Source organism: Streptomyces sp. NBC_01352 (genome assembly GCF_036237295.1).
In the GTDB taxonomy this organism is placed as follows: domain Bacteria; phylum Actinomycetota; class Actinomycetes; order Streptomycetales; family Streptomycetaceae; genus Streptomyces; species Streptomyces plumbiresistens.
The window spans coordinates 1,595,450-1,707,619 of the sequence record NZ_CP108354.1 but is presented as its reverse complement, the minus strand read 5'-3'; the positions used below and the strand labels follow the sequence as shown (position 1 = coordinate 1,707,619).

The 112,170-nt window shown below is 71.8% G+C and carries 109 protein-coding genes (1 of these 109 running past the window's edge); 57 read left to right on the top strand and 52 right to left on the bottom strand.

What is annotated here, in order from left to right; genetic code table 11:
- The first annotated feature begins 18 nt into the window (after nt 1-18).
- From OG252_RS08220 to OG252_RS08190, 7 genes are all read left to right on the top strand, one after another.
- On the top strand, nt 19-1,191 hold the full coding sequence (locus OG252_RS08220) for a thiolase family protein (protein ID WP_329334866.1): 1,173 nt from the start codon (nt 19-21) through the stop codon (nt 1,189-1,191).
- Nucleotides 1,192-1,197: 6 nt separating this feature from the next.
- Nucleotides 1,198-1,971 (top strand): enoyl-CoA hydratase-related protein, encoded by a 774-nt coding sequence (locus tag OG252_RS08215; protein WP_329334864.1) that lies wholly within the window; start codon nt 1,198-1,200, stop codon nt 1,969-1,971.
- A 37-nt stretch (nt 1,972-2,008) separates the two neighbouring features.
- Nucleotides 2,009-2,539 carry a DoxX family protein gene (locus OG252_RS08210; protein WP_329334862.1) on the top strand — a complete coding sequence of 177 codons (531 nt, stop codon included), beginning with the start codon at nt 2,009-2,011 and terminating at the stop codon, nt 2,537-2,539.
- 123 nt (nt 2,540-2,662) lie between these two features.
- Nucleotides 2,663-2,974, top strand: a complete 312-nt coding sequence (locus tag OG252_RS08205) for a hypothetical protein (protein ID WP_266450932.1) — start codon at nt 2,663-2,665, stop codon at nt 2,972-2,974.
- Nucleotides 2,975-2,991: 17 nt separating this feature from the next.
- Nucleotides 2,992-4,515 carry a class I adenylate-forming enzyme family protein gene (locus tag OG252_RS08200; RefSeq protein WP_329334859.1) on the top strand — a complete coding sequence of 508 codons (1,524 nt, stop codon included), beginning with the start codon at nt 2,992-2,994 and terminating at the stop codon, nt 4,513-4,515.
- Between the two features lie 82 nt (nt 4,516-4,597).
- Entirely contained in the window at nt 4,598-6,115 is a 1,518-nt protein-coding gene (locus OG252_RS08195) for a class I adenylate-forming enzyme family protein (protein ID WP_329334857.1), read from the top strand.
- A 22-nt stretch (nt 6,116-6,137) separates the two neighbouring features.
- A complete protein-coding gene (locus tag OG252_RS08190; protein ID WP_329334855.1) occupies nt 6,138-7,151 on the top strand; it encodes a phosphotransferase family protein in 1,014 nt (337 codons plus the stop codon).
- Between the two features lie 19 nt (nt 7,152-7,170).
- On the opposite strand, the gene OG252_RS08185 is transcribed toward OG252_RS08190, so the two are convergent.
- Nucleotides 7,171-7,941: an SDR family NAD(P)-dependent oxidoreductase gene (locus tag OG252_RS08185; protein ID WP_266450936.1), complete on the bottom strand. Its 771-nt coding sequence runs from the start codon at nt 7,939-7,941 to the stop codon at nt 7,171-7,173.
- 9 nt (nt 7,942-7,950) lie between these two features.
- A complete protein-coding gene (locus OG252_RS08180; RefSeq protein ID WP_329334852.1) occupies nt 7,951-9,099 on the bottom strand; it encodes an acyl-CoA dehydrogenase family protein in 1,149 nt (382 codons plus the stop codon).
- Nucleotides 9,100-9,238: 139 nt separating this feature from the next.
- On the opposite strand from OG252_RS08180, the gene OG252_RS08175 reads away from it, so the two are divergent.
- Genes OG252_RS08175 through OG252_RS08165 form a run of 3 tightly spaced genes read left to right on the top strand, consistent with a single transcriptional unit; the run spans nt 9,239 to nt 12,342 of the window.
- Complete coding sequence (locus OG252_RS08175) at nt 9,239-10,003, top strand: crotonase/enoyl-CoA hydratase family protein (protein WP_266450938.1); 765 nt, start codon at nt 9,239-9,241, stop codon at nt 10,001-10,003.
- A gap of 1 nt (nt 10,004) precedes the next feature.
- Nucleotides 10,005-11,168 carry a CaiB/BaiF CoA transferase family protein gene (locus OG252_RS08170; protein WP_329334849.1) on the top strand — a complete coding sequence of 388 codons (1,164 nt, stop codon included), beginning with the start codon at nt 10,005-10,007 and terminating at the stop codon, nt 11,166-11,168.
- Between the two features lie 28 nt (nt 11,169-11,196).
- Complete coding sequence (locus OG252_RS08165) at nt 11,197-12,342, top strand: thiolase family protein (protein ID WP_329334848.1); 1,146 nt, start codon at nt 11,197-11,199, stop codon at nt 12,340-12,342.
- Between the two features lie 83 nt (nt 12,343-12,425).
- On the opposite strand, the gene OG252_RS08160 is transcribed toward OG252_RS08165, so the two are convergent.
- From OG252_RS08160 to OG252_RS08120, 9 genes are all read right to left on the bottom strand, one after another.
- Nucleotides 12,426-13,286, bottom strand: coding sequence for a mycofactocin-coupled SDR family oxidoreductase (locus OG252_RS08160; RefSeq protein WP_329334846.1), 861 nt, complete (start codon nt 13,284-13,286; stop codon nt 12,426-12,428).
- A gap of 65 nt (nt 13,287-13,351) precedes the next feature.
- Entirely contained in the window at nt 13,352-13,882 is a 531-nt protein-coding gene (locus tag OG252_RS08155) for a flavin reductase family protein (RefSeq protein ID WP_329334844.1), read from the bottom strand.
- 39 nt (nt 13,883-13,921) lie between these two features.
- The gene (locus OG252_RS08150; RefSeq protein ID WP_266450943.1) at nt 13,922-15,103 is read right to left on the bottom strand and encodes an acyl-CoA dehydrogenase family protein; all 1,182 of its coding nucleotides are present in this window, start codon (nt 15,101-15,103) and stop codon (nt 13,922-13,924) included.
- 27 nt (nt 15,104-15,130) lie between these two features.
- On the bottom strand, nt 15,131-16,009 hold the full coding sequence (locus tag OG252_RS08145; RefSeq protein WP_266450944.1) for an alpha/beta fold hydrolase: 879 nt from the start codon (nt 16,007-16,009) through the stop codon (nt 15,131-15,133).
- Nucleotides 16,010-16,096: 87 nt separating this feature from the next.
- Nucleotides 16,097-17,095: a VOC family protein gene (locus OG252_RS08140; protein ID WP_266450945.1), complete on the bottom strand. Its 999-nt coding sequence runs from the start codon at nt 17,093-17,095 to the stop codon at nt 16,097-16,099.
- Between the two features lie 52 nt (nt 17,096-17,147).
- Nucleotides 17,148-18,188, bottom strand: coding sequence for a 4-hydroxy-2-oxovalerate aldolase (gene dmpG / locus OG252_RS08135; RefSeq protein WP_329334841.1), 1,041 nt, complete (start codon nt 18,186-18,188; stop codon nt 17,148-17,150).
- Entirely contained in the window at nt 18,185-19,126 is a 942-nt protein-coding gene (locus tag OG252_RS08130; protein ID WP_266450947.1) for an acetaldehyde dehydrogenase (acetylating), read from the bottom strand. The genes dmpG and OG252_RS08130 overlap by 4 nt, the downstream gene beginning before the upstream one ends.
- Nucleotides 19,126-19,923 (bottom strand): 2-keto-4-pentenoate hydratase, encoded by a 798-nt coding sequence (locus tag OG252_RS08125; protein ID WP_329334838.1) that lies wholly within the window; start codon nt 19,921-19,923, stop codon nt 19,126-19,128. The genes OG252_RS08130 and OG252_RS08125 overlap by 1 nt, the downstream gene beginning before the upstream one ends.
- Before the next feature lie 209 nt (nt 19,924-20,132).
- Nucleotides 20,133-20,894, bottom strand: a complete 762-nt coding sequence (locus OG252_RS08120) for an IclR family transcriptional regulator (protein ID WP_266450949.1) — start codon at nt 20,892-20,894, stop codon at nt 20,133-20,135.
- 324 nt (nt 20,895-21,218) lie between these two features.
- Here OG252_RS08120 and OG252_RS08115 point away from each other — a divergent pair, with 324 nt between their 5' ends.
- Nucleotides 21,219-22,835, top strand: coding sequence for an FAD-binding protein (locus tag OG252_RS08115; RefSeq protein WP_329334836.1), 1,617 nt, complete (start codon nt 21,219-21,221; stop codon nt 22,833-22,835).
- A gap of 31 nt (nt 22,836-22,866) precedes the next feature.
- A complete protein-coding gene (locus tag OG252_RS08110) occupies nt 22,867-23,619 on the top strand; it encodes a hypothetical protein (protein ID WP_329334834.1) in 753 nt (250 codons plus the stop codon).
- A gap of 56 nt (nt 23,620-23,675) precedes the next feature.
- Here OG252_RS08110 and OG252_RS08105 read toward each other — a convergent pair whose 3' ends face one another.
- A complete protein-coding gene (locus tag OG252_RS08105; RefSeq protein ID WP_329334831.1) occupies nt 23,676-25,364 on the bottom strand; it encodes a thiolase C-terminal domain-containing protein in 1,689 nt (562 codons plus the stop codon).
- Nucleotides 25,365-25,551: 187 nt separating this feature from the next.
- On the opposite strand from OG252_RS08105, the gene OG252_RS08100 reads away from it, so the two are divergent.
- The 9 genes from OG252_RS08100 (at nt 25,552) to OG252_RS08060 (ending at nt 34,896) form a co-directional block, all read left to right on the top strand.
- On the top strand, nt 25,552-26,697 hold the full coding sequence (locus tag OG252_RS08100; RefSeq protein ID WP_266450953.1) for an amidohydrolase family protein: 1,146 nt from the start codon (nt 25,552-25,554) through the stop codon (nt 26,695-26,697).
- A complete protein-coding gene (locus OG252_RS08095; protein ID WP_329334829.1) occupies nt 26,694-26,912 on the top strand; it encodes a hypothetical protein in 219 nt (72 codons plus the stop codon). The genes OG252_RS08100 and OG252_RS08095 overlap by 4 nt, the downstream gene beginning before the upstream one ends.
- A gap of 2 nt (nt 26,913-26,914) precedes the next feature.
- Nucleotides 26,915-27,727 (top strand): mycofactocin-coupled SDR family oxidoreductase, encoded by an 813-nt coding sequence (locus OG252_RS08090; protein ID WP_329334827.1) that lies wholly within the window; start codon nt 26,915-26,917, stop codon nt 27,725-27,727.
- Nucleotides 27,728-27,794: 67 nt separating this feature from the next.
- Complete coding sequence (locus OG252_RS08085; protein WP_329334826.1) at nt 27,795-28,634, top strand: NAD(P)-dependent oxidoreductase; 840 nt, start codon at nt 27,795-27,797, stop codon at nt 28,632-28,634.
- Complete coding sequence (locus OG252_RS08080) at nt 28,631-28,819, top strand: ferredoxin (protein ID WP_053753722.1); 189 nt, start codon at nt 28,631-28,633, stop codon at nt 28,817-28,819. The genes OG252_RS08085 and OG252_RS08080 overlap by 4 nt, the downstream gene beginning before the upstream one ends.
- A gap of 44 nt (nt 28,820-28,863) precedes the next feature.
- Nucleotides 28,864-30,096 (top strand): CaiB/BaiF CoA transferase family protein, encoded by a 1,233-nt coding sequence (locus OG252_RS08075; RefSeq protein WP_266450957.1) that lies wholly within the window; start codon nt 28,864-28,866, stop codon nt 30,094-30,096.
- Between the two features lie 43 nt (nt 30,097-30,139).
- Nucleotides 30,140-31,411, top strand: a complete 1,272-nt coding sequence (locus tag OG252_RS08070; RefSeq protein WP_266450958.1) for an ABC transporter substrate-binding protein — start codon at nt 30,140-30,142, stop codon at nt 31,409-31,411.
- A 30-nt stretch (nt 31,412-31,441) separates the two neighbouring features.
- Complete coding sequence (locus OG252_RS08065) at nt 31,442-34,189, top strand: branched-chain amino acid ABC transporter permease/ATP-binding protein (protein WP_329334821.1); 2,748 nt, start codon at nt 31,442-31,444, stop codon at nt 34,187-34,189.
- Nucleotides 34,186-34,896 carry an ABC transporter ATP-binding protein gene (locus tag OG252_RS08060; protein WP_329334819.1) on the top strand — a complete coding sequence of 237 codons (711 nt, stop codon included), beginning with the start codon at nt 34,186-34,188 and terminating at the stop codon, nt 34,894-34,896. The genes OG252_RS08065 and OG252_RS08060 overlap by 4 nt, the downstream gene beginning before the upstream one ends.
- 33 nt (nt 34,897-34,929) lie before the next feature.
- Here OG252_RS08060 and OG252_RS08055 read toward each other — a convergent pair whose 3' ends face one another.
- From OG252_RS08055 to OG252_RS08045, 3 genes are read right to left on the bottom strand one after another with little or no spacing between them, the layout of a single operon-like run.
- Entirely contained in the window at nt 34,930-35,730 is an 801-nt protein-coding gene (locus tag OG252_RS08055) for an SDR family NAD(P)-dependent oxidoreductase (protein WP_406497153.1), read from the bottom strand.
- Nucleotides 35,727-37,046: an acyl-CoA dehydrogenase family protein gene (locus OG252_RS08050; protein ID WP_266450962.1), complete on the bottom strand. Its 1,320-nt coding sequence runs from the start codon at nt 37,044-37,046 to the stop codon at nt 35,727-35,729. Before OG252_RS08050 ends, OG252_RS08055 begins: the two co-directional genes overlap by 4 nt.
- Before the next feature lie 17 nt (nt 37,047-37,063).
- On the bottom strand, nt 37,064-38,083 hold the full coding sequence (locus OG252_RS08045; RefSeq protein ID WP_329334814.1) for a phosphotransferase family protein: 1,020 nt from the start codon (nt 38,081-38,083) through the stop codon (nt 37,064-37,066).
- A gap of 104 nt (nt 38,084-38,187) precedes the next feature.
- On the opposite strand from OG252_RS08045, the gene OG252_RS08040 reads away from it, so the two are divergent.
- The 8 genes from OG252_RS08040 to OG252_RS08005 all read left to right on the top strand — a co-directional run bounded on the left by OG252_RS08040 (nt 38,188) and on the right by OG252_RS08005 (nt 46,668).
- Nucleotides 38,188-38,952 (top strand): crotonase/enoyl-CoA hydratase family protein, encoded by a 765-nt coding sequence (locus OG252_RS08040; protein WP_329334812.1) that lies wholly within the window; start codon nt 38,188-38,190, stop codon nt 38,950-38,952.
- 232 nt (nt 38,953-39,184) lie between these two features.
- Entirely contained in the window at nt 39,185-40,384 is a 1,200-nt protein-coding gene (locus OG252_RS08035) for a cytochrome P450 (RefSeq protein WP_266450965.1), read from the top strand.
- Between the two features lie 5 nt (nt 40,385-40,389).
- Nucleotides 40,390-40,872, top strand: a complete 483-nt coding sequence (locus OG252_RS08030; protein WP_329334810.1) for a VOC family protein — start codon at nt 40,390-40,392, stop codon at nt 40,870-40,872.
- A gap of 105 nt (nt 40,873-40,977) precedes the next feature.
- On the top strand, nt 40,978-42,105 hold the full coding sequence (locus tag OG252_RS08025) for an acyl-CoA dehydrogenase family protein (protein ID WP_329334807.1): 1,128 nt from the start codon (nt 40,978-40,980) through the stop codon (nt 42,103-42,105).
- A 10-nt stretch (nt 42,106-42,115) separates the two neighbouring features.
- Nucleotides 42,116-43,324: an acyl-CoA dehydrogenase family protein gene (locus tag OG252_RS08020; protein WP_329334805.1), complete on the top strand. Its 1,209-nt coding sequence runs from the start codon at nt 42,116-42,118 to the stop codon at nt 43,322-43,324.
- Nucleotides 43,321-44,301, top strand: coding sequence for an NADPH:quinone oxidoreductase family protein (locus OG252_RS08015; RefSeq protein ID WP_329334804.1), 981 nt, complete (start codon nt 43,321-43,323; stop codon nt 44,299-44,301). The genes OG252_RS08020 and OG252_RS08015 overlap by 4 nt, the downstream gene beginning before the upstream one ends.
- Complete coding sequence (locus tag OG252_RS08010; RefSeq protein WP_329334803.1) at nt 44,298-45,089, top strand: SDR family NAD(P)-dependent oxidoreductase; 792 nt, start codon at nt 44,298-44,300, stop codon at nt 45,087-45,089. Before OG252_RS08015 ends, OG252_RS08010 begins: the two co-directional genes overlap by 4 nt.
- Before the next feature lie 325 nt (nt 45,090-45,414).
- Nucleotides 45,415-46,668 (top strand): FAS1-like dehydratase domain-containing protein, encoded by a 1,254-nt coding sequence (locus tag OG252_RS08005; RefSeq protein WP_329334801.1) that lies wholly within the window; start codon nt 45,415-45,417, stop codon nt 46,666-46,668.
- Nucleotides 46,669-46,726: 58 nt separating this feature from the next.
- Here OG252_RS08005 and OG252_RS08000 read toward each other — a convergent pair whose 3' ends face one another.
- From OG252_RS08000 to OG252_RS07990, 3 genes are all read right to left on the bottom strand, one after another.
- Nucleotides 46,727-48,223, bottom strand: a complete 1,497-nt coding sequence (locus OG252_RS08000) for a FadR/GntR family transcriptional regulator (RefSeq protein ID WP_266450973.1) — start codon at nt 48,221-48,223, stop codon at nt 46,727-46,729.
- A gap of 140 nt (nt 48,224-48,363) precedes the next feature.
- Nucleotides 48,364-49,134 carry an SDR family NAD(P)-dependent oxidoreductase gene (locus OG252_RS07995; RefSeq protein ID WP_329334798.1) on the bottom strand — a complete coding sequence of 257 codons (771 nt, stop codon included), beginning with the start codon at nt 49,132-49,134 and terminating at the stop codon, nt 48,364-48,366.
- Between the two features lie 69 nt (nt 49,135-49,203).
- The gene (locus tag OG252_RS07990) at nt 49,204-50,328 is read right to left on the bottom strand and encodes an acyl-CoA dehydrogenase family protein (protein ID WP_329334796.1); all 1,125 of its coding nucleotides are present in this window, start codon (nt 50,326-50,328) and stop codon (nt 49,204-49,206) included.
- 156 nt (nt 50,329-50,484) lie between these two features.
- On the opposite strand from OG252_RS07990, the gene OG252_RS07985 reads away from it, so the two are divergent.
- Nucleotides 50,485-51,735 (top strand): acyl-CoA dehydrogenase family protein, encoded by a 1,251-nt coding sequence (locus tag OG252_RS07985; RefSeq protein ID WP_329334793.1) that lies wholly within the window; start codon nt 50,485-50,487, stop codon nt 51,733-51,735.
- Nucleotides 51,728-51,964 (top strand): hypothetical protein, encoded by a 237-nt coding sequence (locus OG252_RS07980; protein WP_266450977.1) that lies wholly within the window; start codon nt 51,728-51,730, stop codon nt 51,962-51,964. Before OG252_RS07985 ends, OG252_RS07980 begins: the two co-directional genes overlap by 8 nt.
- On the opposite strand, the gene mftR is transcribed toward OG252_RS07980, so the two are convergent.
- Nucleotides 51,921-52,610, bottom strand: a complete 690-nt coding sequence (gene mftR / locus OG252_RS07975) for a mycofactocin system transcriptional regulator (protein WP_266450978.1) — start codon at nt 52,608-52,610, stop codon at nt 51,921-51,923. The genes OG252_RS07980 and mftR overlap by 44 nt on opposite strands.
- A gap of 82 nt (nt 52,611-52,692) precedes the next feature.
- Here mftR and mftA point away from each other — a divergent pair, with 82 nt between their 5' ends.
- The 8 genes from mftA to OG252_RS07935 are packed head-to-tail and all read left to right on the top strand — an operon-like array spanning nt 52,693 to nt 59,846.
- Nucleotides 52,693-52,842, top strand: coding sequence for a mycofactocin precursor MftA (gene mftA / locus OG252_RS07970; protein WP_266450979.1), 150 nt, complete (start codon nt 52,693-52,695; stop codon nt 52,840-52,842).
- A 14-nt stretch (nt 52,843-52,856) separates the two neighbouring features.
- Complete coding sequence (gene mftB / locus OG252_RS07965; protein ID WP_329334789.1) at nt 52,857-53,171, top strand: mycofactocin biosynthesis chaperone MftB; 315 nt, start codon at nt 52,857-52,859, stop codon at nt 53,169-53,171.
- Nucleotides 53,171-54,433, top strand: coding sequence for a mycofactocin radical SAM maturase (gene mftC, locus OG252_RS07960; RefSeq protein WP_329334787.1), 1,263 nt, complete (start codon nt 53,171-53,173; stop codon nt 54,431-54,433). Before mftB ends, mftC begins: the two co-directional genes overlap by 1 nt.
- A gap of 20 nt (nt 54,434-54,453) precedes the next feature.
- On the top strand, nt 54,454-55,638 hold the full coding sequence (gene mftD, locus OG252_RS07955) for a pre-mycofactocin synthase MftD (protein WP_329334785.1): 1,185 nt from the start codon (nt 54,454-54,456) through the stop codon (nt 55,636-55,638).
- Complete coding sequence (mftE, locus tag OG252_RS07950) at nt 55,635-56,300, top strand: mycofactocin biosynthesis peptidyl-dipeptidase MftE (RefSeq protein WP_329334782.1); 666 nt, start codon at nt 55,635-55,637, stop codon at nt 56,298-56,300. Before mftD ends, mftE begins: the two co-directional genes overlap by 4 nt.
- Nucleotides 56,297-57,103 (top strand): mycofactocin-coupled SDR family oxidoreductase, encoded by an 807-nt coding sequence (locus tag OG252_RS07945; RefSeq protein WP_329334780.1) that lies wholly within the window; start codon nt 56,297-56,299, stop codon nt 57,101-57,103. Before mftE ends, OG252_RS07945 begins: the two co-directional genes overlap by 4 nt.
- Entirely contained in the window at nt 57,100-58,503 is a 1,404-nt protein-coding gene (gene mftF, locus OG252_RS07940; protein WP_329334778.1) for a mycofactocin biosynthesis glycosyltransferase MftF, read from the top strand. The genes OG252_RS07945 and mftF overlap by 4 nt, the downstream gene beginning before the upstream one ends.
- Nucleotides 58,500-59,846, top strand: coding sequence for a CoA transferase (locus OG252_RS07935; RefSeq protein ID WP_329334776.1), 1,347 nt, complete (start codon nt 58,500-58,502; stop codon nt 59,844-59,846). The genes mftF and OG252_RS07935 overlap by 4 nt, the downstream gene beginning before the upstream one ends.
- A 408-nt stretch (nt 59,847-60,254) precedes the next feature.
- Here OG252_RS07935 and OG252_RS07930 read toward each other — a convergent pair whose 3' ends face one another.
- Genes OG252_RS07930 through OG252_RS07915 form a run of 4 tightly spaced genes read right to left on the bottom strand, consistent with a single transcriptional unit; the run spans nt 60,255 to nt 64,894 of the window.
- On the bottom strand, nt 60,255-61,637 hold the full coding sequence (locus OG252_RS07930) for an amidohydrolase family protein (protein ID WP_329334774.1): 1,383 nt from the start codon (nt 61,635-61,637) through the stop codon (nt 60,255-60,257).
- Complete coding sequence (locus tag OG252_RS07925; protein ID WP_329334772.1) at nt 61,627-62,676, bottom strand: enoyl-CoA hydratase/isomerase family protein; 1,050 nt, start codon at nt 62,674-62,676, stop codon at nt 61,627-61,629. Before OG252_RS07925 ends, OG252_RS07930 begins: the two co-directional genes overlap by 11 nt.
- Before the next feature lie 18 nt (nt 62,677-62,694).
- Entirely contained in the window at nt 62,695-64,326 is a 1,632-nt protein-coding gene (locus OG252_RS07920) for a transposase (protein ID WP_329334770.1), read from the bottom strand.
- Entirely contained in the window at nt 64,319-64,894 is a 576-nt protein-coding gene (locus OG252_RS07915) for an IS607 family transposase (protein ID WP_329345102.1), read from the bottom strand. Before OG252_RS07915 ends, OG252_RS07920 begins: the two co-directional genes overlap by 8 nt.
- Before the next feature lie 270 nt (nt 64,895-65,164).
- Between OG252_RS07915 and OG252_RS07910 the strand changes: the two genes are divergently transcribed.
- Nucleotides 65,165-65,809, top strand: a complete 645-nt coding sequence (locus OG252_RS07910; protein WP_266450989.1) for a hypothetical protein — start codon at nt 65,165-65,167, stop codon at nt 65,807-65,809.
- A gap of 145 nt (nt 65,810-65,954) precedes the next feature.
- On the opposite strand, the gene OG252_RS07905 is transcribed toward OG252_RS07910, so the two are convergent.
- On the bottom strand, nt 65,955-66,626 hold the full coding sequence (locus OG252_RS07905; RefSeq protein ID WP_329334767.1) for a TetR/AcrR family transcriptional regulator: 672 nt from the start codon (nt 66,624-66,626) through the stop codon (nt 65,955-65,957).
- Nucleotides 66,627-66,765: 139 nt separating this feature from the next.
- Entirely contained in the window at nt 66,766-67,608 is an 843-nt protein-coding gene (locus tag OG252_RS07900; RefSeq protein ID WP_329334765.1) for a helix-turn-helix transcriptional regulator, read from the bottom strand.
- A 101-nt stretch (nt 67,609-67,709) separates the two neighbouring features.
- On the opposite strand from OG252_RS07900, the gene OG252_RS07895 reads away from it, so the two are divergent.
- Both OG252_RS07895 and OG252_RS07890 read left to right on the top strand, forming a co-directional pair.
- Entirely contained in the window at nt 67,710-68,417 is a 708-nt protein-coding gene (locus OG252_RS07895) for an SDR family NAD(P)-dependent oxidoreductase (protein ID WP_329334763.1), read from the top strand.
- A 12-nt stretch (nt 68,418-68,429) separates the two neighbouring features.
- The gene (locus OG252_RS07890; RefSeq protein WP_329334761.1) at nt 68,430-68,708 is read left to right on the top strand and encodes a hypothetical protein; all 279 of its coding nucleotides are present in this window, start codon (nt 68,430-68,432) and stop codon (nt 68,706-68,708) included.
- Here the strand turns inward: OG252_RS07890 and OG252_RS07885 are convergent.
- The 5 genes from OG252_RS07885 to OG252_RS07865 all read right to left on the bottom strand — a co-directional run bounded on the left by OG252_RS07885 (nt 68,689) and on the right by OG252_RS07865 (nt 73,198).
- The gene (locus tag OG252_RS07885) at nt 68,689-69,651 is read right to left on the bottom strand and encodes an electron transfer flavoprotein subunit alpha/FixB family protein (protein WP_266444631.1); all 963 of its coding nucleotides are present in this window, start codon (nt 69,649-69,651) and stop codon (nt 68,689-68,691) included. The genes OG252_RS07890 and OG252_RS07885 overlap by 20 nt on opposite strands.
- 16 nt (nt 69,652-69,667) lie before the next feature.
- Entirely contained in the window at nt 69,668-70,456 is a 789-nt protein-coding gene (locus tag OG252_RS07880) for an electron transfer flavoprotein subunit beta/FixA family protein (RefSeq protein WP_329334756.1), read from the bottom strand.
- Between the two features lie 20 nt (nt 70,457-70,476).
- Nucleotides 70,477-71,223, bottom strand: coding sequence for a GntR family transcriptional regulator (locus OG252_RS07875; RefSeq protein ID WP_266450995.1), 747 nt, complete (start codon nt 71,221-71,223; stop codon nt 70,477-70,479).
- 99 nt (nt 71,224-71,322) lie between these two features.
- A complete protein-coding gene (locus OG252_RS07870) occupies nt 71,323-72,516 on the bottom strand; it encodes a CaiB/BaiF CoA transferase family protein (RefSeq protein ID WP_329334753.1) in 1,194 nt (397 codons plus the stop codon).
- 223 nt (nt 72,517-72,739) lie between these two features.
- Nucleotides 72,740-73,198 (bottom strand): MarR family winged helix-turn-helix transcriptional regulator, encoded by a 459-nt coding sequence (locus OG252_RS07865; RefSeq protein WP_329334751.1) that lies wholly within the window; start codon nt 73,196-73,198, stop codon nt 72,740-72,742.
- A 177-nt stretch (nt 73,199-73,375) separates the two neighbouring features.
- Here OG252_RS07865 and OG252_RS07860 point away from each other — a divergent pair, with 177 nt between their 5' ends.
- On the top strand, nt 73,376-73,729 hold the full coding sequence (locus tag OG252_RS07860; RefSeq protein ID WP_329334750.1) for a hypothetical protein: 354 nt from the start codon (nt 73,376-73,378) through the stop codon (nt 73,727-73,729).
- A 56-nt stretch (nt 73,730-73,785) separates the two neighbouring features.
- Here the strand turns inward: OG252_RS07860 and OG252_RS07855 are convergent, their stop codons facing one another.
- Together OG252_RS07855 and OG252_RS07850 are read right to left on the bottom strand one after the other, a co-directional pair.
- Entirely contained in the window at nt 73,786-74,772 is a 987-nt protein-coding gene (locus OG252_RS07855; protein WP_329334748.1) for a helix-turn-helix domain-containing protein, read from the bottom strand.
- Nucleotides 74,773-75,242: 470 nt separating this feature from the next.
- The gene (locus OG252_RS07850; protein ID WP_329334746.1) at nt 75,243-76,220 is read right to left on the bottom strand and encodes an alpha/beta hydrolase; all 978 of its coding nucleotides are present in this window, start codon (nt 76,218-76,220) and stop codon (nt 75,243-75,245) included.
- Between the two features lie 248 nt (nt 76,221-76,468).
- Between OG252_RS07850 and OG252_RS07845 the strand changes: the two genes are divergently transcribed.
- A complete protein-coding gene (locus OG252_RS07845) occupies nt 76,469-77,437 on the top strand; it encodes a TerC family protein (protein ID WP_329334744.1) in 969 nt (322 codons plus the stop codon).
- Between the two features lie 96 nt (nt 77,438-77,533).
- Nucleotides 77,534-78,415: an LLM class F420-dependent oxidoreductase gene (locus tag OG252_RS07840; RefSeq protein WP_329334742.1), complete on the top strand. Its 882-nt coding sequence runs from the start codon at nt 77,534-77,536 to the stop codon at nt 78,413-78,415.
- Here OG252_RS07840 and OG252_RS07835 read toward each other — a convergent pair.
- Nucleotides 78,391-78,609, bottom strand: a complete 219-nt coding sequence (locus OG252_RS07835; protein ID WP_329334740.1) for a hypothetical protein — start codon at nt 78,607-78,609, stop codon at nt 78,391-78,393. The two genes, OG252_RS07840 and OG252_RS07835, sit on opposite strands and share 25 nt — an antisense overlap.
- A gap of 114 nt (nt 78,610-78,723) precedes the next feature.
- On the opposite strand from OG252_RS07835, the gene OG252_RS07830 reads away from it, so the two are divergent.
- Entirely contained in the window at nt 78,724-79,629 is a 906-nt protein-coding gene (locus OG252_RS07830) for a LysR family transcriptional regulator (RefSeq protein ID WP_329334738.1), read from the top strand.
- An 89-nt stretch (nt 79,630-79,718) separates the two neighbouring features.
- Here the strand turns inward: OG252_RS07830 and OG252_RS07825 are convergent, their stop codons facing one another.
- On the bottom strand, nt 79,719-80,282 hold the full coding sequence (locus OG252_RS07825) for an NAD(P)H-dependent oxidoreductase (RefSeq protein WP_266451005.1): 564 nt from the start codon (nt 80,280-80,282) through the stop codon (nt 79,719-79,721).
- Nucleotides 80,283-80,382: 100 nt separating this feature from the next.
- On the opposite strand from OG252_RS07825, the gene OG252_RS07820 reads away from it, so the two are divergent.
- The 4 genes from OG252_RS07820 to OG252_RS07805 all read left to right on the top strand — a co-directional run bounded on the left by OG252_RS07820 (nt 80,383) and on the right by OG252_RS07805 (nt 84,839).
- Nucleotides 80,383-81,060 carry a TetR/AcrR family transcriptional regulator gene (locus OG252_RS07820; RefSeq protein WP_266451006.1) on the top strand — a complete coding sequence of 226 codons (678 nt, stop codon included), beginning with the start codon at nt 80,383-80,385 and terminating at the stop codon, nt 81,058-81,060.
- Nucleotides 81,061-81,128: 68 nt separating this feature from the next.
- Nucleotides 81,129-82,175, top strand: a complete 1,047-nt coding sequence (locus OG252_RS07815; protein ID WP_329334736.1) for a LacI family DNA-binding transcriptional regulator — start codon at nt 81,129-81,131, stop codon at nt 82,173-82,175.
- Nucleotides 82,176-82,193: 18 nt separating this feature from the next.
- Nucleotides 82,194-83,372 (top strand): 4-hydroxybenzoate 3-monooxygenase, encoded by a 1,179-nt coding sequence (locus tag OG252_RS07810; protein WP_329334734.1) that lies wholly within the window; start codon nt 82,194-82,196, stop codon nt 83,370-83,372.
- A 30-nt stretch (nt 83,373-83,402) separates the two neighbouring features.
- Complete coding sequence (locus OG252_RS07805; RefSeq protein ID WP_329334731.1) at nt 83,403-84,839, top strand: benzaldehyde dehydrogenase; 1,437 nt, start codon at nt 83,403-83,405, stop codon at nt 84,837-84,839.
- 37 nt (nt 84,840-84,876) lie between these two features.
- On the opposite strand, the gene trxA is transcribed toward OG252_RS07805, so the two are convergent.
- Nucleotides 84,877-85,263 (bottom strand): thioredoxin, encoded by a 387-nt coding sequence (gene trxA / locus OG252_RS07800; RefSeq protein WP_266451010.1) that lies wholly within the window; start codon nt 85,261-85,263, stop codon nt 84,877-84,879.
- 119 nt (nt 85,264-85,382) lie between these two features.
- Between trxA and OG252_RS07795 the strand changes: the two genes are divergently transcribed.
- Nucleotides 85,383-86,816 carry a dihydrolipoyl dehydrogenase family protein gene (locus OG252_RS07795; RefSeq protein WP_329334729.1) on the top strand — a complete coding sequence of 478 codons (1,434 nt, stop codon included), beginning with the start codon at nt 85,383-85,385 and terminating at the stop codon, nt 86,814-86,816.
- Between the two features lie 219 nt (nt 86,817-87,035).
- On the opposite strand, the gene OG252_RS07790 is transcribed toward OG252_RS07795, so the two are convergent.
- Nucleotides 87,036-87,680, bottom strand: coding sequence for a peptide deformylase (locus OG252_RS07790; RefSeq protein ID WP_266451012.1), 645 nt, complete (start codon nt 87,678-87,680; stop codon nt 87,036-87,038).
- 150 nt (nt 87,681-87,830) lie between these two features.
- On the opposite strand from OG252_RS07790, the gene OG252_RS07785 reads away from it, so the two are divergent.
- The gene (locus tag OG252_RS07785; RefSeq protein WP_266451013.1) at nt 87,831-89,243 is read left to right on the top strand and encodes a PepSY-associated TM helix domain-containing protein; all 1,413 of its coding nucleotides are present in this window, start codon (nt 87,831-87,833) and stop codon (nt 89,241-89,243) included.
- 87 nt (nt 89,244-89,330) lie between these two features.
- Here OG252_RS07785 and OG252_RS07780 read toward each other — a convergent pair whose 3' ends face one another.
- Both OG252_RS07780 and OG252_RS07775 read right to left on the bottom strand, forming a co-directional pair.
- Nucleotides 89,331-89,678, bottom strand: coding sequence for a tetratricopeptide repeat protein (locus tag OG252_RS07780; RefSeq protein WP_329334726.1), 348 nt, complete (start codon nt 89,676-89,678; stop codon nt 89,331-89,333).
- Nucleotides 89,679-89,740: 62 nt separating this feature from the next.
- Complete coding sequence (locus OG252_RS07775; RefSeq protein WP_329334724.1) at nt 89,741-90,184, bottom strand: MarR family transcriptional regulator; 444 nt, start codon at nt 90,182-90,184, stop codon at nt 89,741-89,743.
- Between the two features lie 135 nt (nt 90,185-90,319).
- Here OG252_RS07775 and OG252_RS07770 point away from each other — a divergent pair, with 135 nt between their 5' ends.
- Nucleotides 90,320-91,285 (top strand): pirin family protein, encoded by a 966-nt coding sequence (locus OG252_RS07770; RefSeq protein WP_329334722.1) that lies wholly within the window; start codon nt 90,320-90,322, stop codon nt 91,283-91,285.
- A 16-nt stretch (nt 91,286-91,301) separates the two neighbouring features.
- Here OG252_RS07770 and OG252_RS07765 read toward each other — a convergent pair whose 3' ends face one another.
- The 4 genes from OG252_RS07765 to OG252_RS07750 form a co-directional block, all read right to left on the bottom strand.
- Nucleotides 91,302-92,366, bottom strand: a complete 1,065-nt coding sequence (locus tag OG252_RS07765) for a LacI family DNA-binding transcriptional regulator (protein WP_329334720.1) — start codon at nt 92,364-92,366, stop codon at nt 91,302-91,304.
- Between the two features lie 119 nt (nt 92,367-92,485).
- Nucleotides 92,486-94,867 (bottom strand): beta-galactosidase, encoded by a 2,382-nt coding sequence (locus OG252_RS07760; RefSeq protein ID WP_329334718.1) that lies wholly within the window; start codon nt 94,865-94,867, stop codon nt 92,486-92,488.
- Nucleotides 94,867-96,627 (bottom strand): glycoside hydrolase family 35 protein, encoded by a 1,761-nt coding sequence (locus OG252_RS07755; RefSeq protein ID WP_329334716.1) that lies wholly within the window; start codon nt 96,625-96,627, stop codon nt 94,867-94,869. Before OG252_RS07755 ends, OG252_RS07760 begins: the two co-directional genes overlap by 1 nt.
- Nucleotides 96,628-96,686: 59 nt before the next feature.
- Nucleotides 96,687-97,856 carry an MFS transporter gene (locus tag OG252_RS07750; RefSeq protein WP_329334714.1) on the bottom strand — a complete coding sequence of 390 codons (1,170 nt, stop codon included), beginning with the start codon at nt 97,854-97,856 and terminating at the stop codon, nt 96,687-96,689.
- A 194-nt stretch (nt 97,857-98,050) separates the two neighbouring features.
- Between OG252_RS07750 and OG252_RS07745 the strand changes: the two genes are divergently transcribed.
- The 3 genes from OG252_RS07745 (at nt 98,051) to OG252_RS07735 (ending at nt 100,268) form a co-directional block, all read left to right on the top strand.
- On the top strand, nt 98,051-98,785 hold the full coding sequence (locus OG252_RS07745; protein ID WP_443068392.1) for a helix-turn-helix transcriptional regulator: 735 nt from the start codon (nt 98,051-98,053) through the stop codon (nt 98,783-98,785).
- Nucleotides 98,782-99,759, top strand: coding sequence for a pyridoxal-phosphate dependent enzyme (locus tag OG252_RS07740; RefSeq protein WP_266451088.1), 978 nt, complete (start codon nt 98,782-98,784; stop codon nt 99,757-99,759). Before OG252_RS07745 ends, OG252_RS07740 begins: the two co-directional genes overlap by 4 nt.
- Before the next feature lie 149 nt (nt 99,760-99,908).
- Complete coding sequence (locus tag OG252_RS07735; protein WP_266451089.1) at nt 99,909-100,268, top strand: cupin domain-containing protein; 360 nt, start codon at nt 99,909-99,911, stop codon at nt 100,266-100,268.
- A gap of 21 nt (nt 100,269-100,289) precedes the next feature.
- On the opposite strand, the gene OG252_RS07730 is transcribed toward OG252_RS07735, so the two are convergent.
- The 5 genes from OG252_RS07730 to OG252_RS07710 form a co-directional block, all read right to left on the bottom strand.
- Complete coding sequence (locus OG252_RS07730; RefSeq protein ID WP_329334708.1) at nt 100,290-101,264, bottom strand: NAD(P)-dependent alcohol dehydrogenase; 975 nt, start codon at nt 101,262-101,264, stop codon at nt 100,290-100,292.
- 113 nt (nt 101,265-101,377) lie between these two features.
- Nucleotides 101,378-102,736, bottom strand: coding sequence for a vWA domain-containing protein (locus OG252_RS07725; protein WP_266451091.1), 1,359 nt, complete (start codon nt 102,734-102,736; stop codon nt 101,378-101,380).
- The gene (locus tag OG252_RS07720; RefSeq protein WP_329334705.1) at nt 102,733-103,590 is read right to left on the bottom strand and encodes an AAA family ATPase; all 858 of its coding nucleotides are present in this window, start codon (nt 103,588-103,590) and stop codon (nt 102,733-102,735) included. The genes OG252_RS07725 and OG252_RS07720 overlap by 4 nt, the downstream gene beginning before the upstream one ends.
- Before the next feature lie 135 nt (nt 103,591-103,725).
- Nucleotides 103,726-105,036 (bottom strand): ABC transporter permease, encoded by a 1,311-nt coding sequence (locus OG252_RS07715; RefSeq protein WP_329334702.1) that lies wholly within the window; start codon nt 105,034-105,036, stop codon nt 103,726-103,728.
- A gap of 3 nt (nt 105,037-105,039) precedes the next feature.
- Nucleotides 105,040-105,831, bottom strand: coding sequence for an ABC transporter ATP-binding protein (locus OG252_RS07710; RefSeq protein WP_411147740.1), 792 nt, complete (start codon nt 105,829-105,831; stop codon nt 105,040-105,042).
- A 159-nt stretch (nt 105,832-105,990) separates the two neighbouring features.
- Here OG252_RS07710 and OG252_RS07705 point away from each other — a divergent pair, with 159 nt between their 5' ends.
- The gene (locus OG252_RS07705) at nt 105,991-106,569 is read left to right on the top strand and encodes a hypothetical protein (protein ID WP_266451095.1); all 579 of its coding nucleotides are present in this window, start codon (nt 105,991-105,993) and stop codon (nt 106,567-106,569) included.
- Between the two features lie 101 nt (nt 106,570-106,670).
- Here OG252_RS07705 and OG252_RS07700 read toward each other — a convergent pair whose 3' ends face one another.
- From OG252_RS07700 to OG252_RS07680, 5 genes are all read right to left on the bottom strand, one after another.
- A complete protein-coding gene (locus OG252_RS07700; RefSeq protein ID WP_329334700.1) occupies nt 106,671-107,315 on the bottom strand; it encodes a LutC/YkgG family protein in 645 nt (214 codons plus the stop codon).
- On the bottom strand, nt 107,312-108,832 hold the full coding sequence (locus OG252_RS07695; RefSeq protein WP_329334698.1) for a LutB/LldF family L-lactate oxidation iron-sulfur protein: 1,521 nt from the start codon (nt 108,830-108,832) through the stop codon (nt 107,312-107,314). The genes OG252_RS07700 and OG252_RS07695 overlap by 4 nt, the downstream gene beginning before the upstream one ends.
- Nucleotides 108,829-109,584, bottom strand: coding sequence for a (Fe-S)-binding protein (locus OG252_RS07690; protein WP_266451098.1), 756 nt, complete (start codon nt 109,582-109,584; stop codon nt 108,829-108,831). The genes OG252_RS07695 and OG252_RS07690 overlap by 4 nt, the downstream gene beginning before the upstream one ends.
- Before the next feature lie 71 nt (nt 109,585-109,655).
- Nucleotides 109,656-111,104, bottom strand: coding sequence for a rhamnulokinase (locus tag OG252_RS07685; protein WP_329334696.1), 1,449 nt, complete (start codon nt 111,102-111,104; stop codon nt 109,656-109,658).
- A protein-coding gene (locus tag OG252_RS07680) for a bifunctional aldolase/short-chain dehydrogenase (protein ID WP_329334694.1) crosses the window boundary here: on the bottom strand, nt 111,101-112,170 show its 3' portion. Its footprint extends 970 nt past the window's final position; only the last 1,070 of its 2,040 coding nucleotides appear in the window; its start codon lies off the right edge, out of view; its stop codon occupies nt 111,101-111,103. The genes OG252_RS07685 and OG252_RS07680 overlap by 4 nt, the downstream gene beginning before the upstream one ends.

Here is a 112,170-nt window from a genome sequence, read left to right as displayed (position 1 = left end):
TAGAGTACAACCAATTCCATGACCGAAGCCGTTCTGTTGTCTGCCTGCCGTACCGCCATCGGCACCGCTCGCAAGGGCGCGCTGCGCGAGGTGAGCGCGTTCGACCTCGCCACCGTCGTCGTCCGCGAGGCCGCCCAGCGGTCGGGCCTGCCGCCGGAGACGATCGACGACGTCGTGCTCGGGGAGTCGCTGGCGGGCGGCGGGGACATCGCCCGCTACGCGGCGCTGGAAGCGGGGCTGACGCATGTCCCGGGCCTGGCGCTGAACCGGCACTGCGCGTCGGGCCTGGCGAGCGTGGCGAGTGCCGCGGCGAGCGTGCGGGCCGGGATGGACCGTGCGGTGATCGCCGGCGGCACCCAGTCGACGTCGACGGCCCCGGTCATGCGGCGGCGGATCCCCGGCACCGACGACTGGCAGGACCCCTGGAGTTCGCCGTCGCACGTGTCGACGCCGAACGCGCCTCACGACGACATGTCGATCCTCGTCGGCTGGAACACCGCCCGGCTGCTCGGCATCTCCCGCGAGGAGATGGACGCCTGGGCGCTGCGCTCGCACGAGCGCGCCGTCCGGGCCGTCGACGAGGGGCGGTTCGCGGGCGAGATCATCCCGGTCAAGGTCGTCGGCCGGGACGGATCGGCCTCGGTCTTCGACGTCGACGAGCACCCACGGCGCGACACCAGCATGGCCAAGCTGGCGGCTCTGAAGGCGCTCCACCCCGAGATCGAGGGCTTCTCCATCACCGCGGGCAACTCCAGCGGCGTGAACGACGGAGCGGCCGCGGTCCTCGTCGCCGATGCCGCACTCGCGGCCGAACACGGCCTGACTCCCCTCGCGACGATCCGCTCCTGGGCCAGTGTCGGAGTCGACCCGGTGGAGACCGGCCTCGCCCCGATCCGGGCGATCCGCAAGGCTCTCGACCGTGCCGGGCTCGATGTCGCCGACGTCGACGTGTTCGAGGTCAACGAGGCCTTCGCGGCGGTCGCCGTGGCCACCACCCACGAGCTGGGACTCGACCCCGAGCGGGTCAACCCGTTCGGCAGCGGTTGCAGCCTCGGCCATCCGATCGCGACGACCGGGGCGCGCATGGTCACCACCCTCGCCCATGAACTGCGCCGCCGAGGCGGCGGTACGGCGGTCGCGGCGATGTGCGCCGGCGGCGGCATGGGCGCGGCCCTGGTCCTGACGGCCTGACCGGCCGTGATCGAGGATCTCGGCGTCGATGGACTGCGGTGCCGCTGGGCGGACGGCGTGCTCCGGCTGACCCTGGACCGTCCGCAGGCCCGCAACGCCCTCACGATCGCGATGCGGCGCGGCCTGATCACCGCGATCCGGGCAGCCGACGCGGACCCCGCGACCCGGCTGGTCGTCCTCACCGGCACCGACCCGGCGTTCTCCTCGGGCGTCGACCTCAAGGAGTCGCTCGGGGGCGGCCACGGCTCGCCGCCCGGCGCCCGGACCGACCCGGCGGCGGCGCTGCGGGCGGCCCGCACACCGGTGCTCGGGGTGATCAACGGGCCCTGCTACACCGGGGCGTTGGAGCTGGCGCTGTCCTGCGCGTTCCTGGTCGCCTCGGAACGGGCACGGTTCGCCGACACGCATGCCGCGGTCGGCCTGTCGGCGGGCTGGGGGATGAGCGCCCTGCTGCCGCGGGCCGTGGGTGTACGGCTGGCCCGGCAGATGATGCTGACCGGCGAACCCGTCGACGCCGCCCAGGCGTTGCGCGTCGGGCTGGTCAACGAGGTCGTGCCGCACGACCGGTTGGCGGTACGGGTGCGGCAGATCGTGGACGGGATCCTGGCCGCCGAGCCGACCGCCGCCGACACCACCCTCGAACTGCTCGCCGCCGGCGAGGGCGCGACCCTGGCACACGCCCTCGCCCTGGAGGCCGAGGCGAAGCTGCGCCGGCGTACCGATGTGGCCCAGGTGGCCCGCCGGTTCGCGGCCCGCACCGGGCGGCGCGACGCACTCTGACGGGCCGGCGTGGGTCCGGCCCCCGGGAAGGAGACCGATGAACGGCGTAGACGTGGCGCGGTACGCGCTGCGCGCGGTGATCGGCGGCACGATGATCGCGCACGGAGTGCGGCACGGCCGCACCCTGGACGGCACGGCGGGCTGGTTCGGGTCCGTCGGGTTCAGCAGACCCCGGCTCCAGGCGGCGGCCAGTGCCGTCGTCGAGGTCGGCGCGGGCGCCGCCCTGGTAGCCGGAGCGGCGACCCCGCTGGCGGCCTCGGCGGTCGTCGGCACGATGGGCGTCGCCGCGCGCTCGGTACACCTGCCGAACGGGTTCTTCGTGGTGAACGAGGGCTACGAGTTCGTCCTCAACCTGGGCACGGCGTCCGTGGCGCTGGCCGCGCTCGGTCCGGGACGGTTCAGCGTGGACCGGGCGCTCGGGCTGGACGAACGGCTCGGCGGCCCGGGACGCGCGGCGCTCGCCGCCGGGCTGGGACTCGCCGCGGCGGCCACTCAGCTGGCGGTGTACTGGCGGCGTCCCCAGCCCCAGCCCCAGCCCCAGCCTCAACCCGAACCCGAGGTGAATTAGAGCGCCTTTATTCCCGATGAGAGGGAGGATAACTGTGACTGTGCTGCTCGATCACGATAAAACGTATACTCTTTTACGGTCTCGGGTTGGGACAGTCACTACTGGATCCGCGGAGGAGCTGCGATGAAGCCGCGCGTGGGGCAGACGCTCGTCAGCACGGTCGACGCGACGACGGTGGTCGTCGTCCGCTGGCCGGAGAAGGACCTGGAGGTCACCTGCGGCGGGGCGGCCATGGTCGATCCACGGGGAGCGGAGGCAGGAGCGACCGGCACCCCCGACCCCTCGCAGCTGGGCGGTTCACAGCTCGGCAAGCGCTACGCGGACGAGGAACTCGGCGTGGAAGTGCTCTGCACGAAGCCGGGGCAGGGCACGCTGGCGCTGAACGGCGTACCGCTGCCGCTGAAGGCCGCCAAACCGCTGCCGGCCTCCGACTGAGCGGGGGCGATCCGGCGATGAACGTGGCGATGCTGCTGGACATGGCCGCCGAGGGCTTCCGCGAGCGGGTCCTGGTCGGTCGGGCGGAGGACGGACTGACCGCCTCCCGGCTTCGTGAACTGTCAGTTGGGGGCGCGCGGTTGGTGCGTGCGGCCGGCGCCGACGCGATCCTCCATCTCGCGGTCAACGGTCCCGCCTTCCCGGTCGCGCTGTTCGCCGCGGCCCGGGCCGGGGTGCCGCTCGTCCCGGTCAACTACCGCCTGGGCAGCGAGCAGCTCGACGCCCTGCTGGCCAACCACCCCCGCGCGCTGGGCATCGCCGAACCGGAACAGGCCGACGCCCTGCGCCGCGCCGGAGTGCCGGCGGTAAGCCCGGCGGAGTGGCTGGCGGCCGCCGCCGACAGCGATGCCGATGGCGTCGACGCCACCGAGGCCGAACCGGCGGACCCCGACTCCCCGGCGGTGCTGATCTACACCAGCGGTACGACATCGGCGCCCAAGGGCGTGGTCCTGCGCCACCACCACCTGGTCTCCTACGTGCTCGGAACGGTCGAGTTCGCGGGGGCGGACGCCGAGGAGGCGGCGCTGATGAGCGTGCCGCCGTACCACATCGCCGCCGTGTCGAACGTGCTGACGAACCTGTACGCGGGCCGTCGTGTCGTCACCCTCGAACAGTTCACCCCGGACGGCTGGCTCGACCTCGTACGGCAGCAGCGCATCACCAACGCGATGGTCGTGCCGACGATGCTCGCCCGGATCATGGACACCGAAGCACTCGACCGGTCGGTGCCCTCGCTGCGGGCGCTCGCCTACGGCGGGGCCAAGATGCCGGTGCGGGTGATCGAGACGGCGCTGCGCGCCTGGCCGCACGTCGACTTCGTCAACGCCTACGGCCTGACGGAGACCTCGTCCACCGTCGCCGTGCTGGGCCCGGAGGAACACCGGGCCGCCGTCACGAGCGACGATCCCGTGGTGCGCTCCCGGCTCGGGTCGGTCGGCAGGCCGGTGCCGTCGGTCGAGCTGGAGGTCCGCGACGAGATGGGCGCGGTCGTCGGGGCGGGGGAGCCCGGGCAGATCTGGGTGCGGGGCGAGCAGGTCTCGGGCGAGTACGCGGGCCAGGGCCCGACCGTCGACGAGCGGGGCTTCTTCCACACCCGCGACCAGGGCCGTCTCGACGCCGACGGTTACCTCCATGTGGAGGGCCGGGTCGACGACACCATCATCCGCGGCGCGGAGAACATCGCCCCCGCGGAGATCGAGGACGTCCTGCTGCGGCACCCGGACGTGCTCGACGCCGTCGTCGTGGGTGTCCCGGACGAGGAGTGGGGCCAGCGGATCGAGGCCGTGGTCGTGCCCCGCGGCGGCGCGCGGGTCGACACCGAGGAACTGCGGGAGGCGATCCGCGCCACCCTGCGCGGGTCCCGGACGCCCGACCGCATCGCCTGCTGGCCCGAACTTCCCCGCACCCCGACCGGCAAGTTGGTGCGCCGCGACATCGTGGCGGGGCTGACGGCCGAGGGTCAGCCCGTCAGCGGCTCCTGACCCGGCCTTGCCGCCACGCCCGTCGTCCGGAGCCGCCCCGGACGGCTCGCCCCGCCCATGGACCCGACCGAAGGACAAGGCAGTGCCGATCCCTGATGACCGACCGCTTCCGGTCCGGCTGCGCCGGGTGCTCTCCGCAGTGCCGGAAGCGACCGCCTTGATCTTCGAGGACCGCGGCTATCCCTGGGCGTTCCTGCGGCGCGCGGTCGACGACCTCGACCGCCTGCTCGCCGAGGCCGGCGCACCCGACGCGCACCGGATCGGCATCGTCCTGCGGAACCGGCCGGGACACCTGGCCGCGCTGGTGGCGGTGCTCGCCACCGGCCGCCAGGTCGTGACACTGAGTCCGTTCCACGGGGACGTGGCCCTGGCGGAGGACATCAGGACCCTCGCCCCGCAGGTCGTGGTGGCCGGCGGCGAGGACTGGGCCCGCCCCGGAGTGGCCTCCGCGGCCGCCGAGGTGGCGGCCGTACCCCTGGAGACCGGTGAGGACGACCGGCCGCTCAGGGGCCGCGCCGCCGACTGGTCGCCCGCGCCGGGTGCGGCGGAGCGCGGCGATGTCGCCGTCCTCATGCAGACCAGCGGGACCACCGGTCGTCCCAAGCGTGTCGAGCTGACCTACCGCAAACTCACCGCCGCGTTCGAGGCGTCGGGCACACCGGTCGCCTCGTCCGAGGTGCGGCTGCGCACGCATCCCGCGATCCTGTGGACCTCGCTGGTCCACATCGGGGGGCTGTATTTCGCGATCGCCAATGTGGCTGCCGGGCTGCAGACCGCGCTGCTGGAGCGGTTCGACGTCCAGAAGTGGGCCGCGCTGGTCCGTCGGACCCGGCCGCGGCGCGTCCGGCTGGCGCCCACCCCGCTGCGGATGGTGCTGCAGTCGGACCTGTCGGCCGACGTGTTCGAGGGGGTGGAGACGGTGTCGTCCGGCACCGCTCCGCTGCCGCCCGAGGACGCCGAACGGTTCACCGCCCGGTTCGGGGTCCCGGTGCTGTCGGTGTACGGGGCCACGGAGTTCGCGGGAGCGATCGCGGGCTGGGACCTGGCGCTGCACCGGAAGTGGTGGACGGCGAAGCGGGGCAGCGTCGGGCGGGCCTTCCCGAGCATCGCGCTGCGCGTCGTCGACCGGGCGACGGGCGAGCCGGTGTCCGCCGGCGCCGTGGGGGTGCTGGAGGCGAAGGGCGCCCAACTGCCCGGTGACGGCTGGGTCCGTACGACCGATCTCGCGAGCCTCGACGACGACGGGTTCCTCTACATCCACGGACGCGCCGACGACGCCATCAACCGGGGCGGCTTCAAGATCGTCCCGAGTGTCATCGAGGACGCGCTGCGGGCGCATCCGGCGGTGCGTGACGCGGCCGCCGTGGGGATTCCCGACGAGCGGCTCGGCGAGGTGCCGGTCGCCGCCGTGACGATCCGGGACGGGGCCGTCGTGCCGGGCGCGAGTGAGCTGGGGCAGTGGCTGGCCGAGAGGCTGGCCCGCTATCACCTGCCCACCGAGATCAAGGTCGTCGGCGAGCTGCCGCGCACCCCGTCCATGAAGGTCAGCCGACCGGACGTGCAGGCACTGTTCGAGCCGGCCCCCCGCACCACGGCCTGACCACGACAGGAGCGAGCCGATCGTGAGCATCGCCGCGAGCAGCGCGGAACTGGTACCGGACCTGGCCACGCGCACGGCGACGGCCGTCCGCGACTGGATCCCCGAGGCGGCGGTGCGGGGGGTCGAGCCGCTCACCGGCGGCACGTCGAGCCTGACGTACGTGGCCGAACTGTCCGGTGTTCCGGCCGGATACGAGCGGGTGGTCCTCAAGGTGGCCCCGCCCGGACTCGCCCCGGTCCGCAACCGGGACGTGCTGCGGCATGCGCGGCTCATGCGGGCCCTGGCGGGCCGGCCCGGGGTACGCGTACCGGCGGTGCTGTTCTGCGACGCGGGCGCACCGCCGTTCGTGGCCATGGAGCTCGTGCCCGGGCAGTGCGTCGAGCCGGTGCTCGCGCCGCGCGGCACGGTGCCCGCCGACCGGGTACGGGCCCGGGCCTTCGACGCCGTACGGATGCTCGCGGCCCTGCACCGGGTCGAGCCGCGCGACACCTCGCTCGCGGCGGAGCCGTTGGTCCCGCTCGCCGCCGAAGTCGACCGCTGGACACGGGCGTTCACGACCGTCCCCGACGACCTGTGCACCGGACACGAGACGGTCGCCGACCGGTTGCACGCCACCCTGCCCGCCCCGGTGGCACCGGTGATCACCCACGGCGACTACCGGCTCGGCAACGCGCTGTGCGAGGCGGACCGGGTCACCGCGCTCATCGACTGGGAGATCTGGGCGCTGGGCGACCCCCGCATCGACGTGACCTGGCTGACCTTCTTCACCGACGAGGCCCGCCACCCGGCGTCGGTGTCGGACGAGCCGACGGGCATGCCGGGAAAGGCGGAGCTGGTCGAGGCCTATCAGGAGGCGCGAGGTGAACGGCTGCGGGACCTGGCGTGGTTCGAGGCGCTGACCAAGTACAAGGAGTCCGCCGCGACGGCGCTGCTCATCAAGAGGGCCCGGAAGACAGGGCGGTTCACCGAGATGCACCGGCGCATGCTGCCCGCACTGCCGGTGCTCCTCGACGAGGCGCTGGACCTGCTGGCCTGACCCGGCCGCAGGACGGGCGTCAGCGCGGGGCCATCCGGATCGCCCCGTCGAGCCGGACCGTCTGGCCGTTCAGGTACGGGTTCTCGAGCATCTCCAGGGCCAGCCGGGCGAAGTCGTCGGGGGCGCCGAGCCGCTTGGGATGGGGCACGGTGGCGGCGAGGCCCTCGCGGATGTCGTCGCGCAGCCGGGCGAGCATGGGGGTGTCCATGATGCCGGGGGCGATGGTGTTCACCCGGATCTGCCGGCTCGCCAGGTCCCGGGCGGCGACCAGCGTCATGCCGTGCACGCCCGCCTTCGACGCGCTGTAGGACGTCTGCCCGATCTGGCCGTCGAACGCGGCCACGGACGCCGTGAGGACGAGGGCACCACGGTCGCCGTCGTCGAGGACGTCGTTCTCGGCGATACGGGAGGCGGCCAGGCGCAGCACGTTGTAGGTGCCGATCAGGTTGATCCGGACGACCTCGGCGAAGGTGTCGAGGTCCCCGGGGGCGCCGTCCTTGTCCAGGATCCGGGTACGGTCGCCACCGCGTCCGGCGCAGTGCACGACGCAGCGCAGCGGACCCTGCTGCCGCGCGGCGTCGAGCGCGGCCTCGACCGCGGCCGCGTCGGTGACGTCCGCGCGGACGAACCGGGCGGCGTCGCCGAGGTCGGCCACCGCCTTGGCGCCCTGTTCCTCGGAGATGTCGGCGATGACCACACGGCCGCCGCGGTCGATGATCCGGCGCGCGGTGGCGAGGCCTAGCCCGGAGGCGCCGCCGGTGACCAGCGCGGAGGAACCGTCGATGCGCATACCTGCTCCTTACAGACCGAGGGACCTGCTGATGATGGTCTTCATGACCTCGCTGGTGCCGCCGTAGATGCGGGTCACGCGAGCGTCGGCGTACAGCCGGGCGATCGGGTACTCCAGGATGTAGCCGTAGCCGCCGTGCAGTTGGAGACACCGGTCGACCACGCGGCCCTGCACCTCGGTGCAGAACAGCTTGGTCTTCGCCGCGTCCACGGCACTCAGCTCGCCCGCGACCAGCCCGGTGACCGCCGCGTCGAGCATGGCCTGGGCGGCCTCCGACTCGGCGGCCATGGCGGCGAGTTCGAACTTCGTGTTCTGGAAGTGCGCGACCGGCTTGCCGAACACCGTGCGTTCGCGGACGTAGGCGACGGTGAGGTCGATCGCGGTCCGGGTCTGGGCGACCGCGCCCACCGCGATGGCCAGTCGCTCCTGCGCCAGATTGCGGCCGAGGGACGAGAACGCGGCACCCTCCTCGCCGAGCAGGTTGGCGGCGGGGACCCGGACATCGGCGAAGGACAGCTCGACGGTGTCCTGCGTGGCCAGCCCGATCTTCTCCAGCTTCCGCCCCACGGTGAACCCGGGCATGCCCTTCTCCACCACGAGCAGCGACAGGCCGGCCCGCCGGTTCTCCGGATCGGTGGAGGTGCGGGCCACGACGATCACCAGGTCGGCGTGATGACCGCCGGTGATGAAGGTCTTGGACCCGTTGAGCAGGTAGTGGTCGCCGTCGCGGACCGCGGTCGTGGCGATGCCGGCCAGGTCGGAGCCGGTGCCCGGCTCGCTCATCGCGATCGCCGTGTAGAGCTCGCCCGAGGCCAGTCCCGGGAACCAGCGGGCCTGCTGCGCTGCGTTCGCGAGGCCCGTGAAGTACGGGACGACCACGTCCAGATGGGTGCGCAGACCGCCCAGCGTCACGCACGCGCGGGCGCACTCCTCCTGGATCACGACGTTGTAGCGGTAGTCGTCCTGACCGCCGCCCCCGTACTCCTCCGGTATCGCGGTGCCGATGATGCCGAGCTTGCCCAGCGAGGTGAACAGCTCGCGGGGGACGAGCCCGGCCCGTCGCCACTCCTCGTACACCGGGACCACCTCGCGGGCGAGGAAGTCGCGGACCAGGAGCCGGAAGTCCTCGTGGTCCTGGGTGAACAGCGTGCGGCGCATCGGCCTCCCCCTCCAGCGTGGACGAATTGAGTATACGCATTTGCCTCTATGCGAGCTACTCTAAGCGATGTGCCGCCTCCTTCGGCGAGACTGGTGCACTGAATTGACCACAACTTCCGTACGGAGGAGGGGAGGGGACGTGTCGGACGAGGTGCTCGTCGAACGCCGTGGCGCCGTCCAGGTCGTGACGATCAACCGGCCCACCGCGAAGAACGCGCTGACCGCCGCCGTGGCCCGGGCCGTGGCCGACGCGGTCGACGAACTCGACGCGTCGGAGGACCTGCGGGTCGGCGTGCTCACGGGCAGCGGGGGGACGTTCTCCGCGGGGATGGACCTGAAGGCGTTCCTGCGGGGCGAGAGGCCGTCGATCGAGGGCCGGGGACTGTGCGGGATCACCATGACTCCGCCGCGCAAACCGCTCGTTGCCGCCGTCGAGGGCTGGGCGCTCGCCGGGGGCTTCGAGCTTCTGCTCGCCTGCGATCTGGTGGTCGCGGCCCGCACGGCCAGGCTGGGCGTGCCGGAGGTCAAGCGCGCCCTCGTCGCCCGCGCGGGAGCGGCCCTCCAGTTGCCGCGACGCGTTCCGTTCGCCATCGCGCTGGAACTGCTGCTGACCGGCGAGCCGATCGGCGCCGAACGGGCCGCCGAGATCGGCCTCGTCAACCGGCTCACCGAGGAGGGCGGCGCCCTCGACGGCGCGCTCGAACTCGCCGGGACGATCGCGGCGAACGGCCCGCTCGCGGTGGCGGCCACCAAGCGGATCGCCCGCTCCACGGCCGACTGGACCCTGGAGGAGGCCTGGGCGAAGCAGTCCGAGATCACCGACCCCGTGTTCGCCTCCGAGGACGCCCGCGAGGGCGCCACCGCCTTCAAGGAGAAACGGACGCCGGTCTGGAAGGGACGCTGACATGGCCGCGGGACCCCTGGCGGGTTGCCGGGTGATCGAGTTCGGCGGCATCGGCCCGGGCCCGTTCGCCGGGATGTTCCTCGCCGACCTCGGGGCCGAGGTGGTCCGTGTCGACCGGCCGGAAAGTATGGACGAGGTGGGCGTGGGCGGCCCTTTGGGCGGGCCCACGGACGTACTGAACCGCGGGAAACGGTCGGTGGTGCTGGACCTGAAGCACCCGGCCGGACTGGCTGCCGTACTCGAACTGGTCGGGCGGGCCGACGTGTTGATCGAGGGATTCCGTCCGGGGGTGACCGAGCGGCTGGGCATCGGTCCGCACGCGTGCCTGGCACGCAATCCCCGGCTGGTGTACGGCCGGATGACCGGCTGGGGACAGGACGGACCGCTGGCCGCCGCGGCCGGACACGACGTCAACTACATCGCTCTCACCGGGGCGTTGGGGGCGATCGGGTCCGCGGGCGGGCCGCCGCAGATTCCGCTCAACCTCCTCGGTGACTACGGGGGCGGCGGCTGCTACCTCGTGATCGGCGTGCTGGCGGCCCTGCATGCCGTCGGGCGGAGCGGCCGGGGGCAGGTCGTCGACGCGGCCATCGTCGACGGCACCGCCCACCTGCTGGCGAGCACCTTCGCGAAGCTGGCCCGCGGCGCGTGGACCGACGAGCGAGGGGTCAACCAACTGGACGGCGGATCGCCGTTCTACGCCGTCTACGAGACGCAGGACGGCCGGCACATGGCGGTCGGCGCGCTGGAGCCGAAGTTCTACCGGCGCCTGGTCGGCCTGCTGGAGCTCGACGCAGACCCGGACCGGCAGTACGACCGGTCCACCTGGCCCGAGTTGCGGCTCAGCCTGGAGAAGCGGTTCGCGCAGCGCACACGGGACGAGTGGGCGGTGCTGTTCGAAGGGACCGACGCCTGCGTCGCACCCGTACTGGACCTCGGCGAGGCGGCCGCCCACCCGCACCTGGCCGCACGCGGGAGCCTGGTCGCCCGGGACGGCGTCGTACAGCCGGCCGCGGCACCGCGGTTCTCGGTGACTGCGGCGCACCCCGGGACCACGGCACCGGTCCTCGGCGCCGACACCCGGGCGGTGCTCGACGACTGGGGAGTCGGCGGCGCCGACGAACTCGTGGCCGAGGGCGCCGCCGTACAGACGTCCGCCGACTAGACCCACCACCGACCGAGAGGATCCGTTCATGAGGGACGCCGTCATCGTCGACGCGGTGCGTACACCGATCGGCAAGCGCAACGGTTCACTGGCCGAGGTGCACGCCGCCGACCTGTCGGCCCAGGTGCTCAACGCACTCGTCCACCGCACCGGGGTGGACCCCGGGACCGTGGACGACGTGCTCTGGGGCTGTGTCACCCAGATCGGCGACCAGTCGAGCAACATCGGCAGGTTCGCGGTGCTCGCGGCCGGCTGGCCCGACCACGTCCCCGGCGTGACGATCAACCGGGCCTGCGGATCGAGCCAGCAGGCGGTGGACTCCGCCGCGCACGCCGTCATGGCCGGGCAGTACGACCTGGTGGTCGCCGGCGGTGTGGAGACGATGACCAGGGTCCCGCTCGGCTCGCACCGGACGACCGGCCAGCCGTACGGGCCCGCCGTCCTGGCCCGCTACGAGGGAGCCGAGCTCAACCAGGGCATCGGCGCCGAGCTGATCGCCGAGCAGTGGGGCCTCACCCGGCGGCAAGTGGACGAGTACGCCGCCGGCTCGCACGCCAAGGCCGCCGCGGCGATCGACGAGGGCCTCTTCGACGACCACATCGTGCCCATCGAGGCCGACAGCACCAAGTTCGCGGTGGACGAGGGGCTGCGGCGCGGCACGTCCGTCGAGACGCTGGCCGGCCTGAAGCCGTCGTTCAGCCCCGAGGGCGTGATCCACGCCGGGAACGCGTCCCAGATCTCCGACGGTGCGGCCGCACTCCTCATCACCACCCCGGAGCGGGCCCGCGAGCTGGGCCTCACCCCGATCGCGCGCTACCACAGCGGAGCGGTCAGCGGCGCGGACCCCGTCATGATGCTCACCGGCCCGATCCCGGCGACCGAGAAGGTGCTGGGCCGAGCCGGGCTGTCCGTCGACGACATCGGTGTCTTCGAGGTCAACGAGGCGTTCGCACCGGTCCCATTGGCCTGGCTGGCCGAGACCGGCGCCGACCCCGAGCGGCTCAACCCGCTGGGCGGGGCCATCGCGGTCGGGCACCCGCTCGGCGCTTCCGGGGCCATCCTGATGACCCGGATGCTCGCCCGGATGCGGCAGCGGAACCTGCGCTACGGGCTGCAGACGATGTGCGAGGGCGGCGGCACGGCGAACGCGACGATCATCGAGCTGCTCCACTGAGACCAGCTGAGACCAGCTGACACCCGCTCGCACGCGAAGAGGCGGTGGCGTACCCGTCGGGGTACGCCACCGCCTCTTCGCGCTCAGAACTGCGGCTGCTGCGGCCGCCGTTGGACGATCGCGCCCGCGTCGACGCGCATCTGCATGCCCGTCACGTAGCGGGACTCGTCGGACACCAGGAACAGCACCATGTCGGCGATGTCGCGCGGCTCCACGTACGGCAGTCCGAACGCGGTCATCACGTGGAACGCGGGCAGCGCGTCCTCCCGCGTCGGGTTCTCCAGATCCGGGCGGAACTCCCGGTACATCGGTTCGCTGTTGAGCATGTCGGTGTTGCAGTTCGTCGGGTGCACCGCGTTCACCCTGATCCTGCGCGGGGCGAGCGCCACCGCCAGGTCGTTGACGAACGCCGCCACCGACCGCTTGGCGAACGAGTAGCCGAGCTTCCCGAAGTCCGGCCTGCTCGTCATGTCGGAGGACTGCATCAGCGCCGCGGTCGAACCGGTCGCGATGACCGAGCCCCCGTCGGGCAGATGCGGCAGCGCCGCCTGGACCGCGTTCACCACACCGTTGAAGTTCACCGCGACGACGTCCATGAACGCCTGCGCCTCGGCCCGGCCGATCGGGGCGATCCCCGCCTGCGCGACCACGGAGTCCAGCCGGCCCAGTCGCTCCACCCCTTCGGCGACCGCGGCCTGCAACGCGGCGGGGTCACGGACGTCCGCCGGCAGCGCCACGATCCTGCGGCCCAGCTTCTCCACCAGACGTACGGTCTCGTCCAGGTCGGCGCGGCTCGCCAGCGGGTAGTCGACGCTGTCGATCCCCTCGCAGACGTCGATCGCGATGATGTCCGCGCCCTCTTCGGCCAGCCGCACCGCTTCGGCGCGGCCCTGCCCCCGAGCGGCTCCGGTGATGAAGACGACCTTGTCCTGTACCCGGCCCATGCGGGTCTCCTCTCTGAATGCTCCGGCTGTGCTGCTCCGGTGTCGGTCCGGCGTTGGTCCGGCCCCTACCAGCCGATGAGCTGGTCCAGCAGGAGCGAGGTGGTCGAGAAGTAGTCGCCGTAGCCGCCCCGGAAGAACAGCAGCGGTGTCTTCGCCGACTCGACGCGCAGATCGCGGACCCGTCCCACGACCAGGAAGTGGTCGCCGATCTCGACGACCTGCTCGATCCCGCAGTCCACCCAGGCGACGACCCCGTCCAGCACGGGATTTCCGGCGGCGGACGGCTTCCAGGCGACGCCGTCGAACCGGTCGGTGCCCCTGGCCGCCAGTTTTCGGCTCAGCAGCTCCTGGTCGGCGGCGAGCACGTTGGCGCAGAAGCGCCCGGCGCCGAGGATCTTCGGCAGGGTTCCCGAGGAACGGTCCGCCAGGAACGACACCAGGGGCGGATCGAGGGAGACCGAGGTGAAGGACCCGACGACCATCCCCTCCGGCCGCTGACCGGCACCCTCCGTGGTGATGGCGACCACGCTCGTGGGGAAGTGGCCCAGCACGTCACGGAAGCGCAGTCCGTCGATCTCCCCGTCCGGCTGGCTCATACGACGTCTCCCAACTCTTGTCGCGGTGCGGACCGGAGGTCAGATCCCGATCCGCATCGGCGGCGACAGCTCCAGACCCATCCGGGCCAGGGTGTTCGCGTGATACGTCGAGCCGGGAACGTGGATCATGTGGTTGAGTCCCCCGTGCGCGTCCCGCCAGAGCCGCTGCAGTGGGTTGCCGCGCCGGAACGCGTTCCCGCCGGACCGTGCGACGATCTCGTCGAGGGCCGAGACGGCCCGCCAGGCACAGCGGATCTGGTTGCGCCGGATCTCCGACCGGTCCTCGACGCTCACCGGCTTTCCGGCGTCGACGAGATCGTAGATCCGGCTGATGCCGTCGATCAGCTGCACCCGGGACGCGGCGATCTCCGCGGCCGCCTCTCCGGCGGCGGAGAGCACGTACGGATCGTCACGGATCTGGGTCCCGGTCACGGAGACCCGGTCGCGCTGCTGGTTCACATGAGTGGCCAGCGCGCCCTCGCACATTCCGATGACGGCCGACGTGATCCCGAGCGGGAACATCGAGGTGAAGGGCAGCTTGTACACGGTCTCGTCGGCCCCGTTGCGTTCCGCGGCCACCGCGTCCTGGACGTCCTCCTGGCTGATCGCCCGGTGCTCGGGGATGAAGGCGTTGGTGACGACGACGTCCTTGCTGCCGGTGCCCGAGAGGCCGACCACGTCCCAGGAGTCGTCGATGATCTCGTAGTCCGAGCGGGGCAGGACCACGTGCAGCACGGTGATCGGCTGCGCCGGCTTGCCCTTGCCGTCACCGAGCAGCGCCCCCAGGAAGTCCCACTGACAGTGGTCGGCTCCCGAGGAGAACGGCCAGCGTCCGCTGAGGACGTACCCGCCGTCCACCGGGTCGGCGATCCCGTTCGGCATGTACGGCGACGCGATCCAGGTGTCCGGGTCCTCGCCCCAGATCTCCTGCGTGAGCCGCGGATCCATCTGCGCGGCCTCCCACGGGTGCACCCCGACGACGCCGGACACCCAGCCCGCCGCGCCGTCGTGCCGCGCCACCGCCATCACCGCTTCCGCGAAGTCCCGGGGATGCGCGACGTCACCACCGAACTTCGCGGGCTGCAGCATCCGCATCACGCCCGACGAACGCAGCAGCGCGACGGTCTCGTCGCTCAGCTTGCCGAGCTTCTCGTTCTCGTCGGCGAGTGCCGCGAGCTTCGGCCCGATCTCCTCGATCCGGTTCACCACTTCATGCGCCATGTCGCATACCTCCTGCTACTTCGTGGATCACGAACGGGCGTCCGGGCCGGGCGCCTTGCGGGTGAGGAACTCGATCGCGACGCGCTCGAAGTCGTACTTCCGCTCGACCTGCACCCAGTGCCCGCAGTGGGCGAAGCTGTGGAGCTCGATCTCGGGCAGCCACCGGTTCGCGAAGTGCGCCTGGTCGTACGGGAGCATGCGGTCGTCGCGGCCCCAGAGCATGAGCGTCGGGGTGGTGAAGCTCGCCGCGCGCGTCCACAGCGGCGTGTACGTCTCGCGCCGGCGAGGGTCGAACATCGAGCCGAAGATCGCCTTCATACGCCCGATCACGCCCTCGGCGGTGGCGTTGCGCATCCGTTCGTCGACCAGCTCGTCGGTGATCAGGCGGGGGTCGTGCACCATCGTCCTGATCCAGGCGACCATGCGCTCGCGGGTCGGGTCTTCGAGGAACTCGAACAGGCGGGAGAAGCCCTCGCTCGGTTCGGCCGCGAAGATTCCGACGGACAGTCCGCCCGAGCCCATGATGGCCATCCGCCGTACGCGCTCGGGGAATTGGGCGGCGAGTTCGGCGGCGACCGCGCCTCCCATGGAGTTGCCGACGAACGCCGCGGACTCGATGCCCAGGTGGTCCATGAAGCGGGCGATCCACCGGGCCGCGACCACCGGGTAGACCTCGTCGAGTTCGGGGAGTCCGGTCCCGCCGAAGCCCGGCAGGTCCGGCATGACCGTCCGGAACTGCTCGGCGAACACGGGCAGGTTGTCCCCGAAGTTCGACCAGGCGCTCACACCGGGCCCCGACCCGTGGAGCATGATCAGCGGCTCGCCCTCGCCCGCCTCGTGGTAGGCGAACGTGAGACCCTCGACGTCCTTCGTCACCAACGTCGATTCGTAGGTTGCACTCGTCATCGTCGTGGCCCTTTCAGGCAGAGAAGAGGTCGGTCCGGTGACGGCCGCGGGGCAGGGCGCCCCGCGTGCCCCGCGGCCGTCACCGGGTCACGGAGTCAGGCCGGCCGACGGCGAGGTGGACAGGAACTGACCGCCGGGGCCCACGTCGAGGACGTCGCCGTACCAGGTCTGCCCGAACTCCAGCTCGGGCAGCTTCCACTCGAGCGCTTCCCAGTCCGGGTCGAAGATGTGGTAGCCGCCGGAGTAGAGCTCGATGCGGTGGCCGGAGCCCGGGTCGTGGATGTACAGGTACATCGCCTGGCCGATGCCGTGCTTGCCCGGTCCCGCGCCGTAGGCGATGTCGAGATCGCGGATCTGGTCCGCCGCCGTCAGGATGTCGTGGAAGTTCTCGACGTTGAACGCCACGTGGTGGAACTGGCCAGGCGCGTCGTCGGCGCACACCCCGATGGCGAGGTCGTGCACCTGCGGTGTCACCGACAGCCAGGACGCCATGAGGATGTCCGGGGCCTGCGGAATCCGGGCGAACTCGCGGCGCTTGAAGCCCAGGGACTTGCGCAGCCACCCCTCGGCCTGGTTGACCGTGCTCGCGCTGGTCTGCAGGTTGATGTGGTCCAGGCGGCGCACGCCGAGTCCGCGGCGGCGCGAGCTGTTGCTCGGGACCTTGGAGCGGAGCGACTCCTCGGCCTCGGGCTTGTCGATCTCGTAGTACAGCTCGAAGGGATGCTCACTGCCCGGCACCAGGAAGCGGACGGCCTCACCCCGGCCGGCCTCGTGACCGGCGGCCAGCTCCAGCGTCTGGATGCCCTGCTCGGTGAGCTCCTTGTGGAACAGCTCCACGTCCTGCTTGCGCTTGACGCGGAAGCCGTACGCGTTCACCGTGGCCTCGGCCTGCTGGGTGAGGATGAGGGAGTGGTGCACGAGCTCCTGGTAACCCCGCAGATAGGCCTTGCCGCCCACCTGCTCGACGACCTCCATGCCGAGCAGGTCCCGGAAGAACCAGAGCGAGCGCTCCAGGTCCGGCGTGCCGAGGTTGATGATGCCCGCGTAGGCGATCTGCGGACCCGGGTCGTATTCGGGCTGAGTCATCTGCGCTCTCCTTCGAGTCGATAGTCAGCAGGGGATTCGGGCAGGAGCGGGGTCATGCCTCGGCGCGCAGGGTCAGCGCGATGTCGGTGAGCATGTCCTCCTGGCCGCCGACGAGCCCGCGTCGGCCGGCCTCGACGAGGATGTCGCGGGTGTCGACCTTGTAGAGCTGCGCCGCGTGCTCGGCATGCCGCAGGAAGCTGCCGTAGACACCGGCGTAGCCGATCGTGAGGGTCTCCCGGTCGACCCGCACCGGGCGGTCCTGCAGCGGACGGGCGAGGTCGTCCGCCGCGTCCTCCAGCTGGAACAGGTCGCAACCGGTCTCCCAGCCCAGCAGGTTGGCCACCGCGACGAACGGTTCGATCGGCGCGTTCCCCGCCGCCGCGCCCTGGCCGGCGAGCGAGGCGTCGACCCGGAAGGCGCCCTCCTCGACCGCGGCGACCGAGTTGGCCACCGCGAGGGAGAGGTTCTCGTGGGCGTGGATGCCGATCTGCGTCGCGGGGTCCAGCACGTCCCGGTAGGCGCGGACCCGGTCCCGGACGTCCTGGGTGGTGAGCCGGCCGGCGGAGTCGGTGATGTACACGCAGTGCACCCCGTACGACTCCATGAGGCGGGCCTGGGCGGCGAGTTCGGCCGGCCCGGTCATGTGGCTCATCATCAGGAAGCCCGACACGTCCATGCCGAGCGCGCGGGCCTCGGCGATGTGCTGCGCGGCGACGTCGGCCTCGGTGCAGTGGGTGGCGATGCGCACCGAGCGCACGCCGAGCTCGTGGGCCCGGCGCAGTTCGGCGATGGTGCCCACCCCGGGCAGCAGGAGCGTGGTGATGACCGCCCGGGAGGCGTTGGCGACGGCGGCCTCGATCCACTCCCAGTCGGTGTTGCTGCCGGGCCCGTAGTTGAGACTCGCGCCGGCCAGGCCGTCGCCGTGGCTGACCTCGATGGCGGCGACGCCGGCGGCGTCCAGGGCCGCGACGATCCGGCCGACCTGTTCGGGCGCGATCCGGTGGCGGATGGCGTGCATTCCGTCCCGGAGGGTGACGTCCTGGACGTAGACCTTCGTGGTCGTGGTCGCGGGCGCGCTCGTGTCCGTGGTCATGCCGCCACCTCCGCCGGCCGTTCGGCGATCCGTTCCGCGACGCGTTTGGCGGCGGAGGTCATGATGTCGAGGTTCCCGGCGTAGGCGGGCAGGTAGTGTGCCGCCCCCTCGACCTCCAGGAACACCGACACCTTGGTGTCGACCGGACCGGTCCCCGGTGGCAGGAGGGTCGCCATGTCGTCCGCTTCGACGGGGGTGAACTGCACCTCCTGCACCAGCCGGTAGCCGGGCACGTAGGCCGCCACCTCGGCGACCATCCGCTCGATCGACGCGCGCACCTCGTCGTGGTCGGCCCGGCCGATCAGACAGAACACCGTGTCGCGCATGATCAGGGGTGGCTCGGCGGGATTGAGGATGATGATCGCTTTGCCCCGGCGGGCACCGCCCACCGCTTCGATGGCGTGTGCGGTCGTCTCGGTGAACTCGTCGATGTTGGCCCGGGTGCCGGGTCCCGCGGAGCGGGAGGCGACCGACGCGACGATCTCCGCGTACGGCACCTCGGTCACCCGCGAGACCGCCGCGACGACGGGGATGGTGGCCTGCCCGCCACAGGTGACCATGTTGATGTTCGGGGCGTCGAGGTGCTCGTCGAGGTTGACCGGCGGGATCACGTACGGTCCGAGCGCCGCCGGGGTCAGGTCGACCAGCCGCCGCCCGTGGGGCTCCAGCAGCCGCGCGTTCGCCTCGTGCGCGGCGGCGCTGGTGGCGTCCAGGACGATCCGCACGTCCTCGAACTCGGGCATCTTCAGCAGCCCCGCCACACCGTCCGACGTGGTCGCGACGCCCATCCGGGCGGCCCGGGCGAGGCCGTCGGAGGCGGGGTCGATGCCCACCATCGCGAGCACTTCCAGGGTCGGTGAGGTGCGCTTGATCTTGATCATCAGGTCGGTTCCGATGTTGCCGGAGCCGACGATCGCGACTCCCACGCGATCCGTCATCAGTCGTCCTCTCCAGAGAAGCGTGCGGTGACCGTGCCCAGTGGCTCGATCGCCACCTCGAAGACGTCGGACGGCCGCACCGCGACCATCGGGCCGAGGGCGCCCGAGAGCACCAGGTCCCCGGCCCGCAGCGGGGAACCGAACTCGACGGCCGTGGCCGCGAGCCAGGTCAGCGCGTTGAGCGGATCGCCGAGACAGTCGCGCCCGGTGCCCTTCGACACGACCTCGCCGTCCCGTCGCATGGTCATGCGGGCCTCGGCGGGATCGAAGGAGTCCAGGGGCAGTCCGCGGTCGCCGAGCACGAACACTCCGGAGGAGGCGTTGTCGGCGACCGTGTCGGTGATGCCGATCCGCCAGTCGGCGATCCTGCTGTCGACGATCTCCACGGCGGGGTAGGCCAGTTCGACCGCGGCGCGCACCTCGGCCGGGTCCTCGGCGGTGGTCAGGTCGCTGCCGAGGAGGAAGGCGATCTCGGCCTCGGCCTTCGGCTGCAACAGCCGGCGGTAGGGGACGACTTCGCCGTCCGCGTACCGCATGTCGGCGAAGAGTACACCGAAATCCGGCCGGTCGACCCCGACCTGCGACTGGACCGCTGCGGAGGTCAGCCCGATCTTACGGCCGATCAGACGGCCCCCGGCGGACAGGCGGCGTGCGGTCACGGCCTGCTGCACCTCGTACGCCAGCCCGATGTCGCCCGGGCCGATCAGGTCGACGACGGGCGGGCACGCCCGGCCCGAACCGCTCGCCCCCTCCAGGCGATCGGCCGCCGCGCGCACGGCGTCCGCCCGCGCGCTCACGAGGTCCTCCCGGGGATCCTGCCGCTGTACGGGACGGACGCGGCCGGGCGGCCGGGCTCCTGCGGTACGGCGTTCACCAGCCGTTTCGCGTCCGCGACCAGGGTGACTTGGTCCATTGCACTTCCCACGTCTTCGTCCATCACGGGGTCATCGTTCCGTCTGCGACCCGACGGCGGACGGGGCGCGTCCGCTGAGCGGGACAGCATCGATCACGCGGCCGGGACCGGGTGGGCGGTGGCCGTCAGACGCCGGGATATCTCCGCGGCGGTCCACATGACCCGGTACTTGAGCTCCTCGACCCGCACCCGTTCCCGGGGACCGCACACGGAGACCGCCGCCACGGCCGTGTCGAGTTCGAGGATCGGCGCCGCGACGCACGCCACGCCAGGGACCACCTCACCGACCTCGGTTGAGTATCCGCAGTTGCGGATCCTGACCATCGCCGCCTCCAGGGCCTCCTGGGTGGCGATGCTCGCGGGCGTCCGGCGGCACAGACCCTCCTTGAGGTACTGGTCGACCACCGGCCTCGGGGAGTACGCCAGGAGCACCTTGCCGACCCCCGTGCAGTGGGCGGGGAGCCGGCCGCCGACGCGGGACGGCAACGTGCTGCCGAACGCCCCGCCGACCTTCTCCAGGTAGACGACGTCGTGCTCGTCGAGCAGCGCGAGGTGCACCACATGCCCGGTGGACGCGCGCAGTTGCTGCATGAAGGGCCGGGCCACGTCGGTGAGCCGGGTGCGGTGCACGACCAGGCTGCCGATCTCGAACATGCGCAGACCGAGCGTGTACTCGTTGTCGTGCCGCTGGAGCCAGCGGGCGCTGACCAGTTGCTGGAGGATCCGGTGCACGGAGGAGCGGGGAAGGCCGCTGCGCGAACTGATCTGCCCCAGCGTCAGCATCCCTCCGGAGCGCTCGAAGACGCCGAGGATCAGGACGACCCGATCGACCATGCTCGCCGGACCATCGGACATGTGCGACCTCCTTGTGCACACCTCACGCCGGCCGATTGCGGCACCTCCTTGTGCCGCCAATCGGACGACTGACACCCATAGTGCCCCCCAGTACGAGAAATCAGTAGCCCTAATAGCCATTGACACTGCGATGGATGGCAGCCACCATCCGTGCAGTACGCGATGGTGACAGGCGGCTCCGCCCAGGGATGGGGCAAGGAGCGGCCCAGTCGCGGCGCTGTCACTCCGCGCCGTGCTTCACGACGAGCCAGTCGGATTCCGGATCACTAATTACCGTGAGCGAGGCCGACGGCCTCCGCGGGTCCGTTCCCTACGTGGAGGTCAATGGTGACTCTCAATGAGGACAACCACGACGAGACGTACGACGTCATCGTCGTCGGATCGGGCGGAGGCCTGGTCGGGGCCTATGTGGCGGCGTCGCGCGGCCTGCGCACGCTGGTCATCGAGAAGACCGACCTGGTGGGCGGCACGACCGCCTACTCCGGTGCGGGTCTGTGGTTTCCGGGCTCCGCGCCGGTGCGGCGGGCCGGTCTCGACGAGAGCGTCGAGGAGGCCAGGACGTATCTGCGCACCATCGTCGACGACAGCTCCCGGGAACCGCTCCAGGACGCCTACTTGCGGGCCGGCGTCCAGCTGATCGACGAACTCGAGAAGAACCCGTGGTTCCAGTCGTTCGTGCACGCCCCTGTGCCGGAGTACTACGCGTCGGTCCCCGGCGCGTCCCCCACGGGACACACCGTCTTCCCGCCGCCGCTCCCCGTCGCCGAGCTCGGAGAGAACACCCGGCTGGTCCGCACCTCCATCCCCGCCGAGCGGTGGGGCGTCGACGAGGGCCCGGTCCTCAGCGGCGGCCGCGCGCTGATCGGCAGGGCGCTCTCGGCGTTCCTGGAGACCGGTCACGGTTCGCTCCGCCTCGACACCGCGCTGCAGAGCCTGCTCGTCGAGGACGGCAGGGTCGTCGGCGTGGAGGCGGTGAGCGACGGCGAACGGGTCAGGTTCCGCGCCGAACGCGGCGTGATCCTCACCGCCGGCGGCTTCGAGCGCAACCGCGAACTGCGCGCGAAGCACCAGCCGTTCGACCAGGCCAGTCAGTGGTCGCACGGCGCCCCGGGCAACACGGGCGACGCGCTCCTGGCCGGGATCGCGATCGGTGCCGCCACCGACCTGCTCGACGAGGCCTGGTACGTCCCGGGCCTCGTGCAGCCGGACGGCCGTCCGACCTTCCAGTCCGGCATGCGGGCCGGGATATGGGTCAACGGCGCCGGCGAACGCTTCATGAACGAGGCGGCCCCCTACGACCAGGCCGGGCACGAGATCGTCCGCCTGCACACGACGACGGGTGTCTCCCACGTCCCCGTGCACTGGGTTCTGGACCAGCGCCAGCTCGACCGGGACAGCTTCGGCGGCCCGGCCGACCAGCCGGTGGCCCCCGAGTGGTTCGAGTCGGGCGCGCTGAAGAAGGCCGACACCCTTGAGGAACTGGCGAAGCTGATCGACGTACCGCTCGACGCGCTGCGCAAGACCATCGAGGAGTACAACGGCTACGCGCACACCGGGGTCGACGAGAAGTTCCATCGTGGCGAGACGCCCTGGGACCAGATGTTCCAGTACGTGCTGCCCTTCCCCTACATACCCGAGCTGAACCACCCGGCGCCGCCCACCCCGGACTGGCCGAACGCGCTGCTGCTTCCGCTCGACACCCCGCCGTACTACGTCGCGACCATCGTCCCGTCCGACATCGGCACCAAGGGCGGCCTGAAGACCGACGAGCACGCGCGGGTGCTGCGCCCGGACGGGCAGCCGATCGCCGGGCTCTACGCGGCCGGGAACACCGCGGCCGCGATGTCGGGGCGCGTCTACCCGGGCGCCGGGACCCCGATCGGTTCGAGCGTCGCCTTCGCGTATCTCGCGGTGCTCGACCTCGCCGACGCGGTCGTCTGACTCACCGGAACGAGATCAAAGGAGATCCGTCATGCATCAAGACAGGTACATGAAGTTGCAGCGCTTCTCGGCGTGGTGCGGCTTCATCCTGCTCGTGGGATTCATGGCCGCCTACACCACCGGTGGCCTCATCACGCCCATGGACCCGACACTGAGCTCCGACGAAGTCGTCGAGTGGCTGAAGGACAACCAGACGGGGATCCTCGCCTGCGTCGCGATCATGGTCCTGACCGTCCCGTTCGAGTACCCGTTCGTCGTCGTGACCAGCTTGCAGCTCAAGAGGATCGAGGGCGGCTGGGGCCTGCTGTCCATGACCCAGGTCCTCACCGGTGTGGTCGCGCCGATCGGGTTCTTCTTCCCGCTCGCGATCCTCTCCGCCGCGGCCTATCGACCGGAGCGTCACTCCGCCGACGTCCTGTCCGCGATGGTCGACATCTACTGGCTCATGCTGGTGGGCAACGCCTGCATCTTCGTCCTGCAGGTCTGGTGCATCGGATACGGAGCACTCATCGACCGCCGCGCCAAGCCGATCTTCCCCCGCTGGTTCGGCTGGCTGAACATCGTGCTGGGGGTGGCCCTCATCCCGGGCGCCTTCGTCTACCTCAACAAGACCGGGCCGTTCGCGTGGAACGGACTGCTCGCGTACCTGATCCCGACGATCGTGTACACGATCTGGAAGATCGCCACGCCCGCCATGCTGCTGCGTGCCATCAAGCACGAGGAGGCCGAGCTCGCGGAGGCGAAGGAGAAGCCGGAGGCGACGGCACAGCTGGCGGCTTCGTGACGGTGCGACCCGCCGCTCGCGCAAGGATGTGGAGACCCGCCGTTGCCAACGGCGGGTCACCGCGCGTTCCTCAGCAGCATCGCCCCGGACGGCACCCCGCCGCCAGAGGTGACGACGGCGACCCGGGCGCCCTCGACCTGACGCCCGTGGGCCTCGCCGCGCAGTTGCAGCATGGCCTCGCGCACGAACCCGTATCCGTGCAGCCGGCCCGCCGAGAGCTGCCCGCCGTGCGGGTTGAGCGGGAGCCTGCCGTCGAGCGCGATCGTCTTGCCTCCGGCGATGAAGTCGGTCGCCTCGCCCGGCCCGCAGAATCCGAGGCCCTCCATCCAGGACAGGGCGTTGAACGTGAACCCGTCGTAGAGCAGGGCGACATCGACGTCGGCGGGCGTCAGGCCGGTGCGGCTCCACACGTGGGCCGAGGGGCCGAACGACTGCGGGGTGTGGGTGAGGGTGTCCTGGTCCCAGCTGAGCCGTTCCAGGATCGCCGTGCCGACCGCCTCGACCAGGACGGGCGGCTTCGGGCGGTCCGCGGCGGTCTCCACGGCCGAGACGACGACGGCCACCGCGCCGTCGCACGGGACGTCACAGTCGTACAGCCCGAACGGCGTGGACACCATGCGGGCGTCGAAGTAGTCGTCCAGGGTCAGCGGTTCGCGGTAGAGGGCCTCCGGGTTGCGGGCCGCGCCCGCCCGCGTGGTGACGGCGATCGCGCCGAGGGCCTCCCGGCCCACCCCGTAACGGTGCATGTAGTGCGAGGCGTTGCAGGCGATCCACTGCGCGGCCGACACCGCCCCGAACGGGCTGCGCCACTCGAACATCCCGGTGGCGCGGCCGCCGGCCGGCTCCCACTGGCCGGACCGGACCAGCGCGGCGTGCGAGGACTCCCAGACCGTACGGAAGCACAGCACATGCCGGCACAGCCCCGAGGCGACCGCGAGCATCGCCGCGGTGATCGAGCCGATCTGCCCGGGCACCTCGCTGCCGCCGTTGACCCACGTGGGACGCAGCTGCAACGCTTCGGACAGCGCGGTGATCCCGCCCTCGCTGAGGCCCGTCGGGCTCACCGCCGGATACGTGGACAGCCCGTCGATCTCGTCGAGTTCGAGCCCCGCGTCCGCCACCGCGGCCAGACACGCGTCGACGGCCATCGAGACCGGGTCGGCCATGAGCCGCCGGCCCACCCGGGACTGGCCGACGCCGGTCAGCGCCACCCGGTCCTCGTACTTGTGGGGCGAGGCCATGGGCCGCAGGGCCGAGCGGACCTCGCGCTGCGCGGGCAGCGGACCGGGGCCCTCGGCGGCCTCGGTCTCCAAGTCCGGCTCGAACAGCGGGACATACAGGTCGTCGTGCCGCTCGAAGCGCACCCGGACCCGCATCCCGACGCGCACCGCGTCCGGCTCGCACCCGACGATGTTGGTCGTCAGCCGAGCCCGGTCGTCCTCGGCCAGGGCGACCACGGCCACGACGTACGGCGGCGGGAACGAGGGCAGCCAGCTCTGGTGGGTGACGCTGAATCCGACGACCACCGCCTTGCCGGAGACCGGCGCGAGCGACACCTCGCGGCCGCGACAGGACGGGCACACCGGCAACGGCGGATGGAAGCGGCGCCCGCAGTCGCCGCACCGGGAGATCCGCAGGCCGCCGTCGGCTCCGGCCCTCCAGAACGCGGCGCTGGCGAGCGTCGGTTGGGGCAGCGGGCGGACCGGTGCGGGGACGGCCATGTCGAGACCCTTCGAGTCGTTCACGATATGGGTGACCTTAATGGACGCAGCATATGGCCCAAGTCCCCACGGAACGCCGGTCTTTCTCGAAAGTCGGAGTCAGAACAGTATACGCAATGCAGCGGCGGATGTAGAGTCTGGATGCCAGCGCGCCTGGTGTGCGGCTGTGCACTGCGTGTGTTCGGGGCGATCACGACGAGGGAGCGCGACGATGCCGTTGCAGCCTTGGATGAAACTCCTGTCGACCGACGACCATCTGATCGAGCCCCCGCGGTTGTGGTCGGACCGATTGCCGGCGAAGTACCGGGAGGCGGGCCCGCGGAGCGTGGAGCGACCGCGGGGCGAGGGCCAGGCCCCGGCGGAGGTGTGGGTCTACGAGGACCGCGTCTACCCCTACATCGGACTGAACGCGGTCGCGGGCAAGAAGCCCGAGGAGTTCGGCATGGAGCCGACCCGCTACGACGAGATGATCCCCGGGTGCTACGACCCCAAGGCCCGGCTGCGGGACATGGACCTCGACGGGGTGTGGGGCGCGCTCTGCTTCCCGTCCTTCCCGGGGTTCTCAGGCCACGTCTTCCTGGACGGCAAGGACCGTGAGCTGGCACTGCTGTGCGTGCAGGCGTGGAACGACTTCGTCCTCGACGAGTGGTGCGCCACCGCGCCGGGGCGGCTCATCCCGCTGGTCATCATGCCGATGTGGGACGTGCAGCTCTGCGTCGCGGAGATCCACCGGACCGCCGCCAAGGGGGCGAAGGCGATCTCCTTCCCGGAGAACCCCGCCCCGCGCGGCCTGCCGTCCTTCCACACCGACTACTGGGACCCCATGTTCTCGGCGGCCGAGGAGACCGACATGCCCCTGTGCCTGCACTTCGGCACCTCGGGCAAGCCGCCGAAGACGGCCGAGGAGGCCCCGTTCGCGGTGACGATCACCCTGTTCGGCTGCAACGCCATGTTCGCCACGGCCGACCTGCTGTTCTCCCCGGTGCTCCACAAGCATCCCAAGCTGAAGATCGGCCTGTCCGAGGGCGGGATCGGCTGGATCCCCTACCTGCTGGAGCGCGCCGACGGCACCTGGGAGCGGCACCGCTTCTACCAGAACGTCAACCAGAGCGTGCGGCCCTCGGAGCTGTTCCACAAGCACTTCCACGGCTGCTTCATCGACGACCGGTTCGGTGTGGAGGTACGGCACCACGTCGGCGTCGACAAGATCACCTGGGAGTGCGACTACCCGCACTCCGACTCGTACTGGCCCAAGAGCCGCGCCTACGCGGCGGAGGTCCTCGCCGAGGTGCCGGACGACGAGGTGCACAAGATCGTGGAACTGAACACCCGCCGTCTCTACAACCTCCCCGCATGAGCAGGCGGCCGGAGTCCGAGCGCTCGGACTGGACGGACCTGGACCTGCTGACCCGCGAGGAGGCATCCGAGCGGCTCCGCACGGAGATCACCGAGACCGAGACGCGCCTCGCCGAACTCGGCGACGGCGACCGGGCGGAGCGCGCTCTCCTCGAGCCCCGGCTGCGGGCCCTGCGCGAGGCCGTCGACGAACTGGCCGGGCCGAACGGAGGCTGACCATGGGGCGGGTAGCGGACAAGGTCGCACTCATCACAGGAGCGGCCCGCGGCCAGGGCCGGTCGCACGCGGTGCGGCTGGCGGAAGAAGGAGCGGACGTCGTCGTCACCGACGTCTGCCATGACATCAGCGACGAACTGCGGTACGCGCTCGCGACGAAGGACCAACTGGAAGAGACCGCGGAGTTGGTCCGGGCGACCGGCCGCCGGTGCGTCGCCGTGCAGGCCGACGTCCGTTCGGTCGCCGAGGTCCGGGCCGCCGTAGACGCGGCCACCACCGCATTCGGCCGGCTCGACGTGGTGGTGGCGAACGCCGGCATCATGACCATCGGGAGCGCCTGGGAACTGTCCGAAGAGGCCTGGGACGTCGTCATGGACGTCAACCTCAAGGGCGTCTGGAACACGACACGGGCCGCGATTCCCGGGATGATCGAGGCCGGGTCGGGCGGATCGATCATCATCACCAGCTCGGCCGCCGGAATCCGGGGCCATGTGCCCTACGCCCACTACGTGGCCAGCAAGCACGGTGTGGTCGGCCTGATGAAGGCGCTCTCCAACGAACTCGCCCCGCACGCGATCCGCGTGAACACCGTGCACCCCACCGGGGTGAGCGACACGGGGATCACCGTCGGCGAGCCCATCGAAGAACTCGCGGCGCGCGAACCGCTCTTCGCCCTGGCCGCGATGAACCCCCTCGCCCCGTACGTCGAACCGCGGGACGTGTCGAACGCCGTGCTGTTCCTGGCGTCGGACGAGGCGCGGTACGTCACGGGCCTGCAGTTCACCGTCGACGCGGGCTCGACGAACAAGCCGTAGCGACGGCATCCCACCGGCATACCACGGCAGCTGACGGCATCTCGTGCGAAGGGGCGGAGGGGCGAAGATGAGCGCAGTCCACACGGTCGGGTTCCTCGGCGCCGGGCAGATCGGCGAGCCGATGGTCGAACGCCTGCTGGCGGCCGGTCACCGGGTCCGCCTCCACGCCCGCCGCGCCGAGGTCCGCGACCGGCTCTCGGCCGCCGGCGCGGAACTAGTCGACGACGTACGGGACATCGCCGCCTGCGACGCCGTCGTCAGCTGCCTGTACAGCGACGACCAGATGCTCGACGTGCTGCCCGAGGTGGTCGCGGCCATGGACGCCGGCACGGTGCTGCTGTCGCACACCACTGGGGCCCCAAAGACGCTGGACCGCCTGGACGCGTTCGCGCCCGGCGGCAGGGCCGCGATCGTCGACGCCGCGTTCAGCGGAACGGCGGACGCGGTCCGCGCCGGCCGCCTCACCGTCTTCCTCGGCGGTGAAGGCGAACACCTGGTGACGGCACGTCGGATCGTCGGCGCCTACGCCGACCCCGTGGTCACGACCGGCAAGCGCGGTTCCGCGCTGCGGGTGAAGCTGCTCAACAACCTGCTGTTCGCCGCGATCACCCAGGTGACCCTGCGCGGACTGGCAGCCGGCCGCGCGTTGGGCGTCGCGGAGGACACCCTGCTGGAGGCCCTCGCGGTCAGCAGCGGGGGAAGCACCGCAGGGCGGTACATCGCCGCACGAGGCGGAGCAGAGCCGTACACCGCCGCGGTCGCGCCCTTCCTCCGCAAGGACCTGGCGGCCTGCCGGGCCACCGCCGCCGAAGCGGGCCTGGATCTCTCGGAGTTGCTGGCCGCGGCGCAGGACGGGCCGATGGACCTCGGCGAGGTCACCGCCCTCGAGAACGGAGTGGTTCGATGAAGATCACCATTGACACGCAACTGTGCTCCGGGCACGCGCGGTGCGCGGCCACCGCCCCGGAGCTGTTCGAACTCGACGACAGCGGATACGCCGTCCCCCTCGACGGGGAGGTCCCGGCGGGCCGCGAGAAGGAAGCCCGTGAGGGGGCCTGGGCCTGCCCGGAGCGAGCCATCACCGTCGAGTGACGTACGGCCGTCTTTTCCAGCAAGCAGACAAGGAGGCCGGTGGCATGCACCGACCGATGGAGGGCGTGCGGGTCCTGGAAGTCGCGCAGTTCACCTTCGTGCCCGCGGCGGGTGCGGTGCTCGCGGACTGGGGAGCCCAGGTCATCAAGATCGAGCACGCCGAGCGGGGCGACGGCCAGCGCGGACTGACGCGGGTGCTCGGGCTGCCGGTGGCGAGCGAGGACTCGTCGTTCTTCCCGATCATGGAGGGGCCCAACCGCGGCAAGCGCAGTGTCGGGCTGTCCCTGGAGAAGCCGTCCACACGGAGGGTCTTCGAGGAACTGGTCCGGTCGAGCGACGTGTTCCTCACCAACTTCCTGCCCGAGGCGCGGGCCAAGCTGAAGATCGACCTCGACGATGTCAGGGCCGTCAACCCGGACATCATCTACGTACGGGGAAGCGGCTTCGGCGTCCGAGGCACGGAGAGCAACAAGGGCGGCTACGACAGCACCGCGTTCTGGTCCCGCGGCGGCAGCGCGGCCGGCGTGACCCCGCCCGGAGCCGATCGCATGACGCGGATGCCGGCCGGTGCCTACGGCGACTCGCTGGGCGGAATGACGATCGCGGGCGGAATCGCCGCGGCGCTCTACGCACGCCGGGTCACGGGCGAGCCGTCGGTGGTCGACGTGTCGCTGCTCGGTGTCGGCGCGTGGGCCACCCAGTACTCGGTGAACCAGGCGCTGATGTTGGGCGGGCCGGTGCCGCCGCGGCAGTACCCCAAGCACGGTTCGGCGACCAATCCGCTGGTCGGCGCCTACCGCACGTCCGACGGCCGGTGGCTGGAGTTCTCGATGCTCCAACCCGGCCGCTACTGGCCCGAGTTCTGCCGGCTCGCCGGCCGGGAGGACCTCGCGGCCGACGAACGCTTCGACACCGTCGACAAGATCATGGCGAACGCCGGTGAGGCCGCCCAGATCGTCGCCGAGATCATCGGCGGGCGGACCTTCGCCGAGTGGACCGAGGTGCTGTCCCGGGGCGAGGGCCAGTGGGCCGCCGTACAGAACGCGTGGGAGGTGGGGCAGGACGAGTCGCTGCGGGCCAACGGCCTGATCGCACCGATCGAGGACGCGGACGGGCAGCGGCGCGAACTGGTCGCCAACCCCGTCCAGTTCGACGAGACACCGGTGTCCCTGACCCGCGCGCCCCAGTTCGCCGAGCACACCGACGAGATCCTGCGCGAACTCGGCCTCTCCGACGAGGAACTCCTCCAGCTGAAGATCGAAGGCGCCGTCACCTGACGCGCGATCCCCCCACTTCGCTCCGACACCTCGGGACACAGACATGGACGAGTCGGTCAGGCGTGTCATCTCCTCACCTCGGGTGAAACTGTCCGTCGCGCTGGTCACCGGTGCGGGACTGCTGCTCGGCGGATGCGGAAACGACGGTGGCTCGGACGCCACCGAGAGCAAGGAGGTACCGGCCGCGCTGGCGAGTGCCTTCCCGGGCACGGCGGCCACCGGCGCACCGGTGAAGGTCGGCCTCATCACCAACGAGGGCGGCGCCGGCATCAGCCAGCCCGAGACCAGGGAGGCCGCCGAAGCGGCCCGGAAGTACGCCAACGACAACCTCGGCGGCATCGCGGGCAGACCGGTCGAGTTCGTCGTCTGCAAGACGAAGGAGGAACCGGCGACGGCACGGGACTGCGCGAACCGGATGGTCGAGCAGAAGGTCGCCGCGGTCGTCCTCACCAGCAGCGGTCTGGGCGGCTCCATGGTGCCGATCGTGACCCAGGCCGGCATTCCCTGGGCGACCGCCATCGCCACCAGCAGCGCCGAGGGCACCAGCACCGGCTCCTTCTCCTGGACGGGCGGCTTCCCGGCGACCCTCACCTCGATGGCCGAATACGCCAAGGAGAAGGGCTACAAGAAGGTCGCCGCCTTCGTCATCGACGTACCGTCGGCCATCGGCGGCGCCGAGGCCATCGGCAAGCCGGTCTTCGCCCGGGCCGGCGTCGACCTGCGGATCGTGAAGATCGCACCGGGCACCCCGGACGCCTCTCCCCAGGTGAGCGCCGCGCTGCGGAACAAGCCCGACGCCATCGGCATCGTCGGCGAGTCGACGGTGTGCACCTCCGTGCTCCAGGCGATGACCGCACTCGGCGGCAGCACCGAACGCATGGTCCTCCAGCCCTGCATGGCACCCGAGGTCGTCGACGCCGTGGGCGCGGGCATGGAGGGCGCCCAGGTGTTCAGCAGCTTCGACGCGGCCAGCGAAGACCCCGAGGCCCAGCTGTACCGGCAGGTGATGAAGCAGTACAGCCCCGACACACCCGTCGAGGGCTACGCGGCGGTCGGATACCAGGGCGTCCTCGGACTGGTGCGCGCACTGCACGACCTCAAGGGCGACGTCACGCCGGCAGCCGTCACCAAGACGCTGCAGTCGGCCAAGGACGTCGTACTGCCCGCGGGCCACGGCACCACGTTCACCTGTGACGCCACGGCCGTACCGGGCCTGAAGGCGGCCTGCTCGGCGAAGTCGGTCACGGGCACGCTCACCGGCGGCGAGCTCGAGGACGTGCACACCGTCGATCCCAGCTCGCTGTTCGCGAAGTAGCCGGAACACCGGGAAGGAACGGGTGCGCCGATGAGCCAGTACGTCGTGTTCCTGCTGCTGGGACTGGGAAACGGGGCCGTGTTCGCCGCACTCGCGCTGGCACTGGTCCTCACTTACCGCAGCTCGGGCGTGGTCAACTTCGCCACCGGGGCGATCGCCCTGTACAGCGCCTACACCTACGCGTTCCTGCGCCGGGGTGAGCTGCTGGTGCCCGTACCGGGCCTGCCGCACACGGTCGGCCTCGGCGAACCCCTCGGGCTGGTCCCGGCCGCGGTGCTCGTGCTGCTGCTCGCCGCCCTCCTCGGCGTCGTGCTGTACGGCTTGGTCTTCCGGCCGCTGAGGGCCGCGCCGCCGGTGGCGAAGGCCGTCGCCTCGATCGGCGTGATGCTGGTGATCCAGGCCGTGCTCGTGGCACGCGTGGGCACCGCGTCCGTGTCGGTCGAGGCCATCCTGCCGAACGACCCGCTGGAGTGGGGCGGGACGCGCATCCCCGGCGACCGGCTGTGGTTCGCCGCGGTCGTCGTCGTACTCACCCTGCTGCTGGCGCTGGTGTTCCGGCTGACCCGGTTCGGGCTGGCCGCCCGCGCCGCGGCGGAGTCGGAGAAGGGCGCCCTCGTCAGCGGGCTGTCACCGGAGCGCATCGCGACGACGAACTGGGCGCTCAGCTCGGCCATCGCCGGCCTGGCCGGCATCCTCATCGCGCCGATCGTGCCCCTGGTCCCCATCTCCTACACCCTGTTCATCGTGCCGGCCCTCGCCGCGGCCCTGGTCGGCAACTTCACCGCGCTGCTCCCCGCCGTGGGCGCCGGACTCGCCATCGGGATGCTCCAGTCGGAACTGCAGTTCCTGCAGGGCACCTGGTCGTGGCTGCCGCAGAGCGGCCTGGCCCAACTGGTGCCGCTGGCCGTGATCCTGGCCTACCTCGTGGTCCGCGGACGGCCGCTGCCCACCCGGGGCATGCTGATCCGCCAGACGCTGGGGCGCGCACCCCGGCCCGACCGCCTCCTGATCCCGGCCGTCGGCGGCACGCTCCTCGGTGTCGTCCTCCTCTTCGCCACCCGGGGCAGCATCCGCGCCGCCGTCATCACCTCGCTGACGCTGGGGGTGATCTCGTTGTCGCTGGTGGTGGTGACCGGCTTCGCCGGGCAGATCTCGCTGGCCCAGCTCACCCTGGCCGGGGTCGGCGCGTTCAGCCTGAGCAGACTGACCACGCAATGGGACGTCCCGTTCCCCGTGGCGCCGCTGCTGGCGGCCGTGGTGGCGATGGTGATCGGCGTGGTGATCGGGCTGCCCGCCCTGCGCATCCGCGGGCTGCCGGCGGCGGTGGTGACGGTCGCGCTCGCGGTGGCCCTGGAGGCCTTCTGGTTCCGCAACACCGAGTTCAACGGCGGCCTGGACGGCGCGACCGTCTCCGCGCCGCACCTGTTCGGGATCGACCTGGGCATCGGCGCCGGCGCGGACTACCCGCGCATCCCGTTCGGACTGCTGTGCCTCGCCGTGCTGTTGCTGGTCGGACTGGGCGTGGCGTGGCTGCGCCGCAGCCGGCTCGGTGCGGCGATGCTGGCGGTGCGGGCCAACGAGCGGTCGGCCGCCGCGGCCGGGATCGACGTGGCCCGTACGAAGATCATCGCCTTCGCGATCGGGGCGTTCGTCGCCGGGCTCGGCGGCGCCCTCATCGGGTACCAGCAGACCGTCGCCGACGCCGAGATGTTCACCGCGATCGGCGGCCTCGGCCTGTTCGCCACCGCGTACCTGGCGGGCATCACCGCCCTGTCCGGTGGCGTCGTGGCCGGGGTGATGGGAGCCGGCGGGCTGGTGGCCGTCGCGCTGGACCGGGCCCTGTCCTTGGGGGACTGGTACGGCGTGATCATGGGCATCGGCCTGGTGCTCACCGTGATCACCAACCCGGAGGGCCTGGTCGGTCCCGCGCACGAACTGACGGCGAAGCTGCGCCGCGGACGCCGGCCCCTGGCGGCCGACCAGGACGCCGAGGTGCCGGCCGATACCGCACCGCAGATCCGGCCGCCGGTTCCCGAACCGGGCGAGGTCGTCCTGTCGGTGCGCGAGGTCGGGGTGCGCTACGGCGGTGTGGTGGCCGTCGACGCGGTCTCCTTCGAGGTGCGCGCGGGCGAGATCGTCGGCGTCATCGGCCCGAACGGCGCCGGCAAGACCACTTTGCTCGACGCGATCAGCGGATACCACCGCAGCACCGGGACCGTCGAGTTCGACGGGCGGCCCATCTCGTCGCTGGCCCCGCACCGGCGCAGCAGGGCGGGCCTCGGCCGCACCTTCCAGGGCATCGAGCTCTACGAGGATCTCAGCGTGGAGGAGAACGTGCTGGTCGGCGAGACCGCCGCCCGGCACGGCGGCGACCACGTCGGCCCCCCGAGCAAGCAGTGGTTCGAGGCGCTGCACCTGAGCCGCTTCCGCGACCGGCCGGCCCGCGAACTGTCCCAGGGCAGACGGCAGTTGGTGTCGGTCGCCCGCGCCCTGGCCGGCCGCCCCCGGATGCTCCTGCTGGACGAGCCCGCGGCCGGGCTGGACAGCTCCGAGAGCCGTTGGCTGGGCGACCGCCTGCGGGCTGTCCGGGCCGCCGGCGTGACGGTCCTGCTCATCGACCACGACATGGGGCTGGTGCTCGACGTGTGCGACCGGATCGTCGTACTGGACCTCGGACAGGTGATCGCGGAGGGCACCCCCGCCGAGATCAAGGCCGATCCACGGGTCGCCGCCGCGTACCTCGGCACGGCCGAAGCTCCCAAGGAGGGTGTGCAGTGACCGTGTTGACCTGTGAAGGCGTGGACGCCGGCTACACCAAGGGACGACCGGTGGTGCGTGGCTTCGACCTGGAGCTGCTGCCGGGCGAGGTCGTCGCTTTGCTCGGGCCCAACGGGGCCGGAAAGACCACGCTGTTGCTCACGCTGGCGGGCCTCCTGCCGGGTCTCGGCGGAACGATCACCCTGGGCGGCGAACAGCTCCGCAGCGGACGGGCCCGGGCGGCCGCCCGGCGCGGACTGGTCCTCGTACCCGACGACCGGTCCCTGTTCACCCAGCTCACCGCGCGGGAGAACCTGACGATCGCCCGTCGGCGGGGCGGCAGCACCGTGGACCAAGTGCTCGAATACTTCCCGGGGTTGGGGCGACGGCTCAAGGTACCGGCCGGGATGCTTTCCGGTGGTGAGCAGCAGATGCTGGCACTGGGCAGGGCCCTGGTCCAGGACCCGCGGATCCTGCTCGTCGACGAGCTCAGCATGGGACTGGCGCCGGTGATCGTCGAGGAACTGCTGCCGGTGGTCCGGCGGATCGCCGACGGCACCGGCACGGCGGTCGTACTGGTCGAGCAGCATGTCCGACTGGCGCTGGAGGTGGCGGACCGAGCGGTGGTCCTGGTGCACGGGGAGACGGCACTGAGCGGATCCACCGCGCGGCTCGCGGCGGATCCGGGGCTGCTGGAGCGGGCCTATCTGGGCGAGCAGGTGGCCTGACCGAAGCGGGCGAGCAGGTGGCCCGACCGAGCGTCAGTACAGCCCGCCGTCCACCCGGATCAGCGCCCCCGTCGTGTAACTCGACGCGTCGCTCGCGAGGTAGAGCGCGGTGCTCACGATCTCCTCCGGTCTGCCGGGCCGGCCGAGCGCGCTGCGGGTGCTCTGCCGTTTCTCCTCCGGCCAGGCCTTGGAGATGTCGGTGAGGAAGGGGCCGGCCGAGATGGTGTTGACCCGCACCTTCGGGCCGTACTCCAGGGCGAAGACGGTGGTCAGCGCGTTGAGGGCGGCCTTGGCGCCCGCGTACGGCCCGAACCTGGGCTGTGGCATCAGTGCCCCCGAGGAGGAGACGTTGATGATCGAGCCGCCGTCGCCCTCGGCCATCCGTCGGCCGATCAGAGAGGCGAGCCGGAACGGCCCCTTGAAGTTGACGCCGATCACCTTGTCGAAGAGTTCCTCGCTGGTGTCGGCCGACGACGGGGCCACCGGTGACATCCCGGCGTTGTTGACCAGGACGTCGACCGTGCCGAACGCCTCGTACGCGGCGTCGGCGAGCCGCCCGAGGTCCTCCCAGTGCCCCACGTGGGCGGCGACCGGCAGGGCGCGTCGGCCCAGATCGCGGACTTCCTTGGCGGCCGCCTCGCACACGTCCTGCTTGCGGCTGGAGATGACGACGTCGGCGCCCGCGGTGGCGAAGGCCCGCACCATCTCCAGGCCGAGGCCCCGGCTCCCACCGGTGACCAGGGCGACCTTGCCGGTCAGGTCGAACAGGTCCGACGCGGCGAACCGGGTGGGTTCTCCCGTCACGCGTTCGCCTGTCACGCGTTCTCCCGTCATGCGTTCACCCGGCCCGAGAGGCTGTCGTCGTTGATGACGTGCGCGTACCGCTTGCGCACGGCGTCCAGCTTCGGCGGGATGTGCTCGCTGGGGAACAGCCCCTCGGCCGGGCGGTAGTTCTTCAGGAGCTGCTTGGCCACCGTGGTGCGATGCACCTCGGTGGGGCCGTCGGCGAGGGCGAGGTTGGGCACGGACATCCACCACTGCGCGAGCGGCAGTTCGCCGGTGGTGCCGAGCGAACCGTGCAGATGCAGCGCCCGCTGGATGACGTCGTGCAGCACCCTGGCCATGGCGACCTTGCACATCGCGATCTGGGTGCGGGCGGCGCCGTGCGGCTGGGTGTCGATGATCCACGCGGTGTGCAGCACCAGCAGCCGGAACTGCTGCAACTCGATCCAGGAGTCCGCGATGAACTGCTGCACGGCCTGCTTCTCGGCGAGAAGGGTGCCCTGAGTCCGGCGGGACAGCGCGCGTTCGCACATCATGTCGAAGGCCCGCGTGCACTTGCCGACCGTGCGCATGGCGTGGTGCACCCGGCCGCCGCCGAGGCGGGCCTGGGCGACCTTGAAGCCCTCGCCGGGGCCGCCGAGCATGGCGTCGAGGGGCACCCGCACCTGGTGGTAGCGGATGTAGGCGTGGATGCCCTCGTCGAGGGACTCGCGTTCGTCCATCGTGCCGACGTTGCGCTTGATCTCGATGCCGGGCGTCTCGGACGGCACGACGAACATCGACATCCGGGTGTGCGGCGGCGCGTCCGGATCGGTGACGGCCATGACGATGAGGAACGAGGCGAAGCGGGCGTTGGAGGAGAACCACTTCTCCCCGTCGATCACCCACTCGTCGCCGTCCCGCCAGGCCCGGCACTCGAACTCCTTGGGGTCGGCGCCGGCTTGGGGCTCCGTCATCGAGAAGGTGGAGACGATGTCGCCGTTCAGCAGCGGTTCCAGATAGCGGTCTTTTTGCTCCTGGGTGCCGAACATCGCCAGGATCTCGGCGTTCCCCGTGTCGGGGGCGGCGGTGCCGAACACGGTGGGCGCCCAGTAGGAGCGGCCGAGGATCTCGTTGAGGTGGGCGAGCTTGACCTGGCCGTAGCCCGGCCCGCCCCATTCCGGTCCGAGATGGCAGGCCCACAGGCCCTGCGCCCTGACCTGCTCCCGCAGCGGTCCGAGGATCGCGCGGGCCTTCTCGTTGCCCGTGTCGTACGGATCGCCGCCGTGCGGGAACAGCAGGTCCAGGGGTTCGACCTCCTCCCGTACGAAGGCCGCGGCCCAGTCCAGCTTGGCCTGGAACTCCGGTTCGATCGAGAAATCGAGCATCGCTCCTCCGAAGGGGATCAGCGGGTGAGACGGGTGAGCGCGGCGGCGAGCAGCAGCGGAATGCCGTGGCGCATCCGCTTCACCCGCTCGGTGACCTGGTCGCGGCGCACGGCGTTCTTGACCAGGAGTGCGGAGGCGGCGGCCTGCTTGTAGCGGACGAGGGCGTCGAACCAGTCCAGCTCCGCCACCGGTGCGCCGCTCGCCGACTCGTAGACGGCCAGCAGTTCGTCGGGTTCGAGCGTGGGGGCATCGGGTGCGACCGCCGTCGGATGCCCGGGGTCGGACATCAGCCGCAGCCACGCGAGATCCAGCCGCGGATCGCCGACCGACCAGATCTCCCAGTCGATCACCGCACGGATCCCGGTGCCGACGCACTGCATGTTGCCCAGCCGCCAGTCACCGTGCAGCACGGCGGGTGTCAGCGGCGCGGGGAGTGCCTCGGCGAGCCGCCGCAGACACTCCGCCGCGGCTGTGGTCGCGGCCGGTTCGAGCTCGCACGTGGCCAGCGCCGCACGCCATCGCTCGACCTCGGCCCGCGGCGACACGGCTTCCTCGTCGATGCCCAACTCGGCGGCGCCGACGGCGTGCAGGGCCGCCAGCATGCGGGCGGCCGCCGCGGCCCGGCCGCGCACCTCGGTGGCAGGCGGCCGTTGTACGAGCGCGGTGTGACGAGGCTCGTAACTCTCGCCGTCCGCGAAGGACATGACGAACAGCGGCGGTACGTCGGGCGGCGTGCCGGGGTCGGTCCCCAGCACCTCGGGTACCGCCACGTCGGTCACCTCGGCGAGCGCGGTGAGCGCACGGGCCTGGCGCAGCACGTCCCGGTTGCGGACCGGGGGGAGGCCGGGCGGGGCGACCTTCACCACGACGCGGACGGCCGCGTCGATGGTGGCGGCGTACGTGAGGCTGGAGTTGCCGCCGGGCAGCGGTGCCAGGTCACGCACGGGACGGCCGACCGCTCTCGTCGCTCGACGTACGACGTCGGAAGGATCGGCGATCCCGATCCGCGGGCGTATCGCTGGTCGTCCGTCGGGCATGCCGGCTCCGTCCATCTCGATCGCTTCCTGTAAAACGTATACTCTTTTATCTCGCGGGTCCACGGCAAGACTGCTGGAGAGGCCGCCCGCTCGGAGGAGGAAGCGTGTCGGACGAGGTAGTTGTCGAGCGCCACGGCGCCGTGCAGGTCATCACGATCAACCGCCCGGAGGCGAAGAACGCACTCAATGGCGCCGTGGCGGCCGGGGTGGCGGCGGCGGTCGACGAACTCGACGAGTCCGACGACCTGCGGGTCGGCGTGCTCACCGGCAAGGGCGGGACCTTCTCCGCCGGAATGGACCTGAAGGCGTGGCTGCGCGGGGACAGTCCGCTGATCCAGGGCCGCGGGGTGTGCGGCATCACGATCACGCCGCCGCGCAAGCCGCTGATCGGCGCCGTCGAGGGCTGGGCGCTGGCCGGCGGGTTCGAGCTGCTCCTCGCTTGTGACCTGGTCGTCGCGGCCCGTACCGCGCGCTTCGGAGTGCCCGAGGTGACGCGGTCGTTGGTGGCGGCCGGGGGCGCGGCCCTGCTGCTGCCGCGGCGTGTGCCCTTCGCCGTCGCGCTCGAACTGCTGCTCACGGGGGAGCCGTTCGGGGCGGAACGGGCGGTCGAGGCCGGCCTGGTGAACCGGCTGACCGACGAAGGCGGGGCGCTGAGGGGCGCGCTGGATCTCGCGCGGACCATCGCGGCGAACGGCCCCCTCGCCGTCGCGGCGACCAAGCGGATCGCCCGCTCGAGCGCCGACTGGACGCTGGACGAGGGCTGGGCGCGGCAGACCGAGATCACCGACCCGGTGTTCGCCTCGCAGGACGCCAAGGAGGGGGCCAGGGCGTTCGCGGAAAAGCGGGCACCGGTTTGGAAGGGCCGCTGACGGACGTCGAGGTCTGACGCGTCCTCGCCGGTGCCCGCCAAATTCGGCCTGTGCTCGGGGATTGCCGTTCTCAGCCATGCGATGGCATGGTGAAGGAAACCTCGAAAGAGGAGCCTCAATAGGACGCGAGGGCGGAGAGCCCGGCGTTGGGCGGGACTGGGGAACGCATGGTCGCCGGAGCCCCCGGGAGACGGCCCACCCGCCGCACCATCCTTCCCGGAGAGGAACCGCGATGAGCGCGACGCTCGAGCCCGAGGGCACCTACGAAGGCGTGCCCGCGTACTACTTCGACAACACAGCCGGCGGCCCGGTCCTGAGCCACCAGCGCCGATGGGACGAGATCGCCCGTACCCACTCCGGGTTCAGGAGCAGCATCGCGCACGGCTATTGGGTCGTCACCGACGGGGGAGCGGTGCAGGAGGCCCTGCAGGACTGGCGGACCTTCTCCAACACCTCGGTGACGGCGCTCGATCCGAACCCGAAGTTCCTGTGGATCCCGGAGATGCTGGACCCGCCGCTGCACACCGAGTGGCGGCGCCTGCTGGGCCGCGAGTTCTCGCCCAAGTCGATCGCCGCCCGTGAGCCGGAGATCCGGCGGGTCGCGGTCGAGATGATCGACGGGCTCAGGGACAGCGGCGGCGCCGATGTGCTCGACGAGTTCGCGCGCAGGTTTCCCACCCTGATCTTCATGCGCCTGATGGGCCTGCCGGAGGAGGATCTGAGCCTGTTCCTCGACTGGGTGCACAACATGCTGCACCTGTCCTACGAGCAGGACCCGGACCGCGGCAGGCAACTGGCGGCGATCAAAGCCGTGTCCGCCTACTTCGAGGAGCAGATCGCACTGAGGCGTCAGACCCCGCGCGACGATCTGCTGTCCCGCGCGATGAGCTGGGAGATCGACGGCGAGCCGATCAGCGACCGGGACATGCACGCGTTCTGCGTGCTGATGTTCCAGGCCGGCCTCGACACGGTCCCGATCTCGATCGGCTGGGCGCTGTACCACTTCGCCAGCCATCCGGAGCACCGCAAGGCGATCGTCACCGACCCCTCCCTCATCCCCACGGCCGTCGAGGAGACCCTCCGCGTCTACTCGTTCGTCGTCCCGGCCCGCAAGGCGACCAGGGACGTCGAGATCGGTGGCTGCCCGGTCAGGTCCGGCGAGATGGTGATGCTGCCGCTCGCGGTCAGCAACCGTGATCCGGAGCGCTACGAGGACCCGCTGAAGGTGGACCTCAACCGCAAGGTGAGCAACCACATCGCGTTCGGTTCCGGCCCGCACCGCTGCCTGGGCTCGCACCTGGCCCGGCTCGAACTGAACGTGGCGGTCGAGGAGTGGCACAAGCGCATCCCGGACTACCGGATCGCGGACGGCCAGGGCCTGGAGCAGACCGGGAACATGTACGGCATCAAGTCGCTCCGCCTCGAGTGGTGAGCGCGGTGACGACACAGCTCCTCAGCGCGGCGGACTTCTACCACACGGGCATCGTCGTACCGGATCTCGAGGCCGCCATGGCCCGCATGAGCGAGGTCGCCGGACACCGGTGGACCGAGGTTGTGGCCTACGAAATGCCGGTGCGCCTGGCGGAAGGCGAGCGCGTGCTGCTTCTGCGCTTCGCCTACTCGCTCGACGCCCCGCACCTCGAACTCGTGCAGGAGATCCCCGGCACACCCTGGTCGGCGGCCCCGCAGGGCGCGGCACACCACCTCGGCTACTTCTGCGACGACGTGCCGACCACGTCGAAACGGCTCGAAGCGGCGGGATTCGCCCTGGAAGCCTGCGCCACGGTCGACGGCACCCCGTCGGTCTTCGCCTACCACCTGGCCCCCTCCGGTATCCGCGTCGAGATCGTGGAACGCGCACGGATCCCGGACTTCGCCGCCTACCTGCGCGAGAGGACACCGCAGCCGCAGACCGTCTGAATCCGCCACCAGGATCCCTCCCGAATAGAGTGTCCTCTTTCTGCTCCGGCGGGTATCGTGTCCGGCAGAGCCCGGCCGAGTCGACCGCAATCGTGGAGGAGCCAGGTGACCCTCACGTTCACCGAGGAGCAGGAAGAGCTGCGCGCCTCGTTGCGACGCTTCCTGACGGACAAGTCGCCGAGCGAGGCCGTGCGTCACTGGATGGAGTCCGAGGAGGGCCACGATCCAGCGGTGTGGCGGCAGATGGCCGAGCAGCTCGGACTGCAGGGCCTGGCGCTGCCGGAGGAGTACGGCGGGGCGGGCGGCGGCGCGGTCGAACTGGGCATCGTCCTGGAGGAGATGGGGCGGGCACTGCTGCCCTCGCCGTTCTTCGCGACCGTGGCACTGGCCGGCCAGGCCCTCACGGTCTCGGACGACGACGCGGCGAAGGCACGGTGGCTGCCCGGTATCGCCGACGGCTCCCTGACAGCGACCGTCGCCGTCGCGGAGGAGAGCGGCTCCTGGCGCCTGGAGGACGTCGCGACGGCGGCGACGGTGACCGCGGACGGCGACTGGACCGTCTTGGGCACCAAGATGTTCGTCGTCGACGGTCACACGGCCGACCTGCTGCTCGTGGTCGCGCGCACCGACACGGGACCCGGGCTGTTCGCCGTCGACGCCACGTCGCCCGGGGTGACCCGGACCCGCCTCGACACCCTCGACCCGACGCGACGACTGGGCCGTGTCGACCTCGACGGCGCCCCGGCCGTGCGGGTCGGACCGGACGACGGACCGGGCGCCGCAACGGCGTTCCTGTGCACGGCACTCGACCTCGCGGTGGTCGCGCTGGCCGCCGAGCAGGTCGGCGGGGCGCAGGCGTGCCTGGACGCGGCGGTGGCCTACGCGAAGGTCCGGGTGCAGTTCGGCCGGCCGATCGGGTCGTTCCAGGCGGTCAAGCACAAGTGCGCGGACATGCTGCTCGCCGTCGAGGCCGCGCGGTCGGCCACCCGCCACGCCGCGTCGGTGGCGGCCGAGGACCGGGCCGAGCTGTCGGTGGCGGCGGCGCTGGCCGGGGCGTACTGCTCGGAGGCGTACACCCACGCGGCCAAGGAGAACATCCAGATCCACGGAGGCATCGGCTACACGTGGGAACACGACGCGCACCTGTACCTGAAGCGGGCCAAGTCGTCCGAGCAGCTGTTCGGGGCGCCCGCGGCGCACCGGGCCCGACTGGCCGACCTGGTCGGGATCTGAGGTGGGCCGAGTGACATCGACGACCGCGCACAGCCGACGCGACGACGCGCTGGAGACCGACGACGAGTTCCGGGCGCGCCTGCGAGCCTTCCTGACCGGGCACCACCCCGGCCGCCGGCCGAAGGACCCCGCCGAGCGGCTGGCCTGGCGCAAGGCCTGGCTGGCCACGCTGTTCGACGCCGGGTACGCCGGCCCGAGCTGGCCGCGGGAGTACGGCGGGATGGAGCTGAGCTTCGCCCGGCAGGTGATCTACCAGGAGGAGTACGCGAAGGCCAGGGTGCCGGGGCCGCTGGGCACCGGGCTCGGTATCGCCGCCCCCACCCTCATCACGTACGGCACGGCGGAGCAGAAGGAGCGCTTCCTGCGCCCCATGCTGCGCGGCGACACGGTGTGGGCCCAGGGCTACTCGGAACCCGAGGCCGGCTCCGACCTCCCGGCGCTGCGTACGACGGCCCGGCGGGAGGGCGACGAGTACGTCGTCAACGGACAGAAGGTGTGGAACAGCGCCGCCGACCTGGCCGACATCATCTTCACCCTCGTCCGCACCGGCACCCGCGAGTCACGGCAGCAGGGCATCACCTATCTGCTCGTCGACGCGCACGCACCCGGCGTCACCGTGCGGCCGCTGCGCGACCTGACCGGGGACGCGCACTTCTGCGAGATCTTCTTCAACGACGTACGGGTGCCGGTGTCCCACCGCATCGGCGAGGAGAACGGCGGCTGGCCGCTCGTGCGCACGAGCCTCGGCCACGAACGCGCGGCCGGGACGATGAACCAGGCCGCGATGTACCGGCGCGTGCTCGACGAGCTGATCGAACTGGCCCACGAGCGCGGGACGACCGCCGATCCGCTGGTGCGCGACCGGCTCGCGGACCTCGAGGTGCGGGTGCGGATCATGCGCTACACCGGCATGCGGACCATCTCCGACATCCTGGCCAAGGGCGAGCCCGGTCCGGCGTCCTCGACGTCGCGGCTGTTCACCGTGACCTTCGAGCAGGACCTGCACGAGTTCGCCGTCGACATGCTCGGCTCCCACGGAGTACTCGGCCGGCACGACCCGCACGCCGTGCAACGGGGCCGCTGGGTCTGGGGTTTCCTGCGCACCCGGGCATCGACGATCGGCGCGGGCACCGCGGAGATCCAGCGCAACACCATCGCCGAGCAACTCCTGGGCCTGCCCCGCGATCCGGCCGTGCCCGACGTGGTGAGGTCGCGATGAGGGCGGCGCGCTGCACGGAGTACGGGCCGCCGAGCGGCATCTCGGTCGTCGAACTCGACGACCTCGAGCCCGGCCCGGGAGAGGTCGTGGTCCGGGTGCACGCCGCGGCGGTCAACTACCCCGACGTGCTCATCGTGGCGGACCGCTACCAGGTCTCGGCGCCCCTGCCCTTCACGCCCGGCAGCGAGTTCGCGGGTGTCGTCACCGCCCTGGGGCCCGGGGTGGCCGGGCCCGCGGTGGGTTCACCCGTGGCCGGGGCGGTGCTCAGCGGCGCGTTCGCCGAGCAGGTCGTGGCGCCCCTCGCGGCACTGCGCCCGATTCCCGACGGCCTCGACATGGTGCACGCCGCCGCGTTCCACGTGACCTACAACACCGCCTACCACGCCCTGGTGACCGTCGGCGGCGCCACGGCGGGGGAGTGGGCGGCGGTACTCGGCGCCGCGGGCGGGGTCGGCTCGGCCACGGTCGACGTCGCCAAACGGCTGGGCCTGCGGGTCGTCGCGGCGGCGTCGAGCGAGGAGCGGCTCGCGACCGCGCGCAAGCTCGGCGCCGACGCCGGGATCGACTACGTCCGTGAGGACCTCAAGTCCCGGATCCGGGAACTGACCGGAGGCGAAGGCGCCCACCTCGTGGTCGACCCCGTCGGCGGCGACCACGCGGAGGCCGCCCTGCGGGCGTTGCGGCGGGACGGCCGGTTCGTCACGGTCGGCTATGCCGACGGGCGGATCCCCCGTATCCCGCTGAACCTCGTCCTGCTCAAGAACCTGGTCGTACGGGGATTCGAGGCGCGGACCATTCGCCGGACCGACCCGGACGCCGCGGCCGCGGCCGCACGCGCCCTCGCCGGCATGGTCCGTGACGGGATGCGCCCCCTCGTCTCCCGCGTGCATCCCCTCTCCGAGGTCGCGGCCGCACTGACCGACGTGGCCGAACGCCGCACCACCGGAAAGATCGTCCTCGACATGGAGGCCAGGTGAGTTCGACGACGAGCAGTGCAGCGGCGACGGTGGGCGGGCCGCTCGCCGGCCGGCGGGCCGTGGTGTCAGGGGCGGCCAGTGGCATCGGTGCGGCGGCCGTGGCCTCGTTCCTCGCCGCCGGGGCGGAGGTCGTCGGCCTGTTCCACACCACGCCGCCTCCGGACGGCCTCAAGGAAGCCTGCGACTGGGTGTCCTGCGACGTGCGCGTCCGCGGTTCGGTCGACACGGCCTTCGAGCAGGCCACGTCGATCCTGGGCGGTCTCGACGTCCTGCTGCACGCGGCGGGTTCCTGGCGGCCGGGTACGCCGGAGTCACTGTCCGACGACGAACTCGACCTGGTCCTCGACACCAATCTCCGGTCGACGGTCCTCACCAACCAGGCGGCGTTCGCGCGCATGCGGCACAGCGGCGGGCAGATCATCAACCTCGGATCGGCCGAGGGGGTCCGCGGGAATCCCCTGGCGCCGCACTACGCCGTGGCGAAGGCCGGTGTCCACGCGTGGACCAGGTCGGTGGCCGCGGCGTGGGGAAGGCACGGGGTCACGGTCAACGCTCTGGCGCCGGCGGTCAGTACGCCGGGCGCGGAACGGCTGTGGGAGCACCTGGGCCCGGAGCGTGCCGCCGCGTTCCAGGAGCGCTTGCGGACGACCATGCCACTGCGCGGTGAACTCGGTGATCCGGACACGGACCTGGGCCCCGTGATGGTGTTCCTGGCCGGTACCGGCGCGCAGTTCATGACCGGTCAGCTCATCGCCGTGGACGGCGGGCTGCAGATGCTCGGCGCCTGACGCCGCGGTGTCGCTCACCCGAACTCACATTCAGTTACCTCTTCTCGACGAGGCATGGTGCGTATGAATCGACCCGACGTGGATGAGCGGCCCGATGTCCCGGTCGGTCCCGAGTACCTGAGCCTCCCGCGGCGGCGGTCGACCTGGTGAAACGGCTTGACCCGTGTTTCCGAGAGCCAGAAGTGCCCGCCGGATTCCCGACGGGAGCCGTCGTCCCGTGGCTCGCGCCCGGACGTGAGTGACGAGGGGCGCCGACCCCGCCCGACATCGTGCGAGCCCCGCTCGCGGAACGCACCCAGGCCTGAGCAATCGAGGAGGATCTGCGATGACGAGCATCGAGGAGAAGCCGGCCGAGGGGTTCGGCGTGCTGAGCGACGAGGCGATCGAGCGGTCCCGCCGCCGCCTCGGCATCCCCAACCCGCAGCGCAACCCGCCGCACAACTACGAGGTGACCTGGGACGGCGTACGCCACTTCGCGTACGGCTACGGCGACGACAACCCGCTCTACTGCGACCCCGGCTACGCCTCGGGCACCCGCTGGGGCGAACTCGTCGCGCCGCCGGCCTTCCTCTACACGATGGGCGAGGACGCCGCCCCGAAACCCGACCCGGCGACCAAGGCGCTGCTCAAGGGCGACCCCTTCGCCGGACTCGGGTCGTACCAGGCGGTCATGGAGTTCGAGTGGTGGCGGCCGCTGCGGCTGGGCGACCGCTGCCGGATGCTGCAGACCCAGGTGGGCGTGCAGCCCAAGCGCAGCAGCTTCGGCGGACGCACCGCGCACGTCACCCACGACTACCTCTACACCAACGGCGACGGCGAGATGCACGCCCTCAGGCGGGGTACGTGGATCAACGCCGAGCGGCACACGTCGAGGAAGCGGGCGAAGGAAACGCTCCAGCAGCCGCCCTACACGCCCGGCCAACTCGCCGAGATCGACGCGGCGTACGCGGCCGAGACCAGGCGCGGCGCCGAGCCGCGGTACTGGGAGGACGTCGAGATCGGCGAGGCGCTGCCGGCCAAGGTGAAGGGACCGCTGACCACCACGGACGTGGTGGTCTGGCACCTCGGCTGGGGAATGCAGCTGACCCCGCCCGGAGCGTTCGGGATCGCCGCGCGCGTCCGCCGCAAGGCCCCTGGGCTCTACCCGCCCAACAAGCTGAACATCCCGGACACCGTCCAGCGCCTGCACTGGGAACCGGAGCGCGCCAGGGAGCTCGGCCTGCCGAACCCCTACGACTACGGCGGCATGCGCGAGACCTGGCTCTGCCATCTGCTCACCGACTGGATCGGCGACGACGGGTGGCTGTGGAAACTGCGCTGCGAGCACCGCAAGTTCAACTACCTGGGCGACACCACCTGGGTGCGCGGCGAGGTCGTGGACAAGAAGCAGGTCGACGGCCGGGCCGAGGTGCATCTGGCGGTGCGCTGCGAGAACCAGCGGGGCGAGGTGACCACGCCCGGCACGGCGGTCGTGCTCCTGCCGGCCCGCGACCAGGCCGTGGAACTGCCGGCGCCTCCCGCCCCGGACCTGCCCGGCATGGTGGCGCACGAACTGGCCCGGTTCAGCGTCACCGACTGAGCGGGCACGGCCACCGGTCGGTCAGTGCCACCGAACTGTTCCGCGGGCACGTGGTCGGTCAGTGCCACCAGGGAACGAGCGCGTCCAGATGGCGTCGCATCCGGTGCCGGGCGACCCCGGGGTCCGACGCGAGGATCGCGTCGAGGATGCGCTGGTGCACGTGCTGGACCTCTTCGGCCGCCGCGTCGCCCGGCAACCGGCGGTCCTGTCCGTCCGCGTGCCTGCGGAACAGCTCGGTGATGATGCCGAGGAACAGCGAAAGCACGGGATTGCCGGCCAGCTCGGCCAGCTCGGAGTGGAACAGGTCGGCCTTGCGCGGATCGTCGGCCGGGCCCTCGGTGGTCCACCGGACGGCCGCGGCCAGGCGCTCGGCCACTTCCTGGTCGCCCTCGGCGTGCCGGGCGGTCACCCGGGCGACGGTGCCGAGTTCGAGGGCGTCGCGCACGGTCCGCAGATCGTCGGCCGTGACGCCCTGGTACTCGAGGAAGAGCGCCATGGTGTCGATGCTGGCCTGCGGCTCCGGTTCGGTGACGATGAGCCCGCCGCCGGGGCCGCGGCGCATCCGGGCCACCGCGTGGTACTCCAGCAGCCGCACGGCCTCACGCAGCACCGCCCGGCTGATGCCGTAGCGGGCGAGCAGATCGGCCTCGGAGCCGAGCACCGAGCCGACCTGCCAGCCGCGCGCGGCGATGTCGTCGTGGATCCAGGAGGCGACGACCTCGGCCAGCTTGGCCCGCGGGCCCTCGGCCACCTCGGGCTCGATCACGTTGCCCGCGATCCGCGTGCGGCGTACCCGGTGCTTCTCGATCCAGGCGGCCACCCACTCCAGGTGTGCGGTGAGCGCGGTCTGGGCACGGGCACCGTCGCCGGCCACCACGGCGTCGACGATCGCCTGATGCGCCTCGTACGACTCCTCCGCGGAGGCCACCACCTCCGCCCTGGCGATCCGGCGGGAGGTGTGCGCGTACCGCGCGGTGAGGCGGGTGAGCACGTCGATGAAGAGGTGCAGCACCGGATTCCCCGAGAGTCTGCCGAGCACCGGGTGCAGCGGGTCGTGCGACTCGACGCCCAGGTCCTCCCGGTGCGCGCGCTCGTCGTCGAGGGTGGCGCGCAGCGTCTCGATGCCCTCCTCGGTGATCCGGTCGGCGGCCAGTCCCGCGGCGATCGGTTCGAGCAGGAGGCGGGCGTGGAGCAGGTCGGTGACGCTCGTGCCGACGTATTCGAGGTAGATCACGATGGACCGGGTCGCCGGGCCCGCGTCGGGAGCGCAGACGATCAGACCGCCGCCCGGTCCCCGGCGCATCCGGGCGACCTGGTGGTGCTCGACCAGCCGCACCGCCTCGCGCAGCACCGAACGGCTCACCGAGAAGCGCTCGCGCAGTTCCAGCTCGGACCCGAGCGACTCGTCCACGGGCCAGCCCCGGCGCATCACGTCCGCCTCGATACGGTGCGCGATCTGCGCGGCGAGCTTGCCGACCGGGGCGTCGCTCCCGCTCGCGGCGAGGTCCGACTCCCGCTCGCCGTCGGCGGGTTCGAGGTCGGCGGCAGTCGCCATGGGGCCAACTCCTCAGAAGACGTTGCGTATCCTCAGTATATGTGGCCGTCCTGACGCCGCCGCGCACGTCAGACACGTCGGCCGGGCTGAAATGTCGGGTTGGGGGTACTGTTTTCCGGCCCCTGTTCGCGAAGGACGGCTCATCGGGGCGCGAAGCGCTGCCCCGCGTCCAGGCGCAGACACTGTCCGTTGAGCATGGGGTTGTCGACCACCGCGAGCACCAGTTTGGCGTACTCCTCCGGGCGGCCCATGCGCTTGGGGAACGCGGCGTCCTTCACCAGCGCGGACCTGGCCTCGGCCGGGACCCGCTCCAGGGCGCCCGTGTCGAACAGGCTCGGCGCGATCGCCAGCACCCGGATGCCCAGCGAGCCCAGGTCACGGGCCATCGTGAGGCACATGCCGGCGATGGCGGCCTTGGCGGCGCCGTAGGCGACCTGGCCGATCTGACCCTCGAACGCGGCGATGGAGGCCGTGTTCACGATGACCCCGCGCTCACCGGTCTCCTCCGGGTCCTCGGGTTCGTTGCAGCTCATGTGCGCCGCGGCCAGCCGGCTGATGTTGAAGGTCGCGACCGCGTTGAGGTCGAGGACCTGGCGGAAGGTCGCGAGGTCGTGCGGACCCTGTTTGGTGAGGGTGCGCATGGCCTTGCCGCCGCCCGCGGTGGTGACGGCGACATGCAGCCCGCCGAGGCCCTCGACGGCCGAGCCGAGCGCCTCCTCGGTGCCGTCGAAGTCGGTGATGTCGACCGGATGGAAGCTGCCGCTGAACGCGGCGGCGACCTCGGCACCGGCGGAGCCGGGGCGATCCAGCACGGCCACGTCGGCGCCCCGGGCCGCGAGCATTTCGGCGGTGGCCCGGCCCATGCCGGACGCCCCGCCGAACACCACCGCCTTCTTGCCTTTGATCTCCACTGACGCTCCTTTCGTTCCTCTCGTTCCGCGAACGCCCCGCCGGGGGCCGATGGTCACCGTCGTCCCCGCTCAGACCGGTGCGGGCGACCGCCGTATCAGCTCGCACAGCCGCTCCCGATGGACCGCGGCGTCGCCGTACAGCACCCCGTCGGTCTGCGCCCGGCGCACATAGAGGTGCAGGTCGTGTTCCCAGGTGAAGCCGATCCCGCCGTGCAGTTGTAGCGACTCGCCCGCGACGTGCCCGGTCGCCGCGCTCGTGTACGACGCGGCGACGCACGCGGCCCGGGCGGCGTCCGCGCTGCCGGCGTCGGCGGCCATCGCCGCGTGGTGGGTGGCGGCCCGGATGCCGTGGACGAGCTGCGCCATGGTGGCGCACTTGTGCTGGACGGCCTGGAAGGTACCGAGCGGCCGGCCGAACTGGACGCGCGTCTTCATGTACTCGACGGTCATGGCGAGCAGCCGGTCCAGTACCCCGAGGGTCTGGGCCGACAGCAGGACCGACGCGTCGTCGAGCAGCCGCTGCACGTCGGTGGGGCCACCGTGCAGGCGGCGGTCCGCCGGGACCCGGACGCCGTCCAGGCGGACCTCGCAGAACGTCCGGGTCAGGTCCAGGACCCGCTGCCGCCGGACCGTGACGCCCGGCGCGTCACGGTCGACGAGGAACGATGCCGGTGCGCCCTCGTGCCGTGCGGTCACCAGCAGCCAGCGCGCCCCGTCCGCGTCCTGCACCGCCGTCTTGACGCCGTCGAGCACCACGCCGCCGGCATCGGTGCGCGCGGCGGTGTGCCCGCCGTCGAGCGTCCACGGCGAGCGGTGTTCGGCGAAGGCCCATGTGGCCCAGGCGGTTCCCTCGGCCAAAGAGGGCAGTACCTCGGCCCGCAGCCGCGCCGAACCGCCGCGAACCAGCGCCTGTCCGACGAGTGCGGTGGGCAGGAACGGCCCCCGTGCCGCGGCCCGGCCGATCTCCTCGGCGACCAGGGCGAGTTCGATCACCCCCTGGCCCGCGCCGCCGTACTCCTCCGGCAGGGCGAGCCCCGGCCACCCGACCTCGGCCGCCGACCGCCACAGCGCCGGGTCGACCTCCGCGTCCTGGTCCAGTTGTGCCCGCAGGACATCCGCCGGGGCACGGTCGCGGAGCAGGTCGCGCGAGGCCGCGCGCAGCATCGCCTGCTCCTCGCTGAGTTCGAAGTCCACCAGTCACCACCCAGGTCGGAACGCTGCCGTGCCGATTACGGTGTCGCGTGAAGAAAGTATCCTCTTTTATGGTCCTGGTCGAGCTGCTTCCCTGGGAAAAGGGCTTACGTCCAGTTCGATCACATGGTTAGAGTAGCCCCATCACGGATTGCGACCGTGGCTCTCCATGAAGGGCGGATGGCGATGCGGCTGGAGTCCACGCCGGAGCTGGAGGCGTTCCGGAAGCGGGTGCGGGCGTTCGTCGCCGAGCACGCGCCCGGCGTCAAGGAGCACGCGGGGGTGCGCGCACCCGAGCCCGCGCTGATGCCGGCGATCCGGGAGTGGACGGCGAAGCTGTACGAGGCGGGCTTCCTCGGCATCGACTGGCCCAAGGAGTACGGCGGCCGGCCCGACGCCCATCCCCTCGAACCCTTCGTCGTCGCCGAGGAGATCGCCCGGGCCCGCACCTGGCCGCCCGTCGGCGCCGCGGCGCTGGCCTCGGCCGCGCTGATCGACTTCGGCAGCGACGAGCAACGGGCGCGCTTCCTGCCCCGCATCCGCACCTGTGCGGATGTGTGGTGCCAGCTGTTCAGCGAGCCGGGCGCGGGCAGCGACCTGGCCGCGCTGCGGACACGGGCCCGCCGCGAGGGCGAGGGCGACGAGGCCGTGTACGTTGTCGACGGCCAGAAGGTCTGGACGACCAACGGCCAGTACGCCGACATGGGTTACCTCCTCGCGCGCACCGACCCGGACGCCCCGCGGCACCGCGGCATCACGGCGTTCGCGCTGGACATGCGCAGCCCGGGCGTCGACATACGGCCGCTGCGCGAGATCACCGGGACCACCGACTTCAACGAGGTCTTCCTCGACGGCGTCCGGATCCCGGCCGCCCACGTCATCGGCGAGGTGAACGCGGGCTGGCGGGTGGCGATGAGCAGCCTCGGCCACGAGCGATCCGGCGTGGCCGCGCGCGGTGTGGAGCTGTTCGCCGCGCTCGACGACCTGCTGCGGCTCGCCGAGGGGACTTCGGTCGGCGGCCGGCCCGCCCTCGACGACTCAGCCACCCGGCAGGACATCGGCGAACTGGCCACCCGGGTGTACGTCAACGCCGCGATGACCGCTCTCGCCCAGTCACGGACGCTGCACGGCACCGAGGAGCCCGCCGACGCCCCGTTCGGCAAGATCTTCTTCAGCGAGCTCAACCACGACCTCGTCGCTTTCGGTCTGCGGCTGCAGGGCACGGACGGACTGCTCACCGAGGGCGACCCGGACGTCGCGGCGGACGGCTGGTGGCAGGACGCGCACCTGTACGCACGCGCCTACACGATCGCCGGCGGCGCCAACGAGGTCCTGCGGACGCAGATCGCGGAGCGGGGGCTGGGGCTGCCGCGGGAGCTGCGCGGCCGAGCGGGGGAAGGACGTGGCTGACACCGCGATCCTGGAGCCGCTGCTGTGCCGGCTGGCGATCCTCGGTGCCGTCGCGGCCCTGAGCGTGACCCTGTTGCTGCTGGCCGACCGGCACGTCGAACCCGCCACCGTGCCGAGGCGGTTGGTCCGCCGGATGCGCTGGTGGAGCCTGCACGCGCCGGCCGTTCTCGCCGTCGGCGTCGCCCTCACGCTGGGGTCTCTCGCGGGCCTGGCGGTGACCCATGCCTGAGCGCCGGCGCTCCCGCCTCCGAGCCGGTTTCGTACTCCTGCAAACCGGGGGCGAGCGCACGCAGCGCCCGGTCCAGGAACTCACCCAGGTCGGTGCCGTCGTGGCGCAGCCACTGCTCGTAGGCGGCGACGGCGGCACCCAGACAGGCGTGGGCGATCACCTGGGGCGGCAGAGCGTCCGCCGCCCCGCCGAGCCGGCCGGCGGCGAACTCCGCGACGACGGCCCGCCATTCGGCGTACATCAGGGTGGAATGCGCCTGCAGCGCGGGCACGTCGAGGATCAGCCGCATCCGCAGACGGTGCCACGGAGCCTGGGCCGGGTCGACGCGATTGAAGTCCACGATCGCTTCTCGCAGCGCGTCCATCATCGGCGTCTCGCGCGGATACGCCCCGAGCAGCGCGCGCATCCGCTGCAACTCGCCCTCGAAGTCCCCCCAGACCGCGTCGTTCTTCGACCTGTAGTAGCGGAAGAAGGTACGCCGGCCGATCCCGGCGGCCGCCGCGATGTCTTCGACGGTGACCTGGTCGAAGCCGCGTTCCGCGAAGAGCCGCAGCGCGTGCTGTTCGAGCTGCGCGCGGGACGTCGACGGCCGGCGCCCGGTGCGGGCAACACCGTCGACGGCGGGGGGACTTGGTGGTTTTGGCACGCACTCTTCCTTTCGGCACGGGGTGCCATTATGTTCCCTGATAGCGAGAACGTTCATTTCTCCATAGGAGAGGCAGATTCTCATGAGCACTGCCGCACAGACCCCCGCACGCGACAACACCCCTGCGCCGCTCGTCGACGAGCAGCCGGAGGCCTCCGGCTACGACCTGTTCGTGGAGGAGGACCTGCTGGTCGAGGAGGTCTCCATCGACGGCATGTGCGGCGTGTACTGAACCGGCCGCGTTCCATGCCGTCTTCCGCGTCCGACGAGTCCTTCGACATGGACCGCGCCTGGACCCTGCACCCCCAGGTCGCGGTCCGGCCCGAGTCCTTCGGGGCCCTGCTCTACCACTTCGGCACCCGGCGCCTGTCGTTCCTCAAGGACCGCCGACTGCTCGCGGCCGTACGGCTGCTGGGCGAGCGGTCCAGCGCCACGGCCGCCTGTACGTCCGCCGGGATCGGCGACGACGAACTGACGCGCTATCACCACGCGCTGGCGACCCTGGCGACCTCCCACATGATCGTGCTGCGCACGCCCGACTCTCAAGGAGGAGAGGCGTGATGACCCCCGCCACCCCCGCCACCCTCACCCCCACCGCGGGCCCGCGCAGCCTGGTCGACCACTTCGAGTACGGTCTCGACGCCCCGATCTGCCTCACCTGGGAACTGACCTACGCCTGCAACCTGTCCTGCGTGCACTGCCTGTCCAGCTCCGGCCGCCGCGACCCGCGCGAGCTGAGCACCGACGAGTGCAAGGCCGTCATCGACGAGCTCGAACGCATGCAGGTCTTCTACGTCAACATCGGCGGCGGCGAACCGACCGTCCGCCCCGACTTCTGGGACCTGGTCGCCTACGCCACCGAGCACCGCGTCGGCGTGAAGTTCTCCACCAACGGCATCAAGATCACCCCGCACGCGGCCCGCCGCCTCGCCGCCTCCGACTACGTGGACGTACAGCTGTCCCTGGACGGCGCCACCGCCGAGGTCAACGACGCCGTTCGCGGCGAGGGTTCGTACGCGACCGCCCTGCGCGCCATGGACAACCTCCGGGACGCCGGCTTCGAAGGCTTCAAGATCTCGGTGGTCGCCACCCGCCACAACATCGGCCAGCTCGACGCCTTCAAGCAACTCGCGGACGACTACGGCGCCCAGCTCCGCCTCACCCGGCTGCGCCCGTCCGGACGCGGCGCCGACGTCTGGGACGAACTCCACCCGACCGCCGCGCAGCAACGGCAGCTGTACGACTGGCTGATGGAGCACGGCGAGGAGGTCCTCACCGGGGACTCGTTCTTCCACCTGTCCGCCTACGGCAGCGCGCTGCCCGGGCTCAACCTGTGCGGCGCGGGCCGGGTGGTGTGCCTGATCGACCCGGTGGGGGACGTCTACGCCTGCCCGTTCGCCATCCACGACACCTTCAAGGCCGGCAACGTCCGCGACGAAGGCGGATTCACCGGCGTCTGGCGCGAGTCGGACCTCTTCGCCGACCTGCGCAGTCCGCAGACCGGCGGCGCGTGCACCAAGTGCTCGGCGTTCGACTCCTGCCGGGGCGGCTGCATGGCGGCGAAGTTCTTCACCGGGCTGCCGCTGGACGGCCCGGACCCGGAGTGCGTGCAGGGCCACGGCGAGAACGCGCTCGCGCATCCGGACCGTACGGTCCCGGCGCCCGGCCAGGACCACTCGCACCGCACCACCCGCAAGCCGGTCACCCCCCGCGAGCCCGTCTTCGTGACGATCGGCGAACGCCCCGGCGCGTCCAGGACCCCACCGGTGTCCCCCTGCGCGGAACACCCCCTGGCCGGGTTCACGCCACCCGAACTCCCGTAACACTTCGTGAGAGGTGCCTCATGGGCAACCGCTGGTTCGAGACCGTCGCGCACGCCCAGCTGCGGGCGCGCAAGCGGCTCCCGAAGTCCGTCTACAAGGCCCTGCTCGCCGGTACGGAGGCAGGGGTCTCCTACCGGGACAACCTCGCCGCCTTCCGGGAGCTGGGCTTCGCCCCGCACGTGGCGGACCTGTCCGCCGACCGGCAGACGGCGACCACGGTCATGGGCCAGGAGATCGCCCTCCCGGTGATCATCTCGCCCACGGGCGTCCAGGCGGTCCACCCCGACGGCGAGGTGGCGGTCGCCCGGGCCGCCGCCGCGCGCGGCACCGCGATGGGGCTCAGCTCCTTCGCGAGCAAACCGGTCGAGGAGGTCGTGGCGGCCAATCCCAAGACGTTCTTCCAGATGTACTGGATGGGCTCGAAGGACTCGATGATCCGGACGATGGAACGGGCCCGCTCAGCCGGAGCAGCGGGCCTGATCGTCACCCTCGACTGGACCTTCTCCCACGGTCGCGACTGGGGCAGCCCCTGGATCCCCGAGCGGCTCGACCTCAAGGCGATGGCCAAGCTGGCCCCCCAGGGCCTCACCCGGCCGAGCTGGCTGCTCGACTACGCCCGCTCCGGCAGCCTCCCGGACCTCACCACCCCCAACCTGGCCGACGAGGACGGCGTGGCCCCCGCCTTCTTCGGCGCGTACGGGCAGTGGATGGGCACTCCGCCGCCCAGCTGGGACGACATCCGCTGGATGCGCGACGAATGGCAGGGCCCCTTCCTGCTCAAGGGCATCTCCCGCGTCGACGACGCCCGTCGCGCCGTGGACATCGGCGTCACCGCGATCTCCGTGTCCAACCACGGCGGCAACAACCTCGACACCATCCCCGCCCCCATCAGGCTCCTGCCCGGGATCGCCGGCGCGGTCGGCGACCAGATCGAGGTCCTCCTCGACGGCGGCATCCGCCGGGGCGGCGACGTCGTCAAGGCCCTCGCGCTCGGCGCCCGCGCGGTCCTGATCGGCCGCGCCTACCTGTGGGGCCTCGCGGCATCGGGTCAGGCGGGCGTGGAGAACGTCCTCGACATCATGGCCGGCGGCATCGACTCGACGCTGCGGGGCCTGGGCCGCTCCTCGATCCACGACCTCGGCCCGGACGACGTCCTGGTCCCTGACGGCTTCACCCGCACCGCAGGTGCCACGGAGCGCGGATGACAGCGGAACTGTCGCACCTTGCCTGGACCGCGATACCGGACCGGCCCCTCGTCCTCGTCCCGCTGGGCTCCTTCGAACAGCACGGCCCCCACCTGCCGCTGGACACCGACACCCGGATCGCCGACGCCGTCGCAAACGCGGTGGCCCGGCGGCTGGGGGAGAAGACGCTGGTGGCGCCCCCGGTCGTCTACGCGGCCAGCGGAGAGCACCAGGGCTTCCCCGGCACCATGTCCATCGGCAACGAGGCGCTGCGCTTCATGCTCGTGGAACTCGTGCGCTCGCTGGCCCTTTGGGCGGGGCGCGTCGTCTTCGTCAACGGCCATGGCGGCAACGTCCGTTGTCTGTCCGGCGTCGCCGCCCAACTGGCCCAAGAGGGACGGGACGTGGCCTGGATCCCCTGCTTCCCGGCGGGCGGCGACGCGCACGCCGGTCACACCGAGACCTCGCTCATGCTCCATCTCGCGCCGCGGCTGGTGCACTTGAGCCGCGCGGAGCGGGGAAACACCGCACCGCTCGCCGAGTTGATGCCCGCGATGCTCGCCGGAGGCGTGGGCGCGGTGGCGCCCTCCGGTGTACTGGGCGACCCGACGACCGCCACGGCCGACGAGGGGGCCCGGCTCTTCGACGAGCTGGTGGCCGGTGTCGAGAGGGCGCTGCGGTGACCGAGCGGAAACGTATCGCCCTCGTCACCGGCGCCGCCCGGGGAATCGGCGCGGCCACGGTACGGGCCCTGTGCGCCGAAGGGTACGGGGTGCTCGCGCTGGACAGCTGCGCGGGCGATGCCCCCGAGCGCGGCGCCGGCGTGGATTACCCGCTGGCGAACCGTCAGGACCTGGAGAAACTCGGCGCGGAGCACCCCGGGCAGGTACTCGTCGAGGTCGCCGACGTACGGGACCGGGCCGCCCTGGACGCCGCGGCGGCCAGAGCGGTCGAGCACTTCGGCCGGCTCGACGCCGTGGTGGCCGCGGCAGCCGTCATCACGGGCGGACACCCCCTGTGGGAGACCCCGGAAGCCCACCTGCGGACCCTGTGGGACGTCGACGTCATGGGCGTGTGGAACACCGCGGCGGCCTGCGTGCCGTACCTCCTCGACGGACCCGCCCCGAGCGGCTGCCGCTTCGTCGCCGTCGCCTCGGCCGCCGGAACCCGCGGCCTGTTCCACCTCAGCGGCTACGGCGCCGCCAAGCACGCCGTCGTAGGACTGGTACGCGGCCTCGCCGCCGACCTGGTCAACACCGGCGTGACCGCCGTGGCCGTGTCCCCGGGTTCGACCCGCACCGCCATGCTGGAGGCGACGGCCGCGCTCTACGGACTCGACGACGTCGAGTCCTTCACCGACTCGCAGCTCAGAGGCCGGCTGAACGAACCCGAAGAGGTCGCCGCACTCATCGCCTTCTGCTGCTCCCCGAACGGCAGCGTGGCCAACGGCGCCGTCATGAGCGCCGAGGGAGGCTTCCGCGGATGACCTTCCCGGCGGGGACCGTGGTCGAACTCGGCCCCCAAGTACGGCAGTACGACGACGGACGCGTCCTGGTAGGCGGAGCCCCGCCCCGCCTCGTACGCCTCGGCCCGCGTACCGAACCCCTCCTGAAGAACCGCAGGATCCTGCTCGACGGGTCACCCTCCGTCCGGCTCGCGGACCGCCTGGTCACCCTCGGCATGGCCCACCCGGTCACCGCCGAGCTCCCTGCCCTGGACACGGCCCTGCTGACCGTCGTCGTACCGGTCCGGGACCGCGCGCCGGAGCTGGACCGGCTGCTGGCCGGCATCGCGGGAGGAGGGGTGCGGGTGATCGTGGTCGACGACGGCTCCCACGACCAGCTGGCCGTACGGCGCGTCGCCGCCCGCCACTCGGCCCGGCTGGTGTCCCTCGACGTCAACCGCGGCCCGGCGGCGGCCCGCAACGCCGGTCTGCGCCAGGTCCGTACCCCGTACGTGGCCTTCGTCGACTCGGACGTGGTCCTCGCCCCTGACACCCTTCCCACACTGCTCAGGCACTTCCACGACCCCCGCCTGGCCGTCGTCGCCCCGCGCGTCCTGGGCCTGAGCGATGCCGGCTCCGGCTCCTGGATCTCGCGGTACGAGGCGGCCCGGTCCTCCCTGGACCTCGGCCCCGACCCCGCCCTCGTCCACCCCCGCTCCCGGGTGTCCTGGGTCCCCAGCGCCTGCCTGATCGCCCGCGTCGACGCACTGGGGCCCGGATTCGCCGAGCCGCTGCGGGTGGGCGAGGACGTCGACCTGGTCTGGCGCCTGGCCGCCGAGGGACGGCGGATCCGCTACGACCCCTCCGTAACGGTCCGCCACGACCACCGCACGCGGCTCACGACCTGGCTCGCCCGCAAGGCCTACTACGGCTCCGGCGCGCACACCCTCGCCCTGCGGCACGGCCGTGCCGTCGCCCCGGCCGCCCTGACACCGTGGGCCGCCGGGGTGGCCGCCGCGCTGCTCGCCCAGCGGCGCTGGTCCGTGCCGGTGGCGGCCGCGGTGCTCACCACGGTGGGCCGGCGCTACACCCGCGAAGCGACCGCCGGCACCGTCGACCCACGTCGCCTCGCCGCCTCCCTGACCGGACTGGGCCTGGCCGCGACGGCGGAACAGACGGCGGCCCTGCTGCTGCGGCACTGGTGGCCGCTGAGCGCCGCCGGCTGCCTGGTGTCCCGCCGGGTCCGCCGGGCGACCCTGCTCGCGGCGGTCGTCGACGGACTCCTCGAACACCGACGCTGCGCCCCGGACCTGGACCCCCTGCGCTTCACGCTCGCGCGGCGTCTGGACGACCTCGCCTACGGCGCCGGGGTGTGGGCGGGCGCGGTCCGGGGGAGGTCGGTGCGCTGTCTGCTTCCGGACATCCGCGGGCGCGGTCGATGACGGGCGATCCCGCCGAGACCGTACGGCGGTGGCTGGGTGCGCTCGGCGATCTCGCGCCACCCCCTGTCGTGGCGGGATGCCCGTACCTCGACTGGGCGGCCTCCGGCGGCATGGCCCTGACCGGTGAAACAGCCGGCCCGCCCGTACTGTCACCCGCACCGATGATGTCCCTTCTCGGCGCGGTCGGCGGCGCACTGTCGTGGCTGGGCGCCGACATCGACCCCGCCCTCCTGCTCGGCAGCAGGGCGGGCGCCATGGACCTGACCCGGCGGGGCCGCACGTCCGCGGGCGGTGCGAGTCGGCTGCTTCCCGCCGCGGACGGCTGGCTGGCGGTGACGCTCAGCCGCCCGGACGACATCGACCTCGTCCCCGCGATACTGGGCCGGGCCGACGTCTGCGACCCCTGGCAGGACCTCGCCACGGCCGTACGCGGCGCATCGGCGCGGGAGTTCACGGCACGCATCCGCATGGTCGGCGTCCCCGCGGCCGTACTACCGACCGGCACTCCCGTGACCGACGCGCCGTGGCAGGTCACCGCGATCGCCGCACCCCACACAACAGACCGGCCCCTCGTCGTCGACCTGTCCTCCCTGTGGGCCGGACCCCTGTGCGCCCACCTGCTGGGCCGGGCCGGTGCCCGAGTGGTCAAGGTGGAGAGCACCCGGCGGCCCGACGGGGCACGGGCCGGGAACCGGCGGTTCTACGACTGGCTGCACGCCGGCCAGGAGAGCGTCGCCGTCGACTTCACCACGGCCGCCGGGCGTGCGGAACTCGCCGAGCTGGTGGACGCCGCCGACGTCGTGATCGAGGCGTCCAGACCCCGCGCGCTCGCCCAGTTGGGCCTGGACCCGGAGCGGCTCGACCACCGTCCGGGCAAGGTGTGGGTCGGCATCACCGGGTACGGCCGCGCCCGACCCGACCGGGTCGCCTTCGGCGACGACGCCTCCGTCGCCGGCGGACTGGTCGCCCGGTCCGCGGGCGGGCCGGTGTTCTGCGCCGACGCGATCGCCGACCCGCTGACGGGACTGGTCGCCGCCCTGGGCGCCCTGGCCTCGCTGGCCGGCGGCGGCGGTCAGCTGATCGACCTCTCGATGCGCGACGTGGCCGCGGCGTTCGCCGGTGCCCGGCCGACCTGCCCTGGCCCGCACCCGGTACGGACGCAGCCGGCCGGGCCGGTGGTCCAGTGCCGACGGCTCGCCCGCTCGCAGGCGGTACTCCCGCCCTGCGCACCGACCCCTGAGGGCACGGCGGCCACCTCGGGCCGTGACACCGGGCGGGTACTCGCCGAACTGCGGGACCGCAGACGTGTGTTCAGGCTCCGTGCACGAAGCGACCCTCGATGAGCGTGGCGCGGATGTGTCCGGCGTCCGGTGCGCGTGGTGCGTCCGTCAGGGGCCGGTTCAGCAGTATGAGGTTCGTCGGTCAGCCGACCGTGGTGTTTCGTGGCGGCCGCCTGGGATCGTGCCGTGCAGCAGGGACCGGGCCGTGACACCGGAGGTGGTCGCCGAGCTGCAGGATCGGTGACGTGTGTTCAGGCTTCGTGGGCGATGCGGCCCTTGATGAGCGTGGCGCGGATGTGTCCGGCGTCCGGTGCGCGTGGTGCGTCCGTCAGGGGCCGGTTCAGCAGTATGAGGTTCGTCGGTCAGCCGACCGTGGTGTTTCGTGGCGGCCGCCTGGGATCGTGCCGTGCGGCAGGGGCCGGGCCGTGACACCGGAGGTGGTCGCCGAGCTGTGGGATCGGTGACGTGTGTTCAGGCTTCGTGGGCGATGTGGCCCTTGATGAGCGTGGCGCGGACGTGTCCGGCGTCCGGTGCGCGCAGTGCGTCCGTCAGGGACCGGTCGAGCAGCACGAGATCAGCCGGTTCACCCACCGCGATCTCCCGTGGCGGCCCACCGGGATCGTGCAGTGGAGAGAGCAGGCCGCGCAGCACCGTCCGGGCCGGGACCCGCTCCCCGGCACCCAGCACGCGCCCGGACGGCGTCAGCCGCTCGGACGCGGCCCGTAGGCAGGCCCAGGGGTCGGGATCCCCGTACGGGGCATCGCTGCTCGGCGCCACCCGGACGCCCGCCCGCAGCAGGCCGGCGTAGCGCCACAGGTCCGGGCGGTCCCCGGGCTCGCCGCGTGCCCAGTAGTCGTCGCCGCGCAGGGCCACCAGCGTCGGCTGGGTGACCACCCGGATTCCGCGTGCCGCCAGCTCCTTCGCCGCGGACAGATCGGCCACGGCGCAGTGCTCGACCCGGTCGCCGTCCATCCCCCCGGCCTGGTCGAACGCCGCCAGGGTCAGGGCAAGGGCCGTCCGGGTCACGCAGTGCACGGCGACCGGCCGGCCGCCCGCGTGGGCCTGCCTCATCCGACCGGCCAACTCGTCGAGGTCCGGCAGGGCGTGGTCGGCGACGACCAGCTTGACCGGGCCGACGCTCAGGCGCGGATGGGACCGTACGTCCGCGTCGGCGGCCATCACCATGACGTGCTGGGGGAGTTCGTCCCGTCGTACGGCATCGGCCACGACCTCGGCGGCGCCCGCGTCCGGCGTGGCGTCCGCGACGTGGGTGACACCGAAGGCGGCCAGCCGTGCGCCCACCGGCCGCAGGGACGGCGGACGCCCGCCGAGCGCCTCGCGCAACCAGGCGTCGGCACGCCACAGCCGCCCGGTCGGCCGGCCGGTACGGTCGCGCTCGACGCCCTCGTGCACGGCTGCCCGCGCCCCGAGCCGGTCCAGCCCGGCCGAGTTGACCACCCACAGCGCACCGGACCGGTGCTGCACCCGCACCGGTACCGTCCGGCGCCAGGCATCAAGGACGTCCCGGTCCAGGTCCCCGTGGGCCACGTCGTCGTAGCCCACCGCACGCACCCATCCGTCCTCGCCCGCCACCGCCTCCGAGAGCAGCGCCGCGAGGCCGTCGCGGGAGGCGGCGGACACGTCGAGGGACGCGTCACGTGCCGCCGTCGCCGCCAGATGCAGATGGTGATCCGCCAGACCGGGCAGCAGCGCGCCGCCGTCGCCTCGTACGACCAACTCTTCAGAACACGCACGCAGTTGGCGTCCGATCTCCGTCACCACACCGCCACGGACCCGGCAGTCCACCAGGCTGCCCCGAAGCTCCACGCCGCTCAGCAGCACGTCACCCGTCATGGCCCTCGACCTCGTCCACCAACCCCCACCGCAGGGCGGTCGCGGCATCGACCCTGGCCCCGCTCAGCATCATCCACGCCGCCCGCCACCGCCCGATCCGCCGCGGCACGCTCACCGTCCCGCCGGCGCCCGGCACCAGACCCATCGCCACCTCGGGCAGCAGGAAGAACGCATCGGGCGAGGCCACCACCCGGCCCGCGAAGGCGGCCATCTCGATGCCCGCGCCCACGGCCGCCCCGTGCACCCGGACCGTCACCCGCTCCCGCATCCGGTCGATCAGCCGCCACGGCGCCCGCTCCAGCCGCACCAGGTACGCCGCCACGAGATCCGTCGCCGTACCGAACTCGGCCAGGTCGCCTCCGCTGCAGAACACCGGGCCCGCACCGGCCAGTTCGACCTCGTCGATCGTGTCGTCGAGAGCGGCGATCTCCAGCGCCTCGAACAGCTCCTCCCGCATCCGGAAGCTGACCGCGTTGCGCCGCTCCGGACGGTCCAGCAGTACCGACAGCTTGCCGCCGTCCCGCCGCACGCGCACCAGGGGCAGATCCGTTTCTGCCGGTCGGGCCGTCCCCCGCCCGGCGAGCCAGGCCGCGAACTCGGTCCCGCCGAGCAGCATCGAGTACGCCGCGGCCTCGGCCGCCAGGCCCTGCAGCGTGCCGAGCGACGGCGTCTGACGCAGCAACTGCCCCAGGGCGATGCTCGCTCCGGGGTGACGCTCGACGATGTCGGCCAGCTCCTCGAACGCTTTCCGCGGATCCTCCACGGACACCAGCTGCCGGGCGTCGGCGGCGTCGGCGGCGTCGGCTTCGACGTCCGGTGCGGCCAACGTCAGGGTCAGGGCGTCCAACAGCGGAAGCAGCCGGTCCGGCGGCCGTCGGGTCGCCATGCCCACGGTCGGTGACAAGGAGTCGGCCACCCGGGCTGCGGCGGCCGCGACACTGCTCGGATCGGCGCGGTGCCAGTCGTCGAGAACCAGGTACCGCACGGGATTCCCCGGCCGCCCGTCCGGACGGAGCATCAGCCCCTCGTCGATGTCCACGGCACATCCCTACCGTTCCTAAAGACTGAGCGGAAGTGAGTCCTGTTGCCAGGACTCATGCTCAGCCGAACGCCCCGAACAGTGTTGGGCGTTCTGGTTGCCCGCGTTCACTCCGCGCCCGGCGCCGACGGATCGTGTCCGTGGTCCGGGAACGCGGGGGCGGGTTCCCTCACGCCCAACAACACCCATTCTGGCCTGGACGGTCCGATGCCCCTGCTCATCACTCCGGTGAGCAGGGGGCGGTGCCGTCCGTCGCCGGATCGGGTGTCCCTGGGCGCGCCTTCCGATCGCCACGGCAGCAGCATCATGGCGAGTGGTATTCCGAGTCGTGCTGGTGAGGGGCTTCTGCCAGTGCTGGGCGCCCCAGCGGCTGGTGTAGGCCGGGTCCACGGCGATGACCGCGATCCCCGTCCGGTCGGCCATCGAGGCCAGCCGGGCGCGGAGCTTCCCGGTCGGCATGCCGGAAACCAGTTGCCGGAAGCGTTTCCTGCGGCCGTGTTTCTCCCGGGTCTTCTCTGCGGCGAAGTCCAGGTCCTCGACCGCGATCGCCCGCACGCCACAGGCTGTAGCCCAGTGCAGCAGGCGGGTGAGGGCGTGGCGGACCTGGGCGTCACGATGGGGCGCGGTGCCGGTCAGGTCGTAGAAGAAGCGCCGCGGGGCACCCATCGGGTTGCCGTGGGCGTCCAGGCGCCAGGCCGCCAGGTGGTCGGCGTTCATATCGACACCGATCACACCGTGGGCGAGAGCGGCCTCGATCGGGAGAGTGGGGGAGGGCGGGATCTGCCAGGACGCGGTCAGGCACCAGCGCTCCCGGCCCGTATCGAGGTGGATGCGGTAGGCGATCGCCCGGTTGGCCGCGACACGATCCGCCCACTCCTCGCCCCGGTGCGCGAACGTGACCCGGCAGGCCAGGACGTACCGCCCGTGCGGGGCGTTGGCCAGATGCGTCAGCGGTGCGGGCAGTTTGATGCTCACCTCGCCGTCCGGGCTGACCCGGATCGTCTCGTTGCCGTACCGCTTCCCGGACTCCCCGTCCGCCTGGCAGAACCAGCGCTCCGCCTCCCAACGCCCGCGCCACGCGGACTCCGTGAGCTTTGCCGCCTCCAGCTGATGGCGAGTGCGGGCCAGACATTTGCCGCCCCGTACGACATGCACGACTCCGGCCTCACGGTCCGCCCGCGCGGTAGCCAGCCGATCCTGAAGCACCCGCAGCCGCCGCGACTTCGCGTGCCACTCCCGCCGCGACCGATAACCCCCCGGCGCCCCCTTGGTCCCCTTCTGCCCAATCGGCTGGGACAGCCGGCGCTCGATCGTGCGGATGCCCGCTTGCAGATTCTGGATATGCGCCAACTGGCAGCGCCGGGCCAGCGCCCACTGATCATGAGTGGCTTTGCTGATGCTGTCCGCCCACCGTGAGGACGAGACCGGCGTCAGCTCCCGCTTGCGCACCGCCCACGCCTTACCGGAGTGCTCCAGACCATCCTGACAGCGCGCCTTGAGGTCCTTCGAGGCCAGCGACCCCAGATGCGCACCCACCAGGCACAGCACCTTCTCATCGTCCGCCGTCAGATGCTTGAGGCGGGTCCGGACGGCCACACCACTGGGACCGGACGCGACGAACGACGCCTCGATCGGGCGCAGATCAGCCATGTTCGGCTGCCTGAAGCGCCTTACGGGCACGGTTCTTCGCCGACTTGCGCCCGTACAAGCGGGCGCACAAGGAGGTCAGCACCTCCGCCATGTCCCGGACCAGATCGTCTTCGACTTCTCGGTCATCCAGCACCGCGAGGCGGCGCCCGGATGCTTCCAAAGCTGCCTCGACCAGCTCTGTGTTCATCCGGCCAAGCCGGTCCCGGTGCTCCACAACGACCGTGGTCACCTCGGGATCAGCCAGCAGACGCCGGGCCTTAGAACGCGCCCCGTTCATCCCGGAACCAGTTTCGGCCTCAACCCGGACGACACGGTGACCGGCCCCCGCCGCCCACGCGGACAGCCGGGCGACCTGGCGTTCCAGGTCAGCCTTCTGATCGCGGGAAGAGACCCGGGCATACAGGCCCACCCCGCCGACAATCTCAGGCGCCGCGTTGGCCTCGACGTTCACCAGGATCACGCGCGGGCCGACCCGCTGCGCGGGTACCGGCAAGGTGCCCTCACGAAACCAGCGATACGCGGTCTGCGGATGCACACCCTGCGCTTTTGCCCACTCCGTCAGCTTCACACCCACACAACGATGCTCACCCAATCGAAGTTACGCTCACTCAAACAACCTCGGAGACCAACAGTTCACTACCCCGCAACCGCTCGACGGGCGCACCCTGACGGGCGAACGTGCCCGCACTGCCGAAACCGGGCGTGCGGCCGAGGAAAGACGCAGGTCAGAGCCGCCCCGCCGAGGCAATGGACGGGGCACCGGCTTCCGGAGCGGTTGCGGCGGGTCGGGGGGCTTTCCACGGTGGGCGCAGGAACAGCGTTGTGGAAAGGAACGTTCATGCGACCCCTGGTATCCCGCGGTCTCCTCCTGCCGCCCCTGCTGTGCTCGGCTCTGCTGCTCGTACCGGCCGGCACCGCCGCTGCCGCGAGCGACATCCACGGAGAGGCCGCGGACCGGACCGCCGTGGCATGGTCAGCGCCCGCGGCGGACGCGGTCGTGGAACGGCTCGACGCGCTGGAGAGGGCGGATCGCGCCGACGTGATCGCCCCGCTCGCCAAGGCGGTGGACTCCATCGCCGCGACGGACGACGCTCGCCTGGACCCGGCAGCGGCGGCCGCGTACGAGGACACCGTGCGGACCGCGCACACCGCCGTTCAGCAGCGGTTGGCCTCCGCTGCCCCGCAGGCCGCGGCCGCGGCCGCCGACCCGGTCTCGGACCTGCTGGCCTCGATCGATGCGGCCGTCGACGAACTGGTGAAGGCGCTCACCTCGCTCGACCTGAGCGCTGTCCTGGGTTCGATGACCGAGCTGCTGGCCCCCGTGAACGAACTGGTCACGGAGATCCTCAGCGAAGTGCCTGAGGTGACGGCGGTGCCTGCCGTGCCCGCCGTGCCGGCCATGCCCACCTTGCCCGCGGTGGAACTCCCCTCGCTGGAACTCCCAGCGGTGGTCCTCCCGGCGGCGGCACCGCAGGCCGACTGAGCGGTGGGCACGGCCAAGGTCACAGTGCGTGCAGCGACTTGACGGTCCTGTCCGGGCAGGCGAGGTGCGCCGCCCGGACAGGACTGTCAACTGCCCACCGAAACAGGCCGCGGTGGCCCAGTCGCTGGTTGCGCCCCTCGAAGCCCTAGCTGAGCGTGAACCCCTTGGCGCAGAAGTCCCAGACCTCATCGGCGGTCAGCGGGTGGGGGCCGTCCTGGCCGCTGGACTGCGCGTTGAACATGACGGTCCGCATGGTCAACGCGGCCGCGCGCCGGGCTTCGAAGCCGGAGCGCAGCAGACTGGCGTCCTCGAGCTCCGTCATCAAGTCGGTGGACAGGGCGAGGAGCGGGGCGTTCGCGACCCTCATCTCGGCCGGATGCGAGACGAGCAGGCGCAGGGCGAAGTCGGTGAACAGCGGGCGCTGGGCGCCCGACGGCGCGGGGCGCGAGTTCTCGAACAGTTCCTGGACGACGATCCGGAGCCGGTCCAGCGGGTTCGTCTGGTGGGCCGCGGCGGCGCGCAGCTCTTCGGCCGACTTGCTCATGGCGTCCTCGAACAGCGCCAGCAACAGCTCGTGCTTGCCGCCGAAGTGCTGGTAGAAACTGCGCAGGGACTGACGGGACCGGTCGACGACCTCCTGGACCGTGAAGTCGGTGGTGCCCTTCTCGGCCATGATCGCCTGTGCCGCGTCGAGGAACCGGTCGACCCTTTGTTCGGCCCGACGTTTCGCCGCCTGGGTGGAACGCTCGACGGCGCGCTGCTTCCAGGCCGGTTCCTCGATCGGCGCGCTCACGGGCTGGTCCGCCTTCTGTGCCATGGGGAGAACAGTATTGCGGTGACGCGGCAGGCCCGCACCCGCATTCTGGAACCTTCGACGGCATGCGGAAGACTCACGATTTCACTCGAAGAGAACCATATTCTCGACGCGGGGAGGCGAGGAGAAGCTCAGGCAGGCCCTACCGCTCGACCAGTCTCTGGGTGCCCAGCACGGACAGCAGCCCCAGCTTCTCGGCGGCCTCGGTGCCCGGCTCGGCCGAGTAGACGAGGATGTGCAGGTCGTTGCCCTCCACCCGGAGCAGGTCGCAGTCCAGCGTCAGCAGGCCCACCTGCGGATGCTCGATCGTCTTGCGCGAGGCCTCGAGGCGGCCGACGACGCCCGCGTCCCACAGCTCGGCGAACCGCTCACTCCCGGCGCGCAACTCCGCGATCAAGCGCCGCAGTTGGCGGTCCCCGGGATACCGGGTGGCGGTCGCGCGCAGTTCGCCCACCATGCCCACCTCGAAGGCGCGCCGCTCCTCCGGTGTGTGCCGGACCCGGGTGGGCGCGCCGAGGAAGTTGCGCCACACCCCGTTGCGTTCGAAGCCGCGCAAGGCCGACTGATCGCCCATCAGCGCCGCGTACATCGGGTTGGCCAGCAGCAGCGTCATGGCGGCGTCGGAGACACCGACGGGAGTGTCCACCAGTCTGTCCAGCAGCCGCTGGACGCCGGGCGTGATGTACCCGGGCACCATCTCGGGCCCCGGTGGCACCAGCCCGGCCAGCCGGAACAAGTACGCCCGCTCGTCCCCCGACAGGCGCAGCGCCCGGGCCAGGGCCTCGACGACCTGCCCGGACGGGTTGGATGCCCGGCCCTGTTCGAGGCGCGTGACGTAGTCGACCGAGATCCCGGCCAGCAGGGCCAGTTCCTCGCGCCGCAACCCCGCCGCGCGCCGCTGTCCGCCGGACGGCAGCCCGGCCGTGTCGGGGGAGACCCGGTCGCGCCAGCGCCGCAGCGCCTGCCCGAGTTCCGTCGCCGTCATGCCCCCAGTGAACACTGTCGGCCGGGTACATGCCTGGTACTGGGAGTCCCAGGAAGAAGGGTCTCCTGGCTGTCCGCGGCGTCGCGCCGGAACCTGGACGCATGACAACAACCCTGATCACCGGAGCGAACAAGGGGCTGGGCTTCGAGACCGCCCGCCGACTCATCGCCGCAGGTCACACCGTCTACATCGGCGCCCGCGACGCCGAACGCGGACGCCGCGCCGCCGAACAGCTCGGCGCCCGCCTCGTCCAGCTCGACGTCACCGACGACGCCTCCGTGCAGGCCGCGGCCAAGACCGTCGAGGCCGACGGCGGGCTCGACGTACTGGTCAACAACGCCGGCATCGAGGCGAGGCGCGAGGACAACAGCGTGCCCGGCGCCGCGGACGTCACCGCCGACGACATGCGGACGGCGTTCGAGACGAACGTCTTCGGCGTCATCCGCGTCACGCACGCCTTCCTGCCCCTGCTGCGGCGTTCGGCCACGCCGGTCGTGGTCAACGTCAGCAGCGGCCTCGGCTCGGTCACCAACGTCTGTGACCCGGCCACTCCCGCGTACCACTACCCGGGCGTCGCCTATCCGGCGTCGAAGGCCACCGTCAACATGATCACCGTGCAGTTCGCGAAGGCGTTCCCGGCCATGCGGATCAACGCCGTGGAGCCCGGTTTCACCGCGACCGATCTCAACGGGAGGACGGGCACGCAGACCGTCGAGGAGGGCGCCGAGATCATCGTGCGCATGGCGCAGACGGGCCCCGACGGCCCGACCGGCGGCTATTTCGACGCCGAGGGCCCCCTTCCCTGGTGAGGTCACAGGTGCATGAGCCGACGGCCTCCGGGTCCCGGCGAGCCCCCGGAACGGATCGGCGAGGAGGACAAGGGCTGTCGCCACCTGCTCGACGGCCTCGACCCCGAGCGCATCCTCCTCGCCCACGAAGCCGTGGGCCCGGGCCGGGCCGCCCTCGACGCGGCCCGGCTCATGGCCCGCAACGCCGCCTGGCGCCGAACATGGCCAAGTTCCTGTGCGCCGACGCGGGTTTCCAGGCGTGAGTGCCCCGTACAGCCCGGCCCCAACGCGGTCAGCCCTTGCGGGTGTTGATCTCCTCGGTGAGCTGGGGGACGACGTCGAAGAGGTCGCCGACGATGCCGTAGTCGACGAGGTCGAAGATCGGGGCCTCGGCGTCCTTGTTGATCGCCACGATCGTCTTGGAGGTCTGCATGCCGGCCCGGTGCTGGATCGCGCCGGAGATGCCGGAGGCGATGTACAGCTGCGGGGAGACGGACTTGCCGGTCTGGCCGACCTGGTTGGTGTGCGGGTACCAGCCCGCGTCCACCGCGGCGCGGGAGGCGCCGACGGCCGCGCCCAGGGAGTCGGCCAGGGCCTCGATGACCGCGAAGTTCTCGGCGCCGTTGACGCCGCGGCCGCCGGAGACCACGATCGCGGCCTCGGTCAGCTCCGGGCGGCCGCTGGACTCGCGCGGCGTGCGGGCGGTGACCTTGGTGCCGGTCGCGGCGGCGGAGAAGGTGACGGCCAGGGCCTCGACCGTACCGTCGCCCGGGGCGGCCTCCACGGCGGCACTGTTGGGCTTGACGGTGATGACCGGGGTGCCCTTGGCGATACGGGACTTGGTGGTGAAGGACGCGGCGAACACCGACTGGGTGGCCACCGGGCCCGACTCGCCGGCCTCCAGGTCGATCGCGTCGGTGATGATGCCGGAGCTGATGCGCAGCGCGAGGCGGGCGGCGATCTCCTTGCCCTCGGCGGAGGACGGCACCAGCACAGCGGCCGGGGAGACGGCCTCGTAGGCGGCCTGCAGGGCGTCCACCTTCGGCACGACCAGGTAGTCGGCGTACTCGGCGGCCTCATGCGTGAGAACGCGGGTCGCACCGTGCTCGCCGAGGACGGCGGCGGTGTCGGCGGCACCGGCACCCAGCGCGACGGCGACCGGCTCGCCGATGCGGCGGGCCAGGGTCAGCAGCTCCAGGGTGGGCTTGCGGACGGCGCCGTCCACGTGGTCGACGTAGACGAGAACTTCAGCCATGGATCCGTGACCTCTCTCAGATGAACTTCTGGCTTGCGAGGAACTCGGCGAGCTGCTTGCCGCCCTCGCCCTCGTCCTTGACGATCGTGCCGGCGGTACGCGCCGGGCGCTCGGCCGCGGCGTCGACGACCGTGTAGGCACCGTCGAGTCCGACCTCGTCGGCCTCGATGTCCAGGTCGGACAGGTCCCAGGCCGCAACCGGCTTCTTCTTGGCGGCCATGATGCCCTTGAAGGACGGGTAGCGCGCCTCACCCGACTGGTCGGTCACCGACACCACGGCCGGCAGGGAGGCCTCCAGCTGCTCGGTGGCCGAGTCCCCGTCCCGGCGGCCCTTCACCACCCCGTCCTCCACGGACACCTCGGACAGCAGGGTCACCTGCGGCACGCCCAGGCGCTCGGCCAGCAGCGACGGCACCACACCCATGGTGCCGTCGGTGGACGCCATACCGGAGATCACCAGGTCGTAACCGGCCTTCTCGATCGCCTTCGCCAGCACCAGCGAGGTACCGATCGCATCCGTGCCGTGCAGGTCCTCGTCCTCGACGTGGACCGCCTTGTCCGCGCCCATCGACAGCGCCTTGCGCAGCGCGTCCTTGGCGTCCTCGGGACCCACCGTCAGGACGGTGACCTCGACGTCGTCATCGGAGTTCTCGGAGATCTGCAGCGCCTGCTCGACCGCGTACTCGTCCAGCTCGGAGAGCAGACCGTCCACGTCGTCCCGGTCGACGGTCAGGTCATCGGCGAAGTGCCGGTCGCCAGTGGCGTCGGGCACGTACTTCACAGTGACAACGATCCTCAAGCTCACAACCCTCTCCTGTTTCCATGTCAGTGACCGCTGCGTCGAAGCCGCACGCGGTACGAGTAGTGCTCGGGCAGAAAGTGACTGATCGCCAGCTCCACGAGCTGTCCGGCGACCGACTGGTAGACGCGGTCGATGCGCAGCAGCGCCCGGCCCGGTTCGCAGCCCAGATGCGCGGCGAGTTCGGGTGTGGCGTCCGCGACGGTGATGCTCTGCTCGGCCTCGGCGATCGGCTCGGGAAGCCGTCCGTCGAGCAGTCCGATGACGGTGAAGGCGCTGGGGGTGCTGGGCTCCGCCAGTTCCGGAACCGGCTCGAGGAGCCGGCCGACGTCGGGCGGCAGGAAGACGGAGGTGTGACAGAACGCGGTGTCCTCGTGCAGCCGGAGGAAGGCCAGCTTGTACACCTGGTCGGTGTGCAGACCGAGACGGCCCGCCGCGTCGACGTCGACCCGCCGGTGCAGGGGCGTGACGACGTTCATGCGGGTGTCTATGGACAGCCCCATCAGGTCGTCCACCGAGCCGAACTGGCGCAGGTACTGCTCGTCGCGGGGCGCGGCGAAGGTGCCGCGGCCCGGCACCCGGTGGACCAGCCCCTCGGCGACCAGGTCCTGGAACGCCCGCCGCACGGTCTGCCTGCTGACCCCGTGCAGTTGCGCCAGCTCGGCCTCCGTGGGCAGCCGTACGCCCTCGGGGTAGTCGTGCCGCAGGATCGCCGCCCGCAGCTCACGGGCGAGCCGCAGGTAGGTGCTTTCGCGCTGTGCGGGTTCAGCCATGCGGCCCACCCCGTTCCGCCGGCCGCACCGCGACCGCCACGCTCCTCGTCGCTCGGGTCTGCGCCACGGCAGCCACTCGTGTCTCCTCCATGGCGGGCCTCAGACCACCGCGTCGGCGCGCAGCGCCTCGATGTCGTCGAGGTCGCGGCCGAGTTCGGCGAGGATCGCCCGGGTGTGTTCGCCCACCGCCGGAACGGGGTCCATCCGCGCGGACATGCCCGCGAGGTCGGCCGGCGGGAGCAGTGCCCGCACCGTGGCACCGCCCGGCACGCCCACCTCGCGCCAGCGGTCGCGGGCGGCCAGGACCGGGTGGTCGAGGAACGCGGCGACGTCGTTGACCCCGGCGCAGGCGATGCCGATGTCCTCCAGGTCCTTGAGGATCTGTGCGGCGTCGGACCGGGCGCAGCGTTCGGCCACCACGGTGTTGAGTTCCTCGCGGTGGGCGACCCGGTCGGAGCCGGTGGCGAAACGCGGGTCGTCGGCGAGTGCGGGCCGGCCGAGGAAACCGGCGCACAGGGCGACCCACTCGCGTTCGTTCTGGATGGAGAACAGCACGTCCTTGCCGTCGGCGGCCGTGAAGGCGCCGTAGGGCGCGATGGTGGCGTGCTGGGTGCCCAGACGCGCGGGCTGCGTGCCGCCGTATTGGGTGTAGTAGGCGGGCTGGCCCATCCACTCCGCCAGCGCTTCGAACAGGGAGATCTCCACCGGGTGTGCGGTGCCGGTGGTGGCGCGGGTGTAGAGGGCGGTGAGGATGCCGCTGTAGGCGTACATCCCGGCGGCGATGTCGGCGACGGAGATCCCGACGCGGGCGGTCTCCTCGGCGGTTCCGGTCAGGGAGACCAGGCCGGTCTGGCACTGCACCAGCAGGTCGTACGACTTGCGGTCGGCCCACGGGCCGGAGGTGCCGTAGCCGGAGATCGTGCACGGGATCAGCCGGGGGAAGCGCTCGGCGAGGGCGGCGGTGCCGAGGCCGAGGCGGTCGGCGGCGCCCGGGGCGAGGTTCTGCACGAACACGTCGGCGTCGTCGAGGAGTTGGTGCAGGATCTCCATGCCACGCGGGTCCTTGAGGTCCAGCGTGAGGGACTCCTTGGAGCGGTTGAGCCAGACGAAGTAGCTGGACTGGCCGTGCACGGTCGTGTCGTACCGGCGGGCGAAGTCGCCGTCGCCCGGCCGCTCCACCTTGATGACCCGGGCGCCGAGGTCGGCGAGCTGCCGGGTGGCGTAGGGAGCGGCCACGGCCTGTTCCAGGCTGACCACGGTGATCCCGGCCAGGGGCCGCTGCGGGACGCTCATACGGCCCATTTGTACGGCCAAATTCCAGACCCTGTCAACGGCGGCCACCCGCCTGTCACCTGTGCTCTTCGACACCCTGCCGACGTCTTGGCGAAACCCCCGACGTCATGTCGGCACTTTGTACGCACCAATGCGGCACTCGGCCGCACCGAAGACCGTTTCGGGACGGCCGGTCCGGAAGGCTCAGCACGATGACGGCCCGGGCGACGAGCTCGCCGGTGCTTCAGGCGGGCGTGCGGAGGGTCTCGACGGCTCGTACGAGTGGGGCGAGTTCGGGGTTGTGGGCGGCGGTGTCGAGGGCTTCGCGCAGGGCGGTCTCGTTGGTGGGGCGGGCCTCTCCGAGGAGTTGGAGGCCGGCCGGGGTGACGTCGGTGTAGATGCCGCGGCGGTCGGTGGGGCAGAGGTAGCGGGAGAGCAGGCCGCGGTCTTCGAGGCGGGTGACCAGGCGGGTGGTGGCGCTCTGGCTGAGGACGACGGCGTCGGCGACCTGTTTCATCTGGAGATGGCCGCCCTCGCCGTCGTGCTGGCGGCTGAGGACGTCGAGCAGGGAGTACTCGCGCACGCTCAGGTCGTGCCCCGCCTGCAGGGCCCGCTCGATGTGGGCCTCGATCCTGCCGTGCAGCAGGGACAGGGCGCACCAGCCCTGCGCGAGGGCGGTGAGTGCGGGGTCTGTGGCGGTCATGGGGCCTGCTCCTCCGTCCCGAGGTACTGACCGTCCAGGATAGGGCATCCGTGAAAGTTCCAGCGAACGCGTTTATCGCGCGTATGCAAGTAATGTCATGTAATCCGTAGCTCTCCCGCACGCGCCCCGATAGGGTCCAGACCTCAACTGCCGCACCCAGCATGGAGAGCGATACCCATGACCGGCCGCCGAGCCACGACCACCCTCTGGCGTCCCACCGGACCCGAGGAGCTGGCCCTGGTCCGCGAGCTGGACTGGCGTGCCTGGCCGCCGCGGCTGCCCGAGCAGCCGATCTTCTACCCGGTCCTCAACGAGGATTACGCGGTCCGGATCGCCCGGGACTGGAACGTCAAGCACGACGGAGCCGGCTACGTCACCCGCTTCGAGGTCGACACGGAGTTCCTGGGCCGCTACCCCGTCCAGCAGGCCGGCGGCCGGACGATCCTCGAACTGTGGGTGCCCGCCGAGGAGTTGGACGAGTTCAACGCCCACATCGTCGGCAGGATCCAGGTCGTCCACGAGTTCCACTGACGGTCGGGACAGCGCCGGCGTGACCGCTGAGGAACGGACCGCTATGGACGGGACCGCTACGACCGTGCCAAGTGCCGCATGGTCAGGGCCAGATGGAGTCTGAGCCGGCCCTGCGGGGTGCGCAGCGGCCAGCCGAGGAGGTGCTCGGCGTGGGTCAGCCGGTCCTGGAGCGTGGAGTGGTGCACGTTGATCTCGGCGGCCGCCGCGCGCAGGCTCGTCGTCGCGGCCACGGCGTGCAGGGTGGCCAGCAGCCAGGGTGTGGTCGCGGCCGCCGCCTTCAACGTCCGTACGTCGGGCGGGGGTTCGGCGCCCGGGGCGACGAGGTCGGCCAGCAGGGCGACGCCGCCGAGCTCGTCGGCGTGCACGACACGCGGTCCCGGGTCCTGTGCGGTGCCGTCCGCGGTGAACCGCAGGGCGGTACGGGCGGCGGCCCAGGAGTGCGGCAGGTCCAGCACCGGGACGGCGGGGCCGACGCCGAGCCGGCCGACGGGCAACTCGGCCTCCCCGGCGACGATCCGGGGCCGCCCGTCACGCGGGGCCAGCGCACGCGCCGACGCCGCGGGGTCCAGGCCCAGCCCGCGGGCCGCGTGCAGCCGGGCCGGTTCCGGGGCCGTGCGGTCCAGCACCGTCTCGACCAGCGCGGGATCGTCGACGGGCACCCGGCCCCGGGTGCGGTCGAGGACGATGCGGATGGCACCGGCGGCCCGCTCCAGGATCACCGCGTCGACCACACTGGGCGCCGCCTCCGCCCGCTCCAGCCACAGGGCGGCGGCCCCGTCCGGCGTCAGCGCCGCCGACGGCCACGCGGGGTCCGGTGGCAGGTTCGCCGTGTCCCGGCGGGTGCCGTCGGCCTCCACCCGGACGAAGACCCGCCGGTCGGCGTCGACCAGCCGCGCGGGCACCCCGGCCAGCACCGCGGCCCCACGCACCAGCGCCTCCAGACCGGCCCGGGACTCGGCCAGCCGGTCGAAGTAGGCGATGACCTGGACGGCGGCACCGGCGTCCGGGTCGAGCGCGGTCAGACGCCCGGCCAGCTCTTTCATGCGTCCATGGTGCGCCATGCGGCCACGTTCCGTGGAGCTGTGGGGAGGGACGACTTCCGGGTTACGGCCCAGCAGCCGGACCGACACCTCGATGCGCCTGCGCCCGGCAGGCCGCCGACACCCCGGAGGCCATGCCACCGCAGGCCGGACGGCGTCCCAGAAACCCCTACACCCCGAGCTTCTGGGACGCGCCAAGCTGCGTAGGCGTTTTCGGGCGGCCGCGAATCGGTCGGTCGGACGTCTTCGCGGTGGTGCGGCCGGCTGCCAGGACGGCCGGAGGCCGGCCATGGGAACAGTCGCGCGAAAGCCCTCGCAGTCACCGACCTGTCAGCCGTCAGCCGCCAGTCGGCCGTACGACGCGACGATCACCGCCCATCGCACCCCGTCCGCGCCCATCGCCCGGCGATCAGCCGCCACTCACGCCGCGGTCATCCCCCAACCGTCCCTCACTCATTCCCGGCCACCCCCGCTCATCCCCCCAGCAGCCTCCGCAGCCAAGCCAACTGCGCCGCCCGGGCCGCCTGCGACAGCGCCGCCTGCGGGGCGAAGCCGTCGAAGCCGTGGAAGCCGCCGGGCCACACGTGCAGCTCGGCCGCTCCGCCCGCCTGCCAGAGCCGGGAGGCGTAGGCGACGACCTCGTCCCGGAAGGTCTCCGCGGAACCCACGTCGAGGAAGGCCGGCGGCAGCCCGGACAGGTCCTCGGCGCGGGCCGGTGCCGCGTACGCGGGCACGTCCGGGCCGCCACGCGCCTCGCCCAGCAGGGCACCCCAGCCGGTCTCGTTCGCCGTCCGGTCCCACACGCCGAGGCCCGCCATCTGGTGGCTGGAGACGGTGTCGTTGCGGTCGTCCAGCATCGGGCACATCAGCAACTGGCCGATCGGCCGCGGGCCCTTGCGGTCCCGGGTGAGCAGGGCCAGCGCCGCGGACAGACCGCCGCCCGCGCTCGCGCCCGCTATGACGATGCGCTCGGGGTCACCGCCGATCTCCGCCGCGTGCTCGGCCGTCCAGACGAGACCGGCGTAGACGTCCTCGATCGGCGCCGGATGCGGATGCTCGGGCGCCAGCCGGTACTCGACCGAGACCACGACCGCGCCCAGCTCCTTGGCCCAGGCCAGCGGGCCGTCCACGCCCACCCGGTTGTTGCCGAGGACCATGCCGCCGCCGTGCACGTGGTACACGACGGGCTGCGGCACGCCCGCCGGCTCCGGAGTGGTGGGCCGGCAGATCAGCAGCGAGATCTCGGGAGCACCCTCGGGCCCCGGCACCGTACGGTCCTCGACCTTGAAATGGCCGTCCATGGTCAGGTCCAGCTCGGCGAGCAGCTGGATGCCCGGGCCCTGGCGTATGGCGTCGATCTCGTCCGGGGTGAATCCGGGCGACAGGACGTCCTTGATCAGGTCCAGGGCGGCGGCGAGTTCCGGGTCGAACGGGGGCGGGACGTGGCTCATGTGATCTCCTCACGCGGGGCGCGGCGGCTCGTTGCGCCATGATTCGCGCACCGGCCGACGCGCGGGGCACCGCCGTGCGGCGGAACCTGCCCGCCGTTCGGCGGGTGGGCTCCCGCGCTTTCCGGCCATGTCCCAGTGTGACCTGCCGTTCTTTGCCAGGACATGGCCTGATCTTCATCTGCGGGCGGTGGAAGGAATCGAAAGGCCTGGCAACGCTGTCGATGCCCCCCCACGCACCAGGAGCATCAGTGAACGTCTCCCTCACCGTCTGGCTGCTGACCGTCGCAGGCCTGTGCGCGCTGGTCGCCGCGGACTTCTTCATCGGCCGAAAACCCCATGACGTGTCGATCAGAGAGGCGGGGACCTGGACCGTCGTCTGGGTCATCCTCGCCTGTCTGTTCGGCGTCGGACTGTTCGTCTTCGGCGGTTCGGGGCCCACCGGTGAGTTCTTCGCCGGATACGTCACCGAGAAGTCGCTGAGCGTGGACAACCTCTTCGTCTTCGTCCTGATCATGGGCAAGTTCGCGGTGCCGTCCCAGTACCAGCAACGCGTGCTGATGGTCGGCGTGATCATGGCCCTGGTGCTGCGCGCGGGCTTCATCGCGGCCGGTGCCGCGATCATCTCCGCGTTCTCGTGGGTGTTCTACCTCTTCGGCGCCTTCCTGATCTGGACCGCGTGGAAGCTGATCCAGGACGCCCGCAAAGAGGGACATGACGAGGAGTACGAGGAGAACAAGCTGCTCAAGGCGGTGGAGAAGCGCTTCGGCGTGGCCGACCGCTACCACGGCACCAAGCTGTGGATCGAGGAGAACGGCAAGCGGGTGATGACCCCGATGCTGGTCGTGATGCTCGCGATCGGCTCCACCGACGTCCTGTTCGCCCTGGACTCGATCCCGGCCATCTACGGGCTGACGCAGGACCCGTACATCGTCTTCACGGCCAACGCGTTCGCGCTGATGGGCCTGAGGCAGCTGTACTTCCTGATCGGCGGCCTGCTCAGGAAGCTGGTCCACCTCAGCTACGGCCTGTCGATCATCCTGGGCTTCATCGGCGTCAAGCTGGTCCTGCACGCGCTGCACGAGTCCGGCGTGCACGTCCCGGAGATCGGTATCCCCTTCTCGCTGGGCTTCATCGTGCTCGTCCTGGTGGTCACCACGCTGACGAGCCTGCGGGCCGCGAAGAAGCAGGAGGCGGCCGAGGCGGAGCGCGTGGCCTGAGGGCGCCGCGGTCACGCTTGACTTCGAGAGCGCTTCAAGGCCTAGCGTCACCAGGGACGGTGAAGGACCGGGTGATCCCGGGGAGCGGAGGCGGACATGCGGGTGGGCGTGCACATCAACCGGTTCGACCACGGCGGGGGCGGCCCCGCACTCGGTGCCGAACTCGCCGCCACCGGCGCGGCGGCCGAGGAGGCCGGCGTGAGCTGGCTGTCGGTGATGGACCACTACTTCCAGATGGAGTTCAACGGCGGTGCCGAGGCCCCGATGCTGGAGGCGTACACGACGCTGGGCTACCTCGCCGCCCACACCTCCACGGTTCGCCTCGGAGCCCTGGTCACCGGAGTGACCTACCGCCACCCCGGCCTGCTCGCCAAGATCGTCACCTCACTGGACGTCCTGTCCGAGGGGCGGGCCACCCTCGGCATCGGGGCGGCCTGGTACGACCGTGAGCACGAGGGGCTGGGCGTGCCGTTCCCGCCGCTCGCGGAGCGCTTCGAGCGGCTGGAGGAGACCCTGCGGATCTGCCGGCAGATGTGGGATCCGCAGGCGAACGGCCCCTTCGAGGGGGAGCACTACCGGCTGGCCGAGACCCTGTGCGTCCCGGCGCCGGTGAGCAGCCCGCGCCCCGAGATCATGATCGGCGGCGGTGGCGAGCGCAAGACGCTCCGCCTGGTCGCCCGCTACGGCGACGCCTGCAACCTGTTCGCCACCTCGCCGGAAGAGGTCCGGCACAAGCTGGACGTCCTGCGCGGCCACTGCGAGGCCGAGAGCCGCGACTTCGACGAGATCCGCAAGACCGTCGCCTACACGGGCGAACCGGCCACCGACGGCGACCTCGCCGCCTTCACCCGGGACATCGCGGGCTACACCAAGCTCGGCATCGACACGGTGATCCTGGCGCCGCGCATCGGGGAGCCCGCCGAGTGGATCGAGCGCTTCGTGGCCCCGGCCGTTCAGCGGCTGGCCGAACTGGACTGAGCCGAGGCCGGGCGGCTGCGGGAGACGATCCGCGTGCCCCGGCCGTCGACGACCCGGACCTGAAGCGAACCGCAGCCGCACCGGGTCCACACGGTGGTGCCCGCCGCCGTGCGGTGCCGGGACACCACCTGGAAGGGCTCGGCGCCGTCGGGCCAACCGCAGTGCGGGCAGACGGCGCCGGTCGTGCTGCTCATGGGAACTCCTTCGTACCAAGGGCTGGTGGGCCGTCGCGACACAGCCAGGGTGCGTCGGAGTCTTCGTGCACGTCCAGGTTGACTTTCCGGATCCCACCTTGAAGCGTGGGCTTCATGATTGATCTGCGCCGGCTCCATGTCCTGCGGGCGGTGGCGCACTACGGCACGGTCACCGCCGCTGCCGGTGCGCTGCACTTCACGCCCTCCGCCGCCTCCCAGCAGATCCGCCAGCTCGCCCGCGAGCTGGGCGTCGACCTCCTCGAACCGCAGGGGCGCGGGGTACGGCTCACCCCGGCCGCCGAGAGCCTGCTCGCGCACGCCGACGCCATCCAGGCCCGCTGGGAACAGGCCGAACTCGATCTCCGCGCCGACCGCGGCGAACCCGCCGGGCCGCTGCGGGTGAGCGGTTTCCCGGTGGCCATCTCGGTGCTGCTGGCCCCGATGGCGGTCCGGCTGCGCGAGCGGCATCCGCGGCTGGTCGTCCGCATCCAGGAGGCGCCGGTTCCGGAGAGCTTCGACCTGCTCTTCGAGGGGGAGACCGACCTGGCGGTCGTGGAGGCGACCCCGCACAACCCGCCGTTCGGCGACGCGCGCTTCGACCAGCAGCCGTTGCTGGACGACCCCTTCGACCTGGTCGTCCCCGAGGACCATCCGCTCGCCGGGCGCGCCCGCGTCGAGCTCGCCGAGGCGGCGCACGAGGACTGGATCGCCCCGGTGCCGGAGAGCCCCTGTCGTCCGCATGTGCTGTCGGCGTGCGGTGAGGCCGGGTTCACGCCGGACGTGGTCCATCACGCCCTGGACTGGAACGTCACCGCCCACCTGGTCGCCAACCGGCTCGGCGTCGCGCTGATCCCACGGCTGGCCCACCTCACCCCGCACCTGCCGATCGCGCGGGTGCCCTGCACGGGCAACCCGCACCGCAAGCTGCTCACCTGCACCCGCCGGGGCGGCCGGAGCCGCCCCGCGGTGGTGGCCGCGCTGGCGGAGCTGCGGGAGCTGGCGCCGACGGCGGTGGCGTGACGTACAACCACACGCAGCGGAGGGCCGGAGCCCTGTACGGGCTCCGGCCCTCTTCCGCGTAACAGCCCCCGTGCGAGGTCCAGGACGCGTCAGGCGGCGGCCACTTCGCCCGCGTGGCCGTGCAGACGGGCGACCACCTCGGTGAGCTGCGCGGCGACCTCGGCGTCGTCGGACGGGTGGGTCTCGGCGAAGCGGGTCAGGGAGCCGGGGATGGAGAGCTTGAGGTCCTCGATCACCTTGCCGCCGGCGATGCCCACGGCCTTGCGGGCCTCGTCCTGCGCCCAGACGCCGCCGTACTGGCCGAAGGCGGTGCCGACCACCGCGACGGGCTTGCCGCCGAAGGCGCCGGCGCCGTACGGGCGCGACAGCCAGTCGATCGCGTTCTTCAGGACGGCCGGGATGGTGCCGTTGTACTCGGGCGAGAAGAGCAGGAAGGCGTCGGCGGCGGCAGCGGCCTCGCGCAGCTTGGCGGCGGCGGCCGGGACGCTGCCCTCGACGTCGACGTCCTCGTTGTAGAAGGGGATGTCCGCCAGGCCCTCGAACAGCACCACGTCGGCGCCCTCGGGAGCGTGCTTGGCGGCCGCCTCGGCGAGCTGGCGGTTGGTCGAACCGGCGCGGAGGCTGCCGACGAGCGCGAGAATACGAACAGACATACGAAACTCCAGGGTGCTGAAACACTGCCGTTACGATCCGGACCGGGGTCCGTTTAACTTTCTAGCATCCTAACCGGACCGCGGTCCAGTTTTCTTCCCGATGCTTTACGCTGTTTTCATGTCCGCCGTTCTGCCGCCCTTCCCGCAGTCCCAGGAGCCCGACCCGCAGCCCGAGTTGCTCCAGGTCGGCCCTCTTGAGGAGGAGCCCTGCCTGCGTGCCGACGCCGCGCGCAACCGGGCCCGGCTGCTGGAAGCGGCCGCCCGGCTGGTGGCGGAGCACGGCGCGGCCGGCGTGACGATGGAGGCGGTGGCCGCCGCGGCGAACGTCGGCAAGGGCACGGTCTTCAGACGCTTCGGCGACCGCACCGGCCTGCTGACCGCGCTGCTCGACCACTCCGAGAAGAAGTTCCAGGCCGCCTTCCTCAGCGGCCCCCCGCCGCTGGGACCCGGGGCACCCCCCGCCGAGCGGCTGCGGGCGTTCGGCCGTGCCCAGCTGTGCCGCCAGGCCGGCGAACTCGGCCTGCAACTGGCGGCCGAACCGAGCCCGGAGCGCCGGTTCTCCGTCCCGGCCCGCCGCGTCCAGCACAGCCATGTCGCCATGCTGCTGCGGCAGGCGGTTCCGGACACCGACACCGAGCTCGTCGCCCACACCCTCATGGGCTATCTCAGCCCCGTCCTGGTCCATCACCTCACCGTGCAGTGCGGGATGCCGATGGAGCGCCTGGAGGCCGGCTGGTGCGACCTGGTCGACCGAGTGACGACCCCCGCAGTCCTGTAGCCGCGCTGACCATCGCTTTGGTCGCGAAGTTCCCCCACCCGAAAGCACTGCGCACAGGTTCTGCAAAGATGCGGTACGTCATGGTGCAGATACCGAAAACGCCCGCGCCCGCGTCGCCCGTACCGCGCTCTGTGCCCACGAGCGCCGATGTGGCCCGCCTGGCCGGCGTGTCGCGCGCGACCGTCTCCTACGTCCTCAACAACACCAGTGCCGTCCGGATCAGCGAGCCCACCCGCCGCCGCGTCCACGAGGCGGCCAAGGAGCTCGGGTACGTGCCGCACGCGGCAGCCCGCAGCCTGCGCGCCGGGCACAGCCGGATGGTCCTGATGCCCGCGCCCACCTTCCCGGTCGGCCCGCTCTACAGCCAGTTCATCAGCGAACTCCAGTGGGCCCTGGGCCGCCTCGAGTACACGGTCGTGCAGTTCGGCACCGTCGGCCTGCACGGCGCCGAGGCCGCCCGGGCCTGGGCCGAGCTGCGCCCGGTCGCCGTCCTGGTGCCCGGCTCCGACCTCGGCCCCAAGGACGTCGCGGTGCTCAAGCGCTCCGGCGCCCGGGCCGTGGTCACCCTCGGCTCCGAGGCCGTCGAGGGCGCCCATGCCCTGCTCATGGACCACGAGGCCGTCGGCCTCTGCGCCGGCACCCACCTGTACGCCCGCGGCCGGCGCCGCATCGGCGTCGTCGTCCCCGAGGAACCGGGCCTGGACGCCTTCTCCGTGCCCCGCCTGGAAGGCGTACGACGGGCCCTGCACGGCACCGAGGCCACCGTCACCGACCTGCCCCTCGCCTACGAGGAGGCCGCCGCCGCACGGCTCGCGGCCCGCTGGCGCGAGCTCGGCCTGGACGCCGTGTTCGCCTACAACGACGAGTACGCGATGCTGCTGATGCGCGCCCTGCAGGACGAGGGCGTCGGCATCCCGCAGGAGACGGCGGTGATCGGCGCCGACGATCTGATGCTCGGACGGCTGCTGCGGCCCAGACTGAGTACCGTGCACATCGAGCTGCCGTCCGGCCGCGATCTGGCCGACCTGGTCGACCGCGCGGTGCGCAACCCCGGCGCCGCGCCCGAGACGCACACGGTGCTGGGAGCCTCGGTGGTGCACCGCGACTCCACCTGACCCCCAGGGAGGCGGCCCATGCGCACGACGGTCGGCATCATCGGCGGCGGCCCCGCCGGACTGCTCCTGGCCCGTCTGCTGCACCGGGCGGGCATCGACTGCGCGGTCCTGGAGAGCAGGACGCGGGAGTACGTCGAACAGCGCCAGCGCGCCGGAATGCTGGAGCAGGGCACGGTCGACGCGCTGCGCGAGGCGGGCGCCGCCGGCCGTCTCGACGCCGAGGGGCTGGTGCACCACGGCATCGAGCTGCGGTTCGCGGGCGAGCGCCACCGCATCGACTTCCCGGCCCTCACCGGCGGCCGTACCGTCACGATCTACGCCCAGACCGAGATCGTGAAGGACCTCATCGCGCTCCAACTGGCCGACGGGCCGCCCCTGTTGTTCAAGGCGGAGGCACTGGCGGTCGAGAAGCCGGAGAGCGAGCGGCCCGTCGTACGCTTCCGGCACGAAGGCCGCGAACGGACGCTCACCTGCGACTGGGTGGTCGGCTGCGACGGCTCCCACGGCATCGCCCGCGACAGCTTCCCCACGGAGACGAGCCGGACGTACGCGCATGACTACCCGTACTCCTGGCTGGGGATCCTCGCCGACGTCCCGCCGTCCTGCGACGAGCTGATCTACGCCCGCGGTGAGCGCGGCTTCGCCCTGCACAGCATGCGTTCCGCGTCGGTCTCCCGCCTCTATCTCCAGGTCCCGAACGGAACCGATCCGGGCGACTGGCCCGACGAGCGCATCTGGGACGAACTCGCCGCCCGCTTCGCGATCGACGCCGACTGGACCCTGGACCGCGGCCCGATCACCGCCAAGTCCGTGACCCCGATGCGCAGTCACGTCCACGAGCCGATGCGGCACGGACGGCTGCTGCTCGCGGGGGACGCCGCCCACATCGTCCCGCCGACCGGGGCCAAGGGTCTCAACCTCGCGGTGTCCGACGTCCGCGTCCTGGCCCGTGCCCTCACGGAGCTGCACCGCACGGGATCCGCGCGACTCCTCGACAGCTATTCGGACTCGTGCCTGGCCCGTGTGTGGCAGGCCACCCGATTCTCGTACGACATGACTAGGATGTTGCACGCTCAACCAAACGGGGATGCGTTCGACCACCGGATGCAGCTCGCGCGGCTGCGCCGGATCAGCGCATCCCGCCACGCGGCGGCCGAACTGGCCGCGAACTACTCGGGACTTCCGCTCGCTCTGTGAGTCCCGCCGGTGACCGAACGGAGAGCCGTCATGCCGTTGCTCGACCCCAAGACCTGGCAGTCCCGCACCCTGTCGGGACCTGAACACGCCGTCACCGAACCCGCCACCGGCGACACACTCGGCACCGTCACCCTCGCCACCGCCGAGGACGTCGGGACCGCCGCCGAGGCCGCCCGCACCGCCCAGGCGGAGTGGGCCCGCGTGCCGCACTTCGTCCGCGCGGGCGTCCTGCGCAAGGCCGGCGACCTGTTCGCCGCGCACGCCGACGAACTGCGCGAATGGCTGGTCCGCGAGTCCGGGTCCATCCCCGGCAAGGCCGACTTCGAACTGCACGTCGCCGCCCAGGAGTGCTACGAGGCCGCCGCCCTCGCCTCCCGCCCGGCCGGCCAGGTGCTGCCCAGCGAGGCGGCCCGACTGTCCTACACGCGGCGCGTCCCGGTCGGCGTCGTGGGCGTGATCTCGCCCTTCAACGCCCCGCTGATCCTCTCCATCCGCTCGGTCGCCCCGGCGCTCGCGCTGGGCAACGCGGTCGTCCTGAAGCCGGACCCGCGTACCGCGGTCTGCGGCGGGCTGTCACTCGCCGCGGTCTTCGCCGAGGCGGGCCTGCCGGAGGACCTGTTCCACGTCCTGCCGGGCGGCCCGGACGCAGGCCAGGCCCTGGTCGCCGACCCGCGGGTACCGGTCATCTCCTTCACCGGGTCCACCGCGGCCGGCCGGGCCGTCGGCGAGGCCGCCGGACGCCACCTCAAGCGCGCGCACCTGGAACTCGGCGGCAACTCCGCCCTGATCGTCCTGGAGGACGCCGACCTCGACGCGGTGATCTCCACCGCCGCCTGGGGCTCCTTCTTCCACCAGGGCCAGATCTGCATGACCACCGGCCGCCACCTGGTGCACGAGTCGCTGTACGGCGAGTACGTCGAGCGGCTGGCCGCGAAGGCCGACTCGCTCGCCGTCGGCGACCCGCACCGCGGTCAGGTCCATCTCGGCCCGATCATCGACGTCGGTCAGCTCACCAAGATCCACCAACTGGTCGAGGCGAGCACCGCCCAGGGCGCCAAGCTGGCCGCGGGCGGCACGCACGAGGAGCTCTTCTACCGGCCGACGGTCCTCGCCGACGTCGACGACCGCACGCCCGCCTACGCGGAGGAGGTCTTCGGCCCGGTCGCGCCGGTACGGTCCTTCGGCACGCCCGAGGAGGCGGCAGCCCTGGCCGCGACCGGCCCGTACGGCCTCTCGCTCGGCATCGTCACGCGGGACGCCGCCCGCGGACTGGACCTCGCCGAGCGGATCCCGACCGGCATCGTCCACATCAACGACCAGACCGTGAACGACGAGGCCGTCGCCCCGTTCGGTGGCGTCGCCGCATCCGGCACCGGCGCCCGCTTCGGTGGCGAGGCCAACCTGGAGGCCTTCACCGACGTGCGCTGGACGACGGTGCGCGCGGACGTGGCGCCGTACCCCTTCTAAGGGCGTTCAGTACGTCCAAGTGCCTTCGTACGGCGGGTTACTGGCCGTTCTGCTCGGCCTGTGCCTGCTGATCCGCGACGGCCTTGCGGACCTCGTCCATGTCCAGCTTGCGGGCCTGCCCGATGACGTCCGTCAGGGCGGCCTCGGGCAGGGCGCCCGGCTGGGCGAACACGGCGACCTGGTCACGCACGATCATCAGCGTCGGGATCGACTGGATGCCGAAGGCCGAGGCCAGCTCCGGCTGCGCCTCGGTGTCGACCTTGCCGAACACCAGGTCCGGGTTCTCCTCGGCCGCCTTCTCGTAGACCGGCGCGAACTGACGGCACGGACCGCACCAGGCCGCCCAGAAGTCGATCAGGACGAACTCGTTGTCCGTGACCGTCTGGTCGAAGTTCTCCTTGGTGAGCTCCACGGTGCTGCTCATGGCGTGATCCCTCTTCCTGGTGTGGGGGCGAAGCCGCTGGCACAACACGGCGGCCCTGGTACATATTCCGCGCGCTTACCCATGTGGCCTCCGCGCACACCACCCACCAGACTGACCCCATGACGGAATCGGAATCCATCGCCTACGACGTTGTTGTGCTCGGTGCCGGACCCGTGGGGGAGAACATCGCCGACCGCACCCGTGCGGCCGGCCTCTCCACCGCGGTCGTGGAGAGTGAGCTGGTCGGCGGCGAATGCTCGTACTGGGCCTGCATGCCCAGCAAGGCCCTGCTGCGCCCGGTCATCGCCCGCGCCGACGCCCGCCGCACACCCGGCCTGAGCCAGTCGGTGCAGGGCCCCCTCGACACGGCGGCGGTCCTCGCGCACCGCGACTACTACACCTCCCACTGGCAGGACGACGGCCAGGTCGGATGGCTCGACAGCATCGGCGCCGACCTCTACCGAGGACACGGCCGCCTCACCGGACCGCGCACGGTCACGGTCACCGGCCCCGAAGGCGAGCGGCACGTGCTGACCGCCCGGCACGCCGTGGCCGTCTCCACCGGCACCCGCGCCGTCCTGCCCGACCTGCCCGGTCTCGCGGAGGTCAGGCCCTGGACGAGCCGCGAGGCCACCAGCGCCAAGGCGGCGCCCGGCAGGCTGGTCGTCGTCGGCGGGGGAGTGGTCGCCACCGAGATGGCCACCGTCTGGCAGGCCCTCGGCTCACAGGTCACCGTCCTCGTCCGCGGCAAGGGCCTGCTCAACCGTATGGAGCCGTTCGCCGGTGAACTGGTCGCCGAAGCCCTCGTCGAGGCCGGCGCCGACGTGCGCACCGGCACCTCCGTCGAGTCGGTCACTCGCGAGAACGGCACGGTCGTGGTCGTCACCAACACCGGTGACCGCATCGAGGCCGACGAGATCCTCTTCGCCACCGGACGCGCCCCGCGCACCGACGACATCGGCCTGGACACCATCGGCCTCGAGCCCGGCTCGTGGCTGGAGGTCGACGACAGCCTGCGCGTCACCGGCAGCAAGTGGCTGTACGCCGTCGGCGACGTGAACCACCGTGCCCTCCTCACCCACCAGGGCAAGTACCAGGCCCGCATCGCGGGCGCCGCCATCGCTGCCCGCGCCTCCGGCACCCCGATCCTGGAGTCCGACCCCTGGGGCGCCCACGCGGCGACCGCCGACCACGCGGCCGTCCCGCAGGTCGTCTTCACCGACCCCGAGGCGGCTGCCGTAGGGCTCTCACTGGCGGAGGCCGAACAGGCCGGCCACCGTGTCCGCGCGGTCGACTACGACCTCGCCTCCGTCTCCGGAGCGGGCCTGTACGCCGACGGCTACAAGGGACGCGCCCGCATGGTCGTCGACCTCGAACGCGAGATCCTGCTCGGCGTCACGTTCGTAGGTCCCGGCGTCGGCGAACTGATCCACTCGGCGACGATCGCGGTCGCGGGACAGGTGCCGATCAGCAGGCTGTGGCACGCGGTCCCGTCCTACCCGACGATCAGCGAGGTGTGGCTGCGGCTGCTGGAGGCGTACCGGGACAACTAGGGCCTGTCCGGCGGATCATGCCGCAGACGCGGGGCTTGGCACGCCGACCTGCGGCGTTGTCGTCGGTTGCCGACTCCCCCACGCTCGAACAACCTCGCGCGGGGGGACCCCCACCGCGTCGACGCCCTCCTCCGCCTTGCAGCTCGACGCACCAAGCCCCGCTCACCTGCGTCGATGAGGCGCCGCCGATTTCCTGCGACCTGATCCGCCGGACAGGCCCTAGGGCAGCCGGAACCCGAGGGACGCGGCCGCCTCCTGCGGTGACGGCTGCGTCCACCGCTCCGCCATCGCCTGGCTGGAGGACAGCGAGCGCAGTTCCGCACGGTCCAGGTACAGCGTGCCGTCGAGGTGGTCCGTCTCGTGCTGGACGATCCGTGCGGGCCAGCCGGTGAACACCTCGTCCACCGGGCGGCCCGCCTCGTCCTGGCCGGTCAGCCGCACCTCGGCGGGCCGGGCCACCACCGCCTGCCAGCCCGGCACGCTCAGGCAGCCCTCGAAGAACGCGGCACGGGCGGTGCCGACGGGCTCGTACGAGGGATTGACCAGGACCCGGAACGGCAACGGCACCCGGCCGCGCAGCAGCCGTACCTCCTCCGGCACCGGCGCGGGATCCTCGATGACGGCGAGCCGAAGCGGCACGCCCACCTGAGGCGCGGCGAGGCCCACGCCCGGCGCCGCGTGCATCGTGACCCGCAGGGCCTCGACGAAACGGGCCAGCAGCGCGGGCTCCAGCTGTCCCTCGAAGCGCTCGGTGCCGCGCCGCAGCACCGGATCACCGGCGGCGACGATGGGCAACGGGCCGTCCGTGGCGAGGAGTTCCTCGACCAGTTCCGCCAGGGGCGCGCGATCACGGGGAGAAGCCATCGCGCCAGGATGCCACGAGGCCTGCGAGCACCTCTCACCGTCCGGCGTGACGCACGCCACACGCACTCCCGGGAACTCGGCGCCCCTTCTCCCCGACTTCTGGACCGCCACAGCCGAGAAACATCCCCTGCCCACGGGAGAAGCCCGCCGATGTCCACCGCTCCCTCGACTACCACGGACGAGGCCCCGCAACCCGCCGCCCCGGCGCCGTCGTCCCCCAGCAGATGGTCCTCCCTGCGTCCGCTGATCCTTCGTCTGCACTTCTACGCCGGCGTGTTCGTCGCACCGTTCCTGTTCGTCGCCGCCGTCACCGGCTTCCTGTACGCCGGCGCGTTCCAGGCCGAGAAGATCGTCTACGCCGACGAGATGACCGTCTCGGCCGTCGGTGACGCCAAGCTGCCGATCTCCGAGCAGGTGGCCGCCGCCCGCGAGGCCCACCCCGAGGGCACGGTCTCGGCCGTACGCCCCTCGCCCGAGGACGACGCGACCACCAGGGTGCTGCTGTCCGGCGTCCAGGGCGTCGACCCGGACCACAGCCTCGCGGTGTTCGTCGACCCGTACACCGCGAAGGTGCGGGGCGCGCTGGAGCAGTACGGCTCGACCGGCGCGCTGCCGCTGCGCACCTGGATCGACGAGTTCCACCGCGACCTGCACCTCGGCGAGAACGGCCGCCTCTACAGCGAGTTCGCCGCGAGCTGGCTGGGGGTGATCGCGGCCGGCGGCCTCGTCCTGTGGCTCTCCCGCCGCCGCGCCCTGCGCAAGGTACGCGGCACCAGCGGGCGCCGCCGCACGCTCGGCCTGCACGGCACCGTCGGGGTGTGGGCCGCGGCCGGCTTCATCTTCCTGTCGGCGACCGGCCTGACCTGGTCGACCTACGCCGGCGCGAGCATCGACGAACTGCGCACCTCGCTCGGCCATTCCACCCCGTCGGTCACGGCGACCGCGGGCGGCGAGCACTCGGGCCACGGCGCGTCCGCCTCGGCCGGGGACGCGGATCACGGCGTCGGCCTCGACAAGATCCTGGCCGCCGCCCGCGCGGAGGGGCTCGGGGACCCCGTCGAGATCGTGCCGCCCGCGGACGCCTCCTCGGCGTATGTGGTGAAGCAGGTGCAGCGCAGTTGGCCCACGAAACAGGACTCGGTCGCGATCGACCCGACCACCGGCGAGGTCACCGACGTCCTGCGCTTCGCCGACTACCCGGTGCTGGCCAAGCTGACCCGCTGGGGCATCGACCTGCACACCGGCGTGCTCTTCGGTCTGGTCAACCAGATCGCGCTGATGCTCCTCGCGCTCTCGCTGATCCTGCTGATCGTGCTGGGGTACCGCATGTGGTGGCAGCGCGGCCGAGGCTCCTCCTTCGGGCGGCCGATCCCGCGCGGCGCCTGGCAGCGGGTGCCCCCGCAGATCCTGCTCCCGTGCGTGGCCGCGATCGCCGTGCTCGGCTACTTCGTCCCCCTGCTCGGCATTCCGCTGGCCGCGTTCATCGCCGTGGACGTGGTGCTCGGCGAGATCGCCCATCGGCGGAAGCCGTCCACACCGGCGAGCGGCGCCGACGCGACGTAGCGGACCCACGCAGCCGAGGGCGGCGTGACACATGGCTCGGGCCCGGCTCCCCACAGGGAACCGGGCCCGAGCCACAGTCCGTTCGGATCAGAGCTGCTCGAAGTCGCCCGCGAGCGCCGAGGCGAGGCGCAGGTGTGGCTCCGCCTCCTCGTGCCGGCCCTGCCGCTGCAACGTGCGGCCCAGCATCAGCCGCGCGTAGTGCTCCACCGGGTCCCGCTCGACGATCACACGCAACTCGCTCTCAGCGCGCTGCAGTTGGGCCGAGTGGTAGTAAGCGCGAGCCAGCAGCATCCGCGGTCCGGTCTGCTCCGGCACCTCCTCGACCAGCCCACCCAGCACCCGCGCCGCGGCGGCGTAGTCCTTCGCGTCGAAGAACAGCCCCGCCCGCTCCCAGCGCTCGGCCGGCGTTCCGTGGTCGTAGTACGTCGTTTCCACTGCTGACCTCCTTCGCCGCCTTCAACCGCGCGAGATGGTCAAACATTCCACTACTTCTGCGGCTACTCGGCGAGCGCGGCCAGTTCCGCGTTCGCCCGCTCGGTGACCAGTGCGAGCACCCGCCCCGCGGTCGCCAGATCCTGCGCGGAGATGCCGTCGTAGATCCGGGCGGAGATCTTCCCGGTCTCGGTGCTCACCTCGGTCTGCAGTTCCCGTCCGGCGTCGGTGATCAGCACCTTTGGACCCTCGGTGGTGATGAGTTGCTTGGCGGCCAGCTCCTCGACGACGCCGTGCACGTCCGCCGCCTCGATCTTGAGCGCGTCGACGATCTGCGCCACGAGTGCATCGCGCTCGACGGCGGCGTCGGCGACCGCGACGGGCCTGAGGGTCACCGACTGCTGGAACGTCATGGCGTGGCGGACCAGGACGCTCTCCAGGACCGCGCGTCCGGCGTAGTGGGCCAGCGCGATCACGCGGCCGTCGACGGTGGGTGCGGTGGTGGTCATGACTGCTCCTCTTCTCCCCTTGGTTCAAGCCCTCGGCTCGAGAAATACAGTACATGGATATTATATCCATGGCTACTAATGAACGGGGGCTCGTTGGCCTGACGCGGGAGCCCGCGCAGAGCTAGGTTGAGCGGCATGAGCAATCTTGATCGCGAGGCGGTTCCCGCCCTGTGCGGCGGCCGCGGCTTCGTGGTGGCCGAGCCCGTCCGGGAACTCCTCAGCCCTCGTCACGTCAAGCTCGGCGAATCCACCGAGGTCCGCCGCCTGCTGCCCAACCTGGGCCGCCGCATGGTCGGCGCCTGGTGCTTCGTCGATCACTACGGCCCCGACGACATCGCCGACGAACCCGGCATGCAGGTGCCGCCGCACCCCCACATGGGCCTGCAGACCGTCAGCTGGCTGCACCAGGGCGAGGTACTGCACCGCGACTCCACCGGCAGCCTCCAGACGATCCGCCCGCGCGAACTGGGCCTCATGACCTCCGGCCGGGCGATCAGCCACTCCGAGGAGAGCCCCAAGTCCCACGCCCCGTTCCTGCACGGCGCCCAGCTGTGGGTCGCCCTCCCGGACGGCCACCGCCACACCGATCCGCACTTCGAACACCACGCCGAGCTGCCCCACGTCACGGCACCGGGCCTGACGGCCACGCTCATCCTCGGCACCCTCGACGGCGCGACCTCGCCCGGCACGACGTACACCCCGATCGTCGGCGCCGACCTCGCCCTCGCCCGTGGCACGGACGTACGCCTGCCGCTGGAACCCGACTTCGAGTACGCCGTACTGTCCATGTCCGGCGAGGCGCATGTGGACGGCGTGCCGATGCTGCCCGGCTCGATGCTCTACCTCGGCTGCGGCCGCACCGAACTCCCGCTGCGCGCCGAGTCCGACGCGGACCTGATGCTCCTGGGCGGTGAGCCGTTCGACGAGGAGCTGATCATGTTCTGGAACTGGATCGGGCGCACCCAGGAGGAGATCGAACAGGCCCGCGCCGACTGGATGACCGGATCGCGCTTCGGTGAGGTGAAGGGGTACGACGGGGATCCGCTGCCCGCTCCCGAGCTGCCGGCGACGCCCATGAAGCCGCGGGGCAGGGTGCGCTGACCCGGCAGTCGGTACCTCAGCGCGGCGCCGGTCCGCTGCTGCGGCGGACGACGAGGTCGACCGGGACGAGCGACTCGGGCTGCGTGGGTTCGGCGGGGCCGTCGATGCGGTTGAGCAGGAGGCGCAGGGAGCGGGTGCCGATCTCCGCGAAGTCGGTGCGGACGGTGGTCAGGGGCGGCAGCAGATGCGCGGCCTCCGGGATGTCGTCGTAGCCGACGACGCTGACGTCGCCGGGTACCGAGCGGCCGGCCTCGTGCAGGGCGTGCAGGACGCCGAGCGCCATCTGGTCGTTGGAGGCGAACACGGCCGTGACGTCGGGGCGCGCGGCGAGCCGGCGGCCCAGTTCGTACCCGGAGTCGGCGCTCCAGTCGCCGACGAGCGGCTCGGGGATCTCGGCACCGGCCGCGGCGAGGGTCGACCGCCAGCTGCCCAGGCGGTGGTCGGCGGAGGTCCAGCCGGTCGGGCCGGCGATGTGCCACACGGTCGCGTGGCCGAGCCCGAGGAGGTGCTCGATGGCCTTGCGGGCCCCGGTCCGCGAGTCGCCGGTGACCAGCTCGGTGCTGTCGTCGAGGCCGTTCTCCAGCACTACCAGCGGTGTGTCGAGATGGGTGTCGGCCAGGGCGCGGCCCACCCACAGCTGCGGGGCGATGGCGATCACGCCGTCCGCGCCCTCGGCCGACAGCCGGTTCACGGCCTCGACGACCGTGTCGTGGTCGGCCGTGTCGAGGGCGATGGAGCTGATCAGGTAACCGGCCTCCTGGGCGGCGGTGTTGATCGCGGTGAGGATGGCGGCGGGCCCGTAGCGGGCGGCGTCGAAGGAGATGACCCCGAGCATCCGGGTCCGGCCGCTGGCGAGGGACCTGGCGCTGCGGCTGGGCCGGTAGCCGAGCGTCCGCATGGCCACCAGGACCCCCTCGCGGGTCTCCGGGCGGACGGAGGGGTGGTCGTTCAGCACGCGGGAGACGGTCTGCTTGGAGACACCGGCCAGCCGGGCCACGTCGTCCATCACGGGACGCGAGCCCGCGAAGTTCCGTCTGCTGCGCCCCTTCGGAACGGCCCCGTCGGCGGCGCTTCGGGTCATGGTGGCGGTTTCCTCGACGTCGTTGCGGCGGTGTGGTCCCGCCCGGCAGGACCACAGCATAGGCGGGGGAGTCCCGGGGGCCCGGCGGCGCCGGACCCTCGGGCGGTACGGCCGGGCGGTCAGCCGGCCCGGACGGTCCGGGTGCGGGCGGTGACCCACTCGGCGCGCACCACGGCCGCCGTCTCCCCGGCGCCGCCCGCCTCCTCCGGTACGTACACCGGGGCGTCCGTGTGCAGGGGCAGCAGCCTCAGCCGCAGACCGTCCGCGCGCAGGGCGTCGGCGGGCAGCCGGTCGAGGCCGATGTCCCAGACCCGCCCCGAGAAGAACTGGTCGGCGACGAGTACGTCCCCCACGTACGCCCGCCCCACGTCACCGGTCCAGTGCAGGCGCAGCAGGGTCCCCGGCGGCAGCTCGTCCGGCACCTCGACCCGGTACTCGGCGGCGACGGTGTCGAAGTACTTGTCCGCGGGCGCGCTCGCCCGGCCCTGCACACCGGTCGTGGTCTCGGGCGCCGGACCGGCGGGCCGGACCAGGGTGACCCGAGGGACGTCCCCCGCGCTCCCGCGCGACGGGACCCGGTAACGGGTGAACACCCCGTCCGCCTCCGGGCTCACCGGCACCCCGTCCACCACCGGCGCCCGCGCCGGCGCGGGCAGCACCGCGAACGACACGGGCGCCTGCGAGCCGTGCAGCCGTACCTCCTCGTGGTCGAAGACGACCCCGTCCCCGCACAGCACCAGCCGCTCGGCACCCCACGCCTCGCCCCGGTAGGCGGTACGAGCCGTCGCCGCGTCCAGGACCAGCAGGCCGATCCGCCGGCCGTCCGCCGTCTCCACCTCGACCAGGGCGTCGGTGCCGGGCCGCAGCCCGGTGACCAGCAACCGGCCGCCGACGGGCGTGACCTCCCCGGTCGGGGAGCCGACCGACGCCACCGTCGACGCGTCCAGGGCGAGTTCGGGAGCGATGCCCTCGGTCGCGGCCAGCACCAGGACCGTACGGCCGTCCGCCTGGACCGTGCACACCGGCTGGGCGGTGGCCCACTCCAGCCGCAGCCCCGCCACGTCGAGCCGCAGCGGCCAGCAGAAGTAGGCGCCGCGAGGGACGGTGACGGGGACACTGGGCAGGGTCAACTCGTCCGAGCCGTCCGGGAACGCGACCGTGAACGACGTGTCCGGGTGGTCCGGCAGCGGCTCGTGCGGCTGGTGGTTGTTGACGAACAGGAACCCCGAGGTGCCGTCGCTGCGCACGGCCCAGCGCAGGGTCTCCCGGTCGTTCTGAGCCGCAGGCTGCCGCTCGGGCAGCACGGACTCCATCGGCGCGACGGCAGGCCCGAAGTCCGCCAGCATCAGGTGCTGCAGCCGCAGTTCGTGATAAGTCCGCCGGTACTGGCCGTACTCGCCGAGCGGGGCCTGGAAGTCGTACGTCAGCACGGGCAGGTCGTTGGGGTAGCCGGTGGCGTGGGACTCCTGGAGCGTGGTGAGTTCACCGGCGGGGTTGGTGCCGCCGTGGAACATGTAGAAGCCCTGCCAGACCGAACCGCAGCCGATCTTGGTGAGGCCGAGCGCGCCGATGTCGTCGGGGTCCACGCGCGGCCTGCGGTGGTACGACACCGCCATGCCGCCGCCCAACTCGCAGGTGGCCCAGGGAAACCGGTCGGCGAAGGCGTCCGGCTCGCCGCCGCGCACGGTGGTGGGCCTCAGGTCGGCGCCGATGCCCTCGTCGTCGCGCTGGTGGGTGAAGAAGAAGTGCTTGCGGCAGGTGTCGGGCCAGCCGCCGTCCGCCTCGGTCCAGAAGGTCTCGGTGTAGCCGCCGTACAGCGGAAGCAGCTCGTCGGGCGGGAGCTGGACCCCGCCCCAGGCGGTCGACGTCCACAGCGGGGCGCTCATTCCGGCCTCTTGGGCCATGCGCTTCAGGGTGAGGAGATGGCCGGGCTGGTCGTAGAGCTCGTTCTCGACCTGGATCGCCACGATCGGGCCGCCGTGCGCGCGGTCGAGGCCGCGCAGCTGCTCGGCGATCGCCGCGAACCAGGTGCGTACGGGCTCCAGGTAGGCGGGGTCGTCGGTGCGCGGGGTGCAGTCGCGGGCCAGCAGCCAGTCGGGCAGGCCGCCGCCCCGGACCTCCGCGTGCGACCAGGGGCCGATGCGCGGGATGAAGTCCAGGCCGTGGCGGGCGCACAGCTCCGCGAAGCGGCGCAGGTCGCGGTCGCCGTCGAAGCGGACGCGGCCCTCGATCTCCTCGTGGTGGATCCAGATGAGGTAACTGGCGACGGCCGTGACGCCGCCCGCCTTCATCTTCAGCAGCTCCTCCTCCCACTCGCCGGCCGGGTAGCGGGAGTAGTGGAACTCGCCGGAGACCGGGAACCAGGGGCGCCCGCCGCGGGTGAGCCAACGACTGTTGACCTCGATCGGGTCGGGCACGCCCGGGGCGTCGGAGAAGGGCAGATGTCCGGCCGCCGGTGGCCCGGCGGGGGAGGGGACGCGCAGGCGGTGCGGGTGGGCCATCAGTCGTTCTCCGGTCCGAGGTCGGGAGTGTCGGTGAGCTGGGCGCGGGTGCCGGTGGTGGCGTGCAGCTCCAGCAGGACCAGTTCGTTGGCGCCCGGACGCAGGACCGGGCCGGGGACGTACAGCGTGCGCTGCGGACCGCGGTTCCAGTAGCGGCCCAGGTGGAAGCCGTTGACCCAGGCCTGGCCCTTGGTCCAGCCGGGCAGGGCGAGGAAGGTGTCCGCGGGGGTGTCCACCTCGAACGTCCCCCGGTGGAAGGCGGGTACCGCGTCCGTGGCCGCGTCGGACGGCACGAACGGCACCGCGCCCAGGTCGGCCGACGGGACGGCTCGGCACTCCCAGCCGTGCAGGGCCTCGCCCTGGAAGGACACCGGGCCGAGCAGCCCCTTGGGCGCGCCGATCCGCGGCCCGTAGTTGACCCCGCCCTGGTTCTCCACCAGCACCTCGAGGACGGCACCGGGCGCCGGCACCCGTACGGGCAGCGTCTCGTCGTGGCGTTCGCGCTCCAGTACGCCGACGGAGGCCCCGTCCACGAAGACCTGGGCGCGGTCGCCGACACCGCCCGAGAAGCGCAGCAGACCGTCGCCCGAACCGGGAACGGTGGTGCGGTACAGGACGTAACCGGTGTCCACCCCGAGGTCGTTCGCCGTCACCGGGTCCTCGCTGCGCACTGCGCCGTCCAGTGTGCGCAGATACGGCAGCAGCGGGGCCCGGCGGTCCAACTCGACGGTCGTCTCCGGGAGTTTGGGGCCCGGCGCCGGGGCCGGCTCGTCGGGGACCGGCGCGTGCCGGGCGATCACTTCGCGGAAGGCGTGGTACTTGGGGCCCGGGTCGCCGCTCTCGGTGAGCGGGGCGTCGTAGTCGTACGACGTGACGGTGGGCTCGTAGGCGTGCTTGTGGTTGGCGCCGTTGGTGAAGCCGAAGTTGGTGCCGCCGTGGAACATGTAGATGTTGACGGAGGCGCCGGCGGACAGCAGCCGGTCCAGGTCGGCCGCCGCGTCGGCCGCCGACCGGGTGTGGTGCGGCCCGCCCCAGTAGTCGAACCAGCCGATCCAGAACTCGGCGCACATCAGCGGGCCTTCGGGCTGATGGGTGCGCAACGCGCCCAGATTCTCCTCGACCCGGCTGCCGAAGGTCGCCGTGGCGAGCAGGCCGGGCAGGCTCCCCGCGGCCAGGTGATCGGCGCCCGCCTGGTCGCAGGTGAACAGCAGCTCGTCGACGCCCCGGGAACGCAGGGCCTGTTCGACGTGCTTGAGGTACGCGGTGTCGTCGCCGTACGCCCCGTACTCGTTCTCCACCTGTACGGCGATCACCGGCCCGCCGTTCGCGGCGAAGTGCGGCAGCAGCGGCGGCAGGAGCTGGTCGAGATAGCGGTCGAAGGCGTCGGTGAAGCGCGGGTCGCTGGTGCGCAGCCGGATGCCGGGGTCCGAGACCAGCCACGCGGGCAGCCCGCCGTCGTCCCACTCGGCGCAGATGTACGGCCCGGGGCGCAGCAGCACCTGCAGGCCCTCCGCCTGCGCCAGCCGCAGGAAGCGGGGCAGGTCGAACAGGCCGTCGAGGACGAGGGTGCCGGGCACGGGCTCGTGCAGGTTCCACGGCAGGTACGTCTCGACCGTGTTCAGGCCCATGAGGCGTGCCTTGCGCAGCCGGTCGGTCCACTGGTCGGGATGGACGCGGAAGTAGTGCAGGGCCCCGGAGATGATCCGGAACGGCTCGCCGTGCAGGAGGAAACCGTCGGACGAGGTCGTCAGAGCGGGCATGCGGGTGCTTCCCTTCGGTTCGCTTCGATTCGGGTACGACAGCCGGTGCCGGTCCCGGTTCACCGGGTGCGTGTGCTGCGGATGAGCCAGAGCGTGGCGGCCAGGCACAGCGCCGAGACACCGCCGAGCAGCAGCGGCACCGATCGGACGCCGGCCTCCTCGATCGCCTTGCCGAGCGCCGGCCCCGCCGCGACCCCGCCGACCATGGACGCGGCGATGACCAGGGCCCCGGCCCGCCGGGCGCTCGGGGCCGCCCGGTGCAGCCAGGGCAGGCCGGTGGGGAAGATCGGGGCGATGAACAGACCGACACCGGCGTACGCGTACGGTGCGAGCGCCGGGATCGACGCCAGCAGCAGACAGAGCGTCATGCCCGTGCAGGAGACCGTGATGATGGCCTGGGCGGAGAAGCGCAGGGCGATCGGCGCGACCAGGAACCGGCCGACGGTCATCATCAGCCAGTACACGGAGGTCGCGGTCGCGGCGACCCCGGCGCCGTATCCGACGGTCTCCAGATGGGTCGGCTCCCAGCCGCCGACGCCCGCCTCGATGCCCACGTGCAGCACGTACAGCGCGACGAACACGGCGAGCACCGAGCCCAGACTGCGGCCCAGGACCCGCCGGTCACCGGTCTCGGGTCCGTCCGTCGGCCCGGGCGCACGGTCGCGTATGCCCTTCAGGCACAGCAGCAACGGCAGGTTGGCGAGCGCGAAAGCGAGGAAGACCGCCGGGTAGTGCTCGGCGCCGATCATGCCGATCAGTGCCGGGCCGAGGATCGCGCCGATGCCGAAGTGCGCGTTCAGGATGTTCAGCATCGCGGTCGAACGGCGGCCGAAACCGACCGCGAACAGCTGGTTGAGGCCGTAGTCGATGCCGCCGAAGCCGAGCCCCGCCAGTAGTGCCATGACCAGTGCGGCCGGCCAGTTCGGAGCGAGCGCGAAGCCCGCCGCGCCGACCGCCATGAGCAGGTACGAGGCGCCGAGGATCTGCCGGTTGCCGAGGCGGCCGTAGAGCCGGTCGAAGAGCAGCACACCGGCCACCCCGCCGACGAAGTGGGCGCTCAGTCCCAGCCCCGCGGCCGAGGGGGACAGCCCGAACTCCTCGCGGAACGCCGGGATGGCCGGCCCGTACAGCGCCTGGAGCGCGCCGATGAGGACGAAGCCCACGCAGGAGGCCACCACGGCGGCGGGACTGAAGACCGGGGTGTCCGGCCGTACTTCGATGGACGGCATCGGTCTGCTGCTGTCGACAACTCGTTCTTCCCCCGGCACAGCACGCCTCTCGTTGGCTTCGACCGTTGTGATGTTACCGGTAACATCCCGCCCGTCAAGATCCCGGACAGGGATCGGTGCGAGGGGTGAATTGGACTGTCAGTCCAGGCATTGGACGTGTAGTCTAGAAGACCTGGTCGCGGCAGGAAGGGCGGGTGTCGGTGGGCGAGACGAGTGTGGAGGCGGAGCGGGACGCGGTCATCGCCGCCCTGGTCCCGGTGATCGACGGGATCGCGGCGACGTTCGGCCCGGTGTGCGAGGTGGTGCTCCATGACTACCGGCGCCCGGAGCAGTCGGTGGTCGCCATCGCCGGCTCCGTGACGGGGCGCGCGGTGGGCGGCGCGATGAGCGAGATCGGCATGCGGATCGTCGCCCGGGGCGAGGAGGCGGCCGACGAGCTGAACTACGTCACCCGGACCCGGACCGGCCAGACCCTCAAGTCGTCCACGATGGTGCTGCGGGACTCCACGGGCGCGGTGTTCGGCGCGCTGTGCGTGAACCTGGACGTCACCACGCTCACCGAGGCCCACACCGTGATCGGAGCGCTGACCGGCATCGGCCGCCCGCCCGCCGAACTGCCGGTCACCACCTTCGGCAACGACATCGACTCCGTCGTCGACGTCATCCTCGACGACCACCACCTGAGACAGGACCGGGCGTGGGCGGGCCTCGACCGCGCGGCCCGCCTGGAGCTCTTCCGCGGCCTCGACGAGCGCGGGGTGTTCGCGGTGCGCCGCTCGGTCGAACAGGTCGCCGGCCGGCTCGGCATCTCCCGCGCCTCCGCGTACAGCTACCTCTCCCAGGCCCGGGCCGCGACGGAGGCGCCCCCCGACCCCACGGACCCCACCGACTCCACCGACTCCACCGACTCTTCCGGAGGACACGCGTGACGACCACCACCCCGCCGGTCACCCTCGACGACATCCGTGACGCGGCCGCCCGCCTCAAGGGCGTCGCGCACCACACCCCCGTACTGCGCTCCCGCACCCTCGACGCGCTCGTCGGTGCCGAGGTCTTCCTCAAGTGCGAGAACTTCCAGCGCGTCGGGGCCTTCAAGTTCCGCGGCGCCTACAACGCGGCCTCGCGGCTGACCCCGGACCAGCTCGCCCGGGGCATCGCCACCTACTCCTCCGGCAACCACGCCCAGGCCGTCGCCCTCGCCGCCCGCGAGCTCGGCACCACCGCGGTGATCGTGATGCCGCACGACGCCCCGGCCTCGAAGCGGGACGCCACCGCGGGATACGGCGCCGAGATCGTGACGTACGACCGCTACACCGGCGACCGCGTCGCCATCGCCGAGGCCCTGGCGGCCGAACGGGGCCTCGCGGTCATCCCGCCGTACGAACACCCCCACGTCATCGCCGGACAGGGCACGGCGGCACTCGAACTCCTTGAAGAGGTGGGCGAGTTGGACGCGCTGATGACTCCGGTCGGCGGTGGCGGACTGATCGCCGGGAGTGCCACGGCGGCCAAGGGCCAGTACGCGAACCTCAGGATGATCGGCGTCGAGCCGGAGGCCGGGGACGACACCAAGCGGTCGCTGGAGGCGGGCCGGCGCATCGAGATCCCCGTGCCGCACACCATCGCCGACGGCCAGGCGCTGCACACACCCGGCGAACTCACCTTCTCCGTCAACCGGCTGCTCGTCGACGCGATCGAGCTGGTCTCGGACGACGAGATCCGGGAGGCGATGCGATTCGCCTTCGAGCGCCTGAAGATCGTCGTCGAACCGAGCGGCGCCACACCGCTGGCCGCCCTGCTCGCGGGCCGGATGGGCAGCCTGCCCCGCCGGGTCGGGGTGATCATCTCCGGGGGGAACGTCGACGCCGAGCGCTTCGCCCGCCTGTGCGGGGGCACGGACTGACGCGGAAGGGCCGTCACCCGAATGGCGGTTCCCGGTCGGCGGGCGGACCATGGAGTGGTGGGGCGCGGCCCCGTCGGTGCCGCTCGCGGTGGGCGGGAGGCGGAGACCGGCCCCGGCCGTATAGAGCCCGGCCGGAAGGGAGAGCCGTCATGATCGAGGTGAAGACGCTCGACAAGCCGGACGAGCGCCGCGATTTCCCCCGGGGCCATCTCGAAGCCGTCCACCTCAGTGGACTCGACTTCGCCGTGGCCACCTTCGAACCGGGCTGGCGCTGGTCGGAGTCCGTGGCCCCCATCGCGGGCACGGACAGCTGTCAGATCCACCACAACGGCTATGTCGTCCAGGGGCGTATGCGCATCCGCATGGACGACGGCGGTGAGGCCGAAGTGGGTCCCCACGACACCTTCGTGTGCCCGCCCGGACACGACGCCTGGGTCGTGGGTGACGAACAGGTCGTGGTGTACGACTTCGCCGGAGGCATGGCGAAGGACTACGCGAAGGCCGACTGACACCCGTCGAGGGCGCGCGCCTCACACGGTGACGACCACCTTGGCGCGCGCGTGCTCGACCTCCAGATACCGCATCGCCTCGGGCACCTCGCCCAGCGGATAGGTGCGGTCGACGACCGGGGCGATCTTCCCGGACTCGACGAGCTCCCGCAGTGCCGCGAGGTTCGCCCTGCTGGGTTTCGCCGGGAGTTCGAGCAGGCGTTGGCGGACGAAGGGCGACGTCAGGCGCCGCTTGATGAAGAGCCCCATCGGGCCGAGCAGGCTCCCGCCCTCGAACACACCCCCGCCGGACAGGACGAGCGTCCCGGTGGGGGTCACAGTGCGCCGGAACGCGCCGAGGGAGTGGTTGCCCACCAGGTCCAGGACGACCTCGTACCGACGTCCGGCGCGGGTGAAGTCCTCCCGCGTGTAGTCGATGACGTGGTCCGCGCCGAGCGAGCGGACGAGGTCGACATTGCGGGTGCTGCACACGCCGGTCACCTCCGCGCCGTACGCCTTGGCGATCTGCACGGCGAAGGTGCCGACCCCGCCCGAGGCCCCGTTCACCAGCACCGTTTGCCCCGCCCGCACCCCGGCCACGTCCCGCAGGCCGATGAGCGCGGTGTTCGCGGCCAGGGGGATCGCGGCCGCCTGCTCGAAGCCGAGGCCGGCCGGCTTGTGGCCCACCGCGTCGTCGGCGGCGCACACGAACTCCGCGAAGGCGCCGTCGGCCTCGCCGTACACCTCGTCGCCGGGGCTCAGCCCCTCGACCCCGGCGCCGACCGCCTCGACCCGCCCGGCGAAGTCCCGGCCCCGGATCCTCTGCTTAGGCGCGCGCAGCCCCATCATCAGGCGGGCGATCTTCGGGTCGCCGCGCATGAAATGCCAGTCGTAGGCGTTGAGCGCCGCCGCCTGCACCCGCACCAGCACCTCGCCGGCGGCGGGCACGGGCGGATCGACCTCCCTGACCTCCAGGGTGTCCGCCGAGCCGTACCTGTCCTGGACCACTGCCTTCATGGGTTCCCCCTCTGTTGCTGCGGAGCGTAAGGGGAGGAAAGGCGGCACGGATATCGGGGACAAGCCCTACTTCTTTGGGATGAGCCGACGCCCGGGGCGACCGCAGCGGTGCGTCAGACCGGCAGCAGGCGCCCCACCAGGGCGCTGAGCTGCCGGGCGTTGCGGCACTCGTGCATCTCGACGACCTCGGCGTAGTCGGGGGCGGCGGAGTCGCCCGTGCCCCACTGGGAGCGCGCCTCCGGGTTCAACCAGTAGACACGGCGGGCTTGTCGGGCGATCTGGCGTACGGCGGGCAGGTTCGGGTCGCTCATGTTCGTACGGGCGTCACCGAGGACGAACACCGTGGTGCGCGGGCCGACCGCGTCGCCGTACCGCTCCGCGAACTCGCCCAGCGCGACGCCGTAGTCGCTGCTGCCGTGCCAGCCGGTGAGCGTCGCCTCGGCGCGGATGCGGGCGCCGAGGCCTTCCGCGTCGGCCGCGCCGTGCACGAGGAGCCGGGTCACCTCGTCGATCCGGTTGACGAAGGCGAACACCCGCACCTTGCTGAACTGGTCGTGCAGCGCCTGCACCAGCAGCATCGTGAAGTCCGAGAACCCGGACACCGACCCCGACACATCGCACAGCAGCACCAGTTCGGGCCGGGCGGGACGGCGCCGGCGCAGCACGGGCCGCATCGGCACCCCGCCCGTCGACAGCGACCCGCGCAGGGTGCGCCGCAGATCGATGCTGCCGCGCGCGGCCCGGCGCCGACGCGCGGCGAGCCGGGTGGCGAGCTTGCGGGCCAGCGGCTGCACCGTCCTGCGCAGCTCGGCCAGCCGGTCCTTCCCGGCGAACAGGAAGTCCACCCGGTCGGCGGTCGGGGCCACCGCCCGCCGCGCGATCTCGTCCCGGCCCCGCCGCTCGGCGACCCGCCGCCGCGCCTCCGCGCCCACCATCCGGCGGAACGCCTCGATGCGTCGCCGGATCTCGTCCTCCAGCAGCCGGTCCGTGAACCCCGGCCCGCCGCCCTGCGCCCGCACGTCGTCGCGCACGCGGGCGAGCAGAGTCTGCGGGCGGATCCGGTCGAGTGCCTGGTACGACGACCAGCCGTCCGAGGCCGGCGAGGACCCGTATCCGCCGAAGCCGTCGACCGCCTCGGCCGCCAGCCCGGCCATCAGCGCCCGGTCGTTGGCGGCCAGCGCGGCCGCGAGCCGCTCGCGCAGGTCGTCCCGGTCCGCGGCCTGCGTCTCCGGCGCTCCCACGCTCCGCGGGAAGTACAGGTCGAAGACCGGGTCGAACACGGGTCGTTGGGCCGTGCCGTGCAGGAGTGTCGCCGCCAGCCCCTCCCGCAGCAGCTCGCGGTCCGCGAACCCCAGGGCCGCCACCGCCTGTGCCGCGTCCACGGTCTCGCCGGTGCCGACGCGGATGCCGTGCGCACGCAGCGCGCCGACCAGGGACGTCAGCCGCTCCGCGACACCGGCCGGGGTACTCACAGAGCTCCCAGGTCCAGCTTGGCACCGGCCTTGAGGACGTCGTCCTGGTGCTTGAGCAGCACGCCGAGGGTGTCGCGTACGACGGCCTCGTCGAGCGTGCCGGCGCCCAGCGCGAGAAGCGTGCGCGCCCAGTCGATGGTCTCGGCGACCGAGGGCACCTTCCGCAGGTCCATGGCCCGCAGTGCGCCGACCAGCTGGACCACCGACCCGGCCAGCGCCTCGTCGAGGCCCGGCACCTTCAGCCGTACGATCCGACGCTCCAACTCCTCCTCCGGGAACCCGATGTGGAGGAACAGGCAGCGCCGGCGCAGTGCCTCGGACAGCTCACGGCTCGCGTTCGAGGTGAGGACGACGAAGGGGCGCCGGGTCGCGGTGATCGTGCCCAGTTCGGGGACGGTGACCTGGAAGTCGCTGAGCACTTCCAGGAGCAGACCCTCGACCTCCACGTCCGCCTTGTCGGTCTCGTCGATCAGCAGCACCTTGGGCTCGTCGCCGCGGATCGCGGTCAGCAGCGGACGGGGGAGCAGGAACTCCTCGCTGAAGATGTCCGTGCGGGCCTCGTCCCACGTCTCGTCCCGGCCGGCGCTGATCCGCAGCAACTGTTTGGCGTGGTTCCACTCGTACAGCGCCCGGGACTCGTCGACGCCCTCGTAGCACTGCAAGCGCACCAGCCGTGCCCCCGCGACCTGCGCCACGGCCTTGGCCAGCTCCGTCTTGCCGACCCCGGCGGGGCCCTCCACGAGCAGTGGCTTGCCGAGACGGTCGGCCAGGAAGACCGTCGTGGCGACGGCGGGCGAGGCGAGGTAGCCGGTTTCGGCCAGACGTGCGGAGACGTCGTCGACGGAAGTGAACAACGGGAGCCTCCAGCTCGGCGGCGGGTACCTGGGACCACACTATCTAAGCGCTTGTTCAGCGCTTGTGTCACCAGGAATCCGGTGATCCGTAAACAGCGGGCGGGCGTCGGGGCGGCCGCCCGCTGTCGAACGTGCTCACGCAGCCACCGCGACCGCCCCCACGGCCGGAGTGCGCAGCACCCGCCGGGCCGTCGCCAGGCTCGTGCCCAGCGTGGCCGCCGCCGCGACCGCCACGACCGCCAGCCAGATGCCGAGGCCCTGATGCGGCAGGACCGAGTCGGTGCGGACCACGGTGAACGGGATGATCCCGGCCAGCGCGGCCACCGTGCCGAAGAACAGCCCCGTGACCGTCAGGATCAGCCCCTCCGTGCCCACCGTGCCCAGCACCTGGCCCGGAGTCGCCCCCGCGAGGCGCTGCTGCCCGAACTCCCGGCGGCGGTAAGTGGTCGCCGCGTACAGCGAGTTGACCAGCATCACGCAGACGAACACCACGATGATGCCGACCACGGTGAAGTTCAGGGTTTCCAGGTTCTTGGCGTCGACCGACTTGGTCAGCCCCGAGGCCTCGACCGCGTTGCTCTCCACCGCCTGCATGTACAGCGTGGCCGTGGCGACCGCCGTGAACAGGATCAGCGACATCAGGATCCCGGCGAGGTGGTCCGCCCGGCGGCGCAGGTTGCGCACCGCCAGCCAGCCGCTCGCACCGGTCAGCGGCAGCCGGTCCAGCACGCCCTTCAGCAGCCGCGGCGACAGCAGGGCGAAGCCCACCGACAGCAGGATCGCCCCGTACGCGGGCGCCGCCATCAGCGCCGCGTCCGTCGCCGAGATCGCGAAGGTGGCGCACACCGCCGCCGCGCCGGTGACGAGGGCGGCGTACGCGAAGAACGTCCGTCCCCTGCCCCGCCGTTCGTGCCCGTGCGTCGCCCGCCGTACGGCGAGGAACGCGGCGCCCGCCGCCGCGAGCAGCGTGACGTCGACACCCGACAGCAGCGCGACCGCACCGAAGGAGTGGTCGACGGACCGCGCGACCTGCCCGCTGTCCTGGAACACCTCCAGCAGAGCCCGCCCGCCGAGCATCGCCGGGCCGATCGCCAGCACCGCCCCCACCAGGGCCACGGCCACCGCCTCACCCACCACCATCCGCTTGAGCTGCGCCGGAGTCGCCCCCGAGCAGCGCAGCAGCTCCAACTCGGCCGCACGCTGACGGACGTTGACCGTGAGCGTCGAGGCGACGGCGAAGAACACCAGGAGGGTGCCGTAGCCGCCGACCACGCTCGCCGCGGTGGTCAGCGTCTGAGCGCTCACCGAGTCGACGCCGCTCTGCGCCGCCGTGTCGTGCATCGAGTTGAACGTCATGATGATCGCCGCGCCCAGGAAGGCGGACAGCAGTGTCGCCGGGAAACGTCCGGGCCGCTGCCGGATCGACCGCATCGCGAGCATGAACATCGCTCACACCCCCGCCGTCATGTCGTCGCCCAGGTGCGCCAGCCGCTCGGCGACCGCGTCCGCCGTAGGAGCGTCCATCCGCCCGGCCAGCCGGCCGTCGGCGAGGAACAGCACGGAGTCGGCGTAGGAGGCGGCGACCGGGTCGTGCGTCACCATCACCACGGTCCGGCCGTGCACGCCCACCACCTGCTGGAGCAGCCGCAGCACGTCCCGCGCACTGCGGGTGTCCAGGGCGCCGGTGGGTTCGTCCGCGAAGATCACCCTGGGTTCGGTGACCAGCGCGCGGGCGATCGCCACGCGCTGGCGCTGGCCGCCGGACAACTGGTCGGGACGGTGCCCGAGCCGGTCGCCCAGGCCGACGGACGTCAGCACCTCACGGGCCCGCGCGCGGTCCACGCGCCGCCCGGCGAGCCTGAGCGGCAGCACCGTGTTCTGGGCGACGGTCAACGTGTCCAGCAGGTTGTACTGCTGGAACACGAACCCGATTCGCCCGCGCCGGAACTTCGTGAGCTCGGCCTCGCCACCCCCGGTCAGCTCCGTGCCGTCCACCCGCACGATGCCGCTGTCCGGCCGGTCGAGGCCGGCCGCGCACTGCAACAGGGTCGACTTGCCGGAGCCCGACGGTCCCATCACCGCGGTGAAGGTGCCGCGTCCGAGAGTGAGGGTGACGCCGTCAAGGGCGGTCACGGCACTCTCGTCCGTCCCATAGGTCTTGGTGACCTTGACCAGCCGCAGTGCTTCGGCGGCGGGTCCCGTGTCGTGCGTACGTCGCGAACCTGCGCGAAACATCGTCATCACTCTCCGTCCGGCACGCCGTGTGCCTCGCTCAAGAAGCTACGGAGACGGCGGGCGGAGCACATTGGGCGCAGGACCCGTATGGAGAGGTGTACTCAGTGACACCCACGGCCGGATATGGAAAGGCGAGTTGTCAGTGGCTCCTTGTACGTTGCAGACATGGGGATGTATCTGGTCAGTGTCGGTCGGCAGGAATGGTTCAGTGACGACGAGGACCTCGGGGGGAAGGGCGCGATCGCCTCGGCGCTCAACGAGGAGTTGAGACTGCGTGGGCTGCCGCCGTACGAATCCGTCCCGGAGCTGAGTCCGGCCCTGTGGTTCGAGGAGAAGCTGAGCCTTCCCATGACCGGGTTCAGCGCGTTGTGTCGTGCGCATCTGACGCCCGAGGAGGAAGAAACCCTCTGTGGCTGGTCGGAGATGGTGCCGGTCTCTCTCGACGAGGAGATCACGCTGCCCGTCGGCGGTGCCTACACGGTCATGACGGTGGTGGCGGGGGCGCCTCAGGTACTCGCCGCCGCCGAGCGGCTGGCGTCGGCGATCGGGCTGCCGCCCGAGGTGCCGGACGTGTTCCCGAACCTCGGCCTGACGATGTGGTTCCTGGACGGACAGGCCAAGGACCTGGCCGCCACCCGGCCGGGACCGTGGAGCGAGGACCTCAACTCGGCCTTCTACGCGGCGCTGTATCTCCGTGCCGCCCAGCACTCACTGCGCTGCGGGGTGCCCCTGTCGTACTCCTGATCCCGTGTCCGTCACCGGTTTCGGACTCCACCTGTGCGCCCATCGGTACAGGTCACCCGACGGTTCGAACTCGGTGACGGACAGCCGCTGACGTCGGCGGCTCAGGCGGTCACCAGCACCACCTCCAGGGTGCGCGGGCCGTGCACTCCCTCCACCCGGTCCAGCTCGATGTCACTGGTGGCCGACGGCCCGGAGATCCAGGTCAACGGGCGCGTCGGATCGAGTCGTTCGAGGGACTGCGGCACGGAGGCCACGACCTGCTCGGGGACCCGTACGACACAGATGTGGTGGTCGGGGACGAGTGTGATGCGGCGGCGGCCCTGGTCGGGGCTGCCGTCCAGGACGATCGTGCCGGTCTCGGCGACGGCCACCGCGCACGCGGTCACCACACTGTCGACCCGGTCCAGTTCGTACGGGGTGTTCTCCGCCCGGTCGAGGACCAGCTCGGCCTCCGCCGCCGACAGCCACTCGGGGTCCAGACCCGGCGGTACGACCACGGTCCGCGAGCCCCGCGCGGCCAGCATCCCGGCGAGCGTCGCCGCCAGGTCCGCGGTGGTGCAGCGGTGCACGATCGCCCGGTAGTCCGCCAGGTTCTCGGCCAGCAGCTCCACCGTCTGCTCGACACCCCGGTCACCGTGTACGTGCAGATAGTCCCGGGAAACCGCCTGCTCGTACGGCGTGTCGTCCTGTCCCACGTCCACCAGCGCGCGCCGCACCCGGCCCAGAATCCGCTCCCTGCTGCTCACTTCGCGGCCCCCTTGTCGCCTTTTCCGCCCTGCGTACGCTGCCACCAGTCGCGGAACGGCTCCGCCGGAACCGGCGGCAGATCCCGCGTCCCGCTCCACGCGCGGCCGGGGCCCGGCAGCGTACGCGGATGGAAGCGACGGGTCCGCGAGGCGAGCCGCTGGCCGGCGCGCAGCGCCCCGGGGCTCGCGAACGCCCAGCGCGCCGCGCGCATCGCCGCCCGCTCGGCGGCATGCCCCTTCGCCGGCTTCAGGATCACCTTGTTGCCCTCCCGCGTCACCGGGCCGCCCTCCACGACCCGTTCCCGCAGGTGCACCAGCACCTCGGGGATGTCGATGGCGACCGGGCACACCTCGTAGCAGGCCCCGCACAGCGACGAGGCGTAGGGCAGGGAGGCGTCGATCTCGCTCGCCGTGCCCCGGAGCTGGGGGCTGAGGATGGCGCCGATCGGGCCCGGGTAGACCGAGCCGTAGGCGTGGCCACCGGCCCGCTCGTACACCGGGCAGACGTTCAGGCAGGCGGAACAGCGGATGCAGCGCAGGGCCTGGCGGCCGACCTCGTCGGCGAGGGTGTCGGTGCGGCCGTTGTCGAGCAGGACCAGATGGAAGGTCTGCGGCCCGTCGGCTGTTTCGGAGTCTGTCGTTCCGGTCCACATCGACGTGTACGGGTTCATGCGCTCGGCCGTCGAGGAGCGAGGGAGGGTCTGCAGGAACACCTCCAGGTCCCGCCAGGTCGGCACGATCTTCTCGATGCCGACGACCGAGATGAGGGTCTCGGGCAGGGTCAGGCACATCCGCCCGTTGCCCTCGGACTCCACGACCACCAGCGTGCCGGTCTCGGCGACCATGAAGTTGGCGCCGGAGATGCCGACCTTGGCGCGCAGGAACTTCTCCCGCAGGTGCAGCCGGGCCGCCTCGGCGAGTTCGGCGGGCGTGTCGGTGAGGCCCTCGGGGGCCGGGCGGCCCCACTCGCTCATCTCGCGGGCGAAGATGTCGCGGATCTCGCCCCGGTTGCGGTGGATCGCCGGGACGAGGATGTGCGAGGGCCGGTCCTTGCCCAACTGCACGATCAGCTCGGCGAGATCGGTCTCGTAGGCGTGGATCCCCTCGGCTTCGAGGGCCTCGTTGAGCCCGATCTCCTGCGTGGCCATCGACTTGACCTTGACGACCTCCGACTCGCCCGTCTCCTTGACCAGTCGGGCGACGATCCGGTTGGCCTCGTCGGCGTCGGCGGCCCAGTGGACGATGCCGCCCGCGGCCGTGACCGACTCCTCCACCTGTACGAGATAGCGGTCCAGGTGACGGAGTGTGTGGTCCTTGATCTGCTTGCCGGCCTCCCGCAGTTCCGCCCAGTCGGACATCTCCGCGACGGCTTTCTCCCGCTTGCCGCGAATGGTGTGCGTGGCGTGCCGCAGATTGCCGCGCAGTGTCGGGTTGTTGACCGCCTCGTGCGCGGCCTTCGGGAAGGCCGGGTGGGCGGGTGGGGGAAACGCAGGCATTCCTACGAACGTGCCGCTCATGCCGCCGGTCCCTCCTCCGTGCTCGCCAGGATCTCCGCGATGTGCACGGGCCGCATGCCCGTCCTGAGCCGGGTCATGGTCCCGCCGATGTGCATCAGACAGGAGTTGTCGGCCGCGCACAGCACCTCGGCGCCGGTCGACTCGGCGTTGCGCACCTTGTCCGTGCCCATCGCCGCCGAGACGTCGGCGTTCTTCAGGGCGAAGGTGCCGCCGAAGCCGCAGCACTCGTCGGCGCCCGGCAGCTCGACCAGCTCCAGCCCCTTCACGGCCTGGAGCAGCCGCCGGGGCCGGTCGCCCAGCCCGAGGCTGCGCAGCCCGTGACAGGTCGGGTGGTAGGTCACCGTGTGCGGGTAGTACGCGCCGACGTCCGTCACCCCGAGCACGTCCACCAGGAATTCGGTCAGCTCGTACGTCTTCGGCACCACCGGCGCCAAGGTGGCCGCGAGGGTGTCCCCGCGCCCCTCGGCCCGGGCCCGCTCACCCATCCTCGGATACAGCTCCCGCACCATCGCCCCGCACGAACCGGAGGGCGTCACGATCGCCTCGTAATCCCGGAAGACATCGGAGAAATGCCGGGCCAGCGGTTCCGCCTCATGCCGGTACCCGGTGTTGTAGTGCGCCTGCCCGCAGCAGGTCTGCGCCATCGGGAAGTCGACCTCGACGCCCAGCCTGGTCAGCAGTTTCACCACGGCGCGCCCGGTGTCCGGATAGAGCGTGTCGTTGACACAGGTCAGGAACAGGGCGACACGCATCGCGGCTCCTTGTGATCGATCATCGGATGAGTGAAGCGTAGTCCGGGCTCGGGGGCTCGGGGGAGTCCCCGTCACCTCATGGCGAGCCGGTCCTGCGCCTCGCGCCACCGCCCGGGATCGCCCTGAGGTTCGTACCGGGTGAGCGGCTGGGTACGGGTGAGCAGTCGCCGCATGCCCGCCAGGTCACCGACGAGCCCGTGGGCCCGGGCCTGGACCAGCACGTTCCCGAAGGCCGCCGCCTCTGTCGGACCCGCCACCACCGGCAGCCCGCAGGCGTCGGCGGTCAGCTGGCACAGCAGGGCGTTGCGAGTGCCGCCGCCGACGACGTACACGACGTCGACCGGGTGGTCGGCCAGCCGCTGCGCGTCCTCGACGGCCCTGCGATGGGCGAGGGCGAGGGAGTCGAGGATGCAGCGCGTGATCTCGGCGGGGGAGTCGGGCACCGGCTGCCCCGAGACCCGGCAGGCCTCGGCGATCCGCTCCGGCATCCGGCCCGGCGCCAGGAACGCGGCGTCCCCCGCGTCCACGACCGACTGCAGCGCCGGCACCTTGGCCGCGTCGAGGAGCAGCGCTCCCAGATCGGGGTCGCCCCAGGCCCGTACGCACTCCTGGAGCAGCCACAAGCCCATGATGTTGCGCAGGTAGCGGACCGTGCCGTCCAGCCCCAGCTCGTTGGTGAAGTTGGCGAGGCGGCTCTCCTCCGTGAGCACCGGCGCGTCCAGCTCCAGGCCCGCCAGGGACCAGGTGCCGGTGCAGATGTACGCGAACCGCTCGCCGCCCGCCGGGACGGCCGCCACCGCGGACGCGGTGTCGTGCGACCCGACCGCCGTCACCGGCACCGGACCGCTCAGCCCGGTCTCCTCCAGCACCTGCGGCCGCAGCACGCCCGCCGCATCGCCGGGCTGCCGCAGCGGCGCGAACAGCCCGAGGTCGATGCCGAGCCGGGAGGCGACGTCGTACGACCACGCGCGCGTCCGTGGATCGATCAGCTGGGTGGTCGACGCGTTGGTCAGCTCGGTGCCCTGCTCGCCGGTGAGCCAGTAGGTGAGCAGGTCGGGGATGAGCAACAGCCGCCTGGCGTGGGCCAGTTGGTCGGAGGAACGCGCAGCGGTCAACTGGTAGAGGGTGTTGAAAGGGGCGTACTGCAAACCGGTCGCCGCGTACAGCTCCTCGGCGGGCACGGTCGCCCACACCTTCTCCGCGATGCCCTCGGTCCGCGCGTCCCGGTAGTGCACCGGGTTGCCGAGCAGCGCCCCGTCGGCGTCGAGGAGGCCGTAGTCCACGGCCCAGCTGTCGATGCCGACCGAGTCGACCCGGCCGGCCGCCCGCAGCCCGTCGAGGACACCCCCGTACAGCGCGAGGATGTCCCAGCGCAGCCCTTCGGGCACCCGGACCGGCCGGTTGGGGAAGCGGTGCGCCTCGGTCAGCTCCAGGCTGTCGGGCCCGACGCGGCCGACCATGACACGTCCGCTGGACGCGCCGAGGTCGACCGCGGCGTACGACTTCACGTGCGCGCTCATCGCAGGAAGGCGGCCGCGACGCCGGCGTCGACCGGGACGTGCAGCCCCGTGGTGTGCGTCAGCTCCCCGCCGGTCAGCGCGAACACCGCGTTCGCGACATGCTCGGGCAGCACCTCGCGCTTGAGGATGGTCCGCTGCGCGTAGAACTCGCCCAGCTTCTCCTCCGGCACGCCGTACACGGCCGCCCGCTTCGCGCCCCAGCCGCCCGCGAAGATCCCGGAGCCGCGAACGACGCCGTCCGGGTTGACGCCGTTGACGCGGATGCCGTGCTCGCCCAGCTCGGCGGCCAGCAGCCGCACCTGGTGGGCCTGGTCGGCCTTGGTCGCGGAGTAGGCGATGTTGTTGGGTCCGGCGAACACGGCGTTCTTCGAGGCGATGTAGACGATGTCGCCGCCCAGCTCCTGCGCGATCATCGTCCGGGCCGCCTCGCGCGAGACGAGGAAGGAGCCGCGGGCCATGATGTCGTGCTGGAGGTCCCAGTCCTTCGCCGAGGTCTCCAGCAGCGGCTTGGAGATGGAGATCCCGGCGTTGTTGACCACCAGGTCCACACCGCCGAAGGCGAGCACCGCCGCCTTGAAGGCCTCGGCGATCTGCTCCTCGGACGTGACGTCGACGGTCACGGCGACGGCCTTGTCGGGCCCACCCAGCTCCTCGGCGACCTGAGAGGCGTTCTGGGCGTCGAGGTCCGCGATCACCACACAGGCGCCCTCGGCGACCAGCCGCTCGGCGATCGCCTTCCCGATCCCGCTGCCCGCACCCGTGACGAGCGCGACCCGCGTCGCCAGCGGCTTGGGCTTCGGCATCCGCTGGAGCTTGGCCTCCTCAAGGGCCCAGTACTCGATACGGAACTTCTCCGACTCCTCGATCGGCGCGTACGTCGAGACCGCCTCGGCCCCGCGCATCACGTTGATCGCGTTGACGTAGAACTCGCCGGCCACCCGCGCGGTCTGCTTGTCCTTGCCGAAGGAGAACATGCCCACGCCCGGAACCAGCACGATCGCCGGGTCGGCGCCCCGCATCGCGGGGGAGTCGGGCTCGGCGTGCCGCTGGTAGTAGGCGGCGTACT

What these genes read in the sequence shown, in the direction of transcription:
- OG252_RS08220 (WP_329334866.1), top strand. Translation starts at nt 19, where the DNA reads ATGACCGAAGCCGTTCTGTTGTCTGCCTGCCGTACCGCCATCGGCACC.
- OG252_RS08210 (WP_329334862.1), top strand. Translation starts at nt 2,009, where the DNA reads ATGAACGGCGTAGACGTGGCGCGGTACGCGCTGCGCGCGGTGATCGGC.
- OG252_RS08205 (WP_266450932.1), top strand. Translation starts at nt 2,663, where the DNA reads ATGAAGCCGCGCGTGGGGCAGACGCTCGTCAGCACGGTCGACGCGACG.
- OG252_RS08200 (WP_329334859.1), top strand. Translation starts at nt 2,992, where the DNA reads ATGAACGTGGCGATGCTGCTGGACATGGCCGCCGAGGGCTTCCGCGAG.
- OG252_RS08185 (WP_266450936.1), bottom strand. Translation starts at nt 7,941, where the DNA reads ATGCGCATCGACGGTTCCTCCGCGCTGGTCACCGGCGGCGCCTCCGGG.
- OG252_RS08180 (WP_329334852.1), bottom strand. Translation starts at nt 9,099, where the DNA reads ATGCGCCGCACGCTGTTCACCCAGGACCACGAGGACTTCCGGCTCCTG.
- OG252_RS08170 (WP_329334849.1), top strand. Translation starts at nt 10,005, where the DNA reads ATGGCCGCGGGACCCCTGGCGGGTTGCCGGGTGATCGAGTTCGGCGGC.
- OG252_RS08165 (WP_329334848.1), top strand. Translation starts at nt 11,197, where the DNA reads ATGAGGGACGCCGTCATCGTCGACGCGGTGCGTACACCGATCGGCAAG.
- OG252_RS08160 (WP_329334846.1), bottom strand. Translation starts at nt 13,286, where the DNA reads ATGGGCCGGGTACAGGACAAGGTCGTCTTCATCACCGGAGCCGCTCGG.
- OG252_RS08155 (WP_329334844.1), bottom strand. Translation starts at nt 13,882, where the DNA reads ATGAGCCAGCCGGACGGGGAGATCGACGGACTGCGCTTCCGTGACGTG.
- OG252_RS08150 (WP_266450943.1), bottom strand. Translation starts at nt 15,103, where the DNA reads ATGGCGCATGAAGTGGTGAACCGGATCGAGGAGATCGGGCCGAAGCTC.
- OG252_RS08145 (WP_266450944.1), bottom strand. Translation starts at nt 16,009, where the DNA reads ATGACGAGTGCAACCTACGAATCGACGTTGGTGACGAAGGACGTCGAG.
- OG252_RS08140 (WP_266450945.1), bottom strand. Translation starts at nt 17,095, where the DNA reads ATGACTCAGCCCGAATACGACCCGGGTCCGCAGATCGCCTACGCGGGC.
- dmpG (WP_329334841.1), bottom strand. Translation starts at nt 18,188, where the DNA reads ATGACCACGGACACGAGCGCGCCCGCGACCACGACCACGAAGGTCTAC.
- OG252_RS08130 (WP_266450947.1), bottom strand. Translation starts at nt 19,126, where the DNA reads ATGACGGATCGCGTGGGAGTCGCGATCGTCGGCTCCGGCAACATCGGA.
- OG252_RS08120 (WP_266450949.1), bottom strand. Translation starts at nt 20,894, where the DNA reads ATGTCCGATGGTCCGGCGAGCATGGTCGATCGGGTCGTCCTGATCCTC.
- OG252_RS08115 (WP_329334836.1), top strand. Translation starts at nt 21,219, where the DNA reads ATGGTGACTCTCAATGAGGACAACCACGACGAGACGTACGACGTCATC.
- OG252_RS08110 (WP_329334834.1), top strand. Translation starts at nt 22,867, where the DNA reads ATGCATCAAGACAGGTACATGAAGTTGCAGCGCTTCTCGGCGTGGTGC.
- OG252_RS08100 (WP_266450953.1), top strand. Translation starts at nt 25,552, where the DNA reads ATGCCGTTGCAGCCTTGGATGAAACTCCTGTCGACCGACGACCATCTG.
- OG252_RS08095 (WP_329334829.1), top strand. Translation starts at nt 26,694, where the DNA reads ATGAGCAGGCGGCCGGAGTCCGAGCGCTCGGACTGGACGGACCTGGAC.
- OG252_RS08090 (WP_329334827.1), top strand. Translation starts at nt 26,915, where the DNA reads ATGGGGCGGGTAGCGGACAAGGTCGCACTCATCACAGGAGCGGCCCGC.
- OG252_RS08085 (WP_329334826.1), top strand. Translation starts at nt 27,795, where the DNA reads ATGAGCGCAGTCCACACGGTCGGGTTCCTCGGCGCCGGGCAGATCGGC.
- OG252_RS08080 (WP_053753722.1), top strand. Translation starts at nt 28,631, where the DNA reads ATGAAGATCACCATTGACACGCAACTGTGCTCCGGGCACGCGCGGTGC.
- OG252_RS08075 (WP_266450957.1), top strand. Translation starts at nt 28,864, where the DNA reads ATGCACCGACCGATGGAGGGCGTGCGGGTCCTGGAAGTCGCGCAGTTC.
- OG252_RS08070 (WP_266450958.1), top strand. Translation starts at nt 30,140, where the DNA reads ATGGACGAGTCGGTCAGGCGTGTCATCTCCTCACCTCGGGTGAAACTG.
- OG252_RS08065 (WP_329334821.1), top strand. Translation starts at nt 31,442, where the DNA reads ATGAGCCAGTACGTCGTGTTCCTGCTGCTGGGACTGGGAAACGGGGCC.
- OG252_RS08055 (WP_406497153.1), bottom strand. Translation starts at nt 35,730, where the DNA reads ATGACGGGAGAACGCGTGACAGGCGAACGCGTGACGGGAGAACCCACC.
- OG252_RS08050 (WP_266450962.1), bottom strand. Translation starts at nt 37,046, where the DNA reads ATGCTCGATTTCTCGATCGAACCGGAGTTCCAGGCCAAGCTGGACTGG.
- OG252_RS08045 (WP_329334814.1), bottom strand. Translation starts at nt 38,083, where the DNA reads ATGCCCGACGGACGACCAGCGATACGCCCGCGGATCGGGATCGCCGAT.
- OG252_RS08035 (WP_266450965.1), top strand. Translation starts at nt 39,185, where the DNA reads ATGAGCGCGACGCTCGAGCCCGAGGGCACCTACGAAGGCGTGCCCGCG.
- OG252_RS08015 (WP_329334804.1), top strand. Translation starts at nt 43,321, where the DNA reads ATGAGGGCGGCGCGCTGCACGGAGTACGGGCCGCCGAGCGGCATCTCG.
- OG252_RS08005 (WP_329334801.1), top strand. Translation starts at nt 45,415, where the DNA reads ATGACGAGCATCGAGGAGAAGCCGGCCGAGGGGTTCGGCGTGCTGAGC.
- OG252_RS08000 (WP_266450973.1), bottom strand. Translation starts at nt 48,223, where the DNA reads ATGGCGACTGCCGCCGACCTCGAACCCGCCGACGGCGAGCGGGAGTCG.
- mftA (WP_266450979.1), top strand. Translation starts at nt 52,693, where the DNA reads ATGAGCACTGCCGCACAGACCCCCGCACGCGACAACACCCCTGCGCCG.
- mftB (WP_329334789.1), top strand. Translation starts at nt 52,857, where the DNA reads ATGCCGTCTTCCGCGTCCGACGAGTCCTTCGACATGGACCGCGCCTGG.
- mftC (WP_329334787.1), top strand. Translation starts at nt 53,171, where the DNA reads ATGACCCCCGCCACCCCCGCCACCCTCACCCCCACCGCGGGCCCGCGC.
- mftD (WP_329334785.1), top strand. Translation starts at nt 54,454, where the DNA reads ATGGGCAACCGCTGGTTCGAGACCGTCGCGCACGCCCAGCTGCGGGCG.
- mftE (WP_329334782.1), top strand. Translation starts at nt 55,635, where the DNA reads ATGACAGCGGAACTGTCGCACCTTGCCTGGACCGCGATACCGGACCGG.
- mftF (WP_329334778.1), top strand. Translation starts at nt 57,100, where the DNA reads ATGACCTTCCCGGCGGGGACCGTGGTCGAACTCGGCCCCCAAGTACGG.
- OG252_RS07935 (WP_329334776.1), top strand. Translation starts at nt 58,500, where the DNA reads ATGACGGGCGATCCCGCCGAGACCGTACGGCGGTGGCTGGGTGCGCTC.
- OG252_RS07930 (WP_329334774.1), bottom strand. Translation starts at nt 61,637, where the DNA reads ATGACGGGTGACGTGCTGCTGAGCGGCGTGGAGCTTCGGGGCAGCCTG.
- OG252_RS07920 (WP_329334770.1), bottom strand. Translation starts at nt 64,326, where the DNA reads ATGGCTGATCTGCGCCCGATCGAGGCGTCGTTCGTCGCGTCCGGTCCC.
- OG252_RS07910 (WP_266450989.1), top strand. Translation starts at nt 65,165, where the DNA reads ATGCGACCCCTGGTATCCCGCGGTCTCCTCCTGCCGCCCCTGCTGTGC.
- OG252_RS07905 (WP_329334767.1), bottom strand. Translation starts at nt 66,626, where the DNA reads ATGGCACAGAAGGCGGACCAGCCCGTGAGCGCGCCGATCGAGGAACCG.
- OG252_RS07900 (WP_329334765.1), bottom strand. Translation starts at nt 67,608, where the DNA reads ATGACGGCGACGGAACTCGGGCAGGCGCTGCGGCGCTGGCGCGACCGG.
- OG252_RS07895 (WP_329334763.1), top strand. Translation starts at nt 67,710, where the DNA reads ATGACAACAACCCTGATCACCGGAGCGAACAAGGGGCTGGGCTTCGAG.
- OG252_RS07890 (WP_329334761.1), top strand. Translation starts at nt 68,430, where the DNA reads ATGAGCCGACGGCCTCCGGGTCCCGGCGAGCCCCCGGAACGGATCGGC.
- OG252_RS07885 (WP_266444631.1), bottom strand. Translation starts at nt 69,651, where the DNA reads ATGGCTGAAGTTCTCGTCTACGTCGACCACGTGGACGGCGCCGTCCGC.
- OG252_RS07875 (WP_266450995.1), bottom strand. Translation starts at nt 71,223, where the DNA reads ATGGCTGAACCCGCACAGCGCGAAAGCACCTACCTGCGGCTCGCCCGT.
- OG252_RS07870 (WP_329334753.1), bottom strand. Translation starts at nt 72,516, where the DNA reads ATGAGCGTCCCGCAGCGGCCCCTGGCCGGGATCACCGTGGTCAGCCTG.
- OG252_RS07865 (WP_329334751.1), bottom strand. Translation starts at nt 73,198, where the DNA reads ATGACCGCCACAGACCCCGCACTCACCGCCCTCGCGCAGGGCTGGTGC.
- OG252_RS07860 (WP_329334750.1), top strand. Translation starts at nt 73,376, where the DNA reads ATGACCGGCCGCCGAGCCACGACCACCCTCTGGCGTCCCACCGGACCC.
- OG252_RS07855 (WP_329334748.1), bottom strand. Translation starts at nt 74,772, where the DNA reads ATGAAAGAGCTGGCCGGGCGTCTGACCGCGCTCGACCCGGACGCCGGT.
- OG252_RS07850 (WP_329334746.1), bottom strand. Translation starts at nt 76,220, where the DNA reads ATGAGCCACGTCCCGCCCCCGTTCGACCCGGAACTCGCCGCCGCCCTG.
- OG252_RS07840 (WP_329334742.1), top strand. Translation starts at nt 77,534, where the DNA reads ATGCGGGTGGGCGTGCACATCAACCGGTTCGACCACGGCGGGGGCGGC.
- OG252_RS07835 (WP_329334740.1), bottom strand. Translation starts at nt 78,609, where the DNA reads ATGAGCAGCACGACCGGCGCCGTCTGCCCGCACTGCGGTTGGCCCGAC.
- OG252_RS07830 (WP_329334738.1), top strand. Translation starts at nt 78,724, where the DNA reads ATGATTGATCTGCGCCGGCTCCATGTCCTGCGGGCGGTGGCGCACTAC.
- OG252_RS07825 (WP_266451005.1), bottom strand. Translation starts at nt 80,282, where the DNA reads ATGTCTGTTCGTATTCTCGCGCTCGTCGGCAGCCTCCGCGCCGGTTCG.
- OG252_RS07820 (WP_266451006.1), top strand. Translation starts at nt 80,383, where the DNA reads ATGCTTTACGCTGTTTTCATGTCCGCCGTTCTGCCGCCCTTCCCGCAG.
- OG252_RS07815 (WP_329334736.1), top strand. Translation starts at nt 81,129, where the DNA reads ATGCGGTACGTCATGGTGCAGATACCGAAAACGCCCGCGCCCGCGTCG.
- OG252_RS07810 (WP_329334734.1), top strand. Translation starts at nt 82,194, where the DNA reads ATGCGCACGACGGTCGGCATCATCGGCGGCGGCCCCGCCGGACTGCTC.
- OG252_RS07805 (WP_329334731.1), top strand. Translation starts at nt 83,403, where the DNA reads ATGCCGTTGCTCGACCCCAAGACCTGGCAGTCCCGCACCCTGTCGGGA.
- trxA (WP_266451010.1), bottom strand. Translation starts at nt 85,263, where the DNA reads ATGAGCAGCACCGTGGAGCTCACCAAGGAGAACTTCGACCAGACGGTC.
- OG252_RS07795 (WP_329334729.1), top strand. Translation starts at nt 85,383, where the DNA reads ATGACGGAATCGGAATCCATCGCCTACGACGTTGTTGTGCTCGGTGCC.
- OG252_RS07790 (WP_266451012.1), bottom strand. Translation starts at nt 87,680, where the DNA reads ATGGCTTCTCCCCGTGATCGCGCGCCCCTGGCGGAACTGGTCGAGGAA.
- OG252_RS07785 (WP_266451013.1), top strand. Translation starts at nt 87,831, where the DNA reads ATGTCCACCGCTCCCTCGACTACCACGGACGAGGCCCCGCAACCCGCC.
- OG252_RS07775 (WP_329334724.1), bottom strand. Translation starts at nt 90,184, where the DNA reads ATGACCACCACCGCACCCACCGTCGACGGCCGCGTGATCGCGCTGGCC.
- OG252_RS07770 (WP_329334722.1), top strand. Translation starts at nt 90,320, where the DNA reads ATGAGCAATCTTGATCGCGAGGCGGTTCCCGCCCTGTGCGGCGGCCGC.
- OG252_RS07765 (WP_329334720.1), bottom strand. Translation starts at nt 92,366, where the DNA reads ATGACCCGAAGCGCCGCCGACGGGGCCGTTCCGAAGGGGCGCAGCAGA.
- OG252_RS07760 (WP_329334718.1), bottom strand. Translation starts at nt 94,867, where the DNA reads ATGGCCCACCCGCACCGCCTGCGCGTCCCCTCCCCCGCCGGGCCACCG.
- OG252_RS07755 (WP_329334716.1), bottom strand. Translation starts at nt 96,627, where the DNA reads ATGCCCGCTCTGACGACCTCGTCCGACGGTTTCCTCCTGCACGGCGAG.
- OG252_RS07750 (WP_329334714.1), bottom strand. Translation starts at nt 97,856, where the DNA reads ATGCCGTCCATCGAAGTACGGCCGGACACCCCGGTCTTCAGTCCCGCC.
- OG252_RS07735 (WP_266451089.1), top strand. Translation starts at nt 99,909, where the DNA reads ATGATCGAGGTGAAGACGCTCGACAAGCCGGACGAGCGCCGCGATTTC.
- OG252_RS07730 (WP_329334708.1), bottom strand. Translation starts at nt 101,264, where the DNA reads ATGAAGGCAGTGGTCCAGGACAGGTACGGCTCGGCGGACACCCTGGAG.
- OG252_RS07715 (WP_329334702.1), bottom strand. Translation starts at nt 105,036, where the DNA reads ATGTTCATGCTCGCGATGCGGTCGATCCGGCAGCGGCCCGGACGTTTC.
- OG252_RS07710 (WP_411147740.1), bottom strand. Translation starts at nt 105,831, where the DNA reads ATGACGATGTTTCGCGCAGGTTCGCGACGTACGCACGACACGGGACCC.
- OG252_RS07705 (WP_266451095.1), top strand. Translation starts at nt 105,991, where the DNA reads ATGGGGATGTATCTGGTCAGTGTCGGTCGGCAGGAATGGTTCAGTGAC.
- OG252_RS07695 (WP_329334698.1), bottom strand. Translation starts at nt 108,832, where the DNA reads ATGAGCGGCACGTTCGTAGGAATGCCTGCGTTTCCCCCACCCGCCCAC.
- OG252_RS07690 (WP_266451098.1), bottom strand. Translation starts at nt 109,584, where the DNA reads ATGCGTGTCGCCCTGTTCCTGACCTGTGTCAACGACACGCTCTATCCG.
- OG252_RS07685 (WP_329334696.1), bottom strand. Translation starts at nt 111,104, where the DNA reads ATGAGCGCGCACGTGAAGTCGTACGCCGCGGTCGACCTCGGCGCGTCC.